The organism is Bacillus sp. EB106-04-02-XG92 (assembly GCF_058791995.1).
On sequence record NZ_JBYTEA010000005.1, the window covers coordinates 314,552 to 429,894 of the forward strand.

Annotated in this window: 115 protein-coding genes, 3 other RNA genes and 3 riboswitches (1 of these 121 cut by a window edge); of the genes, 18 read left to right on the forward strand and 100 right to left on the reverse strand. The window is 35.8% G+C overall.

Features of this window, described 5'->3' with window-relative positions:
* The 8 genes from AC3WVA_RS15440 to AC3WVA_RS15475 form a co-directional block, all read right to left on the reverse strand.
* Positions 1 to 51: the 5' end (the start) of a DUF3986 family protein gene (locus AC3WVA_RS15440; RefSeq protein ID WP_492322023.1), read on the reverse strand. It extends 228 nt beyond the left edge of the window; only the first 51 of its 279 coding nucleotides appear in the window; it begins with the start codon at positions 49 to 51; its stop codon lies off the left edge, out of view.
* A 56-nt stretch (positions 52 to 107) separates the two neighbouring features.
* On the reverse strand, positions 108 to 1,457 hold the full coding sequence (locus AC3WVA_RS15445) for an aspartate aminotransferase family protein (RefSeq protein WP_142342026.1): 1,350 nt from the start codon (positions 1,455 to 1,457) through the stop codon (positions 108 to 110).
* 189 nt (positions 1,458 to 1,646) lie between these two features.
* Positions 1,647 to 3,197, reverse strand: coding sequence for a solute symporter family protein (locus tag AC3WVA_RS15450; protein ID WP_001103249.1), 1,551 nt, complete (start codon positions 3,195 to 3,197; stop codon positions 1,647 to 1,649).
* Positions 3,198 to 3,199: 2 nt separating this feature from the next.
* A complete protein-coding gene (locus AC3WVA_RS15455; protein ID WP_098374986.1) occupies positions 3,200 to 3,541 on the reverse strand; it encodes a DUF485 domain-containing protein in 342 nt (113 codons plus the stop codon).
* A gap of 234 nt (positions 3,542 to 3,775) precedes the next feature.
* The gene (locus tag AC3WVA_RS15460; RefSeq protein ID WP_048527128.1) at positions 3,776 to 4,405 is read right to left on the reverse strand and encodes a sterol desaturase family protein; all 630 of its coding nucleotides are present in this window, start codon (positions 4,403 to 4,405) and stop codon (positions 3,776 to 3,778) included.
* An 83-nt stretch (positions 4,406 to 4,488) separates the two neighbouring features.
* Positions 4,489 to 4,782 (reverse strand): hypothetical protein, encoded by a 294-nt coding sequence (locus AC3WVA_RS15465; RefSeq protein ID WP_048527127.1) that lies wholly within the window; start codon positions 4,780 to 4,782, stop codon positions 4,489 to 4,491.
* Positions 4,783 to 4,801: 19 nt separating this feature from the next.
* Positions 4,802 to 5,434: a LysE family transporter gene (locus tag AC3WVA_RS15470; RefSeq protein ID WP_041926407.1), complete on the reverse strand. Its 633-nt coding sequence runs from the start codon at positions 5,432 to 5,434 to the stop codon at positions 4,802 to 4,804.
* Between the two features lie 138 nt (positions 5,435 to 5,572).
* On the reverse strand, positions 5,573 to 6,301 hold the full coding sequence (locus AC3WVA_RS15475) for a YqcI/YcgG family protein (RefSeq protein ID WP_048527126.1): 729 nt from the start codon (positions 6,299 to 6,301) through the stop codon (positions 5,573 to 5,575).
* Between the two features lie 267 nt (positions 6,302 to 6,568).
* On the opposite strand from AC3WVA_RS15475, the gene cspB reads away from it, so the two are divergent.
* Together cspB and AC3WVA_RS15485 are read left to right on the forward strand one after the other, a co-directional pair.
* The gene (cspB, locus tag AC3WVA_RS15480; protein WP_001161731.1) at positions 6,569 to 6,766 is read left to right on the forward strand and encodes a cold shock-like protein CspB; all 198 of its coding nucleotides are present in this window, start codon (positions 6,569 to 6,571) and stop codon (positions 6,764 to 6,766) included.
* A 119-nt stretch (positions 6,767 to 6,885) separates the two neighbouring features.
* Complete coding sequence (locus AC3WVA_RS15485; protein WP_000534396.1) at positions 6,886 to 7,134, forward strand: DUF2564 family protein; 249 nt, start codon at positions 6,886 to 6,888, stop codon at positions 7,132 to 7,134.
* A 33-nt stretch (positions 7,135 to 7,167) separates the two neighbouring features.
* Here the strand turns inward: AC3WVA_RS15485 and AC3WVA_RS15490 are convergent, their stop codons facing one another.
* The 3 genes from AC3WVA_RS15490 to AC3WVA_RS15500 form a co-directional block, all read right to left on the reverse strand.
* On the reverse strand, positions 7,168 to 7,344 hold the full coding sequence (locus tag AC3WVA_RS15490) for a zinc-finger domain-containing protein (protein ID WP_000358801.1): 177 nt from the start codon (positions 7,342 to 7,344) through the stop codon (positions 7,168 to 7,170).
* A 12-nt stretch (positions 7,345 to 7,356) separates the two neighbouring features.
* Positions 7,357 to 8,016, reverse strand: a complete 660-nt coding sequence (locus tag AC3WVA_RS15495) for a ribonuclease H family protein (protein WP_098345428.1) — start codon at positions 8,014 to 8,016, stop codon at positions 7,357 to 7,359.
* A gap of 148 nt (positions 8,017 to 8,164) precedes the next feature.
* A complete protein-coding gene (locus AC3WVA_RS15500; RefSeq protein ID WP_001026476.1) occupies positions 8,165 to 8,653 on the reverse strand; it encodes a QueT transporter family protein in 489 nt (162 codons plus the stop codon).
* A 6-nt stretch (positions 8,654 to 8,659) separates the two neighbouring features.
* A riboswitch (PreQ1 riboswitch) is annotated at positions 8,660 to 8,704 on the reverse strand.
* A gap of 132 nt (positions 8,705 to 8,836) precedes the next feature.
* Between AC3WVA_RS15500 and AC3WVA_RS15505 the strand changes: the two genes are divergently transcribed.
* The 3 genes from AC3WVA_RS15505 to AC3WVA_RS15515 all read left to right on the forward strand — a co-directional run bounded on the left by AC3WVA_RS15505 (position 8,837) and on the right by AC3WVA_RS15515 (position 11,084).
* Positions 8,837 to 9,709: an aldose 1-epimerase family protein gene (locus AC3WVA_RS15505; RefSeq protein WP_098520758.1), complete on the forward strand. Its 873-nt coding sequence runs from the start codon at positions 8,837 to 8,839 to the stop codon at positions 9,707 to 9,709.
* Positions 9,710 to 9,778: 69 nt separating this feature from the next.
* Complete coding sequence (locus AC3WVA_RS15510) at positions 9,779 to 10,165, forward strand: reverse transcriptase-like protein (RefSeq protein ID WP_000573872.1); 387 nt, start codon at positions 9,779 to 9,781, stop codon at positions 10,163 to 10,165.
* 13 nt (positions 10,166 to 10,178) lie between these two features.
* Positions 10,179 to 11,084 (forward strand): DMT family transporter, encoded by a 906-nt coding sequence (locus tag AC3WVA_RS15515; protein ID WP_128805654.1) that lies wholly within the window; start codon positions 10,179 to 10,181, stop codon positions 11,082 to 11,084.
* A 2-nt stretch (positions 11,085 to 11,086) separates the two neighbouring features.
* Here the strand turns inward: AC3WVA_RS15515 and AC3WVA_RS15520 are convergent, their stop codons facing one another.
* The gene (locus tag AC3WVA_RS15520; protein WP_001195212.1) at positions 11,087 to 11,347 is read right to left on the reverse strand and encodes a DUF6123 family protein; all 261 of its coding nucleotides are present in this window, start codon (positions 11,345 to 11,347) and stop codon (positions 11,087 to 11,089) included.
* 183 nt (positions 11,348 to 11,530) lie between these two features.
* Between AC3WVA_RS15520 and AC3WVA_RS15525 the strand changes: the two genes are divergently transcribed.
* On the forward strand, positions 11,531 to 12,091 hold the full coding sequence (locus AC3WVA_RS15525) for a cysteine hydrolase family protein (protein ID WP_098345430.1): 561 nt from the start codon (positions 11,531 to 11,533) through the stop codon (positions 12,089 to 12,091).
* A gap of 33 nt (positions 12,092 to 12,124) precedes the next feature.
* Here the strand turns inward: AC3WVA_RS15525 and AC3WVA_RS15530 are convergent, their stop codons facing one another.
* Positions 12,125 to 12,985, reverse strand: a complete 861-nt coding sequence (locus AC3WVA_RS15530; protein ID WP_098520759.1) for a GNAT family N-acetyltransferase — start codon at positions 12,983 to 12,985, stop codon at positions 12,125 to 12,127.
* A gap of 122 nt (positions 12,986 to 13,107) precedes the next feature.
* On the opposite strand from AC3WVA_RS15530, the gene AC3WVA_RS15535 reads away from it, so the two are divergent.
* Positions 13,108 to 28,161 (forward strand): DUF7507 domain-containing protein, encoded by a 15,054-nt coding sequence (locus AC3WVA_RS15535; RefSeq protein WP_492322024.1) that lies wholly within the window; start codon positions 13,108 to 13,110, stop codon positions 28,159 to 28,161.
* Between the two features lie 112 nt (positions 28,162 to 28,273).
* Here AC3WVA_RS15535 and AC3WVA_RS15540 read toward each other — a convergent pair whose 3' ends face one another.
* From AC3WVA_RS15540 to AC3WVA_RS15610, 15 genes are all read right to left on the reverse strand, one after another.
* Positions 28,274 to 29,821 (reverse strand): glycoside hydrolase family protein, encoded by a 1,548-nt coding sequence (locus AC3WVA_RS15540; RefSeq protein WP_141539555.1) that lies wholly within the window; start codon positions 29,819 to 29,821, stop codon positions 28,274 to 28,276.
* A gap of 92 nt (positions 29,822 to 29,913) precedes the next feature.
* Positions 29,914 to 30,966: a glycosyltransferase family 4 protein gene (locus tag AC3WVA_RS15545; RefSeq protein WP_098520762.1), complete on the reverse strand. Its 1,053-nt coding sequence runs from the start codon at positions 30,964 to 30,966 to the stop codon at positions 29,914 to 29,916.
* Complete coding sequence (locus AC3WVA_RS15550; protein ID WP_098520763.1) at positions 30,963 to 31,763, reverse strand: glycosyltransferase family 2 protein; 801 nt, start codon at positions 31,761 to 31,763, stop codon at positions 30,963 to 30,965. Before AC3WVA_RS15550 ends, AC3WVA_RS15545 begins: the two co-directional genes overlap by 4 nt.
* The gene (locus AC3WVA_RS15555; RefSeq protein ID WP_098520764.1) at positions 31,738 to 32,952 is read right to left on the reverse strand and encodes an O-antigen ligase family protein; all 1,215 of its coding nucleotides are present in this window, start codon (positions 32,950 to 32,952) and stop codon (positions 31,738 to 31,740) included. Before AC3WVA_RS15555 ends, AC3WVA_RS15550 begins: the two co-directional genes overlap by 26 nt.
* A gap of 3 nt (positions 32,953 to 32,955) precedes the next feature.
* A complete protein-coding gene (locus AC3WVA_RS15560) occupies positions 32,956 to 34,392 on the reverse strand; it encodes an oligosaccharide flippase family protein (RefSeq protein ID WP_141539556.1) in 1,437 nt (478 codons plus the stop codon).
* A gap of 37 nt (positions 34,393 to 34,429) precedes the next feature.
* Positions 34,430 to 35,068 carry a sugar transferase gene (locus AC3WVA_RS15565; protein WP_098345886.1) on the reverse strand — a complete coding sequence of 213 codons (639 nt, stop codon included), beginning with the start codon at positions 35,066 to 35,068 and terminating at the stop codon, positions 34,430 to 34,432.
* An 18-nt stretch (positions 35,069 to 35,086) separates the two neighbouring features.
* Positions 35,087 to 35,707: a CpsD/CapB family tyrosine-protein kinase gene (locus tag AC3WVA_RS15570; protein ID WP_048527111.1), complete on the reverse strand. Its 621-nt coding sequence runs from the start codon at positions 35,705 to 35,707 to the stop codon at positions 35,087 to 35,089.
* Positions 35,694 to 36,437: a YveK family protein gene (locus AC3WVA_RS15575; RefSeq protein ID WP_098345887.1), complete on the reverse strand. Its 744-nt coding sequence runs from the start codon at positions 36,435 to 36,437 to the stop codon at positions 35,694 to 35,696. Before AC3WVA_RS15575 ends, AC3WVA_RS15570 begins: the two co-directional genes overlap by 14 nt.
* Complete coding sequence (locus tag AC3WVA_RS15580; protein WP_098345888.1) at positions 36,438 to 37,631, reverse strand: acyltransferase family protein; 1,194 nt, start codon at positions 37,629 to 37,631, stop codon at positions 36,438 to 36,440.
* Between the two features lie 329 nt (positions 37,632 to 37,960).
* The gene (locus tag AC3WVA_RS15585) at positions 37,961 to 38,101 is read right to left on the reverse strand and encodes an FbpB family small basic protein (RefSeq protein ID WP_048527108.1); all 141 of its coding nucleotides are present in this window, start codon (positions 38,099 to 38,101) and stop codon (positions 37,961 to 37,963) included.
* A 512-nt stretch (positions 38,102 to 38,613) separates the two neighbouring features.
* Positions 38,614 to 39,480 (reverse strand): 5'-3' exonuclease, encoded by an 867-nt coding sequence (locus AC3WVA_RS15590; RefSeq protein ID WP_098520766.1) that lies wholly within the window; start codon positions 39,478 to 39,480, stop codon positions 38,614 to 38,616.
* Positions 39,481 to 39,609: 129 nt separating this feature from the next.
* Positions 39,610 to 40,335: a P-type ATPase actuator domain-containing protein gene (locus AC3WVA_RS15595; RefSeq protein ID WP_098520767.1), complete on the reverse strand. Its 726-nt coding sequence runs from the start codon at positions 40,333 to 40,335 to the stop codon at positions 39,610 to 39,612.
* Positions 40,336 to 40,678: 343 nt separating this feature from the next.
* Positions 40,679 to 40,844, reverse strand: a riboswitch (M-box (ykoK) riboswitch).
* 125 nt (positions 40,845 to 40,969) lie between these two features.
* Positions 40,970 to 41,356 (reverse strand): DUF350 domain-containing protein, encoded by a 387-nt coding sequence (locus AC3WVA_RS15600; protein WP_000606860.1) that lies wholly within the window; start codon positions 41,354 to 41,356, stop codon positions 40,970 to 40,972.
* Entirely contained in the window at positions 41,353 to 42,588 is a 1,236-nt protein-coding gene (locus tag AC3WVA_RS15605; protein WP_048527105.1) for a glutathionylspermidine synthase family protein, read from the reverse strand. Before AC3WVA_RS15605 ends, AC3WVA_RS15600 begins: the two co-directional genes overlap by 4 nt.
* Positions 42,589 to 42,591: 3 nt before the next feature.
* Positions 42,592 to 42,903, reverse strand: coding sequence for a hypothetical protein (locus AC3WVA_RS15610; protein ID WP_048527104.1), 312 nt, complete (start codon positions 42,901 to 42,903; stop codon positions 42,592 to 42,594).
* 83 nt (positions 42,904 to 42,986) lie between these two features.
* Here AC3WVA_RS15610 and AC3WVA_RS15615 point away from each other — a divergent pair, with 83 nt between their 5' ends.
* The gene (locus tag AC3WVA_RS15615) at positions 42,987 to 43,436 is read left to right on the forward strand and encodes a hypothetical protein (RefSeq protein WP_098520768.1); all 450 of its coding nucleotides are present in this window, start codon (positions 42,987 to 42,989) and stop codon (positions 43,434 to 43,436) included.
* Between the two features lie 122 nt (positions 43,437 to 43,558).
* Here the strand turns inward: AC3WVA_RS15615 and ssrS (AC3WVA_RS15620) are convergent.
* The 5 genes from ssrS (AC3WVA_RS15620) to AC3WVA_RS15640 form a co-directional block, all read right to left on the reverse strand.
* A non-coding RNA gene (ssrS, locus tag AC3WVA_RS15620) (6S RNA) lies at positions 43,559 to 43,742 on the reverse strand.
* 20 nt (positions 43,743 to 43,762) lie between these two features.
* Positions 43,763 to 43,946, reverse strand: a non-coding RNA gene (gene ssrS, locus AC3WVA_RS15625) — 6S RNA.
* 116 nt (positions 43,947 to 44,062) lie between these two features.
* Positions 44,063 to 44,896 (reverse strand): sulfurtransferase, encoded by an 834-nt coding sequence (locus AC3WVA_RS15630; protein ID WP_492322025.1) that lies wholly within the window; start codon positions 44,894 to 44,896, stop codon positions 44,063 to 44,065.
* A 2-nt stretch (positions 44,897 to 44,898) separates the two neighbouring features.
* Positions 44,899 to 45,171, reverse strand: coding sequence for a YpbS family protein (locus AC3WVA_RS15635; protein ID WP_098345154.1), 273 nt, complete (start codon positions 45,169 to 45,171; stop codon positions 44,899 to 44,901).
* 21 nt (positions 45,172 to 45,192) lie between these two features.
* Positions 45,193 to 45,660 carry a GNAT family N-acetyltransferase gene (locus AC3WVA_RS15640; RefSeq protein ID WP_048527102.1) on the reverse strand — a complete coding sequence of 156 codons (468 nt, stop codon included), beginning with the start codon at positions 45,658 to 45,660 and terminating at the stop codon, positions 45,193 to 45,195.
* 72 nt (positions 45,661 to 45,732) lie between these two features.
* Between AC3WVA_RS15640 and AC3WVA_RS15645 the strand changes: the two genes are divergently transcribed.
* Complete coding sequence (locus tag AC3WVA_RS15645) at positions 45,733 to 45,987, forward strand: DUF3931 domain-containing protein (protein ID WP_000369740.1); 255 nt, start codon at positions 45,733 to 45,735, stop codon at positions 45,985 to 45,987.
* A 3-nt stretch (positions 45,988 to 45,990) separates the two neighbouring features.
* Here AC3WVA_RS15645 and AC3WVA_RS15650 read toward each other — a convergent pair whose 3' ends face one another.
* Together AC3WVA_RS15650 and AC3WVA_RS15655 are read right to left on the reverse strand one after the other, a co-directional pair.
* Entirely contained in the window at positions 45,991 to 49,650 is a 3,660-nt protein-coding gene (locus AC3WVA_RS15650) for a dynamin family protein (RefSeq protein ID WP_098520769.1), read from the reverse strand.
* Positions 49,651 to 49,844: 194 nt separating this feature from the next.
* Complete coding sequence (locus tag AC3WVA_RS15655; protein ID WP_157409512.1) at positions 49,845 to 50,009, reverse strand: hypothetical protein; 165 nt, start codon at positions 50,007 to 50,009, stop codon at positions 49,845 to 49,847.
* A 190-nt stretch (positions 50,010 to 50,199) separates the two neighbouring features.
* Between AC3WVA_RS15655 and AC3WVA_RS15660 the strand changes: the two genes are divergently transcribed.
* Entirely contained in the window at positions 50,200 to 51,363 is a 1,164-nt protein-coding gene (locus tag AC3WVA_RS15660) for a DUF418 domain-containing protein (RefSeq protein WP_098520771.1), read from the forward strand.
* A 17-nt stretch (positions 51,364 to 51,380) separates the two neighbouring features.
* Here the strand turns inward: AC3WVA_RS15660 and pbuX are convergent, their stop codons facing one another.
* The 3 genes from pbuX to AC3WVA_RS15675 form a co-directional block, all read right to left on the reverse strand.
* Complete coding sequence (gene pbuX, locus AC3WVA_RS15665; RefSeq protein WP_087958159.1) at positions 51,381 to 52,703, reverse strand: xanthine permease PbuX; 1,323 nt, start codon at positions 52,701 to 52,703, stop codon at positions 51,381 to 51,383.
* Between the two features lie 3 nt (positions 52,704 to 52,706).
* The gene (locus tag AC3WVA_RS15670) at positions 52,707 to 53,300 is read right to left on the reverse strand and encodes a xanthine phosphoribosyltransferase (protein WP_048527098.1); all 594 of its coding nucleotides are present in this window, start codon (positions 53,298 to 53,300) and stop codon (positions 52,707 to 52,709) included.
* Between the two features lie 107 nt (positions 53,301 to 53,407).
* Positions 53,408 to 53,509, reverse strand: a riboswitch (purine riboswitch).
* Positions 53,510 to 53,625: 116 nt separating this feature from the next.
* Positions 53,626 to 54,372, reverse strand: coding sequence for a type I methionyl aminopeptidase (locus AC3WVA_RS15675; RefSeq protein WP_098520772.1), 747 nt, complete (start codon positions 54,370 to 54,372; stop codon positions 53,626 to 53,628).
* A 544-nt stretch (positions 54,373 to 54,916) separates the two neighbouring features.
* Between AC3WVA_RS15675 and mphL the strand changes: the two genes are divergently transcribed.
* On the forward strand, positions 54,917 to 55,813 hold the full coding sequence (gene mphL / locus AC3WVA_RS15680) for a macrolide 2'-phosphotransferase MphL (protein WP_166688502.1): 897 nt from the start codon (positions 54,917 to 54,919) through the stop codon (positions 55,811 to 55,813).
* 40 nt (positions 55,814 to 55,853) lie between these two features.
* Here mphL and AC3WVA_RS15685 read toward each other — a convergent pair whose 3' ends face one another.
* The 10 genes from AC3WVA_RS15685 to AC3WVA_RS15730 all read right to left on the reverse strand — a co-directional run bounded on the left by AC3WVA_RS15685 (position 55,854) and on the right by AC3WVA_RS15730 (position 64,223).
* Positions 55,854 to 56,324 carry a GNAT family N-acetyltransferase gene (locus AC3WVA_RS15685; protein WP_195756063.1) on the reverse strand — a complete coding sequence of 157 codons (471 nt, stop codon included), beginning with the start codon at positions 56,322 to 56,324 and terminating at the stop codon, positions 55,854 to 55,856.
* Positions 56,325 to 56,371: 47 nt separating this feature from the next.
* Positions 56,372 to 57,889, reverse strand: coding sequence for a carboxypeptidase (gene ypwA, locus AC3WVA_RS15690; RefSeq protein ID WP_098520774.1), 1,518 nt, complete (start codon positions 57,887 to 57,889; stop codon positions 56,372 to 56,374).
* 101 nt (positions 57,890 to 57,990) lie between these two features.
* Positions 57,991 to 59,928: an ATP-dependent DNA helicase gene (locus AC3WVA_RS15695; protein WP_000493699.1), complete on the reverse strand. Its 1,938-nt coding sequence runs from the start codon at positions 59,926 to 59,928 to the stop codon at positions 57,991 to 57,993.
* A gap of 138 nt (positions 59,929 to 60,066) precedes the next feature.
* A complete protein-coding gene (locus AC3WVA_RS15700; protein WP_000376898.1) occupies positions 60,067 to 60,249 on the reverse strand; it encodes a DUF3921 domain-containing protein in 183 nt (60 codons plus the stop codon).
* Between the two features lie 61 nt (positions 60,250 to 60,310).
* Positions 60,311 to 61,450: a THUMP domain-containing class I SAM-dependent RNA methyltransferase gene (locus AC3WVA_RS15705; RefSeq protein WP_000521224.1), complete on the reverse strand. Its 1,140-nt coding sequence runs from the start codon at positions 61,448 to 61,450 to the stop codon at positions 60,311 to 60,313.
* Between the two features lie 180 nt (positions 61,451 to 61,630).
* Positions 61,631 to 62,019: RNase P RNA component class B (rnpB, locus tag AC3WVA_RS15710), an RNA gene on the reverse strand.
* Positions 62,020 to 62,106: 87 nt separating this feature from the next.
* Positions 62,107 to 62,445 carry a cell division regulator GpsB gene (gene gpsB / locus AC3WVA_RS15715; protein ID WP_000622433.1) on the reverse strand — a complete coding sequence of 113 codons (339 nt, stop codon included), beginning with the start codon at positions 62,443 to 62,445 and terminating at the stop codon, positions 62,107 to 62,109.
* Between the two features lie 97 nt (positions 62,446 to 62,542).
* Positions 62,543 to 63,097, reverse strand: coding sequence for an SLOG family protein (locus AC3WVA_RS15720; protein WP_048527093.1), 555 nt, complete (start codon positions 63,095 to 63,097; stop codon positions 62,543 to 62,545).
* Positions 63,098 to 63,153: 56 nt separating this feature from the next.
* On the reverse strand, positions 63,154 to 63,597 hold the full coding sequence (locus tag AC3WVA_RS15725) for a CotD family spore coat protein (RefSeq protein ID WP_098345146.1): 444 nt from the start codon (positions 63,595 to 63,597) through the stop codon (positions 63,154 to 63,156).
* 155 nt (positions 63,598 to 63,752) lie between these two features.
* Positions 63,753 to 64,223, reverse strand: coding sequence for a YppG family protein (locus AC3WVA_RS15730; protein WP_098345145.1), 471 nt, complete (start codon positions 64,221 to 64,223; stop codon positions 63,753 to 63,755).
* Between the two features lie 177 nt (positions 64,224 to 64,400).
* Between AC3WVA_RS15730 and AC3WVA_RS15735 the strand changes: the two genes are divergently transcribed.
* On the forward strand, positions 64,401 to 64,592 hold the full coding sequence (locus AC3WVA_RS15735) for a YppF family protein (protein ID WP_048527089.1): 192 nt from the start codon (positions 64,401 to 64,403) through the stop codon (positions 64,590 to 64,592).
* A gap of 25 nt (positions 64,593 to 64,617) precedes the next feature.
* On the opposite strand, the gene AC3WVA_RS15740 is transcribed toward AC3WVA_RS15735, so the two are convergent.
* A complete protein-coding gene (locus AC3WVA_RS15740; protein WP_048527087.1) occupies positions 64,618 to 64,962 on the reverse strand; it encodes a YppE family protein in 345 nt (114 codons plus the stop codon).
* 15 nt (positions 64,963 to 64,977) lie between these two features.
* Positions 64,978 to 65,220: a hypothetical protein gene (locus AC3WVA_RS15745; RefSeq protein WP_001252039.1), complete on the reverse strand. Its 243-nt coding sequence runs from the start codon at positions 65,218 to 65,220 to the stop codon at positions 64,978 to 64,980.
* An 85-nt stretch (positions 65,221 to 65,305) separates the two neighbouring features.
* Between AC3WVA_RS15745 and AC3WVA_RS15750 the strand changes: the two genes are divergently transcribed.
* Entirely contained in the window at positions 65,306 to 65,482 is a 177-nt protein-coding gene (locus AC3WVA_RS15750) for a hypothetical protein (protein ID WP_052904093.1), read from the forward strand.
* 157 nt (positions 65,483 to 65,639) lie between these two features.
* On the opposite strand, the gene AC3WVA_RS15755 is transcribed toward AC3WVA_RS15750, so the two are convergent.
* Positions 65,640 to 66,665: a DUF2515 domain-containing protein gene (locus AC3WVA_RS15755; RefSeq protein WP_098345157.1), complete on the reverse strand. Its 1,026-nt coding sequence runs from the start codon at positions 66,663 to 66,665 to the stop codon at positions 65,640 to 65,642.
* Between the two features lie 103 nt (positions 66,666 to 66,768).
* On the opposite strand from AC3WVA_RS15755, the gene recU reads away from it, so the two are divergent.
* Positions 66,769 to 67,371 (forward strand): Holliday junction resolvase RecU, encoded by a 603-nt coding sequence (recU, locus tag AC3WVA_RS15760; RefSeq protein WP_000155592.1) that lies wholly within the window; start codon positions 66,769 to 66,771, stop codon positions 67,369 to 67,371.
* Between the two features lie 65 nt (positions 67,372 to 67,436).
* A complete protein-coding gene (locus tag AC3WVA_RS15765; RefSeq protein WP_098345144.1) occupies positions 67,437 to 70,133 on the forward strand; it encodes a PBP1A family penicillin-binding protein in 2,697 nt (898 codons plus the stop codon).
* Between the two features lie 23 nt (positions 70,134 to 70,156).
* On the opposite strand, the gene AC3WVA_RS15770 is transcribed toward AC3WVA_RS15765, so the two are convergent.
* The 10 genes from AC3WVA_RS15770 to panB form a co-directional block, all read right to left on the reverse strand.
* Positions 70,157 to 70,675, reverse strand: a complete 519-nt coding sequence (locus AC3WVA_RS15770) for a YpoC family protein (RefSeq protein ID WP_341013721.1) — start codon at positions 70,673 to 70,675, stop codon at positions 70,157 to 70,159.
* A gap of 3 nt (positions 70,676 to 70,678) precedes the next feature.
* Positions 70,679 to 71,326 carry an endonuclease III gene (gene nth, locus AC3WVA_RS15775; protein ID WP_098345142.1) on the reverse strand — a complete coding sequence of 216 codons (648 nt, stop codon included), beginning with the start codon at positions 71,324 to 71,326 and terminating at the stop codon, positions 70,679 to 70,681.
* 15 nt (positions 71,327 to 71,341) lie between these two features.
* Positions 71,342 to 72,049: a DNA replication protein DnaD gene (dnaD, locus tag AC3WVA_RS15780; protein WP_071757493.1), complete on the reverse strand. Its 708-nt coding sequence runs from the start codon at positions 72,047 to 72,049 to the stop codon at positions 71,342 to 71,344.
* 122 nt (positions 72,050 to 72,171) lie between these two features.
* The gene (gene aspB, locus AC3WVA_RS15785) at positions 72,172 to 73,359 is read right to left on the reverse strand and encodes an aspartate transaminase AspB (RefSeq protein WP_098521183.1); all 1,188 of its coding nucleotides are present in this window, start codon (positions 73,357 to 73,359) and stop codon (positions 72,172 to 72,174) included.
* Positions 73,360 to 73,377: 18 nt separating this feature from the next.
* Entirely contained in the window at positions 73,378 to 73,881 is a 504-nt protein-coding gene (locus AC3WVA_RS15790) for a cell wall elongation regulator TseB-like domain-containing protein (protein ID WP_071757495.1), read from the reverse strand.
* 7 nt (positions 73,882 to 73,888) lie between these two features.
* Entirely contained in the window at positions 73,889 to 74,059 is a 171-nt protein-coding gene (locus AC3WVA_RS15795; protein ID WP_000358352.1) for a YpmA family protein, read from the reverse strand.
* A 251-nt stretch (positions 74,060 to 74,310) separates the two neighbouring features.
* On the reverse strand, positions 74,311 to 77,115 hold the full coding sequence (dinG, locus tag AC3WVA_RS15800; RefSeq protein WP_098345140.1) for an ATP-dependent DNA helicase DinG: 2,805 nt from the start codon (positions 77,113 to 77,115) through the stop codon (positions 74,311 to 74,313).
* Between the two features lie 128 nt (positions 77,116 to 77,243).
* The gene (gene panD, locus AC3WVA_RS15805; protein WP_048527069.1) at positions 77,244 to 77,627 is read right to left on the reverse strand and encodes an aspartate 1-decarboxylase; all 384 of its coding nucleotides are present in this window, start codon (positions 77,625 to 77,627) and stop codon (positions 77,244 to 77,246) included.
* Between the two features lie 12 nt (positions 77,628 to 77,639).
* Positions 77,640 to 78,488, reverse strand: coding sequence for a pantoate--beta-alanine ligase (gene panC / locus AC3WVA_RS15810; protein ID WP_098521184.1), 849 nt, complete (start codon positions 78,486 to 78,488; stop codon positions 77,640 to 77,642).
* Positions 78,488 to 79,324, reverse strand: a complete 837-nt coding sequence (gene panB, locus AC3WVA_RS15815; protein WP_048527067.1) for a 3-methyl-2-oxobutanoate hydroxymethyltransferase — start codon at positions 79,322 to 79,324, stop codon at positions 78,488 to 78,490. Before panB ends, panC begins: the two co-directional genes overlap by 1 nt.
* 397 nt (positions 79,325 to 79,721) lie before the next feature.
* Here panB and AC3WVA_RS15820 point away from each other — a divergent pair, with 397 nt between their 5' ends.
* On the forward strand, positions 79,722 to 80,111 hold the full coding sequence (locus tag AC3WVA_RS15820) for a cupredoxin domain-containing protein (protein ID WP_098345138.1): 390 nt from the start codon (positions 79,722 to 79,724) through the stop codon (positions 80,109 to 80,111).
* A gap of 26 nt (positions 80,112 to 80,137) precedes the next feature.
* Here the strand turns inward: AC3WVA_RS15820 and AC3WVA_RS15825 are convergent, their stop codons facing one another.
* The 7 genes from AC3WVA_RS15825 to AC3WVA_RS15855 are packed head-to-tail and all read right to left on the reverse strand — an operon-like array spanning position 80,138 to position 85,692.
* The gene (locus tag AC3WVA_RS15825) at positions 80,138 to 81,118 is read right to left on the reverse strand and encodes a biotin--[acetyl-CoA-carboxylase] ligase (RefSeq protein WP_048527063.1); all 981 of its coding nucleotides are present in this window, start codon (positions 81,116 to 81,118) and stop codon (positions 80,138 to 80,140) included.
* The gene (locus tag AC3WVA_RS15830) at positions 81,103 to 82,296 is read right to left on the reverse strand and encodes a CCA tRNA nucleotidyltransferase (RefSeq protein WP_048527061.1); all 1,194 of its coding nucleotides are present in this window, start codon (positions 82,294 to 82,296) and stop codon (positions 81,103 to 81,105) included. Before AC3WVA_RS15830 ends, AC3WVA_RS15825 begins: the two co-directional genes overlap by 16 nt.
* Positions 82,283 to 83,428, reverse strand: a complete 1,146-nt coding sequence (gene bshA, locus AC3WVA_RS15835) for an N-acetyl-alpha-D-glucosaminyl L-malate synthase BshA (protein WP_048527059.1) — start codon at positions 83,426 to 83,428, stop codon at positions 82,283 to 82,285. Before bshA ends, AC3WVA_RS15830 begins: the two co-directional genes overlap by 14 nt.
* Before the next feature lie 2 nt (positions 83,429 to 83,430).
* A complete protein-coding gene (bshB1, locus tag AC3WVA_RS15840; RefSeq protein ID WP_071757500.1) occupies positions 83,431 to 84,129 on the reverse strand; it encodes a bacillithiol biosynthesis deacetylase BshB1 in 699 nt (232 codons plus the stop codon).
* A gap of 11 nt (positions 84,130 to 84,140) precedes the next feature.
* Entirely contained in the window at positions 84,141 to 84,536 is a 396-nt protein-coding gene (mgsA, locus tag AC3WVA_RS15845) for a methylglyoxal synthase (protein WP_000684766.1), read from the reverse strand.
* 14 nt (positions 84,537 to 84,550) lie between these two features.
* Positions 84,551 to 85,351, reverse strand: coding sequence for a dihydrodipicolinate reductase (gene dapB, locus AC3WVA_RS15850; RefSeq protein WP_048527056.1), 801 nt, complete (start codon positions 85,349 to 85,351; stop codon positions 84,551 to 84,553).
* Complete coding sequence (locus AC3WVA_RS15855) at positions 85,351 to 85,692, reverse strand: nucleotide pyrophosphohydrolase (RefSeq protein ID WP_001992677.1); 342 nt, start codon at positions 85,690 to 85,692, stop codon at positions 85,351 to 85,353. Before AC3WVA_RS15855 ends, dapB begins: the two co-directional genes overlap by 1 nt.
* 270 nt (positions 85,693 to 85,962) lie before the next feature.
* On the opposite strand from AC3WVA_RS15855, the gene AC3WVA_RS15860 reads away from it, so the two are divergent.
* A complete protein-coding gene (locus tag AC3WVA_RS15860; RefSeq protein WP_098521185.1) occupies positions 85,963 to 86,844 on the forward strand; it encodes a YitT family protein in 882 nt (293 codons plus the stop codon).
* A gap of 28 nt (positions 86,845 to 86,872) precedes the next feature.
* Here the strand turns inward: AC3WVA_RS15860 and AC3WVA_RS15865 are convergent, their stop codons facing one another.
* From AC3WVA_RS15865 to AC3WVA_RS16005, 29 genes are all read right to left on the reverse strand, one after another.
* Positions 86,873 to 87,514, reverse strand: coding sequence for a uracil-DNA glycosylase (locus tag AC3WVA_RS15865; protein ID WP_098521186.1), 642 nt, complete (start codon positions 87,512 to 87,514; stop codon positions 86,873 to 86,875).
* Between the two features lie 98 nt (positions 87,515 to 87,612).
* Positions 87,613 to 88,293 (reverse strand): zinc metallopeptidase, encoded by a 681-nt coding sequence (locus AC3WVA_RS15870; RefSeq protein WP_048527488.1) that lies wholly within the window; start codon positions 88,291 to 88,293, stop codon positions 87,613 to 87,615.
* 112 nt (positions 88,294 to 88,405) lie between these two features.
* Positions 88,406 to 89,194: a sporulation protein YpjB gene (ypjB, locus tag AC3WVA_RS15875; RefSeq protein ID WP_098521187.1), complete on the reverse strand. Its 789-nt coding sequence runs from the start codon at positions 89,192 to 89,194 to the stop codon at positions 88,406 to 88,408.
* A 107-nt stretch (positions 89,195 to 89,301) separates the two neighbouring features.
* The gene (lit, locus tag AC3WVA_RS15880; protein ID WP_098521188.1) at positions 89,302 to 89,988 is read right to left on the reverse strand and encodes a lipoprotein intramolecular transacylase Lit; all 687 of its coding nucleotides are present in this window, start codon (positions 89,986 to 89,988) and stop codon (positions 89,302 to 89,304) included.
* Positions 89,989 to 90,005: 17 nt separating this feature from the next.
* The gene (gene lhaT, locus AC3WVA_RS15885) at positions 90,006 to 90,596 is read right to left on the reverse strand and encodes a lipoprotein heptaprenylglyceryl N-acetyltransferase LhaT (RefSeq protein ID WP_141539641.1); all 591 of its coding nucleotides are present in this window, start codon (positions 90,594 to 90,596) and stop codon (positions 90,006 to 90,008) included.
* 122 nt (positions 90,597 to 90,718) lie between these two features.
* Positions 90,719 to 91,486, reverse strand: coding sequence for a menaquinol-cytochrome c reductase cytochrome b/c subunit (gene qcrC / locus AC3WVA_RS15890; RefSeq protein ID WP_000554601.1), 768 nt, complete (start codon positions 91,484 to 91,486; stop codon positions 90,719 to 90,721).
* Between the two features lie 43 nt (positions 91,487 to 91,529).
* Complete coding sequence (gene qcrB / locus AC3WVA_RS15895) at positions 91,530 to 92,204, reverse strand: menaquinol-cytochrome c reductase cytochrome b subunit (RefSeq protein WP_000932700.1); 675 nt, start codon at positions 92,202 to 92,204, stop codon at positions 91,530 to 91,532.
* Positions 92,205 to 92,717, reverse strand: coding sequence for a menaquinol-cytochrome c reductase iron-sulfur subunit (gene qcrA, locus AC3WVA_RS15900; protein ID WP_048527045.1), 513 nt, complete (start codon positions 92,715 to 92,717; stop codon positions 92,205 to 92,207).
* A 143-nt stretch (positions 92,718 to 92,860) separates the two neighbouring features.
* On the reverse strand, positions 92,861 to 93,316 hold the full coding sequence (locus tag AC3WVA_RS15905; protein WP_048527044.1) for a YpiF family protein: 456 nt from the start codon (positions 93,314 to 93,316) through the stop codon (positions 92,861 to 92,863).
* Between the two features lie 152 nt (positions 93,317 to 93,468).
* Positions 93,469 to 94,005 (reverse strand): ReoY family proteolytic degradation factor, encoded by a 537-nt coding sequence (locus tag AC3WVA_RS15910; protein ID WP_001095922.1) that lies wholly within the window; start codon positions 94,003 to 94,005, stop codon positions 93,469 to 93,471.
* A 73-nt stretch (positions 94,006 to 94,078) separates the two neighbouring features.
* A complete protein-coding gene (locus AC3WVA_RS15915) occupies positions 94,079 to 95,341 on the reverse strand; it encodes a tetratricopeptide repeat protein (RefSeq protein WP_098345130.1) in 1,263 nt (420 codons plus the stop codon).
* A gap of 368 nt (positions 95,342 to 95,709) precedes the next feature.
* Positions 95,710 to 96,822 carry a histidinol-phosphate transaminase gene (gene hisC, locus AC3WVA_RS15920; RefSeq protein ID WP_098521190.1) on the reverse strand — a complete coding sequence of 371 codons (1,113 nt, stop codon included), beginning with the start codon at positions 96,820 to 96,822 and terminating at the stop codon, positions 95,710 to 95,712.
* A gap of 108 nt (positions 96,823 to 96,930) precedes the next feature.
* The gene (aroB, locus tag AC3WVA_RS15925) at positions 96,931 to 98,016 is read right to left on the reverse strand and encodes a 3-dehydroquinate synthase (RefSeq protein WP_048527039.1); all 1,086 of its coding nucleotides are present in this window, start codon (positions 98,014 to 98,016) and stop codon (positions 96,931 to 96,933) included.
* Positions 98,016 to 99,188: a chorismate synthase gene (aroC, locus tag AC3WVA_RS15930; RefSeq protein WP_098345128.1), complete on the reverse strand. Its 1,173-nt coding sequence runs from the start codon at positions 99,186 to 99,188 to the stop codon at positions 98,016 to 98,018. Before aroC ends, aroB begins: the two co-directional genes overlap by 1 nt.
* Before the next feature lie 272 nt (positions 99,189 to 99,460).
* Entirely contained in the window at positions 99,461 to 99,907 is a 447-nt protein-coding gene (ndk, locus tag AC3WVA_RS15935) for a nucleoside-diphosphate kinase (protein WP_000415885.1), read from the reverse strand.
* A gap of 124 nt (positions 99,908 to 100,031) precedes the next feature.
* On the reverse strand, positions 100,032 to 100,994 hold the full coding sequence (hepT, locus tag AC3WVA_RS15940) for a heptaprenyl diphosphate synthase component II (protein WP_048527036.1): 963 nt from the start codon (positions 100,992 to 100,994) through the stop codon (positions 100,032 to 100,034).
* A gap of 37 nt (positions 100,995 to 101,031) precedes the next feature.
* Positions 101,032 to 101,745 (reverse strand): 2-heptaprenyl-1,4-naphthoquinone methyltransferase, encoded by a 714-nt coding sequence (gene menG, locus AC3WVA_RS15945; RefSeq protein ID WP_048527034.1) that lies wholly within the window; start codon positions 101,743 to 101,745, stop codon positions 101,032 to 101,034.
* Between the two features lie 29 nt (positions 101,746 to 101,774).
* Positions 101,775 to 102,524, reverse strand: coding sequence for a heptaprenyl diphosphate synthase component 1 (locus AC3WVA_RS15950; protein ID WP_141539642.1), 750 nt, complete (start codon positions 102,522 to 102,524; stop codon positions 101,775 to 101,777).
* A 213-nt stretch (positions 102,525 to 102,737) separates the two neighbouring features.
* Positions 102,738 to 103,307 carry a GTP cyclohydrolase I FolE gene (gene folE, locus AC3WVA_RS15955; RefSeq protein WP_001151482.1) on the reverse strand — a complete coding sequence of 190 codons (570 nt, stop codon included), beginning with the start codon at positions 103,305 to 103,307 and terminating at the stop codon, positions 102,738 to 102,740.
* A 120-nt stretch (positions 103,308 to 103,427) separates the two neighbouring features.
* Positions 103,428 to 103,700, reverse strand: a complete 273-nt coding sequence (locus AC3WVA_RS15960; RefSeq protein ID WP_001043860.1) for an HU family DNA-binding protein — start codon at positions 103,698 to 103,700, stop codon at positions 103,428 to 103,430.
* A 299-nt stretch (positions 103,701 to 103,999) separates the two neighbouring features.
* Positions 104,000 to 105,478, reverse strand: a complete 1,479-nt coding sequence (gene spoIVA, locus AC3WVA_RS15965; RefSeq protein ID WP_000416519.1) for a stage IV sporulation protein A — start codon at positions 105,476 to 105,478, stop codon at positions 104,000 to 104,002.
* 242 nt (positions 105,479 to 105,720) lie between these two features.
* Positions 105,721 to 106,434: a YphF family lipoprotein gene (locus AC3WVA_RS15970; protein ID WP_098521191.1), complete on the reverse strand. Its 714-nt coding sequence runs from the start codon at positions 106,432 to 106,434 to the stop codon at positions 105,721 to 105,723.
* A 64-nt stretch (positions 106,435 to 106,498) separates the two neighbouring features.
* Positions 106,499 to 106,702 carry a DUF2768 domain-containing protein gene (locus AC3WVA_RS15975; protein WP_001288997.1) on the reverse strand — a complete coding sequence of 68 codons (204 nt, stop codon included), beginning with the start codon at positions 106,700 to 106,702 and terminating at the stop codon, positions 106,499 to 106,501.
* A gap of 268 nt (positions 106,703 to 106,970) precedes the next feature.
* Complete coding sequence (locus AC3WVA_RS15980; protein WP_000369753.1) at positions 106,971 to 107,222, reverse strand: stage VI sporulation protein F; 252 nt, start codon at positions 107,220 to 107,222, stop codon at positions 106,971 to 106,973.
* 115 nt (positions 107,223 to 107,337) lie between these two features.
* Positions 107,338 to 108,360 (reverse strand): NAD(P)H-dependent glycerol-3-phosphate dehydrogenase, encoded by a 1,023-nt coding sequence (locus AC3WVA_RS15985; protein WP_029440681.1) that lies wholly within the window; start codon positions 108,358 to 108,360, stop codon positions 107,338 to 107,340.
* Positions 108,361 to 108,378: 18 nt separating this feature from the next.
* The gene (gene der / locus AC3WVA_RS15990; protein ID WP_098521192.1) at positions 108,379 to 109,689 is read right to left on the reverse strand and encodes a ribosome biogenesis GTPase Der; all 1,311 of its coding nucleotides are present in this window, start codon (positions 109,687 to 109,689) and stop codon (positions 108,379 to 108,381) included.
* A gap of 124 nt (positions 109,690 to 109,813) precedes the next feature.
* On the reverse strand, positions 109,814 to 109,999 hold the full coding sequence (locus AC3WVA_RS15995) for a capping complex subunit for YIEGIA (RefSeq protein ID WP_061677809.1): 186 nt from the start codon (positions 109,997 to 109,999) through the stop codon (positions 109,814 to 109,816).
* Positions 109,996 to 110,889 carry a YIEGIA family protein gene (locus AC3WVA_RS16000; protein ID WP_098521194.1) on the reverse strand — a complete coding sequence of 298 codons (894 nt, stop codon included), beginning with the start codon at positions 110,887 to 110,889 and terminating at the stop codon, positions 109,996 to 109,998. The genes AC3WVA_RS15995 and AC3WVA_RS16000 overlap by 4 nt, the downstream gene beginning before the upstream one ends.
* Complete coding sequence (locus AC3WVA_RS16005; protein ID WP_098521195.1) at positions 110,882 to 111,493, reverse strand: YphA family membrane protein; 612 nt, start codon at positions 111,491 to 111,493, stop codon at positions 110,882 to 110,884. Before AC3WVA_RS16005 ends, AC3WVA_RS16000 begins: the two co-directional genes overlap by 8 nt.
* 116 nt (positions 111,494 to 111,609) lie before the next feature.
* Here AC3WVA_RS16005 and AC3WVA_RS16010 point away from each other — a divergent pair, with 116 nt between their 5' ends.
* Complete coding sequence (locus AC3WVA_RS16010) at positions 111,610 to 111,744, forward strand: YpzI family protein (RefSeq protein ID WP_000513900.1); 135 nt, start codon at positions 111,610 to 111,612, stop codon at positions 111,742 to 111,744.
* A 308-nt stretch (positions 111,745 to 112,052) separates the two neighbouring features.
* Here AC3WVA_RS16010 and AC3WVA_RS16015 read toward each other — a convergent pair whose 3' ends face one another.
* From AC3WVA_RS16015 to cmk, 3 genes are all read right to left on the reverse strand, one after another.
* Positions 112,053 to 113,102, reverse strand: coding sequence for a type 2 isopentenyl-diphosphate Delta-isomerase (locus AC3WVA_RS16015; RefSeq protein WP_048527021.1), 1,050 nt, complete (start codon positions 113,100 to 113,102; stop codon positions 112,053 to 112,055).
* Between the two features lie 12 nt (positions 113,103 to 113,114).
* Positions 113,115 to 114,263 (reverse strand): 30S ribosomal protein S1, encoded by a 1,149-nt coding sequence (gene rpsA, locus AC3WVA_RS16020; protein ID WP_098345125.1) that lies wholly within the window; start codon positions 114,261 to 114,263, stop codon positions 113,115 to 113,117.
* 333 nt (positions 114,264 to 114,596) lie between these two features.
* Positions 114,597 to 115,274 (reverse strand): (d)CMP kinase, encoded by a 678-nt coding sequence (gene cmk / locus AC3WVA_RS16025; RefSeq protein WP_048527017.1) that lies wholly within the window; start codon positions 115,272 to 115,274, stop codon positions 114,597 to 114,599.
* Between the last annotated feature and the right edge of the window lie 69 nt (positions 115,275 to 115,343).

A 115,343-nucleotide genomic window follows, 5' to 3' on the forward strand; every position in this document is an offset into this window, starting at 1 on the left:
ATCTTCATAATATCCGATGTGATAATGTTGACTAGGATTATATTTCTCCATAAAAAACTCCTCCTACTAAACAAAAGCGAGCTGTAATCTACAGCTCGCTTCATTCATTAAATGCGTTCCATCGCTGTCTTCAACGTTCCAACAACAAAAGCGATTTCTTCACTCGAAATAACAAGCGGTGGTGCTAATGTTAAGACGTTATTGTATCCTGCTGTTGTCATACCGTTTCGCCCTATAATTAACCCTTTTTCTTTACAAGCATTTACAACACTTGCAATTTTGTCGTTATCAATTGGCTCCTTCGTCTCTTTATCATTTACTAGCTCAATTCCAACTAGTAAACCTTTTCCTCTAATATCCCCAACAAGTGGATGCTCTCCAATTTCTTCTTTTAATTGCTCTAATAAAAGCGAGCCCATTTGTGCAGAGCGCTCAACTAAATTTTCATTTTCCATAATTTCTAAGTTTTTAAGTGCTAATGCACAAGCCGCTGGATTTCCACCAAATGTATTAATATGACGGAAGAATTCATATTCTCCCTTCCCTTTAAATGCTTCATATATTTCTTTTTTCACAGCTGTTGCTGATAACGGTAAATATGCGCTCGTAATCCCTTTTGCCATCGTAATGATATCTGGCTTCACATCATAATTCATAAATCCAAATGCTTTTCCTGTACGTCCGAAACCACAAATCACTTCATCGCTTATGAGCAAGGCACCGTGTTTTTGACACGTCTCATGAACAGCTTTCATATAGTCTTGTGGCGGCATTAAAATGCCTCCACCCGTAATAATTGGTTCCATAATAAAAGCTGCAATCGTTTCACTTAATTCCCATGTCATAACGCGATCTACTTCTTTCACACATTCTACATCATAAATGTTCTCTCTTTCTATTCCAGGCATACGATAGCAATCTGGCGGCGTTACATGTAAAAAGCCTGAAGCAAATGGCTCATATTGATATCTACGCTGTGCTTGTCCCGTCGCTGCCATCGTTGCCATTGTATTTCCATGATACCCGCGGTAACGTGACATAAATTTATAACGATGTGGTTCACCTTTTTGCGCATAGTATTGCCTTGCTATTTTAAAAGCTGTTTCGTTCGCTTCCGAACCACTATTAGAGAAGAAAATAACATACTCTCCTCCAAGCCACTCATTTAATTTTTCTGCAAGCTTTATAGCTGGTTCATGCGATTGTGACATCGGAAAGTATGATAATGTTTGTAATTGCTTATAAGCCGCCTCTGCGAGCTCTTTTCTGCCGTATCCACTATTCACACACCAAAGACCACTCATACCATCTAAATATCTTTTCCCTTGTATATCTTCAACCCAGCACCCTTCTGCTTTTGCCCCTACCATTGTATTATTTGGACTAAAGGGACGCATTCCGTGCCAAACATATTGCTCATCTTTTGCTAATAATTCATCAGTCTGTTTCGTTTTCATCATTTCTTCCACCTTCCATAACAACTTATTTTTCACAAAAGCTGCGCTGGTGCCATGATGATTTAAATTTCTCCCTGCTTATTTTCATTCCACAAAATTAAGACAAATCCTACTTACAAAGCAGTATTATTTACAATAAAATGACAAAAGAAAAAGGAGCTTTTCTTATTATCGAAAAGCCCCTCTTTTTTAATGTGAAGACGCATCACTAATACCATGACCAGTATTAGATTTCACAAGAATTTCATCAAACTTCGCCGCATCTTCTTTCTTACTAGATAAAATGGTCCCTAAATACGCTGCAAGGAATCCGAGCGGGATCGAAATAATTCCAGGTGTCGTATATGGGAATATCGCTTCTCCAACGAATATAGCTTTTCCAGCTACAGGATTCCAAACATTCGGACTTAACGCTACGAGAACAATAGCTGATACAAGACCAACAATCATACCAGAGATGGCGCCCGCTGTATTGAAACGCTTCCAATATATTGTGAATAATATAACTGGTAAGTTTGCACTCGCTGCAACTGCAAATGCTAATGAAACTAAAAATGCTACGTTCAATGTTTGAGCAAATAACGCTAATATAATGGATAATACCGCTACTCCAATAGACGCATAGCGAGCCATTGAAACTTGCTCTTTTTCCGTTGATTTCCCCTTGCGAATAATTTCATTATAAAAATCATGTGCAAAGGCTGACGCTGCTGTTAATACAAGGCCTGCCACTACAGCTAAAATCGTTGCAAAAGCAATGGCTGATACGAAAGCAAATAAGAAATCTCCACCTAACGCTTTCGCTAATAAAGGTGCTGCCATATTACCAGCAGGATTTGCTTTAATAATTGCTTCATTTCCTACAAATGCTGCTGCCCCAAATCCTAAGAAAATTGTCATAATATAAAATGCGCCAATTAACCAAGTCGCGTATACTACAGATTGACGTGCTGTTTTTGCATCACGTACTGTAAAGAAACGAACAAGAATATGTGGTAATCCAGCTGTACCAAGAACTAGTCCTAAATTTAAAGATAGCGTATCCAGGCCATCTTTATACTTTACTCCTGGATTTAAAAACGAGTCTTTTAACGGTGTAGCTGTCTTCATTTGCGCGAACATTTCAGTCACACTAAAATTAAATTTTGCGAAAACGATAACAGAAATAATAAATGTACCAGCCATAAGTAATACAGCCTTTACAATTTGAACCCAACTCGTCGCAGTCATTCCGCCAAAAATAACGTACACTGTCATTAATGTACCAACGATTAAAACAGATGTCGTATATTCGATTCCTAATAATAATTTAATAAGTGCACCAGCCCCAACTAATTGTGCAATCATATAAAAAATCGAAATCGTCATCGTATTAAGCGCTGCAACTCCGCGAACTTTTTTCGCATCAAAACGTGCCGCAATCATATCAGCTAACGTGTACTTCCCTAAATTTCTAAGTGGCTCTGCAACTAAGTATAATACAACTAAATAGGCAACCAAGAAACCGATACTATAAAAGAACCCATCAAACCCAGTTAACGCGATCGCCCCAGCTATACCAAGAAAGGACGCAGCAGACATATAATCTCCCGCAATAGCCAGACCATTTTGCCAACCAGTTAATCCCCCTCCAGCCGTATAAAACTCACTCGCATTTTTCGTTTTCTTCGATGCAAAATAAGTTATGACGAGTGTACCAAGTACGATGATTAAAAATAGTGCAAAAGCGGTTACATTCAAAGTCAGCCCCTCCCTTTTTGCATATCTTGCAGAATGTTTTGTGAGATTTTATCAAAGGATTCCGCTTTTTTGCTGTAAATCATACATAATGACCACGTCATAATAAATTGAGCAAATGCAAATACCCATGCCCACGTAACATCACCGAATACCGGTGTATTGAGTACCTTTGAATACGATGTTAAAATAGGTAACGCAATAAAAAAACTTAAAAAGAAAATACTCATTGGAACGATGAACTTCTTTTTCGTATTTAATAGCAATTGAAATTCTTCTGACTGAACAACCTCTGTATAATTCACCTCATTTTGCAACTTACGTGCTGACGTATCATCTCGTTTCATTCTCTAATCCCCTCTCTTACTAAAAATATAATTCCCCCATGTATACCTAAAGACTAAATTTTATAAATATTCAGAAACTTATTTTCATTTTAGACAATCCATACATTCCTGCAAAGATTTTTCGATAGACATTTTTCGGCAATTTCCCCTAAGTTTTTAATATACTTTTTCAGCATAAGATTTACACACTAGCCAAGCTTCCATACTCGTTATAACAAAATAAAAAAGTAGTGCTTATCGCACCACTTCTGTTTTTTTCTCTTTTTCTAAATTACGAGCTGTCTCACTTAATTCAACATCTTTTCCATCTTTAAGCGTTCCAAATAGGAAATCAAACACTGGATTTGAAACACCGAACCAAAACTTTTCATTTTTATAATGGTGTAATATGTGCTGTTTTTTTAGCCATCGTCCAAACTTAGTGACAGGACGAATTGGCTTATGTGCAATATAATGTTTCCATTCATAAACGAGAAGCATAATAATCATACCAATCCCGAATGAAAGTGTAATAGTAACACTTTTTGTTATAGCGTATGATAGGAGTAAATATATAGTAAAGCTCGGTATACTAAACCATACAGGCAAAAATAATAGTTTTAAATCATCTGGATATACGTGATGATCATAATGTAATCTTCTTAGCATTTTTAATAAAAATACGTTTTTAGGTGGTTTTAAGTGAAATAAAAACCGGTGTGTCATATATTCGTTAAGTGTATAAAAAACAATCCCAAACAAACAGGCTAACATACCGATCCATGTGAATAATTGCATTTTTAAAATAATGATAAAAATAAATAAAATACTATACATAATAACGATATCATGTTGTAAAAAGAACTCTTTCCCTACTCTCTTCATCTTCCTTCCCCCTTTTCCAAAAAAACAGCCGCAACATATCGTTACGACTATTTCTTTTATTTTCTATTCTTATTCTATTCACTTTACAAATTTGCCTGCTGCTCTATTGTCGAGAAAAAATTATTCGATCCAAATATATTTTGCTTCGGAATAATATGTTCCACCGCAAACACTGTTACTTCTCCTCTTTGAACCTCTCCAATAATGAGCCCAAATATTTCATGATTTACCGCAAACGTCGGTTGCTTTGTTTGTAGTAATCTTGCCGCATTATGAAATACCGCTTCATAAAGTGGATCCCTATCAGTAATTTCTTTTCGGATTTTTGGTGCTAACGTAATAATAATTTCTTTTTCCTCAATAGTGGTTCGATACATAGAAATCTCCCCTTCAATCTTATGTGAACAACTGTAAAGCTTTGTATGCAAAATGGATAGAATATCCTACTAAAATAATACCTGCTCCGGCTGTTATATAGCCTAATGCTTTTTGCTTTAATAAAGTTCTGCCAAAATGAACAGAAAAAGCGATATTTAAATTCCATAAAATAATACCTACGATAATACAAAGACTGTACAAAAAGGCTTCTTGTTTCGTTACCTTCGTAAGCAACGAGCTAAGTGTACTTCCGTATATACCAAACCAAAAAACAAGATTTAATGGATTGGATATCGCAATTAAAAAACCTGCCATAAACGATTGTTTCAGGCCACCTACCTCTTCTTTTTTATATTCCATATTCGAGTGGGAAATTCCTTGTTTTACACTTTGAAATCCTAAATAAAATAATAAGAAAAACCCTGTGCAATACATAAAAGCTTGTACATATGTATACATAAACAGAGAAGATAAACCGAAATAGATGAGAAGCATAAACAAAATATCGGCAGTCATTCCACCAATTCCAACAATCCACGCATGCCAAAAACCTCGTTCAATGCCTCTTTTTAACATTTCAATATTAATCGGACCTACTGGTGCAGCTAATGAAATACCTAATACAATTTGTTGTATAATCGCTCCAAACATCGCTCTGTCCTTTCTACTTCCTTTACTATTAAGTAATGATGTAATGTTTAAAAATAGACTAGCTTTCATCAAAATATTCACTACTAAAATACCCTTTTTTATCCAAAATATGCAAAAGAGCCATCTAGATGATGGCTCCTACTTTTCTATCTTATGAAGAAAAGGACATTTTCCTTTTATCGGCTCTACATCGTCTCCTATGAAGTATTGTTTCCATTCGCGATGATCTGGATCACCATAATGACTAATGTTAGGATGCTTTGGCAGCTGATCCCACTTTTCAACCCGCTCGCGAACCGTTTGTCTTGAATATGCTCCTTTAGGACGATCCCCTTCTAATCCATCAAAAATGGTGCGTGGTTGAAACCCAATAACGAGAGAATTTCCTAAGTGCCTAGTTTTTCGTTGTTTATAAGCTGGTGCATTTCCAAATGCAAATATCGGTTCACCACCAAATGAAAATTCCCATAAGTAATGGTCTGGGTCTTCAGGAATTTGCTTCGGCCATGTTTGATCATCGTTTTCATGTAAATATTGTAGTACTTTCCAAAAGTAATCCCGATAATATTCCAGTGATTGTTCCTCACATTCCGGTTCCACAAAGAGGAAAAATCCTCTTCTTACAATTGGGCGCTCTTTCATTAACTCTAAAAAAGATAACATCGTATGTGGCAAATGACTCCAATCATTATGAGAGAGGAAGGAATAACGAAGCTCATTCTTTTTCAAAGCTGTTAAGCCGAAATAACACGGGAAAGTTGGTTCTAGCACGACATTCGAAAAATTTTGAAATTCTTTTGTAACCCAATTCGGTATGTCCGTTCTCGTTCTCATTCCTTCATTATCTAATAAATAAGACTCATTCATTCTTTCTTTCACCTCATTATGTATAGCATTCAATTATGAATATTACATACTCGGCCTGTCCTATACCTATTTAAAAATTCGACCGGAAAATTATTTAAAAATACAAAAAAATAAAATCGCTTACTTGACTAAATTCTACCAATTCGTGTATATTTAAATTAATCATTTAGCAGAATATTCAAGATTATAGCATTTTTAGTTTATATTATCTTTTCAAATGAATTTCACTAAATGAAAAAAGCAAATGTTTTTAGGAGGAATTGTAACATGCAAGGAAAAGTAAAATGGTTTAACAACGAAAAAGGTTTTGGATTTATCGAAATGGAAGGCGCTGACGATGTATTCGTACATTTCTCTGCTATCCAAGGCGACGGCTACAAAGCTTTAGAAGAAGGTCAAGAAGTATCTTTCGATATCACTGAAGGAAACCGCGGACCTCAAGCTGCTAACGTAGTAAAACTTTAATCTAACATATGACAGGAGGTTACCTAACTTGGTAACCTCCTTTGTTATTCCTTTGTATATTTCCGTTTTCCAGAGCAAAAACTATGTGAAATGCGCAATATACAAAGGAGGAATTAGCAATGGGATCAGAAGTAAATGATTTTGAAGAAGTAAAATTCCGTGTAGAAACAGCACAAAAAATGGTAGGATCAGCGACAATTTCAATGGATCCAGATACATTAGAGCATGCTACTACTGCTGTAGAAGCCGCTCGCTCTCAGCTTGAAATTATGAAGTCTGTTGCAACAGATTTAGATGAGCCATTTCTGATGAATGAGGAAAAAAAATTAAGTCAATGCGAGCATCAATTAAATGAAGCGAAGCACTAAAAAACATCCAGAGAATTTTCTCTGGATGTTTTTTCATGACAGCTGTTCTCCATACTTTTTCAACGTTTCTCCAACTGTACATTGCCTGATACAAAATGAATGAGCGTAATACTTACTATTCGTCTTTCGATTATGTTCTCGCAAAAAACACCCTTCACAATACGTTTCTAATAAGTCATTTACCTCTGTAATGAGTTGCTTTTTATCCACCTTTGCACCTCTCTATTCGGTTATTTCTTTATGACTATCAATAACTGTTCCTTCTAATGCTTGCGTAGCTAATTGATGTGCTTCTTTATTTTGTTTTCTAGATATCGGCTCACATACAAGTTTTAATTTCATTTGCTTCGCCTTTTGTTCAATTTGATCTAAATAATGATTTAAATGTTCATCATAACAAGGCCATTCTCCAGCCAATTGCTGCAGTACAACTTGAGAATCTCCGCGAAGTGTAACTGCTTCATACTTAATAGCTAATTCCTCGAGTATATTCATACCGTATAATAATGATGCATATTCCGCTTCATTATTATCATATATGCCTTCTATATATGCATTACGGCGAATTCGGTATTTTTTATTTCCTTTTTTATAGTATACACATATACCTACCCCAGCTTCTTTCGTCTGCACATCATAGCCGCCATCAAAATAAACGTGTATTTCTTGAGGCTCTTCCTCCACTTGTTTACTCAGCTTTTTCATTTCCTTTAATGACCATTCGGCATCCATTTCATCGTAAAATAGTAGTTCTTTCACCCTACCCGTTTTCTCAAAATCCTCTGCAAATTGAAGTACTTCTTCTATGTTCATATAATCTGTCGTTAATTCCGTCTGCAAACCGCGCTTCGTTTTATACAACCAATGAATTTTATATTTCATACTAGATTCCCCTTATATAAGACTTCTTATATGTAGCCAGCTAATGAAAGCCTCACTTTATTTTATTATATTGTATCAATAGTCACAGCATTATATTCAATGTGATTACATACAAAAAGAGCTATCCCTATAGGAATAACTCTTTCATCTATTGCATAAATCTTTCAAATTGTACTCGCTTGTTAATCCAGTACATTACAGGCATACCAATCGCCATGACAACAAATTCACCAACTGCACATGTCAACCAAGACAACATAAATGGTAAACCCAATGCAAGATGAAGTTCAATTGCAATCATAAACATTGTAATTGTAAAGATAACTGTATTAAAAATCATACGAGCCCAAACACCTTTAATAAATCGCATAGAAATAATCGTTGCAACTAATGCAAGAATAGATTGCCCTACTCCAAATACTAAATCGTAAGCGATCATAGGTGAGAAAAAGAGATTCGTTAAAAATACACCTAATACAATTCCGTAAATTGCTTTCTTATTAAATACAACAAGATGATTAAACATCTCTGAAATACGAAACTGTACATTCGTAAAGCCAAATGGCTGAATAAGCATAGAAACAGCAATATATAATGCCGCTAAAATACCATTACCGACTAAAGTTCTAATATTCATGACAAAATCTCCTTAGTTTTTTTACGTGGGATGGTTTCGAACCACGTTATTCGTTTTTTAAGCAACAAGATTATATTTTACGCAATACACACTCTTTCGTCAATAGATTCCTATCATGAACTACCTTTTTTCTTTTAGACAACGTATAATAAAACATATGAAAGTTTTAGGAGGTTTCACTTCATGACAGCAACAATTCAAAATGAAAAAGTGATCGTTTCCATTTCTGACAAAGGTGCAGAATTACAAAGCGTTCGCTTAAAAGAAGATAACACTGAATACTTATGGCAAGGCGATTCTACTCATTGGGGGCGCCGCGCACCCATTTTATTCCCAATTGTCGGCCGATTAGTAGATAATACATACTACGTAGATGGTACACCATATTCTTTAACACAACACGGCTTTGCTCGTGATCTTACATTCTCTGTAAAAGAACAAAGTGAAACGAAAATCACTTATATTGTTACTAGTAATGAAGAAACATTAAAAAAATACCCATACGAATTCGAATTACTTGTTTCTTATGAGCTAGACGGACAAATCGTTCATGTAACATATGAAGTAAATAATCCTGCTTCAAAAGAGATGTTCTTCTCAATCGGAGCACATCCTGGTTTCAACTTCCCGTTATTAGAGGGTGAATCATTTACAGATTATCATTTATCCTTTAATGGTTCTGAACGCTTAGAAACAAGCGTATTAGAAGGACCTTACCTTTCAAGCAAAAAACAATTAATCGCTGAAAATACGAATGAATTACCACTTACATACGATTTATTTAAAAATGATGCACTTATTTTTGAAAATATGAACACGGATGAAATCTCTATTCGTTCTCATAAACATAATAAATTTGTAAAAGTAGAATTTGACGGATTCCCATTTGTCGGCGTATGGACACCAGGCGAGAATGCACCTTTCTTATGTATTGAACCTTGGTACGGAATTGCCGATGAAGTAACTCCAGCAAAAGATTTCAAGGAAAAAAAAGGAATTCAATCTTTACAAGCGAATGAAACATTTACATGTCGTTATAGCATTACAATCGGCTAATTACTCTATCCCCTACTTCAAAGAAACATATAAGTAGGGGATCATCTTATCATTTGGAGGTTTCTCATTTTGATTGAAGTATATATTGATGGTGCATCAAAAGGAAATCCTGGTCCTTCTGGTGCGGGAGTATTTATTAAAGGGGTTCAACCAGCTGTACAATTATCATTACCCCTCGGGACAATGTCCAATCATGAAGCAGAATACCACGCTTTACTTGCGGCATTAAAATATTGCACGGAGCATAATTATAACATTGTCTCTTTTCGTACAGATTCGCAACTTGTCGAGCGAGCTGTCGAAAAAGAATACGCAAAAAATAAAATGTTTGCACCTTTATTAGAAGAAGCACTGCAGTACATAAAAAATTTCGACCTCTTTTTTATTAAGTGGATTCCAAGTAGTCAAAATAAAGTTGCTGATGAGTTAGCTAGAAAGGCTATCTTACAAAATTAACGGGGGTATGAGTGTGAAAAAAGATTGGATTGCTCCTCTTGCTTTATTATTTGTCTCTTTTATTTGGGGAGCTACGTTTGTTGTCGTTCAAAATGCTATGTCTTTCGTTGGTCCATTTACTTTTAATGGTATTCGCTTTTTATTAGCTGGAATTATTTTATTATTCGTTCAAATGATTTTCGCAAAAAAAACTTCAAAACAAGATATAAAACAGAGTAGCCTTGCTGGATTAATCGTTGGATTCTTTTTATGTGTTGGCTATGTGTTACAAACATTCGGCTTACTTTATACAACTTCTTCAAAAGCAGGATTCTTAACAGGGCTTAGTATCGTTATGGTACCTATTTTGTCTTTTATCTTTTTAAAACAAAAAGCTACTATTTTTATCGTAATGGGCATTGCTGTAGCAACAGCAGGTTTATACTTATTAACAGCTGGTGATTCATTTCAATTAAACATTGGAGATATACTCGTTCTCGGTTGCGCGGTTGCTTTCGCTGCTCATATTCTTGTTAATGGCTTCTTCTCTAAGAAAATATCACCTTTATTGTTAAGTACGTCGCAAGTGTTAGCTGTCGGTATGTTTTCTTCTATTTGCGCCTTTTTGTTTGAAGATTGGGAAAAATTATTTTCAGCAGCACTATGGACGAATTCTTCCTTTTTATTCGCCCTATTTCTAACTTCCCTATTCGCAACATCCATTGCTTTTTTCATTCAAACATCAGCGCAAAAACATACGTCTCCAACGAGAGTAGCCATTATTTTCGCAATGGAGCCCGTTTTCGCTGCCTTAACAGGCGTTCTCGTTGCAAACGAACAACTTTCTATTTCCGCTATTATCGGATGCCTCTGTATTTTCCTAGGCATGGTGTTTGTTGAATTACCTTCCAAAACAAAAAAAGAAGCGCAGGCTGCGTGAAGTTACGCTTGTAACTTCCGCATAAAAGCCTTAGCGCTTTTTTTATCTGTAATCTCTTCTTCTTTCAATCGTTCTAATAGCGCAACAAAATAACTCCCATCAAACTGTAACTGATGTTTAATTGTCGCTTCTATTGCCGCGTTCACAATTCCATCAGATGCACCAGTATATCCTTGTCCGAACATAATAAACCCTTGTGCTTCCTCTGATAGTTTAAATCCTTTCGTATGTAAGAATGAAAGATAATCTTCTACTGTTTGCATGATATTCCCACCTACTCAAAAATTCTCCATCTCCTATCATACATGTTTTTACACGCTATGAGAATGAAATTTATATGACAACTTTGTAAATCTATCCGAAGTAGACGATAGAGGATTTCCTTACAATATAAAAGAATATGTAAAGGGGAACTTATTTTATATTAAAGGGGATAGGGATACAAAATGAAACAAGCACTATTAATTATCGATGCCCAGCAAGAATTAATGGATGGCAATGAACAAGAAAATGAAGTTTTTCGTAAAACAGAACTACTATCTACACTAAATACAGCCGTACAGAAAGCAATCGATTCAAATGCCCTTATTGTTTTCGTAAGAGATATCGATGTTGCTTCTGGTAGCGGTGAAGGATTTGAAGTACATAATGAAATTCAAGTACCTCAGTCTGCAATCCTTATTAATAAAGCAGCAACGAACGCATTTTATGGCACTTCTTTACTTGAACTTTTAAAAGAAGAAAAGATTGGCCATATCGTTATCGGTGGATGTAAAACAGAACATTGCATTGACACCGCTGTTAGAACAGCTACTGTACAAGGATTTGACGTTACATTAATTAAAAATGGTCATTCCACAACTAATTCTAACGTATTATCTGCAGAGCAAATTATTGCTCATCATAATAAAATTCTACATGGACATTATAATGTGGATCATTTTTCTATGGTGAGAGATATCGAGAAAGACCTATTTCAACCGACTCACGACCAATATCGTGATTAATAAAAAAGAATCCTTCATTTAGAAGGATTCTTTTTATCCGAAGATTTGCGCTGCAATACTGTATAGTTCCCCATTTCTTTTCAAAAAACGAGCACTATTTTTCATCATAATTGGTGGTGTATTAACCTTTTGAAAGCCAACAGACTCTAATTGATTCATAAAATCGTTTTTCCCCTCTGGTACATCAATTCTTAATTTACCATGATGCTCTCTTGCTAAATAATGTACAATCCTCATTGCCATCGCATCATCTTCAGCAACGACCGGACCTATTATTTTATTTTCTGGTGTTTGTATACTTAAACCGTAACCTAATACATTTTGTTCCTTATCCTTTACAACGATACACTGTTCACTTTGCATAATTCTTTTCGTTACAAACTCTTTTCTATTTGTTCCAAACGCATATTCATCTAATTTTATTAGTTCTTCTAAATCACACTCTTGATAATTCATTATATAATCTTCATTTTCTATACAATAATCATTCACATTGTACGAGTTACATATGTATTTAGAAACATAGCTTACTGCTCTAAATCCTAATTTTTCATATAAAGGCTTTCCCTCGTCCGTAGCAATAAGCATAATGGAAGTTTGAGCTGATACGCTCTTCATGCATGCATTCGTTATCGTCTTTCCAATCCCGCGTCCCTTATAATTCGGATGTACAATGACCATTCCGATAGATGCTAATTTCTCTTCATATAATATTATTGCCGCACTAGCAATGAGTTCCTCTCTCTCATTCCACACACCGTATACAATACCTGAGCTAAAAATAGTCTCAATTTCTTCCCTGTTATAATCCCACCCAATATAAGAAGATAATGCAACAATATCGCCTATTTGTTCTTCCCTAAGACGTTTCACCCTAATTTCCAATTCAATCATAATCCATCCCCTTATCTAGACATTTAAATCATTATTATCAAATCAACTTGTACATGTTTCCCTTTATTTGTCACACACATATCCTATTTTGACCAAGACTATATTGGAAATGAGGTGACAACATGCCCATTACGAATCGATTTTCTACCACCACTAACGGCGCACTCGCAATTACAGGAAATACTTTAGGCTTAAGTAAAATTAGTAATCAAAACCGTGCTGGTACAATCGGAGCAATTGGTGCATTCGCAACTACGAATACTGCTTTACAAGTACCTACTTTTCCTGCTGGTACGACATTAAACTATACACAAAATAGTTCTACCGCTCTTTTAAATATACCTGCTGGTAGTACGATTCTTTACGCAGAACTCGTTTGGGGTGGGAACTATTTATCTCGTGATCAAAACATTACGAGTGTATTAGGAAACCCAGTTTCTTTTACAACACCGGTTTCAACATACTCGATTACTCCTTCAGCTGTTACAGCTTCAAATCAAACTTTCGTTTCAAATTCTATTACATTTGGCTTTTACACGCGTTCAGCAGACGTAACAACCCTTATTCAAGCTGGAGGCTCTGGTTCTTATACTACGGGAGCTGTCCCTGGACTTGTAGATCCTATAGATGCTTCTAATGGAACAATTAATTCAGCTGGATGGACGCTTATCGTCGCTTATCAAAACGGGACATTACCAGCAAGAAACTTAACAATTTACGTAGCTGGAAACCGTGTTTCTGCTGATACTGGTAGTGCAGATGTAGCTGTTTCTGGATTCTTAACACCTTCAGGAGGACCTGTAAGCGGGAGATTATTTTTAAGTTCTATTGAAGGAGATGCAGATATAACAGGGGATCAAGCGCTATTTGGACCAAATTTCAGTTCATTAAATGCTTTATCTGGGCCAAATAATGCTGTAAATAACTTCTTCGGTTCTCAAGTAAATAATGCTGCAGGAAACTTAGATACAACTGGGACATTTGGAACGCGAAATCAAAGTGCCGCTACAAGCACAAATATCTCCGCAGGCCGGCAAGGTTGGGACATTACTTCTATTGATATTTCTCCTTATTTAACAAATTCCCAAGTCTCAGCTGCAATCCGTTTAACAACTAACGGAGATGCATATATGTTAAATACAGTCGGGTTACAAATTAATATAAACTCACCAAACATACAAGCAACGAAAAGCGTGAATAAAAGCGTAGCAGCAATTGGAGATGTCCTCACTTATACCGTTACTATCCCTAACACCGGCCTTCTACCTGCTAATAACGTTACTTTTACAGACATACTCCCTAACGGCACTTCCTTCATACCTGGCACTGTAACGGTAGATAACGTACCTCAAACAAATGCAAACCCGGCTGCTGGTATATCTCTTGGAACAATTAATAACAATGCTTCTCGTACAGTAACTTTCCAAGCAACTGTCGTTTCTCTTCCAAATCAAAATCCAATTTCTAACACTGCGAATATTACATTTCAATATACACCAATTGCCGGTGGAACTACTTTTAACGGTCTTGCAACAAGCAACTCTGCTGGAACACAAATTAACCTCGCAGATATTAATGGAACAAAATCAGTTAACAAACTTTTTACTGATATTGGTGAAACGTTAACTTACAGTATCGCCTTAGCTAATATAGGAAATATCGCCGCAACGAACGTTATATATACGGATCCGATTCCTAGCGGGACTACTTTCATTCCGGGAAGTGTAACTATTAACGGCGTTACGCAAGCTGGCGCAAATCCCGCTACTGGTATATCAATTGGATCTATTGCCGCAAATTCCACTACTACTATTTCATTTCAAGTATTCGTTCCGTCCATCCCCCAAACAAATCCAATATTAAATAGTGGCACAACAACATATCAATACATCCCTGTACCAAATCAACCAGCAGTAAGTGGGACTGATACGACCAATATTGTATCTACTCAAGTGAATAACGCTACTGTAACTATGGCAAAAGCAGTAGATAAAAATTTTGCAGATATTGGTGATACATTAACTTACACCGTTTCCTTTACAGGTACAGGTAATACGAATGCAAACAATGTTATTTTTACAGATATCATTCCTACTGGTACAACTTTTGTTCTCAACAGTTTAACAATAGATGGCACGACACAAGTTGGCGCAAATCCCGCTACTGGTGTGAATATAGGATCTATCCCAACTGGTACAACAAAAAACGTTTCATTTCAAGTAGTAGTAAATACAATTCCAGCGTCGAGTGTCGTATCTAATGGTTCAAGCGCTTCTTATCAATATACCGTCAATCCTAGCCAATCACCTGTTACGAAAAACATTTCTTCGAATCTCGTTTCCACTCAAATTAACAATGCAAATTTAACTTTAACAAAATCAACAAATAAACAATTTGCTACAATTGGCGACACAATCAGTTATACGATCCTTATTACAAACAGCGGAAATACAGCTGCTACTAATGTGCAACTAACAGATCCACTTCCAAACGGAACGATATTAACTCCTGGTACTATAACACTAAACGGAGTTTTACAAAATGTAGATTCTCTCGTTGCTTTACCTATCGGCACAATTCCTGGCGGAGCTACTTTTACTCTTTCTTTCCAAGTAACAGTCATTAATATTACCGCACAAAATCCTATCATGAATAATGCTTTCGCTTCTTATTTATATACTGTAAATCCAAGTGTGCCACCAACTTCAAAAACAGCAAATTCTAATTCTGTTACATCAACAATTAGACTAGCAAACCTTCAAGCTACTAAGTCTGTAAATAAAACGTTTGCAGAAGTTGGTAACATATTAACTTATACCTTTGCTCTTACAAACGATGGAAATGTTGCGGCGAACAATGTAGTACTATCCGATTCCATTGCGAATGGTACTGCCTTTGTGCCAGACAGTGTTATAGTTAACAATGTTGCTCAGCCAGGTGTTACACCAGCTAGCATCAATATCGGTAGCATCAATGCTAATACTACAATTACAGCTTCATTCCAAGTATTAATAACTAGCATCCCAAATCCAAACCCTATTTCAAATAGTGCTTCTATTTCCTATAACTTTATCGTGGATCCAAATGCTTCCCCTGTAAGTAAGAACACAACTTCAACCACTACATTTACTCAAGTAAATGACGCAAATGTCATTTCAGCAAAAACAGTGGATCGAGCATTTGCTACTGTTGGGGATGTATTAACTTATACCGTTACTTTGGCGAATGCAGGAAGTGTTTCCGCTGATGGTCCTACTTTTGTTGATACGAATCCAGACGGTACTACCTTTATCCCAAATACTTTCCTTATTAATGGTGTACTCCAAAATAACGTCGATCCAAATGTCGGTGTTCCGTTACCTTCTATTCCTGCTAACGGCTCACTTACCGTCTCTTATCAAGTAACTGTCACCTCTTTACCAACACAAAATCCAACAATAAATTCATCTAGTACACAGTATAGCTTTATTTTGAACCCAGGAGATCCACCAACGATAGAAACATCTTTAAGTAATACTGTAAGTACACAAATTAATTTAGCAAATGTAATTATTTTCAAGGATGTAGATTTAACTATCGCTGATGTTGGGCAACCAATCACATATACAATTGCCTTAGCTAACCCAGGAAATACTCCAGCAGATAATGTAGTCGTTACCGATATACTTCCACCTGGTACGACTCTCGTACCAAATAGTATTTTTATAGGAGGTGCTTTACAGCTAGGTGCGGATCCAAGTGCCGGCCTTCAAGTTGGTACGATTCCAGCAGGCGGCATTACAACAATTGTTTTCCAAATTAGTGCAAATAGTTTACCTTCACCAAATCCAGTTCAAAACAGTGCTGCACTTCAATATAGCTTTATCGCAGATCCAAATTTACCTGCTGTTGTCAGGAACGCTATTAGCAATATTGTAGCTACACAAATTAATACTGCTAATATTGTCGCTACGAAACTAACAAGTACAAATTTCGCTGATGTTGGCGATGTCATAACTTATGCAACAATTTTAACGAATAGCGGCAATATCCCCGCCTCTAATGTAACGTTTACAGATATCATTCCAGCTGGTACCACCTTCCTTCCTAATACTGTAACGATTAACGGTGTCCCTATAGCTAATGCAAATCCTGCTAACGGCATTTTAATTGGTACAATTGGAGCGAATTCATCACGTACTGTTTCATTCCAAGTTTTTGTACCAACTATTCCTGCGGTAAATCCAATTACGAATCAATCAAGCACTACATTCCAATACACATATGATCCATCCAAACCAACCGTCATGCAGATGGTTGCTTCTAACACTGTACAAACAACTATTAATAACGCCTCAATTGTCGCTACAAAATCTGCAGATAAACAGTTTGCTAACATAAATGATATTATTACGTACACGACTACTTTAACGAATAACGGGAATACACCTGCATCAAATATAGTATTTACAGATGCTATTCCAAGCGGGACGTCTTTTATTCCAAATAGTGTAACAATAAATGGGAATATACTGCCTAATGTAAATCCAACGAATGGAATAGCAATTGATCCTATAAATCCGAATGCAAATACGATAATTTCGTTCCAGGTGCAAGTAAACTCCATCCCGAATCCGAATCCAATCCCGAACCAAAGTAACACAACGTACCAATATGTCGTAGACCCGAACTTACCTCCAGCATCCGCCAATGCATCAAGTAATGTAATAACAACTCAAATTAACAACGCTACGATTATCGCTACGAAGTCAGTGAACACACCGAATGCTGCAATTGGAGATATCGTTACTTATACAATTGCAGTTACGAACACAGGAAATATCCCTGCTAGTGCTACAGTTTTAACAGATGGACTCGGACCAGGTGCATCCTTCATCCCAAATTCCGTTACAATAAATAACGTTTCACAACCTGGATTAGATCCTTCATTAGGTATTCATTTAGACGATATTTCACCAGGAGGCACTACTTTCCTTACATTCCAAGTGAAAATCCTCGCTATTCCACCTAGTGGAACTTTAACGAATAACGCTCTTGTAAACTATGAATATGCAGTGAATCCAACTGAAACACCAGCTGTTGGTAGTATCGTTACAAACACGACAGTTACACCGATTGTTGATGCTACTTTAGTAATAAATAAAAATGCTAGTACAACTTTTGCTACAATTGAAGATACAATTACATTCACTTCAGTTGTTACAAACACAGGAAATACTACCGCTAACAACGTTGTATTTACAGATTCCATTCCAAATGGTACCGCCTTTGTCCCAAATAGCTTTAAGATAAATGGTGTAACAATCCCGAATGCAAATCCACAAAACGGTATTACTATTGGTAACTTGAATTCAAATGCATCGGTTACACTTAGTTTTCAAGTGAATATTACAACTCTTCCAAATCCTAATCCCATTCCGAATCAATCATCGCTTCAATATAGCTTTATTGTTGATATAAATGAGTCGCCTGTTTCACGAACAGTTCAATCCAATACAACTTTTACACAAGTAAATACTGCTTCCGTTATCGCAACAAAAACTGCAAGCAGTGCTTTTGCTGCTGTTGGAGATACAATTACGTATACAACTACGCTCATTAATAGCGGAAATACTAACGCAAACACACCTGTTTTTATCGATATATTACCACCTGAACTTTCATTCGTTCCTGATAGCGTACAAATTAACACTATCCCACAACTTGGATTTAGACCAGATAGCGGGATTTCTTTAGACCCCATTCCAGTTGGAGGAACAACAACCATTAGCTTTCAAGCTATCGTTGGCTCAATACCAGCTACAAATCCAACATTGAACCAATCTAGCACAACATACTCTATCATTGTTGATCCTAACCAGCCACCAGTGACAGAAACAGCTACTAGTAATCCAACTTTAGTGCAAATTAACGAAGCAATTATCCAAGCAACGAAAAGTGTGGATCGACTATTTTCTGACATCGCACCTGGAAATTCATTTTTAACGTATACAGTTTTATTAGAGAATATAGGAAACACGACTGCTACGAATATCATGTTTACAGATTCGATTCCAAATAATACAGTATTCATAGAAGATAGCGTTCGAGTAGGCGGGGTTTTATTACCTGGAGTAAATCCAGCAAACGGGATACCAATTGGGGATATTATTGCAGGAGATTTTATAAACGTTACCTTCCGCGTGCAAGTAGTTAGTATTCCAAATCCTATTTTTACAATCGGACCTGGAGGGCCAAATTCACCAGTTGTAAACGGTGCTTTCATTGATTATCAATTTATGACAGGACCTAATTTACCACTTGTTTCACGAAGTACGACATCTAATTCTGTTTCGACACAAATAAATTCTGGGGAAGTTGTGGCAATCAAATCTGTAGATAAAACTTTCGCTACGATTGGCGATACAATTTCTTATACAATTACATTAAGTAATCCTGGAAATGTCACTTCACAAAATATAATTTTTACGGATATTTTACCTGAAGGAACAACATTTATTTCCGGAACTTTAACAAATGATTCTGGTACACAGCAAATTGGAAATCCTGAGAACGGAATACAGATTGGAAATATAAATCCAAGTGGAACGACCGTTATTACTCTCAATGTTCTTGTTACAAATATTCCAAGTATAAATCCAATTTCTAATTTTAGTTCCGTACAATTTGAACATGTGGTTGATCCTAGCCAACCTTCTGTATTACAAACAACTATATCAAATACGGTTTCAACGACCATTAATAGCGCAATATTAACTACAACAAAAACTGTTGATAAATCGGTTATTTCCGTCGGGGATACACTTACGTATACAACGACTATTACGAATACAGGAAATACACCAGCTACAAATATAACTTTTACAAGTGCCATTCCTCCTAGTACTACTTTCGTACCAGATTCGGTCACAATAAATGGAAGCCAACAGCTTGGTGCACAGCCAGCACTTGGAGTAACTATACCAAATATCGCTCCAGGTGAAACAGTAACTGTTACTTTCCAAGTAAATGTTATTTCTGTTCCCCCTTCAAGCTCGATTATGGGTAACGATACGATTTTATACTCTTATACTGTTGATCCAAACGGAGCTCCTGCTACTACTTCTACTTCAACGAATATTGTTACAAATCCTGTATTAGATGCTATGATTACGATGACTAAATCAGTCGATCAAACACTTGTAACGCTAGGTGATACCATTACCTATACGACAATTTTAACGAATAGCGGTAATACAAACGCGACGAATATTACGTTCACTGACCTTATACCAGATGGTACAACGTTTATTACTGATAGCGTTACAATTGATGGCATCACACAAATTGGGCTTAATCCTAATACAGGCATAACAATTGGATCGATTGCTCCTAACAGCTCAATAGCAATAACATTTCAAGTTACCGCTACTTCTACTCCTGTTCAAAATCCTATTGCCAATTCCGCTAGTGCTTCTTACACATTTATCTCTGATCCTAATGCCCCTATTGTTTCAAGGAATGTTACTTCAAACACAGTGTTCACTACAATTAACACAGCTACCATTCTTTCATTAAAACAAGTCGATAAATCCTTTAGTCGTATTGGCGACACACTCACCTATACTGTCACTTTAACAAACAATGGAAACTCATCCGCACAAAATGTTATTTTCTCAGATACACTGCCGAGCGGAACTACATTTATTGCAAACTCATTTTCTATTAACGGGGTTCCTCAAAGTGGAGCGGATCCATCGAACGGTGTAAATATTGGACCTATAACAGCTGGGTCTACAGTAAATGTTTCATTCCAAGTAAACGTGGCGTCATTACCAACCGAAAACCCAATTGTAAATTTCTCATCAACATCGTATCAATTGGTCTCACCGCCTGATGCAGAAACTTCAATTAGTAATCCTGTTTCAACGCAAATTAACGAAGCTATATTATCCATGACGAAAAATGAAAGTGTCTCCTTTGCAGATATTGGGCAAACTGCTTTTTATACTACTTCTATTTCGAATATAGGAAATACGGATGCGACGAATATTGTATTCACGGATGTATTACCGAGTGGACTCACATTTGTTCCTAACACATTAACTGTTGATGGTGTTTTACAACCTGACGCGAATCCAAATACCGGTGTATTACTTGTAACACTTCCACCAAATGAAATATATAGTATCGTTTTTCAAGTTACCGTGGACAATATCCCTCCTAGTAACCCAGCACCCAATACAGCATCAACGACGTATGAATTTACTGTTGATCCTGTTAATCCTCCCGTTTCAAGCACAGCTAATTCTAATACGACGCTTCTTCAAATAAACAACGCAACTATTATTAGTACAAAAACAGCAAATCTTGCTTTTGCGGACGTTGGTAATACAATAACATTTACACTTAACCTTCCTAATACAGGGAATGTGGCTGCAACTGATGTTACCGTTATCGATGTACTTGATAGCAATTTAAGTTTCGTTCCAAACAGTTTCACAGTTAATGGGCAAACTATTCCAAATGCTGATTTATCTACTGGTGTAAATATCGGTTCCATTAATGGTGGAAGCACATCAATTGTCACATTCCAAGCCACTGTTTCAACCCTACCAAGCAACAATCCTATTTCTAATTCAGCTCTTACCAATTACCGTTATATTGTTGATTCAGATCAGCCGTTCATTTCAGCTTCTAATCAATCTAATACAACGACGACACAAATTAATAGCGCTATCCTTACTGCACAAAAAAATTCAAATGTAGCAACAGTAGATATTGGGCAAGATATTATCTACTCCGTTACGATTACAAATAGCGGAAATGTTAGTGCGACGAATGTTATTTTTACCGATATGATTCCAGACGGAACTTCCTTTGAACCGAATAGTTTTACACTCAATGGAACTACCATCCCAAATGCAGACCTAATTACAGGCATTCCAATTGGTGATATTGCGCCAAACGAATCTGTCATTGTAGCATTTCATATTAGTGCCGATGAAATTCCGCCTATAAATCCAATTTCTAATCAAGCTAGCGTTAGCTTCCAGCATATCGTTAATCCAGCTAATCCTCCTGTTTCAAAAAACATTACTTCAAATAGTGTTACAACAACAATTGAAAGTGCTATTTTAACTACTACTAAAATTGGAGATAAAGCTTTTGCAACGATTGGTGATACGATTACGTATACAACTACGATCACGAATACTGGAAATATTCCTGCCAATAACGTTATTTTCTCAGACCCGATACCATTGTGGACACAATTTGTTGCAGGATCAGTTATTGTTGATGGCACTCCGTTACCATCCGCTTCTATCATTGACGGTATTGGCATAAATACGATCATTCCAAATCAAACTGTAACAATTGTATTCCAAGTTCAAATTGTAAGTAACCCAACAACATTCACACCAGAGCTCCAAAACTTAGGATTTGTAAACTTCCAATATAACGTAGGAAATGCATTACAGGCTCAACCTGGAAATGTGGAAACGAACGTCTTCGTTACTTCTATTAATTCAGCAATACTTTCAGCTGTAAAAACTGCTAATACTGCCTTTGCGAATATTGGCGATACGATCACTTATACAGTTTTAATTCAAAATAGCGGTAATACAAACGCTACGAATGTAAATTTCTCAGATACGATTCCAGCAGGAACAACTTTTGTAGAAAATAGTTTTACTGTAAATGGAAATACCCTTCCAGGTGCAAATCCAAATAGCGGAGTGAATATCGGAACCGTGAACACCGGTAGTTCCTTAACTGTTACTTTCCAAGTCATAGTTACATCTACTCCACCTTCGAACCCAATTACAAACGTTGCATCTATTCAATACGAATTCATAGTTAATCCGGCTTCTCCTCCCGTTACAGGCACAATAAATTCTAATAGTGCTTCCACACAAATTAATAACGCGACTGTTATAACTGTTTTAGAAGCAAATCGTACAATCGTATCTACTGGAGATATCATTACGTATACAGCAACATTAACGAATACTGGAAACTTCCCTGCAAATTCTGTATTACTCATTAACGGCGTTCCTGAAGGGGCATTATTTGTTCCAAATAGTGTTACGCTTAACGGAATTTCACTTCCAGATGCAAGTCCAACTCTCGGTATTCCAGTTGGCATTATCGCACCAGGTGATTCTGCTACGATTATGTTCCAATTTCTTGCAAGTTCTATTCCACCGCAAGGAGCAATTATAAATCAAGCACTTACAAGTTACACGTATATTGTCGACCCAAGTCAACCTCCAGTTACAGCAACATCTTCATCTAATACGGTAAATACAGCTGTCGTTGATGCATCACTATCTATAATTAAAAATACAGATTCCCTCGTACAATCTACTGACGGTACAATCACTTACACTGTAGTCATTCAAAATAACGGGAATACAACTGCAAATACAGTTACTTTAACAGATTTGGTCCCAGAAGGAACTGCATTTATTCCGAATAGCGTGACCATTAATGGCGTTTCAGCCCCAGGTGCCGATCCAAACGTAGGAATCCCCTTAAACGCCATTGCACCTTCAGAAATCGTCACCGTCACATTCCAAGTTATCGTTCAATCCATTCCAAGCGTCAATCCAATTTCTAATATAGCTCGTATTGACTATACTTTTATCGCCGATCCAACTGCTCCTATCATCTCTCGAACAATTACGTCTAATCCAGCTTTCACACAAATTTCGGATGCGAATGTTCTTTCTTTAAAAGCAGTCAATGCACAACAAGCGACAACAGGGGATATTTTGACCTATACGATAACACTAGAAAATACCGGAAATATTCCAGCTACTAATCTATTATTTTCAGATACGATTCCAGAAGGGACTACATTCGTAGAAAATAGTTTTACACTTAACGGAACAGCTATACTTGGTGCAAAGCCAAATGCAGGTGTTACTTTGCCTAACCTAGTAGCAAATGCTACTCACCTGATTTCATTCCAAATTCTAATTAACGATTCATCCTCGCAACAATCGATTACAAATCAATCTAATACAACATATACAATTCAACCAGACCCAGGACAACCGCCTATTACTGAAACATCTACAAGTAATATCGTCATTACAAATTTCGTTCTAGCACAATTGACAGTTACAAAAACGTCCAATCCAATAACTGTAGATATTGGCGGAACTATACTTTATATTTCTGAAGTGAAAAATATCGGCAATGTTGACGCAATAAATATTACTTTTACAGATGCTATTCCAGCTGGGACTACATTCGTTCCAGACAGTGTCACAATTAACGGTGTACTTCAGCCTGGTGTAAATCCAGAAAACGGAATACCAATTGGAACGATTTCACCAAACAGTTCCAACACAATACTATTTCAAGTACAAACGAATAACCCACCAACTGAAACCGAAATTGTAAATCAATCATCTGTAAATTACCAATATGTAAGTATTCCTACAGCTCCACCAGTGAATCGCACTGCAAATTCTAATATCATAACAACATCACTTCAAAATGCAAATATTATTTCTGTTAAACAAGCAGACGTTACTTTCGTAGCCATCGGGCAAAATATTACGTACACAAATACACTACAAAATATAGGAACTGTTCCAGCTAACAATACGGTGTTCATTGACAACATTCCAGAAGGTACTATATTCATTGAAGATAGCTTATCAATAAATAATGTGATGCAGCCTGGTGCGAGCCCTGAAAATGGTGTAACTCTCGGCACGATACAACCAAATGAAACAGTCACTATTTCATTCCAAGTACAACTCACAAGCATACCAGAGGGCAATACAGTCACTAACATTTCAGACACTTCGTATGAATACCAAATTGACCCTAGTTCCCCAATTATTCAGCGTAGATCGTTATCAAATGCAGTAAATACTGAAGTGCGGACGGCAAATGTTAGTGCAATTAAATCCGCTAACAGATCTATTACACGCATCGGTCAAATTATCACATATACAGTCGCAGTTACAAATGATGGTACAGTACCTATTACAAATACTCTTCTAATTGACGCCATTGCTGCTGGCACCACATTCGTTCCAAATAGCATTCTTGTAGATGGCATACCGAGACCTAACGAAAATCCAATTACCGGAATCACCCTTGATATTATCCTTCCAAACAATACAATTATCGTTACATTCCAAGTAAATGTAGTCTCTACACCTTCTCAAAATAACATTAATAATATCGCCATCATCCACTATGAATATCAGCCAGACCCAAGCTTACCACCAATTTCAGAAACGACATCTTCCAATACTACAAATATACAATTTATTGATGCCATTCTTATCGCTACAAAATCCGCTAATACAGTATTAGCTAATATTGATGAAACTATTGAATATACAGTACTCATTCAAAATAACGGATCCACTACAACTAACTCCATCTTTTTTACAGATACTATAGAAGATGGAACAGTATTTATTCCAGGAAGTGTAATAGTTAACAACACTGTAATTCCTGCAGCAGATCCAAATATCGGCTTTTCTATTCCTAATATTGCGTCAGGTCAAGTAACTACAATAACGTTCCAAGTTTCCGTTACGAATTTACCTGCTGTAAACCCAACACCTAATACTGCAAACATCGTCTACGACTTTATTTTCAACCCTGACTTCGCACCTATTCAAAAATCTACTACTTCCAATACTACTTTCGTTCAAATTAATGACGCTGATATCATTTCACTGAAAACTGTTGATTTGACCTCTGTAGCAATTAGTGACATTTTAACTTATACAACAACTTTAACGAATATAGGAAATACGGATGCTACTTCTGTTGTATTTACAGACAATATCCCTGATGGAACAACCTTTATAGACGGTAGTGTTTTAGTAAATAATATCCCTCAGCTTAACGCGAATCCAAGTACTGGTATACTTGTAGGAACGATTGCTCCTAACGCTTCTATCCCAGTCACGTTTTCCGTTACTGTGGTATCTCTTCCAGCTAGCAGTCGTATCCAAAACCAATCAACTTCTCGTTATACAATTAATGGCGAGGAACAAATATCCACTAGTAATATTACCTTCACTGAAGTTATTTCTGCTAATGTACTCGCTATAAAAACAACACCTATCCAATATGCTGACCTACAAACAATTATCCCTTACACAATTTCCATCACAAACAATGGGAATATACAAGTAGAAAACATTATCGTTACAGATATCGTCCCAGCAAATACGAGCTTTATAGAGAATAGTGTTATTGTAAATGGAAATTCTCGTCCAAATGACAATCCACTTAACGGTATACAAATTGACAACATTCCGCCCAATACAACAGCAACTATTCTATTCCAAGTACGGGTTACTTCAATTCCGCAAACAAATCCAATCTCTAACACGAGTACAATTGAATACCAATACACGTTACCAGATCGACCACCTATTACCGAAACTATTCTTTCATCAGCTGCTTTAACAACAATTAATCATGCGACTTTGAATAGTAATAAAGCTGTTGACCTTGCATTTGCAACAGTCGGTGACACGTTAACATATACAATTACACTCAATCAAACTGGTAATGTTGCAGTAAATGATGTAATCATTCAAGATAGGATTCCTCAAGGTACTACATTTATAGAAAATAGTGTCATTGTAAACGGAGAAAATCTTCCGGGAGTCAATCCAGTAAGCGGTATACCAATTGGTCCTATAACCGTTGACGGAAACGCTAGTGCTTCATTCCAAGTTTCTGTAACTTCTATCCCAACACCAAATGAACTAAGCAACCAAGCCATTACTACCTTTAACTATATAGTCAACCCAAATAACGTACCTGTTACAAATACAACTACAACAAATACTGTCACTACAACTGTCCAAAATGATAATGTCGTTGCAATAAAAGCTGTTGATTTCACGAGCGCCTTGCCTGGTCAAACTTTAACGTACACCATTACCATTACGAATAATGGTAATATCACTATTGAAGATCTTCTTCTAGTAGACACAGCACCAGTAGATACGACATTCGTTATTGGTAGTGTTACGATTAACGGAATCAATCAACCTAATGAAAATCCTGAAAATGGTATTACGTTAGGAAACCTTGCTCCTAATGAATCTGTTATTATTACATTCCAAGTGATAATATCTTCTTCTACTCTTCAATCTACAATCAATAACGATGCAACTATTTCCTATACGTCTATTGTTGGTCCAATCGAACCACCTATTACGATTACAAGGCAAATAAATACCGTTACAAAGCAAACAAATACCGTTACAACAACAGTAGTTGACCCGATGGTTAGCATTGAAAAAACAGCTGATAAATCTATTGTAGCGTCAGGCGACACCATCACTTTCACATTAGAAGTGATAAATCATTCACCAATTCCTACAATCAATACTTCCGTCCTAGACAATATTCCAGCTGGTACAACATTTATAGAAAATAGCGTAACAATTAACGGGACTCCGGTTCCAAATGTTCGTCCAGACACTGGTATTAATATTGGCGCTTTACCTGCAGATGGAGTAGCAACGATAACCTTTAAAGTTCTCGTCACGTCTATCCCTTCAAACAGTACAATTATCAATTCCGCTTCCGTCACAGCTGCCTTCCAATTGACACCACAGGACCCAATTATTACTTTTATAGTTAATTCAAATATCGTTCGTATACCAGTACAATTTATAACTGCGACAGTAGTAAAAAACGCTTCTGTCAGCTCAGCTTATTTAAACCAATATTTTGATTATACGGTGCGCATTACGAATACTTCTGACATTTCACTTTCAAATATTTCGTTACAAGATACCATTCCAGCAGGTTTACAATTTATGAATGGCACTGTCTTTATTAATGGGGAGCGCTCTCCACTAGCGAATCCGAATATCGGTTTCCTAGTCGCTACTAATTTAGAACCGAACGAAACAATTATCGTGTTATTCACAGTACAAGTAATAAGTCCACCTGTTAATAATGAATTTAAAAATACAGCTAATATTTCATTACAACTTCAAGTCTCACCTACCGATCCACCAATTACAGTAACGGTTACAAGTAACGAAAACATCGTCACCTTTGTTCCAGAAAATCCAGATGAAACACTTCCAAATTTCAATTGCTTCTTTGACGGTGAACGCTTCATACGCATTACTCCTGGAAATGTACGAAATTACCTTTGGACTTGGATTTGGTGGAGTTAAATGAAACAAAAAAGAGATTGTAGTTTGGTTTCAACCAAACTACAATCTCTTTTTCATTACCTTTATCGCACTACGTTGTAACTCGTCCAATGATATACAATTAAGCATCATCTCAAGTTATTTTCGTCGTAACAAGTTGGCCAGCCTCATTTATAGTGACTTTCCATTTCGCTCCACTAGCAGTCTTCATGACGATACCTTTACTTGCTTCTATTTCAATATCTCCAAACATTCTTCCACCAGTTGTCGCTAACCAAGCATTCCCATTCTCCATAGAAGACCTCGCAAACATACGATTAATTCGAAAACGTTTATGGTCTTGAACGTAACCACTGAGTGTAATTCTTACTTTATATAGTTGACTCGCCTTCATATTCGATATAATTGTATCGCCTACATTTAATGGAACATCCGATGCAACAACCCAATTTCCAGTTGCACTTAATGCATATTCAATTTTAATTTTCTTCGGGCTCTCTCCCCATCCAAAATACATGCCAAAACAATTCAACATTTTGATTGGATTCTTCGTAAAATCTAGTTCAATCACAACTGGATTACTATCTAGAACATCGATATAGTTTACACTTTGTTCATCTATTAAATTAAAACAATTTGCAAGATTCCCCCCGTAAGGTAATTTCCCACTTACTTGCTTAACAGTATACTTCTGCTGAGCATTTACTAATATATCATCTTGGTTCCCTATTAAATGTGGTTTATTTAACGTAATTGGTAACTGAACCCGAAGAGATTCTTCATAGGTAGACTTACAAACATTATATTGTCCTTTATCGACAATAGTTGTGGAAAGTAAATTCGAAAAAAGGTAGTTGCGATGCGAATTAGAAGAAAATTCAATGACAATCGGTTCGCTACTCATCCGGTACGTATCCCAAATCATACAATCAAATGTATTATAGGCACCCGTACAACGAATTACTTTTTTCGTTTGCTGTCTACATTGTACTTGAATATCATGAAATATATTGCCTGAACTTTCATTTGGCAAATCACTATTTCCATCTACTTCAATCCCATACTGACATCCATCAATAAATATAGATTGAAATACATTTGCGTTAATCCAGCAAGGTGTATTTATATCATCTATATATTCTGTCTTCAAATGTATTGCAGTTTGAAAGTTTTTAATTTGAATAAAGTTAACTTGAAAGAAACTAATATAATCCCATGCTTTTTGACAATAAAAGTGTATAGCCTTTCCTTTATATGACGACGTTGCATTTATTATATTTATATTTGATATAAGAGAGTGATTAGGAACTTCTATTTGTTGCGAACCGGAAACATAAATAACTGCGGATTGAAACAGTGGATTTATAACTTGAACTGTACCACCTGTTATAGACGCATTTTGTTGCAGTTCAAACGCATTAAAATCTCCATCAATTTGCAACGTAACAGTAGGATCAAGCTCTAATCTTACGTTTGATTTAATAACAATCGGCTTTACAATTTTGTACGTATTTACGCCTGTAATTCTAACCGTAGAAATCCGATTTGATACACAGTATTCAATCGCTTGTTGAATCGCTGTTGAACTATCATTTCCCGAGTTTGGAACTGCACCAAAACAATCAATATGGACACTATTTTCAGGTGCACAATCTTCTTGTGATGAAATATACTCTGTCAAAACAAATTCACTCCTCATATTACCTTTTTCATATAATATGTGAGTTTTATCTTAAAAGTTTCTATAATAAAAAAAACAAACGACTTCTACAGTCATTTGTTTAATTCATATAAATCTTTCGTTTCTTCTATCATTTTAGTTAACGAGAAATATCTCTCTGCTTTCTCTCGTGCTTTCAGTCTAATACCATTCACCTTTTCTTCATTCTCTTTTAATTCCTCAAGCGCACTTACAAATCCCAATTCACAATATTCAGATATCAAAACACCTGATTCTCCATCTATTACCGCTTCATTTATTCCGCCGACATCTATTGAAATAATTGGTGTCCCTGTGGCCATCGCTTCAATTACCACCATCGGAAACACTTCTCGAAAAGATAATAAAAGTAAGGCATCCATATTTCCTATAAATCCATGTGGTTCCGAAATATTACCTAACATCTTTACATTTTGCTGCAATCCATACTTTTCTATTTCTTTCATAATAGACTCTTTCTCTGGTCCATCACCAGCAATATAAAACTTAAAATCAGCTCTCTTTTTCAACACATTTGCAATTTTCACAAATAGTTGATGGTTTTTTTCTTTGGATAATCTAGCTAATATCCCTACATGATAAGTAGATTCTGTCTTTTTCTGCCGGAATAAAAACTTTTCAATATCCACACCGTTATAAATCGTCTTTATTTTTTCTGCAGCTACATGCATAGAAATTAAATTATTTTTTTCAAACTCACTTACTGTAATAATATTGTTCACATATTTATTCATGAAATAACGAAAAAGAATTGGCATTTTCTTTTCTAATATCGTTACATTATGTTTCGTATACACGACTTTTATCTTTTTTTTCATAAACTTTTGAAGTAGAAATGAATATAAAACCATTCGTAAACTATTTGCATGAATAATTTCTATCTTTCGATCACATATTTCTCTTCGCAAGTAATAAATATTTCTCAAATGATTCCATCGACTAAGCAACATAAAATTTTCTTTTCTAGTAAGAGATTCATATAGTTCTCCATCACCTGCAGCTGTATAAACTGTAAAGTTCTCATCACGCAAATTGCTTTCCAATTTACAGAAATAACTTTCAGCTCCTCCAGTTATCAATTTGTCTGTCATCAACAATATATTCATAATTGCGTCTTCCCAACTACATTGATTTTATTTTTTCTATAGGCATGAAAAGCATACTTACTAAAATAGTAAAAAATTTGCACTGCATTCAATCGTTTTTGTTCCTTTAATAATTTCCAATACCGAAAAGCCGCTCTCATTTTATTTCTCGAAACAGAATTTTCTACAATTCTATACTTCGCTAACACTTGCTGTATTCCTTTCGCTTCATGCCCTTCATGTAATAAGTTTAGCCATAGCGCTGTATCTTCCGGCTGCACATTAGGCATTTCAATATGCGAAATTTTTTCTCGATCAATCATTACCGTTAAACAACCGATAATTGTATTTCCTGCCAAACGATGATAGTCAACAGATTTTGGTATATTCACTTCTCGATTTAGTTCATTACCGTTTTCATCGATTAAACGATACGATGCATATGAAAAGGCCGCATTCATTTCTTGCATAAATAACAACTGTGTCTTCAATTTATGTGGCAACCATATATCATCGCTATCTAAAAAAGCAATATATCTTCCTCTCGCCTCTTCAATCGCTAAATTCCGAGCTTTCGCAGCACCAACATTTTCTTTTAATGATATTAGCCTAATACGCGAGTCCCCTTCTATTATCTCTTTAATTTTTGCAGCAGATTGGTCAGTTGAAGCGTCATCAACGATAATCATTTCCCAATTTTCATATGATTGATTTTGTACTGATAAAATCGTCTCACCTATAAATCGTATACTATTATAAGAAGGTGTTATTACAGAAACATGAGGCGCCTTATTAAGTGCTGATAGACATTTTACCATCTACCTTTCCCCTTCCTTCATATATTGAAATGTACTTCACAACCATTGCTAAAAATAAAAAGAACGCTTCGTTAATAATGAGTGACAATGACATCATCTGAAATAAAAATGCAATCATCGTCAATAAAAGATACGGTTTTTCACGAAACAAAGTATACTGCGTTAACTTGAACATTAATATAATTAAAAACGCGCTATATAAAAGAAAACCAATTGTACCTGATTCAGACAAAATTTCTAAAAATGTATTGTGTACATATAATTTTTCATTAAATTGAAACTCATAATAATTCGAAAAATTAAACGCGCCGATTCCGATGTATGGATTGGATACATAATATTTAAAAGCAGCTTCCCATAACGTAAATCTACCACTTCCATTATCGTGCGAAAAATCAGAAATTCGTTTATTCAATATGTCATCCAATTGGCCGCCCATTACACTATTCGATAAACTAAAAATTACTACGCCAAACAATAGTAAACTCATTATTATTTTTATTTTTTTTGCAAAACTAGATGTACATACATATACAAAAACGACAAGCACGAGTGCTAATATTCCTCCTCTTGAAAAAGTTAATAAACTTGTCGTAACACATAAAATCAATCCAAAAATGTTCGTCACATTATGTAGATTTGTCATATAATACATAAAAAATATTGTATTATAAAAAATAAAAATGTTAGGATCATCTAGCAAACCAATTAACCTTGGATAGCCTCTATCAACTAATAGTCCAGCAAAAATTTCTCTTTCTTCTCCACCATACAATCCAAAGTGCTGTAAACCGACTATATACAGTATTAAACTTATAATATTAAATATAATTCCCACATAGACAATAGATGATTCAAGTGTTGCTATTTCAACATTTCCTACTAAATTTCTCATTATAAAATAGCATCCTAAAACAAGTAGCACACCAAAAATCATACGAATACTAGCATGTAAATATATAGAAAGAATTCCACTGAAACAATAGATGAAATAAAATAGTAAAAATACAACTTCATGAAAATATAGCTTTTGAATATGAAAGTTTTTAACTGTTAAACAAAAATAGATGACTAAAAAAATCATATATATCTTCAATGAAAACCCAATATATATGTTGTATTTACTTAACATGACAAATAGTATTAAGAGCATAATCCATTTCATCGATATTTTCATATTATTTTCCATAGGCTATATCCCCTGTTTCGTAATATAATCCTTTTTGCGTGTTTTTCTTATAAACGAAAAAAGAAGTTTTTTCAGCTCATAATCATATAGGAATATACCAACTATTACGATTAACGTATTAAGAACGAGCGCAATGAAATGATATGCATGCAATATATATTGCACTCCAATAAAAGTTACGCCAAAATAAATTGTATAAGGTATAACAATTTGAAATACAATTTTCCCCTTCACTGCACTTACTGCTATATATCCAACTAAAGCTACAATTTCAAATAAAACCATAGCATAAGCCGCCCCTATCACTCCACCAATGCTACTCAGGCTATAAAGCATAATCCCACCTATCACTAATGCTATACATTGTACAAACGTTCTTTTATTTTGATGTCCACTCGTCGTTAAGCCGTCAGCTATAGCAATATTTAAACTTTGCAGCACAATGAGAAATGATAATATTTGAAGTGGTTCTACTGCATTTCTCCATTCCTCATGAAAAAATATAGAAATAAAATATGGCGCTAAATGATATAAACCTATCGTCATACATATTCCCACAATCGCCATTGATTTTATTTGAAGTAAGTTTAATTTCGTGTGCTCTTTTATTTTATTCTGATTATAATGCTTAAAGAGCACTGGATAAAATGCCCCTGCAATTACCCCTGGTACTTGATATAAAGCTGCTGGCATCCGATACGCCACTGCGAAAACACCTACCATACTTAATGGCAATGTATAGTTAAGTAAGATAGGTGCTAATTGTGGCGTACTCATTATTAAAAAACCACTAATAATAAAAGGCGGCAATTGCCAAAATAACGCTTTATGAATTACGACTTTCATATTCATACTCGTCTTTCTTTTCATTACATATATACTGAATACACCACCGATCATATAACCAAATCCATATAAACGAGCAGTTATATAAACTGGTAACTCTCCGAAAATACAAAAACATGTAATGATAATGACAACTATCGCTGATACCACTTTAATAAGCGCTATATACTTCATACGCTCCGTCAGCTGAAAGTAGGCAATCCCTATATTTTGCCAAGTTAATCCTATTAACATGAAAAACATTACGTTTATCATCATGTAAATTAAATTTCTATCCGCATACATATAATGAATAGCAATATAGCCGATTATAGAAATACATATAAGTAGAATCATCCTTACTTTTATATACGACGATAAAATCGTCTCTAAATCTACTCCATCTTTTGCGCCTTCTCGAAGAAACGTATTCGTAAGTCCTAAATCTGTAAAAAATAACATAACAAACGTCACTGCTATGGCAACACTAAACATCCCATAATTTTGTGCATTAAAAAAATTTGCTAAAGCAATTAAACTAACAGCCTGAAGAAGATTAGCTAAAATCGTGCTATAAAATAGATGGATGATATTATTTAAAATAGACCTACCCATACCTGCTCTCCTTTGCAAGCAACCTACTTACATATATTTATCTTGCACCATTACCGTTCAATACTATTAAAACGGTTTTACATAAAATACGAACGTCCATCTTAATCGTTTTCATTTCAATATACTCCATGTCCCATTTCAACTTTTCTTTCGGATCAAGATTATACCCTCCATTTATTTGTGCCCATCCTGTTAGCCCTGGTTTCACAATTAAGCGACTTTTAAATTCTGGAATATACGCATCAAATTGTTTATAAAAATACTCTCTCTCTGGTCTAGGGCCAACAAAAGACATCTCACCTTTTAAAATATTTAAAAGTTGCGGCAACTCATCAATTCTCGTTTTTCTTATAAATGCTCCAACTTTAGTAATTCTTGAATCATTTTCATCTGCCCATTGTGGCCCATTTATTTCAGCATCTTTTACCATCGACCTTAATTTAAATACATTAAATTTCTTCCCGTTCATCCCTAAACGTTCTTGAAAATAAATTGGAGCTCCTGCTGTTTCAAAAACAATCATAATACAAAAGAACAACATAATTGGTAGCGTTACTAGTAACAATATGAGTGAAAATATAATATCAAACAAGCGCTTTATACTTCGATTCAAAATACTGGTCTTTTCTTGGGCCGGAATCATATACAACTTGGCTTGATTTGTTTCACGAATCATAGATCGTTACCCCCACATTCAAGAATATAAAACTATACCTATTAATTCACATTCTTTCCGCTTTATATCCGCTATTACTTTTTGCACGGTACGCAGAGAATCTTTTCGCCTCTTGACTGCTAAAATTACTCCATCGCACTTCCCTGCAATCATGTGCGTAGCAGGAAGCTCAAATACTTCAGAGGAATACAAGAAAATGTAATCAAAATCTTCTTTCCACTTCGCAATTACATGATCAAATTCATCCGTAGTAACTAAAGGCGTACCACTGTGTACTGTTTTTTGGGCTGGAATACAATATAAGTATTTAGATAAATTACTAGAAAAAGATTCATAACTACAAGGGGCATCACTTATTATATCGTTCACTGTTTTCGTATAATTGCTTTGTAATAGTAGATGTAATTTAGGATCAGAAAAATTCACATCGATAAGTAGCACCTTTTTTTTCATTTCCGCAAACACTAGACCTATATTTACTATAAGCGAAGCAACAACACCTCTATCCTTTGTTGAACTTACTGTGAACACTTGTTTCCCCGATTTTTTCAGCTCATGATACACCGTATAAAACTGCTCTTTCATTAGAGCATCATGAGGATCAAATGGCAGCTTTTTCTTCGTCTTAAACATCGACATGTTCACCTCGATATATAGATGATTTCGTATCAATTTCTGTAGATTTCTTTTTTCTTTTCGGTTTCATATTTATGTGACCAATAACAGGAATTGTTGTTATTTTCTCCAAATCTTGCTCCACGTATATACGCTCATCAAAATAATCTCGAAATACAGCTAAACCTACCCCAACAAAAAAACTAACAATTAAAGAGATAGGGATGATAAGTTGAAATTTCGGAAACAACTTTTCAGCTTTTTCCTGTAACTCAGGATCAGTTAATATCTTTATCCCCTGTACATTCGTATACTGTTGAAAGCTTTTTTGAGATTGTTCTGCCAATGACTTTACAATTTCTTTTACGATTGTAGGATCCGAATCTTTCACTGTAACAGTAACAATTTGTGAATTGTCCATATTCACCACTGAAATCTTTTGAGCTAATTCATAACTTGATTGCTCTAATTTTAAAGTCTTTTTGACTGTTGAAATAATAAGTGGGCTTTTTAAAATATCAACATACGACGTTACAAGCTGCTTATTTTCCTGTGTTTTATTCATCGCATTCTCCTTATTAAACCCGTCTAAATTCCCAACGAGAATTTGCGTTGAATATTGATACGAAGGCTTTAATACGTACATAGAGATAAGAACTAAAGAAGCGGTTAAACAACTCATTGTTAAAATGATCGTTACGAATCTTCTTCTCAATAATTGTTGAAAATCTTTTATACTCATTTCCTGCTTCAATTATTTCACCGCCTTTGTCTGATTCATATTCTGCAAATCATTCTTTACAGATAACCCTTTCTTCTTTCTATTCGCTTGCTTTGTTACATACTTTCCGACTCTGAATGCAAATTTTTCTACAAATATATATGAAAGCATCGCAAGTATAAACGAAAAAACGAGTGAAAAAATTAAAATAATAGGCAACGGCAATATTTCATGGAGCATGTATATAAGGGAAAATAACGATATGATATGGTATAAATAAAGACTGTAAGAAATCTTCCCCAAATATAACAAGTATTTATTACGCAGCAAGGATGACAAAGTTGCTACTGATAAACTTAATACGACAAATAAACATGCACTTATCGCTATTACGTAGTCTCGAAATATAAAATTATTGAGCAATTTAATTTCTCCAATAAGCCCTTCATACATATAAAGTAAAATCGCAAATAAAAACCAAGCAATTTTCTCATTTTTAGTACGATTACTATAAAAAACTATTACATTTTCTTTATATTTCGCAACTAGTGCTCCTAGTAAAAATAGCACTGTGTAATGTAGAGTTAATGCATAACTAGTTAATGTCAAACTTGAGTGAAATAATAATAAAATCAAGACAGAACATATACTAAAACTAAACAATGACAATAATGAACCCCTCAACGTTTTTCGTAAACAAACCATCAAAACTAACGGGAAAATCATTGATATTCGCATTTCATGAACAAGTGACCAAATTACGCCGTTATATGCATCTGTATTATATTTCCCAACCAATAATATATGCTGCACAATTAAGCTTAAAGAACTTTCAATCGTCCATGAGCGATTAAACCATTCACTTAAATGAGAAATTCCATATTCACTCATTGTAGTTTGGCATAAAATAGCTATAAGTATTGCTACGATATATGGAATATAAATTCTGCATATACGTTTTAAAAGGAATGACCCATAACTATCGTAGTTGTTTTGAATGGATCTATACAAAACAAATCCACTCAAAACAAAAAAGATAATAACAGATTCGTTACCACTACTAAAAATTAAGCGAGCAGGCGTTTCTTTTAATAGATACATAACAAATGGTTTATTATCTTCATAACTGTAATTTTGAAATACTGAAAAAATCATTAAATGATGACCAATCATTACTACCAATGAAGAAATCCCTCTAATTGAATCCAATTCTTCATACCTATTCATCGCTTTATATCAACTCCTAATGAAATGATAATAATCATTTCAAAGCGACACCATTATTCATATTCCTCTCCTTTCTTTTCATTCCAATTTTTCATATTAAAATGATTTATAGCGTAATTTTGAATGTATTGTAACATTTTTTGTAATATTATGAACAGTGAGTTTTTTATATTGGTATATACCAATTTCAACCTCGAAAAATGAAAAAAATTAGTAGAAAAACACTATGAAAATATCTTGTATATTTACAAAAATTAAAGAGAGGAATATAGTTATTTAAATATAAAACAAAAAAAGATAGCCTTTATCGGCTATCTTTTTTATTTTATTTAGTTGCTAGAGCCACTATATGCGACATGTCGTTTCTCAATTCTCTCTTCAATTTCTTTCATATTTTCTTTATTATTTAATAGTGATTGTTTATTTTCAATTAATAGTTGTTTAAAAGATTTTCTCACTTTTTTTCTCATTTTTATTGTCCTCCTTGGGGGATGGTTTATATAAAGTGAAACTTTAATCAGTGGGGGGGCTCTTCATCCCCCACTGATTATTAGCCTTCACCAATCGGACTTTTATGGGCAGCCCGACCCCCACCTAACTTCTTTGCTTTCGCTGAATTTTGAGATGGGGGTCTTACTACCCATTAAAGTGGGATAAAAGATAAAGAATTATCTGGTTGTTCTTATAATAATTGATTGTTGTGAATTCCATTTGAACTTCATATGAAAATTACGTTTATTTTCTGACAACTTTGTGAACACGAAAAAAGAGATCCTCCTAAAGCAGTTTTGTAATTGCTTCATTTCATTACATAAATCGCCATTTACGCCATCTTATATCAATTGCCTTGTCGAAATATTTATATATATTTCTAGCCAAGTTTCATATACTTTCGCTGACTTACACACTGTTTTCCAAAATAAAAAAGAAGGTGCCACCTAGTCAAAGTTCGACTCATGTAACATCCTTCTTTATAAACTATTTACAGCATATTGATTAATATTTCAGGTCTTCCCCAATTCATTTCTTCACAAACGAATCTTAGTTTTTCTTCATCCATTGTGTGTAACCCTTCTTCTAGTGAACATGAAATAGGAACTTCACAATGAATTTGCGCTAATTGTAATGAAATATTTAAATTCTCTAAATCACTTTCAATCTTCGTACGTTGTGCTTTCGTTAAAGATGCCACATTTTCTAGTACAATTGCTACTGTACCATGCTCTTGAATAAGCTTATATGCTGTTTTTTCACCGATACCTTTTACACCTGGGTAATTATCGCTCGTATCTCCCATGAAAGCTTTTGCGTGCACGATTTGCCACGGTTCCACACCTTTTTCTTCCATAATTTTCTCTGGTGTGTAGTACTCGTAATTTCCAATTCCTTTGCGCAGAAGCATAACTGTAACATTCTTATCAACAAGTTGAAGTAAATCCGTATCACCTGTTAAAATGTAAACTTCTGCTTCATTACAGTATTGTTTTGCAAGCGTACCGATGCAATCATCCGCTTCATACCCTTTCATACCGATAACTGGAATAGACAATTTCGCAGTCATTTCTTGTACTAAATCAAATTGCGGAATTAATTCTTCAGGCGGCGCTGCACGATTCGCTTTATAATTTGAGAACGATTCTGTTCTAAATGTTGTACTTCCCATATCCCAGCATGTTACGATGTGTGTCGGTTCAATTGCTTGCATAGCTGTTAATAAATGTTTCATATAACCATGAATCCCGTTTGTAGGGGTACCATCTTGTCGTTTCATAAATTGTCCGTAGACGCTTGTTGCATAAAAAGCACGAAATAATAGTGCCATACCATCAACTAATAATACTTTTTTCATAATTCCTCTCCTACCAAAAAAATAATAACCCCACGTCATCACGTAAGGTTATATAAATAGATTACCATTCTACGTTTTTCAACTTTGTCTATTATACATTGTTTTTGTATATTTAGCATCATTTACACATTAAGACGTTCTACTACAACAAGTATGAAGAATTCCTGAATACGTATTTTTTCCAGTCGAAACAACTACAGCTTTTGCATTTCCACCAACAATATACGTCCCTTTGAAACATACGTTTTCCAGTTCAAGTGGATTATAGTCTTTCATTCGTTTTAAAGGAATAAATCGTTTGCGCTCAAGATGATAGCAGCTTTCAAATTTCTCAACACTTGCATCGCTTCCTGTTAGCACAGATTCATTTACTAATAAATCATTTGCATAGATGATACGTACATCTGCTGGTACTGTATCACCCTCTGAAAGAAAAACCATATCTCCAGGAACAAGCTCTTGTACTGGCAAATTCATCATTTTCAATTCACCGTTTAACCCTGATACACTAGAACATTCTACTCGAGACACAGTAATTTTCTCACATTGTGATTTATCACATACATGTTGTTTTGAAAAACCTGGGATCATTCCACTTAGCTTCATCATAACTTCCGCAATACGCGCTCTTTTTGAAGTTAATTCATTTCGGCCGTATACTTGAATACGTTTTTGCGCCTCTTTCATAGATAATCCGTCTCTTGTTGTTTTAAAATACGCAAATACAGATTTTACATCTCTCGTTGCGATTTCAATTAATAAATCTTTATTTTTTTGAAGCAATGTTTGTTCTTTCATTGATTTTTTACTTAATTTATATGACGTGTTACCCACAGTTTTGTTTGCATATAACATATTATCGTCTCCTCCTTTATAACATAGGAAGACACGCTTTGTTTCTCGATTTATCCACTTTACTGTAAAAGTGTCTAGCGCTTAAACGTACATATAAACGCTACATGATGATAAATATAGAGGGAGGAACAAGTCGTTTCCTGCCTACATCATATATTTTTGATTTGAAGTATATGGGTAACGGAACCGAATCAGAATTTGACATGCTCCTCACCTCCTCGTTTAATTTTATAGTTTATACTATGATGTTACTCATAGCTTTGTAACAAAAAGACCCTTACTCCGAAAAGAGTAAAGGTCATGACATACACAAATAAACGATTCCTAATACAATTAGAAATCTACGGACCTCTCCCTCGCCGAGTTTTAGCACTGTATAGCATAGGTACATTACCAGCTACGTTAAGAAAAACCTTAATTCGATCATTCCTGTTGACCCATTGGCGTCTCTCGACATTTTTGGGCAGTAGCATTTCTCTATACAGGAGCCTCACCTAACAGAGACTTATTTTTATTACATAGAAAATGTTACTCTTATTTAAAATAGATGTCAACAGTAGCCTACAATTTTTTCAAAAGGTATAACAAACTAACGTAGACATAATAAAAAACTTTATGTTTAAACGTAAAGTTCTTAATAAGTGATACATCCAGCAATTACAATCCCAATAGAAAGCGATAAAAACATAAGAAAAAGACCGACTGCTTGATTATCTTCTTCAAGACTTTTGTTTATATTAAAGCGCGGTGTAAGCCACTCAGCTAAATAAAAGACGATAATTTGAGCTAAAATCCCAACTGCTCCCCACGAAACCATATCAAGAAGTGAAATAGAATTAGCTGCTGTTGAATATAAAACAATCGCTAACCCAAGTAATCGCCCTCCAAGCACATAGCTTACCGCCTTATTTCCTTGGGCCATTAACTTAAATTCTTTCACTTTCGTTGTCACTTCCATCAGGAATAGACCAATGCATAAAAGTCCAAGTGTGACTGCTAAATATAATAAAAAATTAATCATGTACTTTCCTCCTTTTTTATACCTACCGGTAAATAGTACGATTCATTACCCGTAATTTTTTCCCCAGCGCGAATACCGATACTACTCGCTTTTCCCGCAATTAAAAACGAACCAAATACATACGACAGTTTCTCCATCCCTTTCTCTGTTTCCAAAGATACGACTGGAAGTTCTGTATACTTTTGAAATATCGGCAGTGACGCTTTATACGTTTGGTGCACATTTTGAATCATAATATTTTCGTCCTTATCGCGAACGGTAATTGTATCTCCCTCTCTACCAAATGAAGGTTTTTGAACGAAAGAACCTTTTCCTAAAAATAAATCTGGTTCTAAATATGTAGGTAACATATATTCTTTAATCCACTCTCGTTCCTCATTTGTATAAAAGGCATCTTCTTCTGCTAGCCCCCAAATAAGACACTGAATTGATTTCGGCTGAAGTAAAAATGCTGACAAAGGATTTATAATAAAAAGCTTTCCGGCTTTTACGAGCTGCAACAACTCCACACCAACCAAATCTCCAGTTTCTGGATCTTGATCCTCAATTAAATCTTCTATTGGATATGTTTGGCGATATAAAACATCAATCTTTACTCCATCTCTATCCACTAAAGCATCTTTTGTAATTCTAAGTTCTGACATTGGTACTACTTTATTTTCAACATGGCATAAATGACTCAAATACATCGTCGTATTCCAATCCTCAATATGTTCATGATGTGCTGTAAAAACAACATTTGGGTTGTCTATTCCCTTTATCGCTTCCATTACAGCTTTTGTAACACCAGAAGATAGCAATCGCTCTTGACCTAAGTTCGGATCATCATAACCTAGCTTTTTACAAACTTCCCCATTCATTTGAAAGCATTCCATAATAAAGGTGGGTGTATCACTATTAAACTCAAGCATTTTTATTTGGTTTTCACCTGTTAAAACGAAATCAAATCGTGAAATAACAGATTCAGGATATAATCCTTTCATTCTAATGAATGATAAGCTCGCAGGAGGAAATCCAAGTTTAAGAAGCTGTTCGTCGCTTAAATTACGCAACAGTCTAGCAGTCTTAAAAAATATTTTTCCCATTCGTTCAGTTGCTAATTGCAATTGTTTCTTAGTCTCATTTGTTATAGAAAAAACATGAAACAAACTATACTCACATTCATATAGATCCGACCAGAAATTCGGATATTTCGAATAAAACTCTTTTCGATTCCTTATGTACTGCGACATGTTTTAGCCCCCAAATCCTCCCTTTGAACCGCTTCCAATTCCCCCTTTAAATTCGGCAGACGATTGATACGATTTAAACGCCGATGAATTTTTAAAATTGGATTTATTTTGATAGTATCGCCCACCATAGAAATAATGCCCACGATAACCTGAACTACTATCATCACACTGCCATACCCCAAGCTCATCATCCCAATCCCAATCTGAACAACTCTTATCATTCGGTTTTGGGGGAAGATCTTGCGCGCAACCAAATAAGGTGCCAGTCATTAAAGACGTTACGACACCACCAACTAGCCATTTCGTTTTTGTCACCTTCGCACTCCCCTTTTTAAATTCTATTCCTATTATATAGGATGTCATGATAAAGTAGAAGAAAAAGGAAGAAGAGGGATAAAATGCGCTTAGAATATCGACTTAATGATGAGACGAAAGGGTATCCAGCTTTATGGAACTATGCAAATATTTCTAATTCTGAAATCATCGCACGCATGACTTGTGAATATTTTATAAAAGATAAAAATACATATGTTGTCACTGCAACTTCAGTAGATTCAGACGGAACAGCAGTTATATATATTCAACAAGAAACTTTCTCTAACGATCCTTCAGATCCTACTTACTTCCACATCGGTTTTGAAATTAGGGAGCTAAAGGATACGAGTTCAAACTTGATTGAAAGTAAAGATGTATGGAACTATGAAGAAATTTTACCATCTCTTCATTCAGATATCATATATATTCAGCGCGACGGCATGCATATGGAGTTTGCTTTAGATTCAAGAGAAATTGATGAAGACAGAAAATGCTATATTTATTATGGGAACTTCACAGGTGAATCGAGATAAAGTGAAACTTTAATCAGTGGGGGCTTACTTCATCCCTCACTGATTATTAGCCCTCACCAATCGGACTTTAATGGATATATATATGCAACAAAAAACCTTACGTATAAAACGTAAGGTTTTTATTTAGCCCCACATATGCCGTTCTCTCTAGATGTCCATAAACCTGCTCTCACAGGTGGATGCTCTCACAAATGTTTGTAACTTCCTTCTTAAAAAGATGGCATGTTAGCTACATTTAAATATTGAACTTCCATATTAAACTTATTGGTTTAAGACATGCATAAGCTACGTACACCGTAGGAATTTTATATAATGTTAGTTGAAATAAGCCCCCCGCACGTGCCGCTCCTCGTAAATGTCCAAAAACCCGCTACTCGCAGGTGGATGCCCTCACAGTTACCTTACATCTTCCTCCACAAGGAAGGCTTGATGATGGTCGCTAAATATTGAGCTTCCGTATAACTAACATCGGTTTTAGACATAAATAAGTTACGTACACCGCAGGATGTATTATTTACTTGTCGTTATATTATCACATTGTTTCCAATGTGTAAAATACAAAGTTTTTCGAGCAATTTCTTGCTTGTGACCTTATTTTAATACAAATTATTTTTGCATGCAAGTGATTAATCTTCTTCTTTTGCAATTTGATTTTCTGGATAAGAAATCCAATCACTCCAGCTACCTGCATACAATTTAACATTTTGGAATCCAGCTAATTTCAATGCAAGAATGTTTGGACATGCTGTAACACCAGAACCACAATATACAATTGTTTCCTTATCTTTCGCAAGATTTTGGAATCGTTCTTGTTGCTGAGCTTCATTCTTAAAGTGCCCTGATTGCAGCATTCCATCCTTCCAAAAATAGTTTACTGCGGTTGGAACATGTCCTGCTTTTGGATCAACAAGTTCCTCTACACCAGCATAACGTTTTGGCTCTCTAGAATCAATTAACGTAACATCTGCACCTGTATGAATATTCTCTCTGACCGTTTCCATCGTTACAAGCATATGACCTTGTACATTTGCTTTGAATGCCTTTCGTTTAACAACAGGAATTTCCTTTGTTACCGGTAGTCCATTCTCTTTCCAAGCTGGAAATCCGCCATCTAATATATATACTTTCTCATGTCCTACATAGTTTAATAACCACCAGAGACGAGAAGCATTTGCACCCGCTTCACTGTCATATGCAATTACTGTCGTATGTTCATCAATACCAGCTCGCGAAAGCTTGTCTGCAAACTCCTCAATATTTGGCAACGGGTGGCGGCCACCGTGTTCTGTTATAGGACTTGATAAATCTAAATTCAAATCAAAATATACTGCATGAGGAATATGTTCTTCCTCATACTTTTCTCTCCCCCAATTAGGATTCGCTAAATCAAAACGACAATCGATTATACGGACGTTCTCATCTTCTATATGCTCACGTAACCATTCGACTGTAACTATCATCTTTAACGACCTTCTTTCTCTTTCAAACGACTTACATACTCCATAACCATTTCTTCTGTAACATATTTACGCTCCAAGGCAACACCATTTTTTGCAAGATCATTAATTTGCTTTGTTACAACGTTAATGACATCAACCGAAAATTCTTTCCCATTTGACGCAAGAGATACGGCTGCTTCAATAGCTGCTTCACGCTGCGCATCTAATTGTAAACATGCTTTTACACTTTCATTTTGTTTACGAGAATGTGCTGTAATTGCTTTATGTACTTCCATCTTCTCTTCCCCCTAAATAAGTTATACGTTCTGATTCAATTCCATTGCAAGCCGAATCATATCACGGCATACAATCCCATTTTCAATAATCTCTTCTTCATAATGCTTCGAAAAGTAATCAAAATCAATAGAAAAAATACGAAATCCACATTTTTGATATAAAGCAAGTTGTGAAACACTAGAATTGCCTGTACCAACTTCAAGTTTTGACATACCATATCCTTTAGCGGTTTCTATGGCATGACTTAATAGCTTCTTTCCAATCCCTTTTCCTTGCAAATGCTCTACAACCGCAATATTCATAATTTCCATCGTCTTCGGCCTTGTTTCCAAAAGAACATATACACCGATAACTCTCCCCTCTTGCTTAGCTACATATGTTTTCCCTCTTTGTACATATGTATCAATTTGCCCCTCACTTGGATCAGCAAGCAATAATAAAGGTTTCGGTATCGCTTCTTTCGAAATAGGTTCTATTACTACACTCATAAAAAATTCCCCTTTCTCTATTGTTCTAAACCCTCCTTGTCTACCATAAGTAATAGAAAGGAGGGATTCATCATGGACAACAATGAGAAAAAATGCAACGTCATCTCTATTGATGGAAAGAAGAAGAAAAGCGACACGTATTCCTATCCAAAATTAGTAGTAGAAAACAAAACATATGAATTTTCTTCATTCGTCTTATGCGGTGAAACACCAGACGGCAGACGACTCGTTCTTACTCATATGATTTCTACCGATGAATTTGCTGGGTTTGTCAAATCTTTAGATACAGTACTGCAAAAGAAAATTGAACGAATCTTTTTCTCATAACGTCTACATCACATACATTTCTTTTTCAATCTCTACTAACTGCTTTTGCAATTGTTCTTTACTTTGTTCATATAGTGATACATCAATCGTTTCAGCCAATGCAAATAATACACTTTCATAATAGTTCATCACATCTTGCTGCATCACTTTTTGGAATAAGTTCCATTTCAAATCCCATTCTTGCTTATAATGATGAACAAATAATTCTTTTTCATCAGCTACATAGTTTGATACGAATGGCTCCAATACAATTTTAGCCTCGTCTTGCATGAAGGCTTTATCATTTTTTTCAAAAAAGCTTTTTTCATTTTTGAAATGTGCCAATGCTTTTTTGAAATCTTTTATTTCCACTGAAGGGAACGGTTCTTTATGTGTAATATCTTTATATTCATATTCCACTGTTCCATTCATAGAAATTAACTCATTTTCTACTCTACAGTTCACCACAATTTCATTCTTTGCACGCTTCATCGCTTCATCTATCCATTTTTCAAGGCGTAATGATGTCGCACGCATTTCTTGTAATAAATCATGTTGAATAAATGCTACTAATTCCATAACGCACTGTTGCAACTGCACTTTTACATTTCCATCCGTTCGAAGCGATGCTGGATTAATAAATTCAGTAAACACATCGTTATAGCGTAGGAACAGACGCTGTTGTACGTAATAAAGCAATTCTTTTACTTCATTTTGCATCGCCTGCTCTTCAGCAAGCACACTATATGATGAAATAATATGAAGTAGTTGATCACGCTCTGCTTCATATTTTTTCGTTTGCTTCTCTTTCTCTTCATTCCCCTGCTTTGCACCATTTATCATATTTAATAAAAGCTGATCTGCCCCTTGCAATGCACCATATAAAGCATGAACAGATACGAGCATTAAATCTCTCATCATAAAGGATGTAAATGATTCCTCAAACTTAGCAACCCCAGAATTTTGTAAAATACCGTATTTCTCTTTTTCAATATTTTTTCCTTGTTTCTCTTCAAGCGCACATAAACTTGAAATTGCAAATAAACGCGGGTTTCTAATACCGTATTGCAATAGCTGGTCTGCGATATACCCTTTTACCATTTCAAGCTCTTCTTCAGACTCTGCTAAATCGGCCGCATTTATTAAGAAGAACATTTTATCCAGAGCAAACGTATCCTTTACACGACCAAGCTGGATTAAGAATTCACGGTCAGCACGAGAAAACACATGATTATAATATGTTACAAATAAAATTGCGTCTGCATTCTTTATATACTGGAACGCTACGTCTGTATGACGAGCGTTAATAGAATCCGCTCCAGGTGTGTCTACAAGCGCTACACCCTGCCTTGTTAATGCACAATCATAATAAAGCTCCATATACTCAACAAAACACGATTTTTCTTCATTCGCTACATAATCCGAAAACTCTTCTAATGTAACTTGTACTTGCTCTCCTAAATGAGCAGAAACCGTATCATACCCTTTTTGTACCGCTCGTAAAAAGCTAAATGTTGTTTTTTGCTTCCCAGTTGGTGAAGGATATTTCATAACTTTATCAATTTGTGCTAACGCTTCAGCTAACGTAGTAATCTCATAATGAAATAGCTTATAAACAGCTTTCATATCTTCTAATAGAGCTTGCTTTGATTTAAATTGAACCATTACTGTTCCGTGTGGTTTTTCCTCTGTAACCGGCAAAATTTGATTAATCGTTGCAGTCGTCGGATTTGGTGATACAGGAAGTACCTTCTCACCAAGCAACGCATTGGCAAATGATGATTTCCCGGCACTAAAAGCTCCGAATAACGCTACTGTAAATTGTTTCGTTTCCACACGACGCCTTTTTTCTATTACCTCTTGCTGTACGTGCTTTAGCGCCGGTAATGGCTCTAATATCGTTTCAGCTTTCTTCACTTTCTCTAATATGCGCTGAATATTTAAAGCTGCCGTTCCTTTTATCTCTTCCTCATGAGCCACTACGTTATCATTTACAACTTCTTGCTCTTGTAGTGTGAATTTCTCACTAACAATTTGTTTCTTACTTTGTAATATCTCTTCTATTTGCAATCCTTCTGGTGTAGCAATACGCTCATGCCAAACATTTTGCAAATAACTTTCATATGTCTCCAAATTGTTACTGTATTGCAATTTCGTTTCTTTTGCCGTTTGCAACATCGCATATTTTTCAATCTCTTCTTCAATGCGAGCAACTGCGTCCTTCACCTTTTGCTTTAAAACGACTGCACTTTTATCAAAAATTTGCTGTGCTTTTGTAAAATAACGTTTCTTCAGTTCATTCGCTACATCCGCTGTATAAAGAAGTAAGTAATCACCTGTGAAACCTGCCCCTTGTTTAATAACTTCAGCCAACATTTCTGGCCTAAAAGCAATCTCTAAAGCATATATGTCTTTCCCAAGTTCCTCTGTAAACAATCCTTCTTCTTTTAAAAAGGCAACAATAAACTCTTTCACATGAAAATCAAGTTGCGTTTCAACAGTCTTTTGCAAAGCAGAATAAAAAGCATCTAAACGTCTCTGTTTTTCTTGCTCCGTCTTTCCTTTCGCAAATAGTAAACCAACCTTAAACTTTGTTAATTTCGTTTCTAAATACGTATTTGCCAACTCTCTCATTTCAAATGGCATTAAATACGCGTTATCTAATATAGCTTGTAAGCCTTTTATAAATTCGTTTCTCACATGAGACTCTTTACTAGCCTCGCGATGTTTCGTTTCCGTTAGCTGTTCTTTCTTTTCAACTATCTCTGAAATGGAAAGCGGTGATGCTAACTCTTCCTCATATTTCAAAAGAGCTTTTTCATTTTCGGAAAGAATAAACGAGAAATGTTCCCCCATTAAATATTCTGTTTCTCTCTCCATTCCATCTCTTACATACTGCTCTTTTTCTTTCATAATAGAAGTAATTAACGTTTCTAAGCTTCCAATTTCATTATGTGGATGGTTCATCATTCGTAATGACGTATAATACACTCCATCTACTTCAATGTCCCAATTCGAGAACGATTGTTTTACACTATCTTTATAATTTTCAAACGATAATTCGTTTTCTTTATGTTTATCTATTTGATTTACAACGAGATAAACCGTTTTATTACGTTGTTTCAATTCTTTAACAAATTGCAAATTCACTTCCGATTGGACGTGATTATAATCCATCATATAAAAAATTACGTCTGCTAGATGCAGCGTTGATTCTGTCGCTAGTTGATGGGCATCATCTGTTGAATCAATCCCTGGTGTATCAACTAACATAACACCTTCAGGAATTGGCGCATCATTCCGATAAATGTGAACACCAATTACCTCATCACCATCTTTACAAATTTGTTTTAATTCTTCAGCTGAATATGCACCGTCATACTCGTACTGTTCTCCAGATTTAACTGTTACAACAACACGATCCATTCCTTTTTCAATTTTGACAACGTTAGCGCTTGTCGGAATCGGGCTTGTTGGTAATAACTGCGCTTTATATAGATGATTCATCATCGTTGATTTCCCTGCCGAGAAGTGACCGCAGAACGCGATCATAAGTTGCTCTTGTTTATACTTTTGAATCACCTCAAACAACTTTACACTATTCTCTGCATCGCCGTGTTTTTGCCACTCTTCATAAAAACAAACAAGTTTTTTCATACCGTTTGTCTGTACTATGTTTGTCATCCCCTTGTTCCCCTTTATCCAAGATGTATATACTTTTCCCCGCTATTTGCGAGTTCGTAATCATCAGGAAATACATCCCCTCATTGATTACAGTTTCACTTTACTATCATACTAAATTTTCAGCATATTCTCATTAAAAATAAAAAATCCCTTTCATTCTTTTTACAAATGAAAGGGATTTTATGTCATATCACTCATTTTGCTGTTCCTACTCCATTTAAAACATACTTTGCAATAACTGCATATACAGCGACTGTACCTGCTACTAATGCATATACCATACTGATGCACCAACCTTTTTTGATAATGATTATCACTTTTAAATACATTTTATCATTAAAGAGAATCATTATCAACAATTTTCATAAAAAAAGCCCCTTATAAGAAGGAGCTTCACTGCCTGTTTTGAAAAAGGGTAAAACTTGTTGTGCACTCTTATTATATCTCATCTTACATAACTTAATAGTTAAAAAAAATGGAAATCCACCCTATACCCTCCATCTTACATTTTGTATAATAAAAGGGAATTACTTAACAAGGAGGAAAATAATGACACAAAATATTACACAAGGCGAGAGGATACACTCCATCGATATTATTAGAGGAATAGCTGTATTAGGTATTTTTCTTGTGAACTGGCCTGTTATCGCCGGGATTGACTCACGTGATATTTCAGGGATTTACGAAGGGATAGACAGCTACATTCGCCTATTTTACGATATGTTTATTCAAACAAAGTTTTATACTATCTTTTCGTTTTTATTCGGCCTAGGCTTTTACATTTTTATGACTCGTGCTGAAGCGAAAACAAATCGACCAAAAACTTTATTTGTTCGTCGCTTACTTATTTTATTATTATTCGGTTTCTTACATTACGTTCTTTTATGGGACGGAGACATTTTACATAGTTATGCAATCGCTGGATTTTTCTTATTTTTATTTTATAAGAGCAAGCCACGTACTATTTTAATATGGTCAATTGTACTATTAAGTTTCATGCAATTGTTCACATTATTAGGTTCCCTTCTCATGCTATTAGTGCCGGTAGATGAACTAGGTCTCTCCACCGCAATTATGCCGTTAGAAAATTGGAGCTTACAAATTACAGACAGGTTCCATTCTTTCTATTCTGAAGCAATAAGTAACAGCCTTATTATGCTCCCTGAAACACTCGGATTGTTTTTACTAGGATTATATGCTGGTAAAAAAGACATTTTCCGCCGTGCTAAAGAATTAGATCCAAAGCTTAGAAAATGGCAAATCATTATGTTCATTTTAACATTACCGATGTGGTTTATTATGGTTTATTTCTTTATGAACAATCAACCATACACACCATTTTCACTTATGGGTATTACGATGATAAGTGGAAAAACATTATTCATATTCTACATTGTCACGCTTATGCGTTTATTACAAAAAGAAAAATGGCAAGCATTATTACGTCCATTCCAATACGTTGGCCGAATGGCATTAACAAATTACATCTCGCATACAATTGTTACATTACTTGTATTCGGACTATTGTTCAAAAATAATTATCTTGCTCCATTATGGGTAGGACCACTATTCTGCATCGGTTTCTACACGTTGCAAATCTTTATTAGCCGCTGGTGGCTATCACGTTATCAATACGGGCCACTTGAATATATATGGCGCCTTGGTACGTACGGGAAAATGATGCCACTTAAAAAGAAAAGCAAGGTCTCATAACGAGTCCTTGCTTTTTTTTACGCTTCTCTTACCGCACTTTGCATAGCAACTGGCTCTTCTTTTACTTTCACTTTACGCTGTGGCACCATATTAAATACGATATTTAAAAGTACTGCTGACGCACTTCCAAGTACAATTCCGTTATCTGTTAAAATACGAATATTTTCAGGAAGTTGTGAGAATAAAGTAGGAACGACTGTAACTCCAAGTCCGATTCCGACAGAGCATGCAACGATTAATAAGTTTTCTTGTTTACCAAAATCAACGCTACTTAACATTTTAATACCATATGCCATTACCATACCGAACATTGCTAACATCGCACCGCCAAGTACTGATTTTGGGATAATAGTTGTAATAGCTGCGATTTTTGGAATGAACCCAAGGACGATTAACATACCACCACAAGTATAAATAATAACGCGATTTCTTACTCCAGTTAATTGAACAAGTCCTACGTTTTGAGAGTATGTTGTATATGGAAATGCGTTAAAAATACCACCTAACACCATCGCCAATCCTTCTGCGCGATAGCCTTTTGTTAATTCTTTTTCACCGATCTTTTTATTGCAAATATCAGATAATGCAAAGTAAACACCTGTTGCTTCTACAATACCTACGCAAGCAACTAAAATCATCGTAATAATTGGCGTCAATTCAAATGTTGGTGTACCGAAGTAAAATGGCTGAATACCATGGAACCAATCCGCTTCTCCAACTGCTTGCAAGCTCACTTTCCCCATAAATGCTGCAACGATTGTACCGAACAATAGACCTAGTAAAATAGAGATTGAACGAATAAACCCGTCAAAGAAACGATACATAATGATAATAAATAGTAACACACCAAATGCTAATGCTAAATTTTCAAGACTACCGAAATCCTTACTTCCTACTCCACCAGCCATATCATTAATAGCGGCAGGAACAAGTGTAACTCCAATTACTGTAACGACAGATCCTGTTACAACAGGTGGAAACAGTTTTACAAGCTTTCCAAATAATTTCGCAAAAATAACAACGAATAACCCGGCAGCAATAATTGCTCCATAAATAGAAGACACGCCGTATTGTTTCCCAATTGCAATCATCGGCCCAACCGCTGTAAATGTACAACCAAGTACAACTGGAAGTCCAATACCGAAAAAGCGATTTGATAATGCTTGTAAAATTGTCGCAACGCCGCACATTAATAAATCAATTGAGACTAAATACGTTAACTCTTTTTGATTTAAACCAAGTCCACCGCCCACAATAAGCGGAACGATAATTGCACCAGCATACATAGCAAGCATATGCTGCATACCGAGCGATGCGATTTTAAATGGATGTTGCTTCATCGTTTACTTCACCTCCGCAGTTTCTTGCTGTACAAATGTAACTGTGCCGTTATCAAGTGATGCAATTTCTGCTAGTGATTCAACACGAACGCCTTGTTCACGAAGCTTCTTTCCTCCATCTTGAAATGCTTTTTCAATAACAATACCAATTCCTGCAATGCTTGCTCCAGCTTGCTCGACTAAACTCATTAAACCTAAAGCAGCCTGACCGTTCGCTAAAAAGTCATCGATAATTAAAACGCGATCAGTTTCATCGATATGATTTCGAGATAATGAAATTTCATTCGTTTCTTGTTTCGTAAATGAATATACGTTTGCAACGTACATATTATCTTGTAACGTTAACGATTTACGTTTTCTTGCAAAGATTACTTTTACACCAAGCTCTAATGCAGCCATAACTGCTGGTGCAATGCCTGAAGATTCAATCGTCACGATTTTTGTAATGTTCTCTTCTTTAAAACGTTTAGCAAATTCTTTTCCGATTTCTTGCATAAGTACTGGATCAATTTGATGATTTAAAAAAGCATCTACCTTTAATACGTCACCAGATAAAACCTTTCCTTCGTTTAAAATCTTTTCTTGTAATACTTTCATGTTTGTTCCCCCTCTTATGCAATAAAAAAACTCCAAAAGCCGCCACCACTCGTTACAAGTGAGAGACGCGCTTTTGGAGTTTCGCAAAAAAGAATGCTAAACAAGCAAATATATTCGTCCTCACTCATAGTCAAAGTATTTACGGTACTTCGGTAGAAACTTGCAGGCCATATCCCCGCGATTATATGAGTGTAGCTAACTATTTATTTTATAGATGGATTATAACGCACTTTTTATACTTTGAAAAGCATTTATTAACAAAACACGTACGAATTTTATAAAAACATCATTTTCGTTCGATTTTTGTAAACTCTTACATATTATTTCAAAGCGTCGTTAAAACGATTGGCCCATCTTTTGTAATCGCAATTGTATGCTCATATTGCGCTGATAATTTCCCGTCCATCGTTCTTGCAGCCCATCCATTTAAATCTACTTTCGAATATCGCATACCTACATTTACAATTGGCTCAATTGTAATTACCATTCCTTCTTGCAACTCAGGCCCTTGTCCTTGTTTCCCAAAATGAAAAATTGCTGGTTCTTCATGAATCTCTTTACCGATTCCATGTCCCGTAAAATCTCGTGCGACAGAAAAACCTTCATTTGCTACATAACTTTCAATTGCATAACCAATATCTCCTACATGATTACCGATTACCGCCTGATCAATCCCTTTATACAATGCATTCTCAGCTACTACCAATAACCTTTCTGCTTCTTCTAAAACATTTCCAACTCTATACGTCCAAGCAGAATCTGAAAGACCACCATTTAAGTTTACTACCATGTCAATTGTTACAATATCACCCTCAGTTAAAGGAACATCGGCTGGAAACGCATGACACATTTCATCGTTTACAGATGCACATATCGCATATGGATATCCGTTGTACCCTTTCTGCTCAGATGTTGCACCATACTGTTCTAAGTATGCTTCAACAAACGTATTAATTTCTTTTGTCGTAATACCCGGTTTCATTATTTTCGCAATTTCTCTATGACATGAAGCAAGTAACTTCCCAGATTCGTGCATCAAATCTATTTCATTTTTTGTTTTAATTGTAACCACGCTGCATCTCCTTACTAATCTTGCTATTTGATACTAAATTTCAATCATACACATACTCTTCCAAGACTTTCAATTAATATTACATCTAGTATTTTTTGTTGATGTTTATTTATAAACAAAGTATAGTAACACTATACTATTAAAAGGAGGATTGTTAAAGATGATGCACGCAGGAAGACTACGTCAGCAAACTTTGAACAATAAGTAACTTAATATGTTCAAAGGCTCTGTTTTCATAAAGCAGAGTAAACGGGATTAGTCTGCACATTTTTAATAATCTTCAACGGAAGAATATACTTTCCATATGAAGAAAGGCAGATATACATCTGTCTTTTTTTCGTATATTTTTTTGATACAAAGAGAGACGTTTATTCATTATATCCTCGTTTACTCTTAACCACAGACAGAAGCCCGTCTGTGGTTTTTTATGATTACATTTTCTTATATCTTGCTACTTTAATCATATGGATGTAGTTAGAAACAATTCGTAACAGAAAACGTATGAAAACATTGAAATTAGAATAAACATTTGGAGGAAATAAAAATGAATACACTTAAAGTGAAACAATTAGCAAATATGGAAGGCCTAAATATATTAGAAGATTCAATAGTAATTAATGAATCTGGCATTGACTTTCAAGTAGCACACGTTAAAGAACAAAACGGGGATAAATGGATACTAAGAATTCCTCGTAGACCAGAATCTATGAGACATGCCCAACGAGAAAAAAAAGCATTAGAAATCATGAAAAAACATGCAGAATTCCAAGTTCCTGATTGGTCTATATTCTCTGAGGAACTAATCGCTTATAAACAACTAAGTGGCGTTCCTGCCGCTACTATCGATATAGAACGACAAGAATATGTATGGAACTTTAATGAAAAGAATGCACCGACTGAATACAATATTTCATTAGGAAAGGTTCTAGCGAATTTACACTCATTACCTCAGCAAAAATTTAACAATATAGGTGTTGAAATGCTTACTGCTAATGAATTAAGAACTTCTATGAAACAAAGGATGAATCGAGTGAAGGAACAATACGATATCAATCAAAACTTATGGGATCGTTGGCAAGCATGGCTAGCTGAAGACTCTTTTTGGCCATCTCATGTAGGAGTAAAGCATGGAGATATACATCCGGGTCATATCCTGATTGATAATAAAAATAATGTAACAGGCTTAATCGATTGGACAGAAGTAGGGGTCGCTGATGTTTCAATCGATTTCACATCTCATTATCTGCTCTTTGGGAAAGATGGACTAACAAATTTAATTCACTCTTATGACAACGCTGGCGGTAAAACTTGGTCAAGAATGGATGAACATATTATCGAACTTCTAACAACGAGTGGTATCACTGTTGCTGAATACGCTCAAGTGTCAGGTTTGAAAGACATGCATGAAATAGCTGTACACATGCTAGCAACTGAAAGTTAATGAAGTTACAAAAAAAACAGAAGAAGATTCTTCTGTTTTTTTATTTTTTACATATATAATTCATCCTCAAAAACTCAAAACAACTACCATTTGTCTTCTGTATAAACGTTCCAACAGCTTCAAATTCGGCTCTTTTATATACTTTAATCGCTCTCTCATTAAATTTCGCTACTGATAACGTTATATAATTACATCCGTATTTTTCTTTACTAAAAGCTAGTCCAGCCTTTACAAACTTTAACCCTAATCCATTGCCAGTTATATTAGGCCTCATTCCAAGTCCTATATCAACCGTTCCATTATTTATTTTACAAACAGTAAAGAACCCAATGAGAGTACCATTTTCTTTCACAGAAAATGTATGATTCCCTCTACTCTCATTCTCTAAAAACTCGGCTAAATCTTCTTCATCTGCCCCTATATCGTAAAAGGAATACTTCCCTTCATAATGCCAGTTATACGCAATTTCTTCTGCTTCTTCTTGCGTCATTACTGTATATGTATAGTTCATTTTTCTATCCCCCTTTAAAAAAAGAGCTGCAATTAAGCAGCCCTTTTTTATAACTCATAAATCTCTTTATACTTCGCTTCTAAATAATCGGCTAAATAGTTTGCATTTAACCCTTCGCCTGTCACATCTTCTAAAATTTCAAGTGGCTTTTTCGTTTTACCATATTGGTGAATATGTTCGGTTAACCATTCACGAATTGGCGTTACGTTTCCTTCTTCTAATAATGCATCAAAGTTCGGAATGTCTTTTAACATTCTTTGCTTAAATTGCGCTGCGTACATATAACCAAGTGCATAAGATGGGAAGTATCCAAATGAACCACCAGCCCAGTGAACATCTTGCAATACACCTTGTGCATTGTTGTCCGGACGAATTCCTAAATATGCTTCCATCTTATCATTCCAAGCGGCTGGCAAGTCTTTCACTTGTAATGTACCATCAAATAATTCTTTCTCAAGCTCATAACGAACCATAACATGAAGCGGATATGTAAGTTCATCTGCTTCTATACGAATGAACGATGGCTTCGATTCGTTAATCGCATCATAAAACTCATCTACTGATATATCATTGAATTGACCATCGCTATACTCTTTTAATAAATCATAATTTTTCTTCCAGAATGATTTATTACGACCGATAAAGTTCTCAAAGAATAACGATTGTGACTCATGAATACCCATAGATGTTCCACTACATAACGGTGTACCTTCAAATTTCTCTGCAATATTTTGTTCATATACAGCATGACCACATTCATGAATTGTTCCAAACACAGCCATGCGGAAATCTTTTTCATCATAGCGTGTCGTAATACGAACATCCCCTCTATTTAATGTAATCTCGAATGGATGTACTGTTTCATCAAGACGACCTGCTTCAAAGTCATAATTTAACTGCTTTAATAGCTCTAATGTAAAGTTCTTTTGTTCTTCTTTTGAAAAATGTTCTGACAAAGCACTTGTCTTTAATCTCTTTTGTGACCCCGATATTTCTTTTACGAGCGGAACGATACGCTCACGAAGTTGACCAAATACGTGATCTAACACTTCTACTGTAATACCCGGCTCATACATATCTAATAGTGTATTATATTTGTATGTTTCGTAACCCCAATATGTAATAAATTTCTTTTTAAATTCAACTATTTGTTCCAAATACGGACGGAACATTTCGAAATCAGACTTTTCACGGGCTTCTTCCCACACACTTTCCGCTTTCGCTTCTAATTTCACATACGCTTCATATTCCGCTTGTGGAATTTTTTTATTTCTATCATATTCTTTACGACACTCTTCAACCATTTTCTTCGTCGTTTCAGAAAGTTTGTCTTCACTTATTAAAGCTTCAAGCTCTGTTAAATAATTTCCCATCTCATCTGAAGTCGACATAGCAAACACTTCTGATGAAAGCATACCAATTACTTCTGAGCGCTGGTCCACACCTTTTTTAGGCGCACCTGTTCTTAAATCCCAAAACATTAAGCTTAATGCTTCTCCGTAATTTTGTATCTTCTTCACATATGTTAAAAATTGTTTTTCTACTTCATATGTAGCTACTGTCATCGTATAAAAACCTCCCTTTTCTACCTCAAACTTAATTCGACATGAAAATCTAAATTCCTTTTATAATAGAAAAAAAGCTTGGCAAGCGCCAAGCTTTCTCCTTATAATTCTTTACCTTCTACCGGTAGTACGTTTTTCACCGCTTCTACCACTTTCTCATCTTCTGTATCAGATAAGAAGATTGAAATAGCACCTTTATCGTCACTCGTACGAATTAAACGACCAATACCTTGGCGAAGACGTAAAATCATATATGGTACATCTACATCCCAAAACGGATCATTCACATGTTTACGCTTCGCTTCAAACACCGGATCGTTTGGAGGGAATGGTAATGACCAAATGATAACATGTGATAATGATGAACCAGGAATGTCTAAACCTTCCCATAAATGAACGGCACAAAGTACAGTCTCTTCTTCATTTTGGAAGCGAGAAACGAGTTGACTAATTTCTTGGTCCCCTTCATATAGGAACGGAACTGACATTTGTTCTTTACTTACATATTCTTTAAACGCTGCAAGCTCTTGCGTTGTACGGAATAATACAAGTGTACGTCCATTTGTTTTTTGTATATTTTCAAGTGTATATTGACACTTTCTTTCCCATTCATTTTCTTTCGTATGCGATAGTAAGTTTACTGCCATTTGCTCTTCATAATCAAACGGTGAGGCAACTGAGAATGATAAGTAATCTTTTACCCCTAAGCTATTCGCTGTAAACGCGAATGAATCGTTATTAGATAATGTAGCAGACGAGAAGATATACGGGATTTTCTTCGAGAATACTTTCTCTTGTAACACTTCTTCAACTGCACGTGGCATAATTACTAACGTGAAGGCTCCATCACCTTCTTCCCCCCATGTAATTACATTTTTCTCGTGCATGAACAGACGAAGTGAATGTTCTAACACATCTAAATGTTCATCAACGATATTTAAATCATACGTATTTACTGTATGCATTTCACTTTCAAATACTAATGCATCACCGACTTCACCAATTTTTGCATAAAGTCGTTTTGCTTCTGCTGTTACTTTTTCTGTCACAGTAATTTCTAAACGATCAGAACCGGCAATTTCCTTTTTATTTTCTTGTAACACATCAAAGAATCGCTCTGTTTGCCAAATTGTTTCTTCTACTAAATGTGCAAACTCTTCACGAATATCGTTTTGTAATAATCTCGTTAAAAGCTGCTCCATCATCGTTTGCTTTAAACGATATGTTAAAGCTTTTTGAGCTGCATATTCTACAAGATGTCCTTCATCGAATACAACGCAACTACTTTCTGGTAATAATGGAATTTGTCCTTCACGCTTACGAGCATCGTACGTCCAAATATGATCCATATAGAAATCTTGAGAACAAATAATTAAATCTGCTGCTTTACGATAATGTTCGCGTGAAAGAGTTTGACCGCAACGATGACGAGAATCACAAGTGAAGCAATCTTGGAAGTAATCCCAATTTACTTTTGACCATTCTTCGTCATTTAATAGTGGAAATTCTTTTCGGTCACCGTAGTGAGTAAAGTTTTGCATCGTACCATGATCGAATACGAACTGTGGTAATTCATAATATACATCTTCAATTACTTCTGGAGCTCGTCCACTCATAACATCTTCAAGCTTACGTAAACACAAATAATTATCCATTGATTTCGCAAGTCTTACATCTACTGATAAGCCTAACGCTTCAGATAATTTCGCAATGTCTCCTTCTTCTTTCACAAGCTGCTCAATTAACGTTTCATCTGCACAAGCAATAATAGCTGGTTTCCCAGTATAACGCGCATAGCAAATTGCATATAGAAGATATACAATTGTTTTCCCTGTTCCTACACCCGCTTCTGCGAACATTACTTTCTTTTCTTGGAAAGCACGCTCTAATTGAAACGCCATAAAAATTTGTTCATCACGCTCTTCAAAGCCTTTTTCCGGAAGGATGTCGTAAAACACATCTCCAATCCACTCATTCAACTTATCATAAAAATTATCTTGTTTTCCTACTTCAAATGGTAATCTCTTCTCAGTAAACATCCTTAGCCTCCAACCAAAAAGTTTTTCTATAAAAAGATATAGCAACCGCTACTCATTTGTATGCAGTCACTTTCCCCTGTTACAATACATAGAAATACACGAAAAAAAATTTTCCTTTCGAAAAAGGAAAATTTTCTTCTATATTAATGACTTTAAATACCGTTTATCAATCGCTGTTTCATGTGAAAGAGCTGACAAATATTCTTCTTGTGCCTTTTGTATTTCATCTACAATCACACCTTGGCTATCCACTTCTTTTCCGAGCTCATCATACGTACGGTGAATAGCTTTTTGAATCATTGATAATTGGAAACTATCCATATTAGTTCCTCCTTTACGCATTACATAATAGCCAGTATATGCGTGCTAGAGGAGTTTTATACTATGAATTACGCGGTGGACGTTTTCCGAAGTATTGGTAGTAATCTGTACGGATAAATCCGTTAAACAGTTTACGTTTCTTCGAGGCATCTTTTCCGTAACACTTCTCAAATGCTTCGTAACTTGTTAATACATATGCTGACCATGTATCTAACGGACGGAATACTTGTCCCATTTCTTTGTACAATTGTTCAACAAGTGCTTTTTCACTTAAACGTTCTCCGTATGGAGGATTCGTTACAACATAGCCATAATCCTCTTTTGTCGTGAAATCTTTTACTTGCATTTGTTTAAATGTAATTAAATCACCTAAACCTACTTCTTCTGCGTTATCTTGAGCAACTCGAATCATACGATGATCGATATCTGATCCAATAATTTGCAATCGTTGATCATAATTCGCTAAATCTTCAGCTTCTTGACGAGCTTCACGCCAGTTTTGTTTACCTACCCAGCCCCACTCATCTGATGCAAAGCCACGGTTAAATCCTGGTGCGATATTTTGTCCAATTAATGCTGCTTCAATCGGAATTGTACCTGATCCACAGAAAGGATCCACGAAAGGACGATCTGGCTTCCAGTTTGTTAACTTAATTAAAGACGCAGCTAATGTTTCTTTTAATGGAGCTTCCCCTTGATCCATACGGTATCCACGTTTATGAAGCCCAACACCACTTGCATCAATTGTTAATGTTGCAATATCCTTTAGCATTGCAATCTCAATGCGGAATAGCGGACCATCTTCTTCAAACCAAGTTGTACGTTTATACGTTGTTTTTAATTTTTCAACGACAGCTTTTTTAACGATACGTTGGCAATCTGAAACACTGAACAACTCAGATTTTAAAGACTTACCAATTACAGGGAATTCTCCATTCTCTGGAATATAATCTCCCCAGTTTAATGCTTTCGTTTTCTCAAACAGCTCATCAAATGTTGTCGCTTTGAATTCGCCAACTTTAATTTTCACACGGTCCGCAGTACGTAACCATAAGTTCGTGCGACAAATCGCCTTTTCATCTGCTTCAAATGTTACTTTGCTGTTTTCTACTTGGCATTCATAACCAAGATCACGAACTTCTCGGGCAACTAACGCTTCAATACCCATTGCCGCTGTTGCGATTAAAGTAACTTTTCCCATTTGCATTCACCTCTTATGTATATTCAAACAATGATCAATAGCGATTTATCCTATTAATCATTACATTTTACAAAGAATTTTCTCATTAACCATTTTAACTCATAAATTATAACTTCATACAAATAAAAAGCCCTCCTCTAACAAAGGAGAGCTGAGTTATTTCATAGTTGGTTCATAACGTTCTGTAAGCCATGTTCTGTTCCTTTGTACTGCAAACGGCCCACGCCTCGTACTCCGGTGGCAATCATCTATCTACAGGTTATACAACCTGTCCTTTCCCATCGTTCATTTCCTTGGAAAAGATTCCCCTACCATTATTTGGGTTTCTCGCTCGTGGGGTTTACCTCGTTCCACTCCTATCATTTCTTCAAGGACTTCGTCACTGTGGCACTTTAAAGGTAGTCAAACCATATCCGAAGACTTAGGTTTTTTCCCTGCCGTTAAACCAGCCTTACAGCCAGAATACCCTAGCTTATGAATTGGCTAGGCACGAACACTACAGCCATCTCAGGCCGTGCGAGCATGGACTTTCCTCTACAACGTTGGCGTTGCAGCGATTACCCAAACGTTATGACATCCATTAGTATAGTGGAAACAAAAAGATTTTGCAATGTTTTTTTCTATGTAAAATGCTTTAACCTTTTTACCACTAGAATTTATTCGTATAACTTACTTCCAAATACAGCTTTTTCTAAATTAGATAGACGTTTTAAAATGTCCGTGTTCGTGTTGTTATATACAGGTTGCGCAACTGGTGTTTGTACAACTGGTTGTTGCGGCACTTGTGTTGCTACTAGTTTTTGTTCCTCTAATTCACGCTTTAAACGAGCATTTTGTTGCTTTAATTGCTCAAATTCCTTGTGGAAAGCTTCATAGTCTTTAATGATCATATCAAGAAACTTGTCTACTTCTTCTTGTTGATAACCTCTCATACCTGTTTTAAATTCTTTTTCTAAAATATCTTTCGCCGTTAATTTAATTTTATCCGAAATCATTTTCTTCACCTCAAATTTTTGCCAAAACTTTCATTACCTAAATTTTTTCAGAAACAACGCCTTTTGTCAATCATATATACGAGTACTATATTACATATTACTCAGCATTATTCCACTGTTCCTCTTCTATTATATCTTGTAAATCGGAAAAAAGAATGAAATAACTGTGATAATTTTCTATTTCTCCTTTTTTCTTTGCTGCTTCTACAATATATTTAGGACTCCCTGGTTTCTCTTCATCATATACAGCTAAAAGTGCATCACTTTTTTCAATAAAAAATTGATTTTTTAATTTAAATTGCTCCGGGCTTTCGTACTTCCGTTTCGTAATACTATCAATATGGTCTGCTTGAGAGAGAATAAATTCGTAATATTCACGGTTATCTTCCTTCCAGCTTTCTTCTTGTTCTAAAAACGGAGTAAATACCGCTAATTTTAAATCTGGATATTCTACTTGAATTTCAAAAACAACTTCAGCAGCCCATAATTCTACTCCTAACTGCCCACTTATTATGACCCATTCCAAACCCTCTTCTACAAAAGTAGTTAACTTTCGGTGCAATGCTTTTTTTATACATTCCACCCCTGGATGATCATTTTTAAATATACCAAGTTCAAATGGCTTATATCCCGTTACAGCAATAACTTTCATATCAACACTCCAATTACAAAAAAAGAACTAGCATTTCGCTAGTTCTAACATATCATTTACTTTTTAAATATTCCACCAACGTTTGGTCCAATGTTCGGGCCTACTGGTGATACATTGTTTGGTAAAAATGGTGATACATTCGGTCCTACCGGAGATACATTATTCGGTAAGAATGGTGATACATTTGGTCCTGGACCAAATGGAGATACTTGATGTCCGTGGTGTCCGTGATGTCCGTGACTACACGGTCCACATCCGCCGCCAAATCCTGGATCAACTGGGTCTACAACATTTACATTTGAGTTTGTTTGCGGGAAGAAGTTTTGGTTTTTAATTTGCTGATGATGTACATGTGTTGTATGCGTCGGGAAAATGTGTGGCACCACCGTTGTTGAAAAAGAATGTGTTACGCACTGTTTCGTCGGATGAATGACAGGAGCAGTTGTACAAATAGGTCCTACAGGCTTATGCCCTCCAAAGCAAGGATGACAATGATGCATAGTTTTTTCTCTCCTCTCTCATAAAAAAAATCTGATTACACTTTACAGTATGAGAAAAGAGGGAAAGCCGTTTGTTATATATACCCATTTATTACAAGGAAATTTGTCTAGTCCTTACTTCATATACAATACTTTTTATAGACAATCCTCCAAAATTACTTACCAAAAAATCCTCCAACTTGCTTTACAATACCTGTTACTTGATTCATTGCATTCATCATTTGTCCAGCAGTATTCATCATTTTATTTACGTCATAGTTACCATCTGAGTTTTTAAATTGGGAAACAAAACTAGAAAACTGACTCGGTTGTTGTTGTTTTTGTTTATTCTGCGCCGGATACGGTTGTTTTGGCGGATAAAACATTGCTTGTTGATTTCCATAAGGGGATGGCGGCATATAATATTGCGAATTCATATAAGGTTGTGGTTGTTGATTCATATAAGGTTGCTGCGGTTGTTGTTGATTCATAAACGACACTTCAAATGGCTGATAATAATTTTGATTTCCATAATAAGGTTCGAAAGGATACATATTATACCGTAAATATGTATCTGCATTATATTGGTACATATTTTGCTGGGGATATGGATTAGCTTGCTGATATGCGTTAGGTTGTTGAAACATGCATTCTCTCCTCCTTCACATAAGTTTCTACATATATAATATGTACCTACAAAATAATATGTGTGACGGAGTATCTGTCTATTTTTGTCGGAAGTTTAAATTTTTAAAAAATTAAAAAAGAAAACCCTTCCATGCTATGATAATGAAGAAGAAGATTCTCATGGGGGAGGAATCAACATGGTATTAGGGGATTTAAAACAAGCGTTTTCTCAAAAAAAGGGGTATTACACAGAGAATGTAAATGAATTGTTAGACTTTGCGAGACATTGGTATCTCGAAGGAAAAATATGCATTTCAGATTACCGAACATTAATAAAAGAATTAGAAATAAGCGGTGCAACAAAACCGACAACAATGACAGAAGCATAAAAAAACAAGAGGGTTTCCCCTCTTGTTACTTACATTGCTCAATTATATTTTGCAAAGTATACGAAATAGCTTGATGTGTTTCAAAGAATCGCTTACCCTTACCTTTATTTACAAAACATTGCAGCACATTTGTTTGTAAATTATCGTACACTTGATCAATTTGCTGTACATGTATATACTTCGGTTTTTCTTCCTTAATCCATTTATAAGCTAATTCTTTCCACACTTTTAATTCTTCATCTACCATATCTACAAACGGTTTCATATCCTTATAAAAATCGTATTCAACCATTTCTCTTTTTTTCACATTTGCTTCATTATTATACTGCATAAGTTTTTCCGAAGACTGTATTAACGCTTCATACACCATTTTATTCCCACCTTATTATGCACTCACTACGACGTTTTGAAATGCCTTCACCCAATTCCCTTTTTCTTCGTGATGCACTAATTTATTTTCCATATGCTCAATATGCATTTCTGTTATTTCTATCTTATTACATATTTTTTCGCTCTTATCCTTCAATGCATGATTCATTCTAATCCCTATATTCATTTCCAGCAAATCGAGAGAACTTAACATTTGATCCATCGTTTTCATTACATCTTCCTTCTGAACCATCGCCATATACAAAACGCCTCCTTCTTTGCTTTTCCTTTGTCATGTAATTTCGCCGAATGATTTCTCACTCCTGCCCACATGACAAAACTAGTTGTTATTCGTCAAAGAAATCATTTTGTATGTCATTTATAGAAATGGTAACAATACAAAAAGGAGGTGTATGAAAATGACAAAGAACAAAAATGAAAAAAAGAAAAAACAAAGCAAACAAAATAAACCCGAAACTGGTAATCCAAAGTTAGATGGTCCAAACTTCCCTGCTACATAAAGTGAAACTTTAATGATTTTACAAAAAGCTAATTTCTGAAACATCCTTAATCTCTTATGTTCATTACGTTTTGAGATTAAATTTTTAGCACTCGTGGCAGGATTACTTCACATTAAGAAGTCCCGTCTTCGTAAATGAAGACGGGACTTCTTTTTTATTATATCACGAACTCATCTATCCTTTTAATAAAACGATTTACGATAGAAGCAGCATAAATTTGCTCCCTCTTCCTTTTATACCATTCTGTTATATCAACTTCTCCCTTATACTCTTCCGGCAAAAATAACTCTTTTATTTCCGTATCTCTACAAAACCAATCTCTCATACTTATCTCCTTATGCGCAACAATAGGATAAACCTCTCTCAGGGCTGGTGTACAAGATTTTTTAGCTCCTCTTACATAGCATTCATAATCTGCTCTTGATCCCGTGTGTATAGTTTGTAATGCAAAACTATGGAATAAACTTTTATAATTCGGATGAAATAGTAACTCCGCTAATTTCTTTCCTAATTCTATACGCTTTTGTAACGTTTCAAATTGATAAACTGAAAAACCATACATATTCCCTTCAATGGTTGGAAAAATAACGGCGCTCACATGAAGCATTTCTTGCAATTTAAAAAGCGCTGTATGAAATACATGTTTTTTAAAATATGCATTCTCAATAATTGGTTTTTGAATTTTATTTTGTTCATTTATAATAAGCGCTGTCATGAGCCTATTTATATCTTTTTTCTCCCAAAAATATATCCATTCTTTTTCCATAAAAATTGACACGTTGAAATATTGTAACAAATAAAATAGCGGTACCTGTCTCCTCTTACTTTCTTCATATAACAATAGCTGAGGAAATGCATCTAAAAAAATAATCCAATTTGCTTCTTCATAAGTTAGAAACAAATGTTTTTTTACTGTTTGAGGTAAAACAGTAGCATAATATCTACCTTCTAGATCAGTCATGTTCCATCCCGCATTTCTCGAGACCATACTTGCTAAAAAAGCCCATCTAATTTCACTATTTCTTACATAATATTCTTGATAACACTGCGTTCGAGAAATGTTGTCCCTATTAGCTGTTTCTATTTCCCTATTAATGTTGTAAACGATTGCTTTTTCTTCTTCTGTACAGACCATATTTTTACGATATTGTTTAATTTTTTCATAATCATTCCATGTAAACATAAATAACTCATCATACCTTTCTTGAAAAAGGTCACATCTTTTTTCATTTTTTGTTATAATCACCTTTGTAAGTAATTCTTAGCAAGTTGGGAGTGGACACACTATGACCATTCGTTACCCAAATGGAAAACGGTACAATCAAGCTTCACAACCTCATAAAACACCAATTAAAAAACATACTTACAGTAATAGAGGTATGTCCCTTGAAGAGGAATTGAATGAAACGAATGAATATTACTTAACCCATAATATTGCATGCGTACATAAAAAACCTACACCTCTTCAAATTGTAAAAGTAGATTACCCCGCTCGAAGTGCTGCAGTGGTAAAAGAAGCGTATTTTAAACAACCTTCTACAACAGATTACAACGGTGTATATAAAGGGAAATACATCGATTTTGAAGCGAAAGAAACAAAAAATAAAACCAGCTTTCCACTTCAAAACTTCCATCTTCATCAAATTGAACATATGAAGCAAGTAATCGCTCATAATGGAATTGCATTTGTTATTATTAAATTTACACTTTTTGATGAACTTTATTTATTAGATGCAAAACATATTATTGCATTTTGGAATCGTCAAAATACTGGTGGAAGAAAATCAATTACGAAAGAAGAAATAGAAGAGCATGGATCTTTATTATCGTGCGGTTATCACCCTCGGATTGATTATATCCGTGTACTAGACACGGTTTATTTTTCGTGATAGAGTCATCACTAAGGCTCTTTTTTCGACTTTTGGGGAGAGAATGAAAGGTAGGAGAAAGTATAATGTCAGATAATTATCGTTCTCGTACAGAACGAAATCATGTAAAAAATCAAAAGCAAGAAACAAATACAGAGAAAAAACCAAAGAAAAAAGGCTCCTTTTTTAAAAAATTCCTTATAGGTTGTCTACTTCTTGGTATCGTTGGTCTTGTAGCTGGCGTTTCCGCTTTCTTTGTTATGGTAAAGGATGCTCCAAAATTAGACAAATCAAAACTTGTCAATCCTTTATCAACAAAGTTTCTTGATAAGAATGGGAACTTTTTCTATGAATACGGTGCTGAAAAACGAACCCACGTTACGTATGATCAAATTCCAAAAGTAGTTGAAAATGCATTCCTTGCAACTGAGGATTCACGTTTCTATGATCATAATGGAATTGATTTTAAACGAACTACAAAAGCAGTTATGGAAAATGTCACTGGTGGATTCGGATCTCAAGGTGGTAGTACGATTACGCAACAAGTAGTCAAAAACTATTTTCTAACGATGGACAAAACTGCAAAGAGAAAAGTGCAAGAATGGTACCTATCTTACAAATTAGAGCAACAATATTCTAAACATGAGATTTTAGAAATGTACTTAAATAAGATTAACTTAGGTAACCGTTCGTACGGTATTGCAACAGCAGCCAAAAAATATTATGACAAAGATTTAAAAGACTTACAGTTACATGAAGCTGCAATGCTTGCAGGTTTACCCCAAGGTCCTAATATTTATGATCCAACAAAACCAGATAACGTTGAACGAGCTACACAACGTCGTAACGTCGTATTATCATTAATGAATCGACATGGTTATATAACAAAAGATGAAATGAATAATGCAATGAAAATCTCTGTAACTGAGGGTCTTCAACCATCTTCAGAAGTAACAGAGATGAAGTATCAAGCATTTTTAGATGCTGTTGTAAAAGAAGTTGAAAAAGAATATCCGGATGTAAATATCGGTTCAGATGGTTTAACAATCCATACAACACTTGATCAAGATGCTCAAGATCATGCTGATAAAATTATGGATGGTAATCTTATTAAGTATCCGAACGATCAATTCCAAGGTTCATTCGTATTTATGGATACACAATCTGGAGAAGTTCGCGCAATTGGAGCTGGGCGTAAAGAAAGTAAGTCTACTTTCAAAGGTCATAATATGGCCACTGATTTAAAACGCCAAGTCGGTTCAACAATGAAACCAATTTTCGACTATGGACCAGCAATTGAGAATTTACAATGGTCTACATACCATCAATTAAATGACTCAGAGTATACGTATTCCAATGGTAAAAAAATACGAAATGCAACAAATAGTTACAAAGGTGACGTTTCACTACGTGAAGCTTTGAAAAAGTCATTAAACATCCCAGCTTTAAAAACAGCTCAAGCGGTTGGTCTTCCTAAGTCACAAGCGTTTGCTGAAGGTTTAGGCATGACATTTAAAGACGGCAAAACATATGAATCAACAGCAATTGGTAGTAACGATAGTTCTCCATTACAATTAGCGGGGGCATATGCAGCCTTTGGTAACGGTGGGAACTACAATAAACCGCACTTCGTAAAAGAAGTTATCTTCCCAGATGGGAAAAAGAAAAGTTTTAAACCGAAAGAACAACGTGCGATGCAAGACTACACAGCTTACATGGTGACTGACGTTCTTCGTGACGTAGTAAAACCTGGTTCTGGTGGTACAGGTCCAACAGCATACGTTCCAGGTATAGACGTAGCAGGTAAAACAGGAACACAAAACTTTGATGCAGACGTAATTAAAAAATATGGTATTCCAGCTGACGCAAACAGAGATAGCTGGTTCGCGGGATATTCACCGCAATATACAATGGCTGTTTGGACTGGTTACGAAAAAGATGGTCCAGAAAATTACATTGGCGATCGCTCTACTAGAATTGCGCAACAAATGTTCCAAGTAATGATGAGCAAATTCGCTACAGATAAATCACGTTTCGAACGTCCTTCTTCTGTACAAGAATTAAATGGTGAATTGTACGTAAAAGGTGCTAAGAAAGATGCAGTGAAACAAATTAAAGTAGATGCACCTAGTGGTCTTAATGTTACTTTCGATGGGGCTAGCACAGTTACACTAAACTGGTCTGGACCAGCAGAAGTTGATGCGTATGCAGCAAGCTATAAAGCAACTGACGGTTCAAGTGGTAGTTTATCAATAAATGGTACGACAGCTACTCTTGGTGGTATTAAACCAGGCGTTACTTACAGCTTCTCTGTGGTAGCGAAAAAAGGTACTGGAACAAGCCCAGCAGTTGGAGCATCCTTCACTGCGCCTGGCGGAACTCCAGATGCGAAGAAAACTGAAGAAGAAGCTAAGAAAAAAGCCGAAGAAGAAGCTAAGAAAAAAGCTGATGAGGAAGCTCAGAAAAAGGCTAATGAAGATAAATTAAAACAAGAAGATGCTAAGAAAAAAGCTGAGGAAGAGCAGCGTAAACAACAAGAGCAACAGCAGCAAGAACAACAACGCAAACAACAAGAAGAAGCTCAAAAGAAAGCTGATGAGGAAGCTAGAAAAAGAGCTGAAGAAGAAGCTAAGAAAAAAGCTGAAGAAGAAGCTAAGAGAAAAGCTGAAGAAGAAGCTAGAAAAAAAGCTGAAGAAGAAGCTAAGAAACAACAAGAGCAACAACAAAATACAGGTGAAGATACACCTCACGCAGACGGAAATGTCGTTACAACAGAATCTTAATACAAAAAAGAAGTCCTTTTCTCTTAACGAGAAAAGGACTTCTTTTTTGTTATCATTTTCTTTACATATAACTTTTCTATTTCAATATACAACTGCCCTAACTGAATATAAGAATGATAATTATTTGGTTTCTTTATAATGAACGAATATCGCTCCATAAAATTAACTGGTTGTACTTCTAATTTGCTCGTGTAATCTTCCATTTCTTTCAAACTATGAACAGGTTGCTCATTTAGCCAATTTACAATTGAAAGCAAATGTGCTGCAAAAAGAATCATTGGGCCTTCAGCTTCTTGCTTATTTCTGTTTCGAAATAGTATAGCAATATCTTCATGCTTACTTTTCCATACATTCAATAGTACCGGAATACTATTTTCAATTTCATTCCACGGCTCATATTGTCTTTCCATATCATATATAAAGTAAGTATTTTGTATAATTTCTTCAAAAGGCTGTTCTGTATAATACACAACCGAATGTATACTTTCTTTAAAAAATGGTAAGCACCGAAATTCTTTCGGTATTTCTATCACTCGCTCCATCCTTTATTTCCCCTTCATTCGCTTCTTTCCTTCACGACATACTTCTAGTAAAGGGCACTCTTCACATTGTGGTCGCTGTGCTTTACAGTGATAACGTCCAAAGAAAATCATACGGTGATGTGTAACACTCCATTCATCCATCGGAATTTTCTTCATTAATGTCTTTTCTACTTCTAACACCGAATCTTTCCATCGACAAATCGCTAACCGTTTACTCACTCGCTCTACATGCGTATCAACAGCAATTGCCGGAATGCCATACGCTACCGAAACAACTACATTTGCTGTTTTTCTCCCTACTCCTGGTAATTTCGTCAGCTCGTCACGGTCTTCTGGAACTTTTCCGTTATAATCATCCAGCAACATCTGACACAATTTTTGAATGTTTTTTGCTTTATTTCTATACAACCCAATAGAACGTATATCTTGTTGTAACTCTTCTAAAGAAACACTTAAATAATCTTCTGGCGTTTTATATTTTTGAAATAAATTTTTCGTCACTTTATTTACAAGTGCATCTGTACATTGTGCAGATAATGCTACCGCGATTACTAGTTCAAACGGATTATCATGTATTAATTCACAATGTGCTTCTGGATACATATCCGCCATTGTGTCTAAACAATAGCGAATTTGCGTTTTATTTAACATATACTTCCTCCTACATTACTGCTCCAACCAATTATAAAAAGGCACTTTCCCAGTAAATTTCGTCTCTTGTTTTGTCGTTTGTTGCGTTCGTTGTTGATTTGCTCTAAATTTTCGTCCTTGATTTTGGGCTTGATCTACTGTTTTAATACCATTCTTTTTCCACTCAAATAAAATACGGTCGATATATCGGAAATTAAGCTTACCACTCATTACAGCTTCCCTGAGGGCCGCTTGAATTAAATTCGGATGATGTTGATCTTGATCTTCCCACATTCCTAACGTCTCACATTCAAATGGAGAAAGTGGTCTTCCAAATTCTTTTTCAAATACTGTATATAAATTTACTTGCAGTTGTTTTATTTCTTTTTGTTCTTCCTCTATCGATTCATTCATTAAAAAATGCAATATTTTTTCCCAAAGCGGTTGTAAAGAATAACTTTCACACATCATCGCTTCTGATCTTTGTCCACCTTCTAGTGATAAAAAACCTTTTTGAATCAACGTCTGAATAACTTCCATACATTTCATTTCACTAATTGTCATCCGTTCTGAAATCTCTGACGGAGTCGGAAACGAATTGCCCGATTCTAAAAATGTGTGTACATGAAGTACAACCATAAATTCCGTTTCATTTAACCCTAATTTTTTATAATGCATCATAAGTAATTTTGGAATTGCAATGCTTCCCTGCTCAAACCACTGTAACATCATTTTCTTTTTCATCACCAAACACCTCGCTCTCTAGTATAACACACCTTTCGCTATTTCTTTTTGCCACAATTCGTCAAAAAAACCTCCCTATTATGTAGGAAGGTTTTTTGTATTGCGTTCATAAAATATTAGGGTTAAGCTTGCACTTTACTTTTCATAAACGTATGAATGCGTTCTAATGCTTTCTCTACTTGTTCAAGAGACGTCGCATATGATAAGCGAACGTTATTCGGAGCACCAAATCCTGTACCTGGTACAAGAGCCACTTTTTCCTCTTCTAATAGAGCTTTTGCCCAATCATCAACGTTTTCGTATCCAGATAAAGCTACAGCTTCTTTTACATTAGGGAATAAGTAAAATGCACCTTGTGGTTTAATGCAAGTAAAGCCAGGGATTTGAATTAATTTATCATAAATAATGTTTAATCTCTCTTCAAATGCTTGACGCATTGTTTCTACAGGTTCTTGTGAGCCTGCATATGCCGCAATTGCGCCGTATTGAGCGATTGAAGTAGGGTTTGACGTACTATGACTTGCTAAGTTCGTCATCGCTTTAATAAGCTGCTTATTTCCTGCTGCATATCCAATACGCCATCCTGTCATAGAATGAGACTTAGATACACCATTAATAATAAGTGTTTGTTCTTTTAATGCATTAGAAAGCTGGGCAACCGAAGTATATTCTGCTCCACCATAAATTAACTTTTCATAAATTTCATCTGAAACGATTAAAATATCGTGTTCTAAGCATACTTCTCCAAGCTGTTGTAATTCTTCTTTGCTGTAAATCATTCCTGTTGGATTGCTCGGTGAATTAATAATAACTGCTTTCGTTTTCTCAGTAATTGCCTCACGCAGCTGCTTCGCTGTAATTTTGTATTCATTGTCTTCAAGACCTTCTACATAAACTGGCTTACCACCAGCAAGCTTTACTTGTTCCGGATAACTTACCCAGTAAGGCGTAGGGATGATAACTTCATCTCCTTCATCAAGTAACACTTGGAATAATGTATATAATGCATGCTTTGCACCGTTACATACAATAATTTCAGACGGATCATACGCAATTCCTTGATCGCGAGTAAACTTCTTCACAATTTCTTGTTTTAACGCTTGTAATCCACCTGTAGGTGTATACTTCGTATGTCCTTCTAACATCGCTTTATGTGCAGCATTCATAATATGTTCTGGCGTATTAAAGTCAGGTTCTCCTGCCCCTAATCCAATTACATCATGACCTGCAGCTTTTAATGCTTGCGCCTTTGCTGTAATTTCTAAAGTTGCAGATGGTGTTAAAGCAGCTACTCGCTTTGCTAATTTCATTTGTAGTTCCCCCTACATCTATTTTTCAATGCTATATCGTTTTAAAAACTGACCATCTTGAAATGCAAGATTGTAGTAACTATAACGATTGTCATCATCAATATATGTAACTTCCCATAGTGGTATATTGTTTTCAACGCCTAATTTCACTTTTAAAATTTCTTTAGGCTTACTTTTGGGCTCTTTACTGTCATCTCCGACTTGTTCAATCGTTCTTTGTAAAGCCTCTTTTTCAGAAATACCTTCACTCTTTTTCCTTACTATAGCTTCCCCTTTTTTCTCAGGCACCCAAACGATAAGTTGTTCTCCTTTTTCATCTGTACCTTGTACGACTGTATATGAAGATTCTCCGTTATAATAATCAACAGATTTTACTTTTGTAAGCTTCGCCTTTTCTTTCGCAATTTCTACAGATTTTGCCTCTTTAGGGATTTTCTTTTCCATTGCTTTATTGTAAACATACGCCCCATATATTCCGCTAGCAACGATTACGATAACGATTGCAAAGATCCACTTTTTCATTGTATCACTACGTTCTGTAAATCGTAAATACAGCTGTTTCTTTATCTTTTTCGTCTAATGCTAATCCGAACATGAGGTCCTGCTCTTTTAACGTACGATTCAAACTATCAACAATTTTATACAAGTCAGACGAATATTTAATACGCGTCGTTGATAGGACTTCGATTTTCTTATCCATGAAAAAACTCCTCCGTTACACAAAAATTTCTAATTATAGAAGAACGCAATGCGGTTACAATAAGAGTACATTCTTTACAACCCCTGCTTCATCACCCATCTATTATAGCAGGACATGTACAGCAAAAAAAGGTTTCAAGTCGAAAACCACTACATTTTGTATACAAGAAGTAAGAAAAATAAAATTCCTCCTACCCACATTTTTTACGCCTGAAGTTTAAACGTACTTCAGGCGTATTTTTTCTTCCAATTTTATTCAGTTGGCTGTTCCTTTAATTGTTCTAACAATTCTTCTAGAGGGCCTTCATAGAGCGGGACAGTTGGGATTGATTGTAAAAATCGTTTTCCATAGGAAGCGCTCGTCAGACGACGATCTAATACAAATACTGTTCCGGTATCTGTACTTGTTCTAATAAGACGACCGAATCCTTGTTTAAAACGCAGTATTGCTTGCGGAAGTGCTAATTTAGCGAATACGTCCTCTCCTTGATTTTTTAACCACTCTCCTTTCGCTTCCATCATCGGTTGATGAGGAGGCGTAAAGGGTAGCCGAACAATAACAAGACAACTAAGCGCATCTCCAGGTATATCTATCCCTTCCCAAAAACTACTTGTTCCTAATAAAATTGATTTGTCGAACTCTTGAAATTTACGAATGAGACGACTTCGGCTTTTATTATTCACACTTTGCGTTAATAATAAATATCCTTCTAATTCATCATCATTTTTCAAATTCGTATACGCTTCTTTCAACATTTCATATGAAGTGAATAAAACGAGCATTCTACCTTTTGTAGCTTTCCCTATTTTTGCAATATGTGCCGACACAGATTCAATATATTCTTCATTACTTGCTTGCTTAATAAAAGGCACATCCGTTGAAACCATTAATTTCATCTGTTCTTCAAAACGGAATGGTGACGGGACTTGTAATGTATTTGGAGCAAAATCGTATAAACCTAGCTCTTCTTTTATATAGTCAAACGAATCATTTACTGTTAACGTTGCTGATGTGAAAATAACACTTTTTTTCTCTGTTAAAAATTCATCCGCAAATCTTTCACCAATATGAACAGGCTGCCCATATAAAACGGTTGAATGGATCGTTCCCTTCGTTTCCGTCTCCATCCATGTCACATATGAATTTTTTTCTAAAATGAGTGATTGTAAAGATTGTTCCATCTTTCTCAACAACTCAATTAAATGCATAAATTCACCTGTAACAACATGCATCTCCCATTCTAATTTACTTTGCAATATTTCAACTTGCTTCTCAAGTGTAGTCAATAATTTTCTTACATCGTATACAAAACGATTTGTTAACTCGGTAATGCTATCCCATAACTTACCTCTCTCTACTTCCGTGTTATATCGATAAATGAGTGGCATATTACTTATCCCTTGTTCCTGCTTCGTTTGTTTAAATATGAAAGCACGTAGCATTTGGAATAGCTCATCCGCATCAAATTTCAATTCCTTCAAACTATGACTCACCATACGGAAAGTCGAACGCGAGGCTTGCTCTGATTTTTTCATCATTTTATATACTTTAGAAAGTACATCATCGGTTTCTAGCGTACCAAGACGAGATAAAACTAGCTGGAAATACATACAGGAGAACTGTTCACCTAACGTTCTACTCGCCGCTTCCTCAATATGATGGGCCTCATCAAAAATAATATGTTCACATGAAGCAAATAACGGTTCTTCACTTGAAAAATCTTGAAATAATAACGCATGATTTGTAATAACGATATCTGCAAATAACGCTTTATTCTTTGCTCGTTGATAAAAACAACGGCTATACCAGTTGCTTTGCATCCCGCCCGGACTATGTACATCACTACAAATACGGTTCCAAAGTAACTTTCCGCCCTCAGGAATATTTAATTCATCCCGATCGCCCGTTTCCGTTTGCAATAACCACACTAAAATTTTTGCCTTTGTGAGCGCCATATCATAATTTTTCTCTTCCTCTTGCAAAGCATATTCAAATTTATGTAGACAAAGATAATGCTTTCTTCCTTTTAAAAGAGCTACTTCAAATGAAAATGGCATTATTTTCTGTAATAATGGAATTTCTTTTTCTAGTATTTGTTGTTGCAGTTGTACAGTTTGGGTACTAATGATGACAGGCTCTTCTTTTTTCTTTGCAAAATAAATACTCGGAAGTAAATATGCAAGAGTCTTCCCTGTTCCTGTTCCTGCTTCAATTAATGAAAATCTAGAATCTCTTAGCGCTGTATATATTTCCTTCATCATAATCTGTTGGCTTTCTCTTTTTTCAAACTTTGGCATATTCAATTCAAGTTTCTCAACTGTTTTATGCAAGAAAGCATCAAATTTTAATGAACACGTTTCACTGAGGTTTAAAGAATAATTCCGTTTTCGAAGCGCAATGTTTCGATACACTTCATACCCCTCTGCCTCTTTTTTACCATGCATCATTTTCTTTAAAATATTTTCAGAAAGTACATCCGCTATATCACTTTGAAAAACATCGCTCAATTCATAAAGCGATTGTAAGGTGACAAGTGGTAACTTTTCAATTTCATTTAAAAATTGTAAAAACAATTCCGCTGTTGCAAGAGCATCGCTATCCGCACGATGCGGTTGATCGTGCTCTAATTCATGTTGTTTAGCTAAATCACGTAATTTATAACTATCAGCTGTCGGCAAAAGAATTTGCGCCAACTCGACTGTATCAACTTTAGGACAATGTACTTCTGTATATCCAGCCTGCCTTAATTCTTCCGTTAAAAAATTCCAATCAAAATGAACATTATGTGCAACGAAAGCTGCACCTTGTAATAGCTCAACAACCATCGGGGCTACATCTTGAAATAACGGGGCTTGCTTAACCATACTCTCATCAATCCCTGTTAGTTCTGTAATAAATGGCGGAATCTCTCTCTTTGGATTAATAAAAGATGAAAAAATCTCTAATATCTCTCCATCTTCCACTACAACAGCTGCAATTTGGGTAATTTTATCCTTCCCATCCTTCCAGGAGTTCCCTGTCGTCTCTAAATCCACAACGACATAACGCTTACTCATATATGTAACACCTCAATTTCTTACCTATCAAACACAATATTATATAATGTTACTATACCACGTTTTATCTCATCTTAATGAAAAGATGCACAAAAAAGCTATCTCCGTAATAGAGATAGCCTTCTTACTTATAAGATCGTACCCGCTTTTTCAGCACCTAACATTTCAATAATTTTATTCTCATCGTCTAATACTGCAATTTTTGGCTCTTGTTTATGAATATTTTCTTCTGCCACTAAACCGTAGCAAATAATAATAACTTTATCTCCAGGCTGTACAAGCCTTGCAGCTGCACCATTTAAACAAACAACACCGCTACCGCGTTCTCCCTTAATAACATATGTCTCTAAGCGAGCACCATTATTGTTATTTACAATTTGTACTTTTTCATTTTCTACAATATTTACTGCATCCATTAAATCTTCATCAATTGTAATACTACCTACATAATTTAAATTTGCTTCTGTTACTGTTGCGCGGTGTAACTTCGCTCTCATCATTGTGCGAAACATAGATGCTCCCCCTTATTCAACCGTTAATGTTATATTGTCAATTAATCGTACATTCTCAAATTTAACTGCGATTGCTAAAATAATTCTTCCTTCAATTTCATCCATTTCTTGTAGTGAAGGATAAGCATATAAATCAGCATAATCTACAGTGCCTTTCGTATACGTCTCAATATACTTTTTCACAAGAGTTGTAATGATTTCTGCATTACGTTCGCCTGCCTCAATTCTCTCCTTCGCTACACATAAACTGCGGTATAATTGAGGAGCCTCTGCACGCTCTTCTTGTGATAAATACACGTTACGAGAACTCTTCGCTAATCCGTCTTCTTCCCTTACAATATCCACTGGTACGATCCTAACCGGAATATTAAAATCAGCGACAAATCCTTCAATAACAGCAACTTGCTGCGCATCTTTCATACCGAAATAAGCACGCGTTGGTAATGTAATATTAAATAGTTTCATTAGTACAGTCGCAACACCAGCGAAATGACCAGGTCTTTGTTTGCCACATAATACATCGGTACGCTTTACAACTTCTACTGTTGTTGTTTGTTCTGCTGGATACATTTCGTCTACGCTCGGATAAAATAAATAATCTACACCGTTTTCTTTCGCTACATTTTCATCTCTATCAATATCACGAGGGTATCGATCTAAATCTTCATTCAGTCCAAACTGTAGCGGATTAACAAACACGCTTAACACGACGATTTCATTTTCTTTTCTTGCCTGACGTAATAAAGTCGCATGTCCTTCATGTAAATAACCCATCGTTGGGACAAAACCAATACTTTTTCCACTTGTACGCAGTTCGTTTGTAATTTGCTGCATCTCTTGCACTGTAGTTACGATTTTCATTATTGTTTTCCTCCGTATAACGCTAAGCACTCTTCCTCTTTCATTGTGAATGAATGTTTTTCTTCTGGAAATTGCCCTGTCTTTACTTCAGTTACGTATTGTGAAATCCCTCGCACAATCTCCTCTTGAACAGACGTATATTGCTTCACGAATTTCGGAACACGATTTACGCCGTATGAGATAAGATCATGATAAACAAGTACTTGCCCATCTACTTTTTTCCCTGCTCCAATTCCAATCGTCGGAATTGTTAATTGCTTCGAAAGTAATTCCGCTAATTGCATTGGCACACATTCTAACACAAGCGCAATTGCACCAGCTTCCTCACATCTCTTCGCATCTTCTATCAATTTTTTTGCACTTTCAGCATCTTTTCCTTGTACTTTATACCCACCTAATACTCCTACAGATTGAGGAGTTAAGCCTAAGTGCGCCACGACAGGAATTCCCGCGTTCGTCAAGTAATGAATCGTTGATACCACTTCCCCTGCACCTTCTACCTTCAGTGCATGAGCACCACTTTCTTGAACGATGCGGCGTGCATTCACCATCGTATCTTGCAGCGACACATGGTACGACATAAATGGCATATCAGTTACAATAAACGTCTCTTTCGCTCCTCGGCGTACAGCTTTCGTATGATGAATCATATCCTCTACTGTTACAGGTACTGTTGAATCGTAGCCGAGCACAACCATCCCAAGGGAATCTCCAACTAGAATCATATCAACTTCAGCTTCTTCTGCTAACTTAGCAGATGGATAATCATACGCCGTTAGCATTGTAATCGGCTCACCTTGCTCTTTCATCTTCAAAAAATCTGTTTTTGTTTTCAAAAACTACTCCTCCTTTATGCAGGAGAGAGGAGATGGCCGAAATCATATAAAAAACCCCTCTGGCCATAAAAGGGCAGAAGGGTTGTGTGTTAGTCGGCATTATTCATCCCTCTGTCCCAGTCCGTTATTGGATCAAGGCAGAATCCAAGTTATTATTTTTTCGTATTGCTTCGAATCATGGTGCAGTTCGCTCTGATACTGCCCACATTCGAACTAATTATAGCAAACTCCAAAAAGGAATTACTACATTTTTTTGAAAAAATAATTTTTATTCTCATTTCGGTATGTGAAATTTTTTATAAATAACTCAATCATAGAAAGATAAGTGCCTCGTATAACTCTTAAACTTATGATGCAAGTTAATTGTGGAACATACTTAACAAAAGGAGAATTGCGAATGTCTATGAACAAATGGTTATTTCGATTCACCGGTTTGCTTGTGATGATTGTAGGGATGACAACGTTTAGCTCCTTCCATGCATTTGCCTCAGTTAACGTCGTGACACAACCTATCGATTCAACAAAAGTAATTGAAGTGGAACTAAACGATGATTACTTTCAACCAAATGTCATCACGATTCCAATTGAAGAGTCCACAACATTGTTATTAAAAAACAAAGGTAAGCATGAACACACCTTTACAGTAAAAAAACTCGATATTGACGTCGTAGTCGAGCCCGGAAAAGATAAAAACATTACCCTGAAGCCTACAAGTACTGGTACATATGAATTAATATGCCGGTACCATCTTCTAAAAGGAATGGAAGGTAAAGTAATAATCAAATAAAAAGAAGTTCCAAAAAGGAACTTCTTTTACTTAATTTCGATATCTGCAGAATGAATGTGATGTACTTTTCCTTCATGGTCTTCTAGAAGCAATACACCATCCTCTGTAATCCCTTTTGCTACCCCTGTAATTGTCTCTCTCATCGTTCGAGCGGTAATTTCTTTCCCGATGCTTACAGCGTAACTTTCCCAAAGAATTTTAATGACAGAGAAACCATTTTGTAAATACTCTTCATATAATTTTTCTAGTTGTAAAAAGATTTGTTGCATAAGCTCTGCACGAACAATCGGCTTACCCGATTCAATCGCTAAAGAAGTAGCAATATGCTGAATTTCCTCATCAAAATGTTCTTGCTTTTGATTCGCATTAATACCAATACCCATAATGACAGCATTAATTTTATCAGGATCAGCCTGCATTTCTGTTAATATACCTACAGCCTTTTTCCCTTGAATTAAAATATCATTTGGCCATTTTATTCCTACGTTTACACCCGTACACTTTTCAATTGCTTGTGCAACGCTAACAGCTGCTAACAAAGTAAGTTGTGGTGCATGATGAACTGGGATGGATGGACGTAAAATAATACTCATCCAAATTCCTGTTCCTTTTGGTGAATACCATTTCCTGCTTAAACGACCTCTGCCCGATGTTTGTTCTTCAGCCACAACAATTGTTCCTTCTTCTGCACCTTCATAAGCAAGTTTCGCTGCAATATGCTGCGTAGATTCAACAGATTCTTCAAAATATACCGTTCTACCAATATGTTTCGTTTGTAACCCTAACTGAATTTCATTTGCAGTTACTTTGTCTGGCTTACCCGCAATTCGATAACCTAATCGACGCACAGCTTCAAGTTCATATCCCTCATTCCGAAGGTCCTCCATATGTTTCCACACAGCGGTTCTTGAACAACCAAGTTTATCACTAATCGTTTGGCCAGATACAAACTCGCCATCCGCTTCTGAAAAAACTTGTAATAACTGCTTTCTTATAGTAGATTGCATTCTTGCAGCCACTCCCTTATACACTCTTTCTCATTCACTACGTTTCCTTGTACGATTGCTTCCTCAATGTTTTGAATCATTTCAGCAACCCACGGACCTGGCTTTTTATTTGCCCAGTTTAATAAATCATTCCCAGTCACATTCATTTCTTGTCGACTCTTGATTGGCAATGCTTCAAACAACGTTTGTACTCGTTTCACAGATGTATTGTCATAGCTTTCAATCATCGCTTCATATACTCTTTCTGCCATTTCAGCGATATGAATTCCCGTTTTATAAAGAAGGACTGTATCCCAATCCTTCTCCTTTCTCGTACGGATTGTTAATAAAACTGCGACGATATCTTTTATTTTTTTATTCGAAAACTTCCATTGACGTAAAAAGACAGATGGATGTTCTTCCCCGATACAATATAAGAAAAATGCCCATGCCTCAACGTCTGTTTCAAAAGAATCCCATTTATACTGTGTAGCTTTTGCCAATCTCTCTTCTGACATTTGTAAATATGGCAGATGAGAGAACAGCTTCGTTTCTACTAATTCTTGCAAACCCTTCACGCAATATGTGCCAGTTAACAGTTTCTCAAACTCCACTGTAATTCTCTCAATTGCTATATGTTCCAGCAAATGCCCATATGTTTCAATTGCTTGTTTCGTGTTATTTTCTAAAGAAAATCCTAACGTACTCACGAACCGAATACCACGCATCATTCGCAGGGCGTCTTCTTGAAAACGATCCGCAGCATTTCCAACTGTCACAATTTCTCTCTTTTGAATCGCTTCCTGTCCAGCATATAAATCAACCATTTCGCCTTCTTCTGTCATAGCAATTGCATTCATTGTGAAGTCACGACGTTTTAAATCCTCTTCTAATGAACGAACAAATTGAACACTGCTAGGTCTTCGAAAATCTTCATATTCGCTCTCTGTTCGAAAAGTGGTTACCTCATAAGGTTCACCATTTTCTACTACAATTACAGTTCCATGCTCAAGACCAACAGGAACATGTCTTGGAAATATAGCCATCACCTCTTCTGGCAAAGCAGATGTCGCAATATCAATATCTCCAATCGGCCTATCGATAATAAGATCTCTTACGCTTCCACCGACAAAGTAGGCCTCATGTCCTTGTTGCTTTAAAGTCTCAATAATAGAACTAGCTTTTTTAAATCTTTCCATTTTTGTCATCCCTTAGTACATCATAGTAAATCGTTTCATATTGTGAGACGATTTTTTCAGAGCGGAACTGCTCGTAAACACTTGCTCTTGCTCGCTCTCCCATATTACGGTGAAGTTCTTCATCTTTTAATAGCTGAATGGCTTGATTAGCCACTCCTGTTGGATCACCAACTTCACATAAATATCCTGTTTCACCATGTTGAATGACTTCTGGAATACCTCCAACCCTTGTTCCGATACAAGGTACACCACACGCCATCGCTTCTAATAAAACAAGACCAAAACTCTCCTTCTCTGATAAAAGCAACATTAAATCACTCATCGCAAGTAGCTCTGCAACATTATCTTGCTTCCCTAAGAATAAGACGCGATCTTCAATATGTAGATTTTTCACTAACTGTAAAATCGTGCAAAATTCTGGTCCATCTCCAACAAGAAGCAACTTCGCATTTACTTCTGTAACAATTTTAGCAAATGCCTGCACTACATCTTGCACACGTTTCACTTTACGGAAATTTGAAATATGAATGAGTATCTTTTCACTCTCACTTATACCGTATTCTTTCTTTAATTGAGTCATATCACGCTTGAAATATACACGTTCGTCTATAAAATTATATACCGTTTGAATGTCTGTATTTGGTTTTACAAGCTCATGTGTTTCGTTAATTAATGAATGCGAGACAGCCGTCACAACATCGGATTGCTCAATACCAAAACGAATTAAATTATTTAACGAAGGGTCGGAACCTAACACAGTAATATCTGTTCCATGCAAGGTTGTAACAATTTTAATACGCTCTCCAATCATTTGCTTTGCTAAATAAGCACAAATGGCATGTGGTATTGCGTAATGCACATGTAAAATGTCTAGGTTTTCTCTTTGTGCAACCTCTGCCATTTTACTCGCTAATGCTAAATCGTATGGTGGATATTGAAATACAGAGTATTGATTTACTGTCACTTCATGAAAATAAATGTTTGGATACACTTTATTTAACCGGAATGGTAAACCCGATGTAATAAAATGAATTTCATGCCCACGTTCCGCTAATTGCTTTCCTAATTCTGTTCCAACAACTCCAGAACCACCTACAGAAGGATAACATGTAATACCTATTTTTAATTTCATTTTCATCCCCCTATTAAATCAGCATGTAATAAAACCGGTTTTTTACTCATAAACCCTTCGGCATATAAGACTCCAACTTCTTTTCCAAACATTTTCTCACGAGCGACTACAGTTTCAACGTAACCTTCTGTTAACGGCGTTTTCACACCATCACTTCCTGTTGAAAACTGACTTTCATACGCTTCTAATGCTTCCACTTTTTGTGATACGTACTCACTTATATCTATACAGAAATTCGGTTTATGAAAACCATTAATCATATAATGATAAAAAGACTCCACACGATGTGGTGGAACCTCTGGCATATATTTACGAATTCCCGCTGAAAAAATAGCTTCTTCCACAAGTTTTGCACAATTTGCATGATCTGGATGACGATCTTCATAATACGGCGCAAAAACTAGTTTTGGTTTATATGTACGAATCACCTTTACAATTTCACGTATATATTCTTCTTTCATATACAAACCACGGTCTGGCATCGCTAAATTTAGTCTCGTTTTTACTCCCATTATACGAGCTGCCGCCTTAGCTTCTTCTTTTCTTAACTCTATCGTTCCATTAGAAGAAAGATCAGCTTCTGTTAAATCACAAATACCTACTTCATACCCTTGCTTCGTATATTTAGCAATGGTACCAGCCATGCCGATTTCAACATCATCGGCATGAGCACCAAACGCTAATATATGTAATCCACTCATAATTGTTCCCCTCATTTTCTAAACTTGCGGTAATCTAAATCTCCTCGCTCTAATGCGTGCATTAACATTTCAGCACTTGCCATATTCGTTGCAAGTGGAATCGCATATACATCACATAAGCGAAGTAATGCATTTACATCTGGTTCATGCGGCTGAGCAGTTAGTGGATCTCGGAAAAAAATCACCATATCCATATCGTTTTTTGCAATCATGGCACCAATTTCTTGATCTCCACCAAGAGGACCCGATTGATATCTTGTTACAACTAAACCAGTTGCCTCCATAATACGAAGTCCTGTCGTTCCTGTTGCAAATAATTCATGTTGTTCAAAAATTGGTTTATATGCGTATGCAAACGAAACCATGTCATTTTTCTTTTTGTCATGTGCGATTAAGGCAATTTTCATCCGTTGTCTCCCCTTTAGTCGATAATGTTTTCTAAACCGTACACAAGATGATCTAGGTTCATTACTGTCTCAATTGATAGTTTTACACCAGACATAAATGATGCACGATTGAATGAATCATGGCGGACCGTTAACATTTGTCCATCTCCACCAAACATTACTTCTTGGTGTGCGATAAGTCCTGGTAAACGTACACTATGAATGTGAATACCGTCTACATTTGCACCGCGAGCACCTTCTAGTTGTTCTACTTCATTCGGGTGACCTTGTTGCTTTGATTCACGATTTTGACGAATTAATTCTACTGTTTTTACCGCTGTACCAGATGGTGCATCTAACTTTTGATCATGATGCAATTCAATTACTTCAACATCTTGGAAATACTTCGCTGCCATTTGTGAGAATTTCATCATAAGAACTGCACCAATTGCAAAGTTAGGAGCGATAATTGTTCCTACTGCTTTTTCTTTTGCAGTCTCTGTTAATTGTTTTAGTTCTTCTTCTGTAAATCCAGTTGTACCAATAACAGAACGAAGTCCACGCTCTACTGCTAGTGTAACGTGTTGTTTCCCAACTTCTGGCGTTGTTAAATCTAACAACACATCAGCTTCTACTTCTTCTAAACAAGTATGTAAATCTGCGTAAACAGGTGTATTTAGCGCTGGCATGCCTGGTAAATCAGAAATTTTCTCTCCGCCATGTTTATAATCTACTGCTGCTACTAAATTAAAATGTTCCGTTCTTTCCATAAGAAGGACTGCTTCATGTCCCATACGCCCTCTTGGTCCAGCGATAATTACTTTAATTTCTTTCATTATTCTTTCTCTCCCTCATCAATACGTGTCCAGCGATCTTTATCGCGAGTATTAAATTTATTCATTACAATGTTATGTGCTGTTTCTAAATCAATATTTAAACTATTTGCCATACAAATCATAACAAATAATACATCTCCAAGCTCTTCTTCAATACTACGTTCTGTTTCAGTTGTTTTCTTCGGTTTCTCACCATAATAATGATTAACCTCTCTTGCAAGCTCCCCCATTTCTTCCGTTAAACGAGCCATCATTGCAAGTGGACTGAAATAACCTTCTTTAAACTGACCAATATATGCATCTACTTCTTTCTGCATATCCTTCATCGTTTTCGCTTCCATACAATTCACCTCTAATCCTTCCTCTTTCATGTTAGCCAATTCATCGCGATTTGACAAATATTATTCCCTGCCAAACACCTATTTGCTACCCTTTTTTGGATACACTATAATAAAGTAAAACTTCTTTTGCATGCTTTTCGCAAAAGATTAGCCTAAACCAATCATTTTTTATAGCCTTCACTTTTTTCACTAGCAACTAGAAATTACTTATCATTATGTTTTACCGTTTCAGCGGAGCAATGCAATCTACATAATTAGGGGGATTTCTATATGACATCAAATTTGAAGATTCGAAATATCATTTTCATTTTAATCGGTTCCGCTATTTTTTCTTTCGGTATTGTGAATATCAATATTGAAAATCACCTTGCAGAAGGCGGATTTACCGGTATCACACTATTATTGTATTTTCTATTTAAGTTTGATCCTTCTTATTCAAACTTAATTTTAAATATCCCTATATTTTTTATTGGTTGGAAGTTACTTGGAAGAACGACATTTATCTATACACTAATCGGCACATTCAGCGTATCTTTATTTCTATGGATTTTTCAACGTTACGACGTTCTTAACTTACATTTAAACTTACAAAATGATATGACACTCGCGGCTTTATTCGCCGGGGCATTTATCGGTATCGGTCTTGGCATCATATTTAAATATGGCGGGACTACTGGCGGTGTAGATATTATCGCAAGACTCGCTCATAAATATGTTGGCTGGAGTATGGGAAAGACGATGTTTATGTTTGATGCTATCGTCATTATCGTCTCGATTCTTACCTATTTATCATACCGCGAAGGCATGTATACGTTAGTTGCTGTTTTTATCGGGGCGAAAGTCATTGATTTTATGCAAGAAGGAGCCTATGCGGCAAAAGGAGCAACGATTATTTCAGATAAAAATGATGAAATTGCTGCCAAGATTTTATCTGAGATGGAGCGCGGAGCAACCTTTTTAAAAGCTGTTGGATCGTATACGAAAGTGGAACGGAACGTATTGTATTGCGTCGTTGCTAAAAATGAAATCGTGAAATTAAAAAACATTATTACTTCTGTAGATCCTCATGCCTTTGTTGCTGTAAGTGACGTACATGATGTAGTTGGTGAAGGTTTTACATTAGATGAAAATAAAAATCCGTTACATACATAAACCGAACTAGAAAAGCTCTTTAGCTTTTCTAGTTTTTTATTACATATTTTTTAAGCCCCTCTAAATCATCATAAATAAGCTCCAATAAACTCCGATTATAAAAAATGGAAGCCGGATGAAAGGTCGGGAAAATATGGTATTCTTCCTCTGACCATGTAAATGCTGCATTTTGCATATCCTTTAATTTTTGAATGGGCTGTTTTAATAATTGTCCGTGTACATCTGTGATTTTTTTATTTTTTCCTGTTAAACGCTGAAGACCGATATTTCCAAGCGTGACGATAAGCTTCGGATTTATTTTCTCTATTTCATAATCTAACAAAGGCGCATGGGCAATTATTTCTCCTTGATTTGGTGTTCTATTATACTTCTTCTGTATGATTTCACCATTTCTTTCTTTTTTCTCTCGCCACTTATACGGTCTGCTTCTTACAGCGCTCGTAATATATACTTCTTCCCTTGTAACATCAATCCGTTCTAAAAAAACCATTAATTGTTTTCCCGCTCTCCCGCTAAACGGAATTCCATTATGAATTTCTGTTTCACCAGGTGCTTCTCCTAGCAACATAAATTTTGGATTTTCAGGACCTTGTCCACTTAAAAAACCTTCTAACTCATAAGGAGCACTACGCTCTTTCACTTGTTTTACTAAATGACTTGGATATTTCATTTCCCCACCGCCTTTCCGCATTACTTCTATTATTTCTATTTGCAATACATTATATAATTCAATCCATAAAACAAAAAAAGACTATCAAATGATAGTCTTTAGTCGTCGCTACGCTGCATGCCAGTATACATTAATACGAGACGTAATAATTCAAATACCGCTACAGCTGCAGCTGCTACATATGTTAATGCTGCCGCATTTAATACTTTACGAGCTTGCCCATATTCATCTGTTGATACGATACCTAACGCTTCAATTTGTTGCATTGCACGCTTGGATGCATCAAACTCAACTGGTAATGTAACGAGTTGGAACACAACACCTGCTGCCATTAAAATAATACCTAATAACAATAAGTTAGCCATAGATGCAAAGGCACCAATCATAATAAATACCCAAGAAATATTCGATCCAAAGTTTGCAACTGGCACTAACGAATGACGAATACGCATAAAGTTATAATCTTTTGCATCTTGAATTGCGTGTCCTACTTCGTGTGCTGCAACTGCTGTACCAGCAACTGAATGACCGTAATAGTTATCTGTTGATAATCGAACTGTTTTTGCAGTTGGATCATAATGGTCTGATAAATGACCTGGTGTTTCTTCAACAGCTACGTTGTATAATCCATTCTCATCTAAAATTTTCCGAGCCACTTCCGCTCCTGTCATACCCGATGTTGAATAAACTTGTGAATACTTGCTATAGGCACTACGTACTTTTGACTGTGCATACAACGGTATGATCAAAATGATCGCGAAGTAAATTAAATAAAACATCATGAATCTCTGAACCTCCATCGAAGTTTTAATTATAGTACTTCTCATTCTATTTTCTTCTGCCATCATTGTCAATGAATAAAACTTACAACCCGTATCTTTATTTATTACATTATCTATTCTTAGAATGGACATTACTTTTTCTTTTTTCTCTCTCTCCTTTATACTTTCTCCATCCAACATAAGTTAATGTGAAGAGAATAAGACCTCCAGTAATTGTCATAAACCAAATGAGCGAGGGTGCAATTTCATCTTTTTTTACTGTGTGAAATATTTTTTGTAAATCCCCTTTAATGATTCCTACTTGCATTTGTCCACCTTTTGTTTTTAACATAACGTTACGAAATTCATCTAAATAAGATAAATGGGCGTTTACACGTTGCACTTCATTTTCTGGCAAGGCAATCATTAAGCTTGGATAAATAATATTGAATTCATGTAAAAATGTATTTAACGTTTGTTGAAATTGTCCCGTATCTTCTTTTGACATCGCTTTTTCCATTTGAGAAAAGGCATCCATTACTTTTCCTTCTCTTTCCATCCAAAGTGGTTGATACTTTGATACTTGTGCATCAACAGCGAGCTGCAGGGCTAACACATTATCAATTTTAACTTGTTTACTTACATCTTCTTCCGCGAGAGATTGTTTCGCTTTGTCGTAAGCTAAAGAAATAACTCTAACTTGATCTGGCGTTACCTCTTGCTTCTTTTCATTCCGCTTTATAACAAACTGCTCCGAGAAATGTTGTAATACTTGTACTGCTTTTTCATCTTCATTACGCTTCACTAATTGTAATGAGTCATCTAACAATCCTGTTAGTTCACTCCACTCTTCAGCATATATACGTAACGGAAACATTATAATTAGAAATGCTATCAATCCAATTAATGTTCTCTTCATCACGGTCCCCCCTATAACTACTAGTACAAAATATGTGAATTTGGACAAGAATAGAACAGAACTGGACCGAAAAATATATTATCGTTTTACAAACAAAAAAATTCTCTTTAAACAGAGAATTTTTCCTTTGAAATCCTTTTCTTTTTTACGAAAAATCTATACAAGCTATAAGAAATTATGCTACCTAATAAAATAAATAATAAAATAGCACATGCAGCATGCATAAAGAATTCTTCTGGTAACATTAATATAATCGGATCCGTTTCAATATCGAACATCCAATAATCATTACTAAATAACAGCTTATGAAATAATACAAAACTCTTTTCAAAATTAATAGCGATCGGTAACATAAGCGCTATCGGAAAGATAATTGTTAAAATCGATCCGTGTAATAAAAACTTTTCATTTTTCTTTTTCAATAAATACATGCCACCTACTATCGCAATCATAATTGTCGCATACATCACATATTGAATTTTCACTAAAATATTTTTAACATCTACAAAATGAATACGGCCATTTGTAGACATATCTAATGTAGGAAACTGTAATTCTCCATCATAAAACGGAGATAAATATGTAATAAGCACATCATAATTTCTTTTAATATCAGCCTTCGTCATATCCGCTAAGTCTGGAATATTTAAAAAATCAATTTCAAAATAATATAGCCATTTTCCGTATACAACCGCCGTTGTTGCGAGTGCAAATATAGAAAATGCTATACTATATGAAACAACTATCGTAATCAATCGATCCAATATTTTTGTACCACTCTTATTCTTCTTCATTTTCTCCCCCTAAATGTTCATAAAGAAAACTGTTTTCGGTTCTTACGTAAGCAATAATAATATGTAACACATAATGTGGCGATGCTTAGCCAAAACGTAAAATAACCAATTTCTCCTACAAACAAATGCATAATTCCATATCTCGGCATTTGCCAAAATAAATAATCAATTGCATCATTATGTAATGTCCATATAGCCGCTACCGCAAAATGCCATTTTTTTATACGGTAAAACGGCGCATATAACACTGCTTGTACTGCCATCGCAAAATGCGAAAGCATTAACATATACCCGATAAGACCAATAGGACCTTTTACATAGATCATAACCCCATTGACAACAACAGCCCATATACCATATTTTATTAAAGTAACAATCGCTAGCGCCTCTATGAATCCCCAATTTCTCTTTATTAAAAAAGCAATTAACACAAAGACAAAAAAGAGACTCGCCATTGGGCTATCCGGTACAAACAGCCAAAATATAGGTGAAGTTTCTTTTAATTGATTTCCATACCATATAAATCCGTATATCGTACCTAATATGTTAACAACTAATAAAAATAATAATACAGAACGTTGTCTTAACATTGCATACAAGTAAACCAAGCTGTATACCCAACACCTTTCAAACAAAGTCATTCTTTTCTCAAACTCTACTCTATTATATAGTAAACTTTCTTTCATCAAAATAAAAAGCTGACTACAATTTTTTTGTAGTCAGCTTTTTATTATTTTTTATTATACTTTGCAACGAATTCCGAAAGTTTCTTCAGTTCCTCATCTGTACCTTTAAATACACCTTTAGGCATGGAACCTTTTCCGTCTTTCGCAATTTTAGCAATTTCTTCTGGCTTTAAAGTTAAGTTTTGCAGCGCTGGTGCTGCTGCCCCGCCTTGTAAATTATCACCGTGACATGTTAAACAAGTATTTTTTTGCATTAATTTATAGCCATCATCATTTTTATCAACTGGTGCTGTTTTTACAATTGCTCCTTGTTTTTTTGCAGCTTCCCAGTCGTGGTGTGCTACAGATTCCCAAGTTAAAAAGATAATAGATGCAATTGCTAAAAGCATAAATCCAGTTGCTACAGGACGCTTCAATGGGCGTCTTTCTGGTCCTCGATCAAGAAATGGAGCTAACAGTAATGCACCAAACGCAATCCCTGGCATAATAAATGCCCCAATTACAGTAAATGAGCCAGAAGCATAAGAATACTTTAATAACTGATACAAGAATAAGAAATACCAATCTGGAAGTGGTATATATCCGGCATCAGTTGGATCCGCCATTCTTTCAAGCGGTGACGGATGCGCCACTGTTAAACATAAATAACCGATTAAAAAAACTGCACCAACCATCCATTCTTTTAACAAGAAGTTCGGCCAAAATGCTTCTGTTTTCCCTGGGTATTCAGAATAGTCTTTTGGAATATTTGGTTTCCGAGCTACCGGTACCCGAGAATCTCCTACAAACTTCATCCCTTTGCCGCGATGCATAATCTCCCTCCTTTAGTTCTTTCCCCTTTAATTTAGCAATCTCTTATAGCGGACCGGAAATACCTTGTTTGCGAATCATGATGAAGTGGAAGGCCATTAAACCTAGAAGTGCTGCTGGTAAGAAGAAGACGTGAATAGCAAAGAAGCGAGTTAATGTTTGAGCGCCAACAATTTCGGAATGACCAGCGAGTAATGTTTTAATATAAGGACCAATAAGCGGCGTTTGCTCTGCAATTTGAATCCCTACTTTCGTAGCAAATAACGCTTTCATATCCCACGGTAATAAATATCCGGTAAAACCAAGACCTAACATAACGAAGAAAATAAGAACACCAACAATCCAGTTTAGCTCACGAGGCTTTTTATATGCACCCTGGAAGAAAACTCTAAGTGTATGTAAAAACATCATTACAATTACAAGACTAGCACCCCAGTGGTGCATACCACGAACGATTTGCCCGTACGCAACTTCATTTTGTAAATAATAAACCGATTCCCAAGCATTTTTAATATCAGGCACATAATACATCGTTAAAAACATTCCAGATAAAATTTGAATTACAGTAACGAAAAAGGTAAGTCCACCAAAGCAGTAGACGAATGCAGAAAAGTGATGCGCCGGGTTAACATGCTCAGGTACTTCATGATCAGCGATATCACGCCATATTGGTGTAATATCTAACCTTTCATCTACCCAATCATAAATTTTATTTAACATCTACTTTGCACCCCCTTTTGGCTTCGCTTTTCCTAGATACAGTGTTCCATCTTTCACTTTAGATTCATAAATATCAAGCGGAGCAAGGGGCGGCGTGCCTTTAACGTTCATCCCGTCTTTTGTGTAACGGCCCCCATGACATGGACAAAAGAATTGATTTGGATGTGCTTTGTCCGAATTCCAGTTAACTGTACACCCTAAATGTTTACATACTGGAGAGAACGCAACAATGTCTCCGCTTTCATCTTTATGAACCCAAGCTGATTTTGGCTCTTCTGACTTGTACCAACCATCAACCTGCTTTACCTTAAAGTCGAAACGTTTCGGCTCTGTTGTAATGTCTTTTACTTGTGCAACAGCAACCATATCCGTTCCCGCTTCTTTTCTTAACACCGGATCAAGCGCAAATCGCGTCATCGGCATTAAAATACCCGCTGCCATAAAGCCTCCTACCCCTGTAAGGGTGTAATTTAAAAACTGTCTTCTTGACACACGATGTTCTTTCTCGCTCACGAAAATTTCCCCCCTCTATCAGAAATTGTCCCCTCGTGATAAATTATATAAAAAATAAAAACTAGGACACTATCATGATATAATACGCTCATGCACAGGTCAATATCATACTACTCATAATAATAAGAACTTTCTGTTTATTATCACTTTCCCCATTTTTCTTCTAACATCACCATTATATTTTTTATATGTGCATGAATAACTTCTCTTTTCGCTTGATCACTAAATTGTTCTAACGCTAATGAAGGAAACCAAAATAAATCTCCCTGCAATTCTTGCATATTTTCTTTCCATGAAAAATCACTTGTAACATAAGCAATATGCTTAAAACCTTGCTCTTGTAAATGTTTTGTCCATTCTTGCAAACGACCTTTTTCGTTTTTTTGACTTTCTACTAAATACGTAAATGCAGGTAGTAAAAGCACTCTTCCTTTATATTCTCTTTCCAGCTCCATACTTAGCAATTCGATAAATTCGCCTTGCTCTACTACCGTTTTCATTTCTTTTGCTGCTGAAATTGATAAAAGTGGTATAACACCTGTATCTACATACTCTCTTGCTTGCTCAAACTGTTCTACATCTTTTACAATCCATTTCAAATTACTTCCCTCCTCCCTTGTAAATGACAGAACTTTCACTTTATATATATTAAACCATACTAAAAGAGGTAAAAAAAGAAAAACTACCTATATTAAGGTAGTTTTTCATAAAAAGTCTGAAATTTGTAAAATTTTATGAATCCAAATGAATTCTACAACATCTTTAACTCCGCCGTTAACTTATGAAACGCTTCCTTATCTTGCTTATCTAGCGCTTCATCAATTTGTTTCAAAAGGCGTTCTCTTCTAAAAGAAAATACACTTTCTTCTAAAAATCTTTCTGCAAGTAAACGATCTTTTTCATTTACTTCAATATGCTTTGGTAAATACGGGTTTTCTTCTAATACAGCTACATAATTGGCATTTTGAAATGATGATTTAAAATTGAGTTGAATATAAATATCCTCATCTCGATTTAAACGAATATCATGGAACGATTTTTCAGCATCTGTTGTCATAACATTTTGTTTAAAAAAGTGAAACGGTGTATCTTTTACACAATTCGCGGACATCACTAAGCCACGCGGACAATATTTTGCATGCTCTACGAAGTGGACTTTATGCATCAATTGGTCGTGACTCATTAAATAATTCAAAATCCATACACATTCACGCTGTTTCAGTTGGTAATTATTCAAAAACCATTTCACAAAATCCTTCTTCTCGTTTACAGAAACAGGGGTATTCATAGCAATTAAGTCCCTCCTCTGTCTTTCTCTTTTCTTTTTAGATTCAAGAAGCGGCATTCAGTTTCCTTCCAACTTATGAAAAATCCTCTAAATTATATAACAATTCTTCAATATGAATTTGTGTCGGGTCTAGTTGTATTAACTGAGTAAATACTTCTTTCGCCTCTTTTCGCATTCCTTCTTCCAATAAGAAATAACCGTACTCTTCCAAGAAGTCTGGATGATTCTTAAAAGAAGTATATGCACTTTCATAGTGTTTTAATGCATCCGAATACATTTCTAATTGTTTTTTTGCAAACGCAAGATCCCAAAGTAGTTGTGTATCTGGTTCTCCGCTATCAATTGCACGCTCTACAACAGCAATTAGCTCTTCATACTTTTCTTGTTCCTTTAAGATATACGCATATTTTAATGTTGCACCTAAATGTCCTGGATCTAACTCAAGCGCTTTTTGAAGTACTTCCTCTGCTTCAGCTATTTTTCCTAATTTCGCCGCAATGTTCGCTAATTCTACATAAAATGGTACAGAAAGCTCATCTACTTTAATTCCTTCATGAAGTGTTTCATAGCTTTCTTGAAGCATTCCTTCTTTTTCATAGCTTTTCGCTAAATACATGTAAAGTGATGCATACTCAGGATCTAATTCTTTTAGCTCTTGCCAAGCACCAATTGCTCGTTGATATTCTTCACCTTGGTATAACGTGAAGGCATATCCAAATAATGAGTGAATATCTTTTTGTTCCTCTAAACCTGCTTCGTAATAAGAAATTGCTTCTTCCCAATTTCCAATCGCACTTAATGTTTCTCCGAGGCGAAGTGCAATGACAACACCACCCATTACTTTATGTTCCGCTAATAGCGACTCATAATAAGTGATTGCCTTTTGTTCTTCTCCTTTACTACTATATAACTCTGCTAATCCAAACGTAATAACTGGCTCGTCGGGCATCATTTCTTTCGCCTTTAATAGTTTTTGTTCTGCTACATCATCGAAACCTTGCATTTGGAATAAATCCGCAACAAGTAATAACGATTGAACATATAAATCATCATTTTCCGGAATATCATGAAGTACTTCAATCGCTTCATCTTCTTTATCTAGATCAATATATAATTCTGCTAAAAATACAGTGAATTCACTTTCTTCCGGATACAATAAACGTAAATCTTCTGTAATAGCTAACGCTTCATCCATAAATCCAAGTGTATGATAATAGCGAGCGATATCATACTTCTCTTCATCATTCGCAATTTTTAATTGTTCTTTTAATAATTGTAATCCTTTTTCTGCTTCACCATTTTCAATATATGAAACAGCTTGTTCAAACTTTTGCATAAACGTCTCCTTTAATTATAAAGAATATTCTTTTCTGTTCATTTCACCCGCTATTTGCAGGCAGCCCGATTGGTGCGGGCTAATAATGAGTGAGGGGATGAGCATCCCCTCACTCATTAAAGTTTCACTTTATCATAAGCAACTAGGTGTAACAACGCTACCTTTAGAAAGAGCATACTGCTTCTTGTACTTTCACTCATAACGATTCGAATATGACACCGATACCGCATTACTACTTTCTATTGTACCGTTTTCTTTCATTACCTTGCAAATAACTTTCCTTATTGATTATTGACCCGCACGAACTCTTTACAGTTCTTCTTTATTTAAATAAAAAAGACTCCTATATTAGGAGCCTTTACAAACTCTTAAGAGTATGTTTCTTCTTTCTTTACTTGCTCGTTTACAATCTCTTTCAATAGTTCTATAATTTCATCATTTTCTTCTTTCAAACCGACAGTAATACGAATACCATCCTGTATACCAAATGCAGCACCAGAACGAACAATATAGCCTTTCTTCATTAATCGCTCGAAAGCCTCATTACCAGGAATACCTAGTTTTAAGAAAATGAAATTTGTTTGAGATGGATAATAGAATACGTTATATTCCTTACAAAACGCGTAATATTGATTTAATCCTTCTTCATTCTTTTTCACACATTCTTGTAAAAACGCTTGATCTTCTAATGCAGCAAGTGCTACAGATTGCGCTACAGTCGATGTATTAAATGGTAATCTTGCTACTTCTAACTGCCCAATTAACTTCTCATTACCAACCGCATATCCAATACGGAAAGCAGCTAAACCATATGCTTTTGAAAACGTGCGTAAAACCATAAGGTTTTCATACTTTTCAAGAAGTGGTAGTGTTTGCGGATAGTCTTCTGCTCCCGCATATTCATAGTATGCTTCGTCCATAATAACGAGCGCTGACTTAGGAACTGATTCTAAAAATGAAAGTAAGTTTTGTTTCTCTACATATGTACCTGTTGGATTATTCGGGTTACAAATCCATATAATCTTCGTTTTATCATCTACTTGCTGTAACATCGCATCTAAATCGTGAATACCATCTTTCAGTGGTACTTCACGAACTTCTGCCCCTTCAATAACAGCATGGTGATGGTATTGCGAGAATGTTGGATTCGCCATTACAACATTTGTTCCTTCGTGTAGTAATGCACGACTAATCATTTGAATGACTTCATCTAAGCCACTACCAAATAACAGTTGTTCGGCCTTAACACCTAACTGCTCAGCTACTTTTGTTCGAAGTTCAAAAGCATACCCATCTGGATAAAGAGCGTATTGACTCGCTAAAGAAGTTAATGCTTCTGTTACATGTGCTGAGCAACCGAATGGATTTTCGTTCGATGCTAATTTCACAATTTTTGATAACCCATATTCCCTTTTTACTTCTTCAATATTTTTCCCAGGTACATATGCTCTCAAAGTTAACAATTGCTCTTTCACTCTCATTTTTCTTCCCCCAGTCATTTTATTCAATTCGATTACGCGACGGTTGCAATCCCTCACTGTAATCGTTTATCTTAACCGCCACTATTACGAGAATACCTCTAACACTTCTTAAGCCATATCCTTTTGAAATGCCTCTAACGCAATATGAACAGTCTCATCTGAAATAGATACGACATTCACTACCCCATATTCCTGCATTAATACCATATGAATTGCTCCAGCATTCGCTTTCTTATCTTGTTTCATCAATTGAACGAGACGCTCTACATTCAAATCACTTGGCATTTTGGGATAGCCGTACTTTAAGAACCACTGCTTCATCTCTTCATAAGACAGATCAACATTGTACACTTGCTCACTTAAAAATAAAGCAAATAACATCCCAACCGCTACTCCGTCACCGTGAGTAATGTTTCCATATCCTAGTTCTTTTTCAAGAGCATGACCTAACGTATGTCCAAAGTTCAAATGAGCACGTACACCTTTTTCTGTTTCATCTTGCGATACAATGTTTGCCTTAACAGGAATCGCCTTCGTTAATATGTGGATTAATTTCTCATCACGAAGGTCTAATAATGTTTGCACTTCTTCTTTCAGCCAATGATACAGCTTTACATCACCAATAAGAGCATGTTTTATCACTTCTGCATAACCTGAACGCCACTCTTTTTCAGGAAGAGACTGTAAAAACGGCGTATGATATACAACTGCTTCTGGTTGATGGAATGCCCCTATCATATTTTTACCTAATGGGTGATTAATCGCTACTTTCCCACCTACCGCGCTATCGTGAGCTAATAGAGTCGTTGGAACTTGAACAAAGCGAATTCCACGCATAAACGATGCAGCAACAAAACCAGCTAAATCTCCAATCATCCCGCCTCCAAGTGCGATAATTAAAGAATTTCTATCTAATTTATTTTCAAGAGCTGACGTATGAGCCGCATAGAAGTTTTCAAAAGACTTCTCTTTTTCACCACTCGGTACAACGAATGAAAATACTTTTTGCTCTATTTGCAACACATCTAAAACTGTCTGTAAGTGTAAAGACGCAACAGCTTCATCTGAAATGATCATAATATTTGATACAGATGGCTGCATGTTTTGAACGATTGTTGTCAAATGTGACAACGATTTTTTTCCTACATGTACATCATATTCTTTTGATTTCGTTTGAATATGTATGTTTTCCATTAAAATCCCCTCGCATATTCATTATGTTTCTCAATATTTTCACGAATAAGGTCGATACGATCTAATCCGAATTGTTCTATTAAAGCTGTCGCTAATTCCCAAGCTACAACCGCTTCTGCAACGACACTAGCCGCTGGAACAGCACAACTATCTGAACGTTCAATACTCGCTGTAAAAGGCTCTTTCGTATCAATATCGACACTTTGAAGAGGTTTATATAGTGTAGGTATCGGTTTCATCACACCGCGCACAACAATTGGCATTCCAGTCGTCATTCCGCCTTCTAAACCACCTGCGTTATTTGTTCTTCGTGTATATCCATGCTCTTCATTCCAAAGAATCTCATCATGAACTTCGCTACCTGGTCTATGTGCTGCCTCAAAACCAATTCCAATCTCGACACCTTTAAAAGCATTAATGCTCATAATTGCAGCCGCTAATTTTGCATCTAGTTTTCGATCATAATGTACATAGCTACCGACCCCAATTGGCATTCCTTCCACAATTACTTCAACGATGCCACCGATGGAATCACCATTTGATTTCGCATCATCAATTGCTTTTATCATTTGATTACCAGCTTCTTCATCTAAACAACGTACGGGTGATGCTTCTGTAATGATTTTTAATTCTTCAATTGAACGATACGTAGTCTCCTTAGCCTCAACGCCGCCAATTTCAATTACATGGCCCGCTACTGTAATACCAAGTTCCGCTAACACTTTTTTAGCAACTGCACCAGCAGCAACACGTACTGTCGTTTCGCGAGCTGAAGAACGTTCCAGTACATTTCTCATATCTCTATGACCATATTTAATCGCACCATTTAAATCAGCATGTCCCGGTCTTGGTTTTGTTACTTTCCTTTTCATTTCTTTTTCTTCTTGTTCCGTTAGCGGCTCTGCACCCATAATTTTTGTCCAATGTGCAAAATCACGGTTTTCAACAACAAGTGCAATTGGAGAACCTAATGTCTCTCCATGTCTAACACCACTTACAATTTGCACTTGATCTGTTTCGATTTGCATGCGTCTACCACGCCCATATCCCTTTTGCCTTCTAGCTAACTCTTCATTTATATCAGCCGCAACTATTGGTAGACCTGCTGGTACACCTTCTATAATCGTTGTAAGTTGTGGACCATGAGATTCACCAGCTGTAATATATCGCATACGTTATTCCTCTTTTCGTATATGTATTTATCTCGCTATATTAAGCAATAAAATTATCCTTCATTACTCTAAAAATATAAAAAAATTATATACTACATCAGCCATTCGCTTATTCCCCGATAGGCCGTTTACTTTACATATCAATATATCATAACAGCCTAAACTTCGTAACTAATTGAAATAAAAAAAGTGCAAGAAGAATACCCCTATTCTCCTTGCACTTTCTACTATTATCACAGTGATTAAAGCGTTTACAAATTATTTCAAAATAATTAGTAAATCCATTCATTCATTAATTTTGAGTAGTCAACTAATTCTTCTTCTTTAAAGAAAATAGCAATCTCGCGCTCTGCACTTTCTAACGAATCAGAACCATGGATAATGTTTTTCGCAACAGTTACACCGAAATCTCCACGAATTGTTCCAGGAGCTGCTTCATGTGGTCTTGTTTTACCCATCATGTTACGAGCTGTATCTACTACACCTTCACCTTGCCATACCATTGCGAATACAGGGCCAGATGTAATAAAGTCTACTAATTCACCAAAGAAAGGTTTCTCTGTGTGCTCAGCATAGTGTTGTCCAGCAATTTCCGGAGTGACTTGCATTAATTTTGCACCAACTAATTGAAAGCCCTTCTTCTCAAAACGAGCTACAATTTCCCCAATGAAGGCACGTTGTACACCGTCTGGTTTAACCATTAGAAATGTTTTTTCCATAAAAAATCTCTCCACTTCTGAATTATGTATGTAATTGTATATCCCCACACACATATTAACACCCTTATCACAATTGTGCAATAGTTTTGAAATAGAGAGATTATTTTATTTTTTAGAAAAAACACTAAAATTTTCGTTTTCCAATATACTTTGCTACATTTTGTAATGCATACTTCGCTTGTCCACGTGGAAGTGGTTTTATAATTTCTAATGCTTTATGTAAATAACGTTCACTAAACGCAAATGCTTTATCAATAGCAGCGCTATTCTTTACAGCCTCAATAATTTCTTTCATTTCATCCGCTGTTGTATTTTCATGTACAGATTTGATTTTTTTACAAAGAACCGGATCTTCCATCGCATATAGGGCAGGAAGCGTAATATTCCCTTGTAGCAAATCTCCACCAGCAGGCTTTCCAAGTTTCTCTTCTGTGGAAACGAAATCTAAAATATCATCAATTATTTGATACGACATTCCTACGAAATACCCATACCAAAACAGACGATTTACCGTATCACGATTAGCGCCAGCAGCAATTGCTCCTAATTGGCAACTCGCAGCAATTAATAATGCTGTTTTTCGCTTTATTCTTCTTAAATACGTTCTTAAATTTTGATCATAGTTATACTTATCTTTAATTTGTTCAATTTCACCTTTACACACTTCTAAAATGGTATGCGATAACGCCTGATGCGCCTCAGGAATTTCGATATTTGTAATACATTCAAGAGACTTAGCGAATAGATAGTCCCCTGTATACATTGCAATGCGATCTCCCCATTTCGCATTCACAGTTGCACTACCACGTCGTAAAAACGCAGCATCAATAACATCATCGTGAACAAGAGAAGCCATATGAATAAGTTCTAACGCAACAGCTACATGCTTAATTGCATCTAACTTATAATCTCCAAATTTCCCCGCAAGCAAGACAAATACAGGACGAATTCGCTTCCCACCAGCTTCAATAAGTTGTAATGCCGCCTCTTCTACTAATGGCTGTTCAGAAGCAACTGTCTTTTTTAATTCTTTTTCTATCACATTAATATCCGATCGTAAAAAAGAGTACATAAGTTGTAACTTCATATTGTTCACCTTAACCTAAAACTTCTTTTTTCTTTTTCTATTTTGATTCTGGTTTCATACCTAAGTGCATCGCTGCTACCCCAAAAGTAAACGGCTTCACTTGTACACGTTCAAGTCCAGCTTTTTCGAACATATTAGCCAATTCTTTCATACCAGGGAATGTACTAGCAGATTCTTGTAACCATGAATATTCTTTATAACTTTTCGCAAATAACTTTCCAAATAAAGGCATGATATATTTAAAGTATAAAACATACCCTTGTCGAAAACCAATCATTGTTGGCTGAGATGTTTCTAAACAAATTACTTTTCCACCTGGTTTTACTACACGCGTCATTTCTTTTAATACGTGCATATAATCCGGTACGTTACGTAAACCAAATCCAATCGTTACATAATCAAATGTGTTATCTTCAAATGGAAGTTCCATCGCATTCCCGTGTAGAAGTTCCACTTGTTTTAATTGTAACGCCTCTACCTTTTGCTTACCGACAGATAACATATTTTCACTGAAATCTAAACCAACAACCTTGCCCTGTTCACCTACCGCTCCAGCTAGTGCAATTGTCCAGTCCGCTGTCCCGCAGCATACATCAAGTGCTTTACTACCTGGTTTTACATCCATAATGCGCATCGTCTCTTTACGCCACGCTTTATGTCTTTGAAAACTAATTACAGAATTCATTACATCATATTTATCAGAGATTTTCTCAAATACATCATGTACTCTTTCTTCTTTTGATTGTTGCATGCTCGTACCTTCTTCCAATGTAAAATTGCTTATGTCTTCGATTTATCTCTTAACACAGAGTTTATTTCGCTTATATCTGTGTGATTTTCTAAAAATTGATTTTCTTTCTTTCTGAGTTCCATCATCCATCCATTCATAACTGTTTCTGCATCTGCTTTATCGTTCAAAATCTCTTGAACAGCTTGAAAAACAGGTGAATGTTGTTTATCAGCGTATCGTTCACATTCTTTTTGAAGACGATTTTTTCCTAGTACATACGTTATAAACGGCTTCCAATGCGATAAATGAAAATGATTACATGTTTTTTGTAAGAGTGCAGACTCAATCGTTACTACACTTTCCATTATGTTATCCATCGTTTTATGCGCTTTTTGATATAACATTATTTTGTGTTCATTAATTTCTTTAATTCCTTCAGCAAGCGCACGAATTAAAACAATATCACGATTCATAGACAATAAGTAATAATATAACCCGCTATAGTAATCACCAGCAAGCACTGTTAACTGACGACGTTTATGCGATTCATTTGCTTCTTCCCCTGCCTTATTTGATACTCTTTCATGTGTATCAAGCGCAATTTGAACAAGCATAATCGTTACTACATAATGCTCAATTTGTTCTATATGTAATTTTGCACTTTTTAAAGCACCATATAACAATGCTATTTTCTCTTCATCAATATATGGTTCTTCAATATAGTTTATAAAATAAGGATGGCGTAATTTCTCCATCAATTTCTCTCTTATACCCGCATACCCTCCGTAGATGTCACACACAAAAATCACCCTTGTTTTCTAATTCATAAAACTTATTATAACACATACATTCTATTTTCTATAACCAAAACTTGGCTACTCTTTCTAAACTTCCACCGAATGAAATAACATCTTCCATTCTTGTAAGGAGTCTTTCTATTCTCACTCTGTCTTCCTAAAACTATATCATTTATTTACAAAAAAAAAAAAAGAAAAGCAGTTTCCCACTTTTCTTTACTTCGTTTTAATAAAAGATAAAATTTCACTACGTGCCGCAGCATCATTTTCTAGCACACCACGTACTGCTGTTGTTACTGTTTTCGCACCTGGCTTTTTCACGCCACGCATCGTCATGCACATATGTTCCGCTTCTACTACTACCATTACACCATGCGGCTCTAGTACTTCCATAATAGAGTTCGCTACTGTTGATGTAATACGTTCTTGTAGTTGTGGACGACGTGCAATTGTGTCTACAGTGCGAGCTAATTTACTTAACCCTGTCACTTTTCCGCCTTGCGGAATATATGCAACGTGAGCAACTCCATAGAATGGAACTAAATGATGCTCACACATCGAATAAAACGGTATATCTTTTACTAATACAAGCTCCTCGTGATCTTCTCCGAACACTTTATGTAAATGTTCTTTCGGATCTTCATGCATACCTGAGAACACTTCTGCGTACATTTTTGCAACACGCTTTGGTGTATCAAGTACTCCCTCACGATTTGGGTCATCTCCGATTGCCTCTAAAATAAGGCGTACTGCATGTTCAATTTGTTCTAAATTAACTTTTGCCATCCGCTAGCCCTCCCGAAAACCTAAAAGTGATACGAACACATTCTAGCATATTTATGTTTTTAAAAGCAAAAAGAAGAGTTTCCAAAAAGGAAACTCTTCTTCCCTGTTAATATGTAAGGATTATTTAACCGCATCTTTTAACGCTTTACCAGGTTTGAATGCAGGTACTTTACTTGCAGCGATTTCAATCTCCTCACCTGTTTGTGGGTTACGACCTTTACGAGCCGCACGCTCACGAACTTCGAAGTTACCGAATCCGATCAGTTGTACTTTATCACCTTGTTTTAAAGCTTCTAAGATAGAATCAAAAACAGCGTCTACTGCTTTTGTTGCGTCCTTTTTAGAAAGGGAACTTGCTTCTGCAACAGCATTGATTAAATCTGTCTTGTTCATGCCATTCACCTCCTCCCAAAGATAAGACTGTATAATGATCATAAAATGAGTCTTACTTTCATTTGTAGGCAATTTTTGCAAATTCTATACTACAAAGATGTAGATAAATCATTATCAACGCCTATATTATACGATTCTCCTTTATAATTCAATATTTTTAAGGAAATTGTTACTCTTAAAATGTGAAAATCTGATGAAACTTGACAATTTACAACAATATATTAGATAATGACTGTTTATTTTTCTATTTTATATGCAAAAATTAAAAAAATCCCTCTACGATGAGAGGGATTTTTTTCTTATAATATAATCGCAATTAATCCGCCAGATCCTTCATTAATAATTCTTTCTAGCGTTTCTTTTAATTTATATCTCGCATTTTCTGGCATTAAAGATAGTTTCGCTTGAATGCCTTCTCGAACAATAGAGCTTAGCGAACGTCCAAATATGTCAGAATTCCAAATTGATAATGGATCATCTTCAAAATCCTGCATTAAATAACGAACTAATTCTTCACTTTGCTTTTCAGTACCAATGATTGGTTCAAACGTAGACTCCACATCTACTTTAATCATATGAATAGATGGAGCTACAGCTTTTAATTTCACACCAAACCTTGAACCGTGCCGGATGATTTCTGGCTCATCTAAGCTCATATCAGCTAACGCAGGCGCCGCTACACCATATCCTGTTTGCTTTACCATGCGCAGGGCATCCGCCACTTGATCGTATTCTATTTTCGCATGGGATAAATCGAGCATAAGCTTCAATAAATGATCTTTCCCTCGAATTTCTACCCCTACTACTTCTTTTAAAATTTGATCATATAATTCATCTGGTGCATATAAATCAATTTCTGCTACGCCTTGCCCCATATCAATGCCAGCTAGGCTCGCTCGATCAATAAATTCATACTGACTAAACTGCCACACGACACGGTCCACATCACGAAGACGTTTTATATCCTTAACAGTCTCTTGAACAGCTTCTTGATAACTTTGGCGTAACCAATGCCCTTCATTTAACACCATTACCCAGCTCGGAAGGTTCACATTCACTTCTAAAACAGGGAACTCAAATAACGCCTCTCGAAGCACATTGTACACATCTGTTTCTCTTAAACTTTCGACACTCATCGCAATGACTGGGATATCATATTCTTCAGATAAACTTTGACGCAATTGCTCTGTATCTGGATGATATGGCTGTACAGTGTTGATGATCATAATGAAAGGTTTTCCGACTTCTTTTAACTCATTTACGACGCGTTCTTCTGCCTCTATATAATCTCTTCTTGGAATTTCACCAATCGTTCCATCTGTTGTAATTACAACACCAATTGTTGAATGTTCTTGAATTACTTTACGTGTTCCAATTTCTGCAGCTTCATGGAATGGAATAGGTTCTTCATACCAAGGAGTATTAATCATGCGCGGGCCATTCTCATCTTCATAGCCTTTTGCTCCTGGAACCGTATATCCGACGCAATCTACTAATCGAATATTCACTTCAAGACCTTCATCTACTTCGATAGAAACCGCTTGGTTTGGAACAAACTTCGGTTCCGTCGTCATAATTGTACGTCCAGCAGCACTTTGAGGCAGTTCATCCTGCGCCCTTTGACGGTCAGATTCATTCTCAATATTAGGAATAACTACAAGTTCCATAAATTTTTTAATGAATGTTGATTTCCCTGTTCGAACAGCTCCTACAACTCCAAAATAAATATCACCGCCTGTGCGTTCCGCAATATCTTTAAAAATATCTACCTTTTCCAAGTGATTCCCTCCCTCAATATTTTTGGGAATAATTCCACGTTTATAGTCAACTAATACCTTCTCTAACGTTGCCTATAATATCTGATATAATATAATGGTATTCTAGAAGTTCGGACAATATATCATATAATTTTGTCCAATTTCATATGACTATTAAAAAATACCTTTTGTTTGCATCGCAAGTTGTGTAACATAAAAAACCTTTCTTCTAGAACTTATTCACTAAAAGAAAGGTTCATGACTTATGATTTTAAAAAAATTGGTTCTCCATCCTTTACCGTATACGGCAAAGAATACGCAGGTACAAATGGAGAATCTTTCGAAAGTATATTCCTAATATCTTCTCCCTCCTTAAATTGCCCTTCATTTTTTTTCAACGCTTCATATAAATCGATTCTATAATCAACAAAAATCTCTCCTTTTTCATTGATTACAAACGGAAGCCCTTTACCAGAATACGGACTTGTCACTTGCGGTACATCTTTATATCCTAGTTTTTTGAAATCTAATTCATACACTCCATCTGAAATTACCTTTTTAAAAGGTGGATATTGATGTTCATCTCGATACATCCGAAGCTTTAAAGATAATTCCTGAATTTGTTCAGCCATCCTAACATCAATTAACTTTACTGTCGGGTTTGTTTCAACGTCTATTAATACGTATTGATAGACTCCTCCGCTTTCATACGCGTTCCCTGGCGCTTCTTGTATGTAACGCGGAGCAATCTTTTGAAAATCGATTGGATACTTTTGATAAATAGGCGTATTCATATCCCGCGTCTTAATTGGCAATATCCCACTATTTTGCTCCTTAAATGTCGCAACAGCTTTTTGAACGACCTGTAGCTGATCTTCATAAGGGACAGCATTTTGTTTCATATTTTCTTTCGGATACAGACATCCTGTTAAAAGGCTGATACAACAAAATATTAAAATAATATGGATTTTTTTCACTAGTAACCACCTTTTCATACTAATATAACTTGCTCCGTATGTAGTATTTTCGAGACCATCCCCTTTACTGCTGTACAGGCCCACTAAATACAACAAGAAATATAACAATTCCTGATACAACCATAAGGGTGTAGGCTACCAAAGCTGTAATCCCTTTCAAAATTTTATTCTTTATTTTATATCTGCTTAGCAAAATAAAACTTACTGCAAAAAACATAAATCCAATTGCCCCTAATGCAAACCACATTTTTATAAGCCCTTCCGACATATACACACCCCTTTTTATTAATCTATTTTTATACTATTTTAACAAATTAAAATCTTTAAACAAATATAAAAAGAACATTTTACTACAAATTGCGAATGTGTAACTGTAATCAATACGTTTTTCAGTATTTTCCACTAGTCTCCATAAACATAAAAACCGAAGCGAGTGTATCCTCTCGCTTCGGTTGACCAAATATGCCCAAAACAGCTCTATTCCCATACTTTCATGGCTATCATATGCAATCTACAAACTCTTTGTTTCTCATATTTTATTTTTTAAACATTTTGCTTAACGAGCCAAAATCTGCTGGCATATTATTGTTAATAATCGCTTTTACAATTTGATCCTCTTGTTCTTTTGGCACTTCACGTCCTGCCATAAGAGCGACTTGATGAATCAATTGGCGAAGCACAGTCTCATCACGTAAATTCGCATTTTGTACAGATGATGCTAATTTAAAAATATCTTCTTTATTCACTTTCGCTTCTTTTTCAATGTTATTAAAAATGTTATTATCCATTCTTTTCACCCTCTCCTCAAGTTACTCTTCATCCTATGCAAAAATAAAAAAATGGTGAAAAGACCCAAAAAAATAAAAAGCGACAGAAGTACAATTGTACTCCTGTCGCTTTTCTTTACAGTAAGTCAGGTATAGCTTCTACTTCGTGTTTTCGAACACGTCCCATTAATGAGCCTACTGCATCTTTTACATTATTCCCATTAAATAGCACGTCATATAAAGCAGCTGTAATCGGCATTTCCACTTCCATTTTCTCTGCCAATTCATGAGCAGCTTTCGTTGTTCTTACACCTTCTACAACCATACCCATACTTTCTAACACTTCTTCTAAAGAGTGTCCTTTTCCAAGCATATTTCCAGCACGCCAATTTCGGCTATGGACACTTGTACAAGTTACAATTAAGTCACCCATACCAGTTAGACCAGCAAACGTTAACGGATTTCCACCCATTTTTCTTCCTAAACGAGCAATCTCCGTTAAACCACGCGTCATTAATGCCGCTTTCGCATTATCACCTAATCCAAGTCCATCAGTTATCCCCGCAGCTAATGCGATAATATTTTTTAACGCACCACCAAGTTCAACTCCAACGATATCTGGATTTGTGTATACACGGAAGTAACTATTCATAAACAAGTCTTGTACTTCCTCAGCCGCTTCCATACGCTTCGCCGCTGATGTAACCGTCGTCTCTTGACGTAAACCAACTTCTTCAGCATGACTCGGTCCAGACAGTACAACAACGTCTTTAATTAAGTTCTCTGGAATTTCTTCCTCAATCACTTCCGAAATACGTTTTGACGTACCAGGTTCAATTCCTTTACTTGCATGAATCCAAGTAGTCGGACCCGCTACATATTTCTTCATGTCTTGCAATACTTCCCTGTACGCTTTCGTTGGTACTACAAGAAGTACTACATTTACATCTACTAATGCTTCTTCTAAAGAAGAGTAGGCTACGATTGTGCTTGGCAATGTAATTCCTGGAAGGTATCGACTATTCTCATGTTTTGTATTAATCTCATCCATAAGTTCAGAACGATTTCCCCAAATACGTACATCATGCCCATTGTCAGCTAATACCATCGCTAACGCTGTTCCCCAGCTACCTGCTCCAACTACTGTGATTTTTGTCATAAAATCACATCCTCTCCATTAGTCTCTTGCTCTAGCGATAATGTGAATCGGCGTTCCTACAAAGCCAAATGATTCACGTAAACGATTCTTTAAGAAGCGCTCATATGAGAAGTGCAATAATTCTGGATCGTTTACAAACACAACAAATGTTGGTGGTTTTACCGCAACTTGTGTTGCATAGAAAATCTTCAGACGACTACCGTTATGTGTTGGCGTTGGGTTCATCGCTACCGCATCCATAATTACATCATTTAATACATTCGTTTGAATACGGATACTGTGACTCTCATTTACCTCATCGATAACTGGAATTAACGTTTGTGTACGTTTTCTCGTTTTCGCAGATAAGAACACAATCGGTGCGTACTCTAAAAATTGGAAGTGAGCACGGATGTTTTCTTCAAATGCTTTCATTGTTTTCTCATCTTTTTTCACTGCGTCCCATTTGTTTACAACGATAACGACAGCTCGCCCTGATTCATGAGCGTATCCAGCGATTTTTTTATCTTGTTCAATAATTCCTTCTTCACCATCTAAAACGACTAAAACAACGTCAGAACGTTCAATCGCTCTTAATGCACGAAGTACACTATACTTTTCTGTACTTTCATACACTTTCCCTTTTTTACGCATACCAGCTGTATCGATAATTACATAATCTTTTCCGTCTTTGCTATATGGTGTATCGACAGCATCACGAGTTGTTCCTGCTACATTACTAACAATTACACGTTCTTGACCAAGAAGAGCATTTACAAGTGATGATTTCCCTACGTTTGGACGTCCAATTAAAGAGAAACGAATTGTATCTTCATCATATCCGTCTTCTTCAATCTTTGGAAAATGCTGTGCAGCTTCGTCTAATAAGTCACCTAATCCTAATCCGTGTGTACCTGAAATTGGGAATGGCTCACCAAATCCTAATGCATAGAAATCATAAATGTCACTGCGCATTTCTGGATTGTCCACTTTATTTACTGCAAGTACAACTGGTTTATTTGAACGATATAGTATTTTCGCAACTTCTTCATCAGCTGCTGTTACACCGTCACGACCATTTGTCATAAAAATGATAACATCTGCTTCATCAATCGCTACTTCAGCTTGTTGACGAATTTGTGTCAAAAATGGCTCGTCTCCAATATCAATTCCACCTGTATCAATAATGTTAAATTCATGATTTAACCATTCTCCAGCGCTATAAATACGATCGCGCGTTACACCTGGAATATCTTCTACGATTGAAACTCTCTCTCCAACAATTCTATTGAAAATAGTAGATTTCCCTACGTTCGGGCGGCCTACTATTGCTATTACTGGTTTCGGCATATACTTTCATCCTTTCAAATTGCTTCTGTTTATTATGTAAAAAACCCTTCTTTGTGCAAGAAGGGATTTGCATTCCAGAATATTTCTCAACGTATCAAAACACCTCACATTATAACACACGTTGCTAATGTTTCACAATAATATATACATTCTCTTGTAAGCGATGCGCAATACCATCTAAAATTGCCTCTAAATTATTTGCAACAAATTCTAACTCCTCTGTCGATTCACAAGTAAACAAAGGGGCACCACCAGCAAATTTCTCCGGCGCTGTTGTAATAACTGCGAGAATTACACTTTCTAACATCATCCCTCATCTCCCCTTCCTTTCGGGGCTTCCGATGACATATGAACAGCACTTTCTAACGTTGGCACATTCCCTATGACACCTATCGCTTTCTCCGCATCTTGATCTTGCGGCAAGACAAAGATTCCGACTCTTCCATCCTCTAAATCACGCTTCGCTAACGGTACAAGCGCCGGCGTACCAGAATCTCTATAAATTCCTAAAGCAACAGAAACATCATGTAAAATCGCCTGTCGTTGTCCTAAGTTGGAGATTGTCACCATCGCATCAATTGTTTTCGGCTTTAAAATAAAACCCATTCCATATTTCATAATTTCCTCTTGTCTTGCTGGCAATCCAATATTCATAATGTAAATATTATCAATATACAGCCCTGCTCCTTCAAAACGAAGTGGAACATGCTCGATATCAACAAGATCATGTAACCTTCTGCCAGACATTAATTTTTTCGCGATAAAAAATGCGATGATAGCCATAATTACTCCAGCAATCCATGAACGGAACCCTATATACGCAAACGTCGTCGCAAACGACGTTAACATCGCCAAATAGTTGCGACTTTCAAAAACTAATGCAATTCCTTCAATGTATGTATTTCCACGCGGTACGAGCTCATAACCATCTAATTGTTGCAATGTATTTCTTTCCATATTACGCACATCACGAAACTGTGTTGCTGCTAACGTAAGAAACGTAATGGCAGAAAAATCTTTTTTCAAAATGGACGGAATTGCAATCGCTCCTAAAGCGGCTGCAATTAACCCCATCGCAATGTGAATAATTTTCCCATGGAGCCTCGTCGGATATTGCCGCGTATCCGTCCGGAGCATTAGCACTCTCGTTACTGTCCCCGCTATTACGCCGCATAAAATGGCCGGTGTATATTCAGTCATGTATTACCCTCGCCTTTCTTTTACGTGTTTTTCTCTTGAACTGTTCCATATATATTGATGCTTTTGCAATCCAAAACAAAATTGCCATGAACAATGTAGAAACGGCGACGATATCAAAAAACGCTAAACTTCCGTAATCATAAGGGAAATGTAACTTTCGAAAAATAAGTTTCACTAACAATTCTCCCTGTAACATTCCTATATAAAGAGAACATAATCGTAATATGCGATCCTCATGTAATAAAACCGATGCATACACAAGGGCGCTGCTTAACAAAAACAACCTGTCCACCACAATCCAAATTGGATCATATACTTCTAACAAATGAAAACTTGTATATAACATTGCAATAATAAGTGCCGAAAGTAAGCTATATATTTTTTTCCAAATAGAATAGAGCGTGATTCCTATAAAAGCAACAATACAAAGCAAAAGTGCATTTACTGATACCGTAAATGAAGCAATCGTTACATGTAACGGAGAACAAATAATAAAAATCAATATACAAGCGCTTATTTTCCACCGAATAGAGTCCTTTTTCATAAAAAATGTTACGACGATCCACCCTATCCAAGCTACAAAATAAAAAGTACTCCCTTCCATCATTTCACCTCCTATGTTTTCCATTATGGGAACTTTTTATGAAAGTTAATCCACTTTCTTCGCGCATAGTTTTTTCATATAACAGCAACACTTTTAATAAGGAGGTGCTATTCATTATGGGTAAAGATCGTCAAGAACGAAAACTAAGAGAATCACGCCGCGTTGAATCTGACCGTGACCAATCACTACAATATCCGGGTGCTACTGGACTGGATACACCAGAGCAAGCTCGCAAACAGAATCAGCACTAATGCATACAAAAAGACGGTTTCGATAATGTACGAAACCGTCTTTTACATATTTCTTTATAATTTATATTTATATCGAAATAACATTTCCTATAAAAAACTTTCTACGTTTTATTTTTATCTACGCCCTTTTATTTTGATACAATTAAGCCTCCTTCAATGAATCAATAGCATATTTTTCAGTCGCAACTTTCACAAGATACTGTTTACATATAGGAATATTTTCATTTTTCTAGAATATCAATTCCATTCCTCACTTTATATTACTAAAACGATTAGAAAACAAAAAAACCAACCAAACGGTTGATTTTTTATCTTCTACTATAATGCGCTGTATCAATACCACGTTGCGTTAACCAATGATATGTTTCGCCCTTTACAACAAGAGGTACAGATTGCAACTCTTCTATCGTCTTCGCACCGAGAGCTGTCATAATAAATTTCAAATCTGTATGTAAAAGGTTAATTTCATCCACTAACTTCTCGATACCATCTTGCATTAAAATGCGTAAAAAGTATCCAGCAAACGCAGTTGTATTCGCCCCTAATGCGATTGCTTTCGCTACGTCAAGCGCTGTTTGTATACCCCCAGATGCAATATAAGAGAGGTTATTATTTGTAGAGGTTGCTTCAATAATCGAGGTAGCTGTTTGTATGCCCCAGTTATTAAAATAAGAGAGCATTCGCTGTCTTCTTTCATTTTCAACAGCAGCAAAATTCGTACCACCTTGTCCGCCAATATCAATTGCCGTTACACCCACGCTCGCTAACTGTTGCATTGTTTCCTTACTCATCCCAAATCCAACTTCTTTCACAATGACAGGAACTTTACTATTTAAAACAATTTTCTCAATGCGCTGAAGTACACCAGTAAAGTCACGGTCTCCTTCTGGCATCGTTAACTCTTGTATGACATTTAAATGAATTTGCAATGCATTTGCTTCAATCATATCAACGGCACGCTCTGCCTGTTCAATAGTTGCCTCACTACCTAAATTAGCAAAGAAAATACCATTCGGATTTACCTTTCTGATAATCTTATAAGAAGCAGCCTCACTTTCATCTTTTAACGCCGCCATTTGCGAACCTACAGCCATAGCAAGGTTATGATGTTTTGCTACATATGCTAATTGTTCATTAATATGTAACGTTTTCTCTCCTCCACCACCAGTCATCGCATTGATAAAAATCGGCGAACTTAGTGAAAGTTCGCCGATTTTTGTTTCACATGTTATTGTGTCATAATTTGAATTTGGCAAGCTTTGATGCACAAAATCAATATCATGAAAGCCATGCGTACGAGACTGACCAGTAGAAAGAGCGTATTCAATATGATCTAATTTACGTTTTGCCCTTACCACTTGTACCCCTCTTTATTTCTTTAATTTTTTCAGTTGTTCACCAATAATATCACTTAATTGGAAAGTAGCAGAATCTGCATTTGGCTCATACTGACTGTAATCTTCAATTACATTATTTTCCTCAAGCGCTTCTTTTATACTTAAAGAAATACGTTTCTCTGCTACATGGACTTCAAGCACTTTCACTTTTACTTCTTGTCCCATTTCCAATACTTCATTTGGATTTTTCACGTGACGATTTGCAATTTGAGATACGTGCACAAGACCTTCAACGCCAGGTAAAACTTCAACGAATGCACCGAATGTAACAAGACGTTTTACGATTCCATCACGAATATCTCCAGCTTTTAGTTCGCCAGCAACATTTTCCCACGGTCCTGGTTGAGCTGCTTTAATTGATAAAGAAATACGTTGTGTATCAGCATCAACAGATAATACCTTCACCTTTACCTTTTGACCTTGCTCTAATACTTCAGAAGGTTGCTCTACACGTTCGTGTGAAATTTGTGAAATATGAACTAAACCGTCCACACCACCAACATTAACGAAAGCACCAAAATCAGTTAATCGTTGTACTGTTCCTTCAACAACGTCTCCTTCTTTTAATGAAGAGATTGCTTCTTTTTTCTTAGAGTCTAGTTCTAATTCTACTACCGCTTTATGTGAAAGAATCACACGATTTTTTTCGCGGTCTAATTCAACAATTTTCACAGCTAGTGTTTTGCCTTTATAGTCAGTAAAATCTTCTACATAATGTACTTCTACAAGTGAAGCTGGGATAAAACCACGAACACCAAGGTCCACAACTAATCCACCATTCACAATATCTTTTACAGTAACATCAAACACATGACCAGAAGTGAATTTTTCTTGTAATTCTACCCATGCTTTTTCTGCATCAACAGCACGTTTAGATAAGACAAGATCTTCTTCTTCTAATTTAATAACCTTTAATTCTAGTGTTTGATCTAATTCTACAACATCGCTTGCTTTTTCAATATGAACGTTAGCTAATTCACTAATTGGAATTACGCCATCTGTTTTGTATCCAACATTTACAAGCACTTGTTTCTCTTCAACTTTCGTTACAGAACCTGTAACAACGTCACCAACTTGTAATTCTTTTGAATCCATAACTTCTTCATTCATTTTCTCTACCATGGAAATACCTCCCTACAGAATTGACAAAGCATTTTTTATGTATATACGAAATGAAAACAATTGTTTTCATTTGCATGTTTAAGAATTTATCATTACATACTCAGGCTTCATACATTTCACTAGAAAATATATTAAACCTATATAAATAGTATACAGCAAAATCATCTTGAAGAAAGTATGTTTTGAAATATAATAGCGAATATATTCTGAAAGTTTTATCTCTCTTTTACTAACTTCTTACAAATTCGATCATTTGTCAAGGAAAGAGACTCACAATTCACGTATCCTTTACATTTCTATACAAACAAAAAAGAAAGAGGCTATCCCCTTTCTTTATTTCGCAAATACTCCTGAAACAATACTCATAATTTTTTGGACAACTTCTTCAATTGATAAAGAAGTTGTATCTAATTCCAATGCATCATCAGCCTTTTTCAGAGGAGAAACTTCGCGTTCTGAATCTAATTTATCACGCTGAGCAATTTCTTCTTTTAACTGCTCTAAATTAGAATCGAAACCTTTATTCATATTTTCTAAATGTCTTCTTTCTGCTCTTTCTTCAACAGAAGCAAGCATAAAAATCTTCACTTCAGCATCTGGTAACACATGTGTACCGATATCACGGCCATCCATTACAACGCCGCCTTTTTCCGCTAACTCTTGTTGACGGCGTACCATTTCTTCACGAACAAGTCGATGTTTTGCCACAATCGATACTCGATTCGTCACCTCTGGTGTACGAATTACTTCCGAAACATCTTGTCCATTTAAAAATACAAGTTGTGTATTTTCTCCTTGCTGAAACTCAATTTTCACATTTTTTACAACTTCCATTAACTGCTCTTCATTTTCAATATCCACTTTTTGCTCAAGGGCTGCATATGTAATTGTACGATACATTGCGCCTGTATCAATATAAACGTAAGAAAGCTTCTTCGCTACAACTTTCGCAACTGTACTTTTTCCAGCTGCTGCTGGACCATCTATAGCAATTGAAATTTGTTTATCCATTGTAACACCTCATTTTTTCACTTATAAAACAAAACGAAAAGCAGGTATGCTCCTGCTTCTTCTCATTCG

Excerpts from the sequence above, each read along its gene's own strand:
- AC3WVA_RS15445 (WP_142342026.1), bottom strand. The coding sequence starts at position 1,457 with ATGAAAACGAAACAGACTGATGAATTATTAGCAAAAGATGAGCAATAT.
- AC3WVA_RS15455 (WP_098374986.1), bottom strand. The coding sequence starts at position 3,541 with ATGAAACGAGATGATACGTCAGCACGTAAGTTGCAAAATGAGGTGAAT.
- AC3WVA_RS15460 (WP_048527128.1), bottom strand. The coding sequence starts at position 4,405 with ATGAAGAGAGTAGGGAAAGAGTTCTTTTTACAACATGATATCGTTATT.
- AC3WVA_RS15465 (WP_048527127.1), bottom strand. The coding sequence starts at position 4,782 with ATGTATCGAACCACTATTGAGGAAAAAGAAATTATTATTACGTTAGCA.
- AC3WVA_RS15470 (WP_041926407.1), bottom strand. The coding sequence starts at position 5,434 with ATGTTTGGAGCGATTATACAACAAATTGTATTAGGTATTTCATTAGCT.
- AC3WVA_RS15475 (WP_048527126.1), bottom strand. The coding sequence starts at position 6,301 with ATGAATGAGTCTTATTTATTAGATAATGAAGGAATGAGAACGAGAACG.
- cspB (WP_001161731.1), top strand. The coding sequence starts at position 6,569 with ATGCAAGGAAAAGTAAAATGGTTTAACAACGAAAAAGGTTTTGGATTT.
- AC3WVA_RS15485 (WP_000534396.1), top strand. The coding sequence starts at position 6,886 with ATGGGATCAGAAGTAAATGATTTTGAAGAAGTAAAATTCCGTGTAGAA.
- AC3WVA_RS15495 (WP_098345428.1), bottom strand. The coding sequence starts at position 8,016 with ATGAAATATAAAATTCATTGGTTGTATAAAACGAAGCGCGGTTTGCAG.
- AC3WVA_RS15500 (WP_001026476.1), bottom strand. The coding sequence starts at position 8,653 with ATGAATATTAGAACTTTAGTCGGTAATGGTATTTTAGCGGCATTATAT.
- AC3WVA_RS15505 (WP_098520758.1), top strand. The coding sequence starts at position 8,837 with ATGACAGCAACAATTCAAAATGAAAAAGTGATCGTTTCCATTTCTGAC.
- AC3WVA_RS15520 (WP_001195212.1), bottom strand. The coding sequence starts at position 11,347 with ATGCAAACAGTAGAAGATTATCTTTCATTCTTACATACGAAAGGATTT.
- AC3WVA_RS15525 (WP_098345430.1), top strand. The coding sequence starts at position 11,531 with ATGAAACAAGCACTATTAATTATCGATGCCCAGCAAGAATTAATGGAT.
- AC3WVA_RS15530 (WP_098520759.1), bottom strand. The coding sequence starts at position 12,985 with ATGATTGAATTGGAAATTAGGGTGAAACGTCTTAGGGAAGAACAAATA.
- AC3WVA_RS15535 (WP_492322024.1), top strand. The coding sequence starts at position 13,108 with ATGCCCATTACGAATCGATTTTCTACCACCACTAACGGCGCACTCGCA.
- AC3WVA_RS15545 (WP_098520762.1), bottom strand. The coding sequence starts at position 30,966 with ATGAATATATTGTTGATGACAGACAAATTGATAACTGGAGGAGCTGAA.
- AC3WVA_RS15550 (WP_098520763.1), bottom strand. The coding sequence starts at position 31,763 with ATGGTAAAATGTCTATCAGCACTTAATAAGGCGCCTCATGTTTCTGTA.
- AC3WVA_RS15555 (WP_098520764.1), bottom strand. The coding sequence starts at position 32,952 with ATGGAAAATAATATGAAAATATCGATGAAATGGATTATGCTCTTAATA.
- AC3WVA_RS15560 (WP_141539556.1), bottom strand. The coding sequence starts at position 34,392 with ATGGGTAGGTCTATTTTAAATAATATCATCCATCTATTTTATAGCACG.
- AC3WVA_RS15565 (WP_098345886.1), bottom strand. The coding sequence starts at position 35,068 with ATGATTCGTGAAACAAATCAAGCCAAGTTGTATATGATTCCGGCCCAA.
- AC3WVA_RS15570 (WP_048527111.1), bottom strand. The coding sequence starts at position 35,707 with ATGTCGATGTTTAAGACGAAGAAAAAGCTGCCATTTGATCCTCATGAT.
- AC3WVA_RS15580 (WP_098345888.1), bottom strand. The coding sequence starts at position 37,631 with ATGAATAGGTATGAAGAATTGGATTCAATTAGAGGGATTTCTTCATTG.
- AC3WVA_RS15585 (WP_048527108.1), bottom strand. The coding sequence starts at position 38,101 with ATGAGAAAAAAAGTGAGAAAATCTTTTAAACAACTATTAATTGAAAAT.
- AC3WVA_RS15590 (WP_098520766.1), bottom strand. The coding sequence starts at position 39,480 with ATGAAAAAAGTATTATTAGTTGATGGTATGGCACTATTATTTCGTGCT.
- AC3WVA_RS15595 (WP_098520767.1), bottom strand. The coding sequence starts at position 40,335 with ATGTTATATGCAAACAAAACTGTGGGTAACACGTCATATAAATTAAGT.
- AC3WVA_RS15600 (WP_000606860.1), bottom strand. The coding sequence starts at position 41,356 with ATGATTAATTTTTTATTATATTTAGCAGTCACACTTGGACTTTTATGC.
- AC3WVA_RS15605 (WP_048527105.1), bottom strand. The coding sequence starts at position 42,588 with ATGTCGCAGTACATAAGGAATCGAAAAGAGTTTTATTCGAAATATCCG.
- AC3WVA_RS15615 (WP_098520768.1), top strand. The coding sequence starts at position 42,987 with ATGCGCTTAGAATATCGACTTAATGATGAGACGAAAGGGTATCCAGCT.
- AC3WVA_RS15630 (WP_492322025.1), bottom strand. The coding sequence starts at position 44,896 with ATGATAGTTACAGTCGAATGGTTACGTGAGCATATAGAAGATGAGAAC.
- AC3WVA_RS15635 (WP_098345154.1), bottom strand. The coding sequence starts at position 45,171 with ATGGAAGTACATAAAGCAATTACAGCACATTCTCGTAAACAAAATGAA.
- AC3WVA_RS15640 (WP_048527102.1), bottom strand. The coding sequence starts at position 45,660 with ATGAGTGTAGTAATAGAACCTATTTCGAAAGAAGCGATACCGAAACCT.
- AC3WVA_RS15645 (WP_000369740.1), top strand. The coding sequence starts at position 45,733 with ATGGACAACAATGAGAAAAAATGCAACGTCATCTCTATTGATGGAAAG.
- AC3WVA_RS15650 (WP_098520769.1), bottom strand. The coding sequence starts at position 49,650 with ATGACAAACATAGTACAGACAAACGGTATGAAAAAACTTGTTTGTTTT.
- AC3WVA_RS15660 (WP_098520771.1), top strand. The coding sequence starts at position 50,200 with ATGACACAAAATATTACACAAGGCGAGAGGATACACTCCATCGATATT.
- pbuX (WP_087958159.1), bottom strand. The coding sequence starts at position 52,703 with ATGAAGCAACATCCATTTAAAATCGCATCGCTCGGTATGCAGCATATG.
- AC3WVA_RS15670 (WP_048527098.1), bottom strand. The coding sequence starts at position 53,300 with ATGAAAGTATTACAAGAAAAGATTTTAAACGAAGGAAAGGTTTTATCT.
- mphL (WP_166688502.1), top strand. The coding sequence starts at position 54,917 with ATGAATACACTTAAAGTGAAACAATTAGCAAATATGGAAGGCCTAAAT.
- AC3WVA_RS15685 (WP_195756063.1), bottom strand. The coding sequence starts at position 56,324 with ATGAACTATACATATACAGTAATGACGCAAGAAGAAGCAGAAGAAATT.
- ypwA (WP_098520774.1), bottom strand. The coding sequence starts at position 57,889 with ATGACAGTAGCTACATATGAAGTAGAAAAACAATTTTTAACATATGTG.
- AC3WVA_RS15695 (WP_000493699.1), bottom strand. The coding sequence starts at position 59,928 with ATGTTTACTGAGAAGAGATTACCATTTGAAGTAGGAAAACAAGATAAT.
- AC3WVA_RS15700 (WP_000376898.1), bottom strand. The coding sequence starts at position 60,249 with ATGGATAGTTTCCAATTATCAATGATTCAAAAAGCTATTCACCGTACG.
- AC3WVA_RS15705 (WP_000521224.1), bottom strand. The coding sequence starts at position 61,450 with ATGGGAAAAGTTACTTTAATCGCAACAGCGGCAATGGGTATTGAAGCG.
- gpsB (WP_000622433.1), bottom strand. The coding sequence starts at position 62,445 with ATGATTTCGGATAAAATTAAATTAACGGCGAAAGATATTTTAGAAAAA.
- AC3WVA_RS15720 (WP_048527093.1), bottom strand. The coding sequence starts at position 63,097 with ATGAAAGTTATTGCTGTAACGGGATATAAGCCATTTGAACTTGGTATA.
- AC3WVA_RS15725 (WP_098345146.1), bottom strand. The coding sequence starts at position 63,597 with ATGCATCATTGTCATCCTTGCTTTGGAGGGCATAAGCCTGTAGGACCT.
- AC3WVA_RS15730 (WP_098345145.1), bottom strand. The coding sequence starts at position 64,223 with ATGTTTCAACAACCTAACGCATATCAGCAAGCTAATCCATATCCCCAG.
- AC3WVA_RS15735 (WP_048527089.1), top strand. The coding sequence starts at position 64,401 with ATGGTATTAGGGGATTTAAAACAAGCGTTTTCTCAAAAAAAGGGGTAT.
- AC3WVA_RS15740 (WP_048527087.1), bottom strand. The coding sequence starts at position 64,962 with ATGGTGTATGAAGCGTTAATACAGTCTTCGGAAAAACTTATGCAGTAT.
- AC3WVA_RS15745 (WP_001252039.1), bottom strand. The coding sequence starts at position 65,220 with ATGGCGATGGTTCAGAAGGAAGATGTAATGAAAACGATGGATCAAATG.
- AC3WVA_RS15755 (WP_098345157.1), bottom strand. The coding sequence starts at position 66,665 with ATGTTTACATGGAATGATTATGAAAAAATTAAACAATATCGTAAAAAT.
- recU (WP_000155592.1), top strand. The coding sequence starts at position 66,769 with ATGACCATTCGTTACCCAAATGGAAAACGGTACAATCAAGCTTCACAA.
- AC3WVA_RS15765 (WP_098345144.1), top strand. The coding sequence starts at position 67,437 with ATGTCAGATAATTATCGTTCTCGTACAGAACGAAATCATGTAAAAAAT.
- AC3WVA_RS15770 (WP_341013721.1), bottom strand. The coding sequence starts at position 70,675 with ATGGAGCGAGTGATAGAAATACCGAAAGAATTTCGGTGCTTACCATTT.
- nth (WP_098345142.1), bottom strand. The coding sequence starts at position 71,326 with ATGTTAAATAAAACGCAAATTCGCTATTGTTTAGACACAATGGCGGAT.
- dnaD (WP_071757493.1), bottom strand. The coding sequence starts at position 72,049 with ATGAAAAAGAAAATGATGTTACAGTGGTTTGAGCAGGGAAGCATTGCA.
- aspB (WP_098521183.1), bottom strand. The coding sequence starts at position 73,359 with ATGAAATTAGCAAAGCGAGTAGCTGCTTTAACACCATCTGCAACTTTA.
- AC3WVA_RS15790 (WP_071757495.1), bottom strand. The coding sequence starts at position 73,881 with ATGAAAAAGTGGATCTTTGCAATCGTTATCGTAATCGTTGCTAGCGGA.
- AC3WVA_RS15795 (WP_000358352.1), bottom strand. The coding sequence starts at position 74,059 with ATGGATAAGAAAATCGAAGTCCTATCAACGACGCGTATTAAATATTCG.
- dinG (WP_098345140.1), bottom strand. The coding sequence starts at position 77,115 with ATGAGTAAGCGTTATGTCGTTGTGGATTTAGAGACGACAGGGAACTCC.
- panD (WP_048527069.1), bottom strand. The coding sequence starts at position 77,627 with ATGTTTCGCACAATGATGAGAGCGAAGTTACACCGCGCAACAGTAACA.
- panC (WP_098521184.1), bottom strand. The coding sequence starts at position 78,488 with ATGAAAATCGTAACTACAGTGCAAGAGATGCAGCAAATTACAAACGAA.
- AC3WVA_RS15820 (WP_098345138.1), top strand. The coding sequence starts at position 79,722 with ATGTCTATGAACAAATGGTTATTTCGATTCACCGGTTTGCTTGTGATG.
- AC3WVA_RS15825 (WP_048527063.1), bottom strand. The coding sequence starts at position 81,118 with ATGCAATCTACTATAAGAAAGCAGTTATTACAAGTTTTTTCAGAAGCG.
- AC3WVA_RS15830 (WP_048527061.1), bottom strand. The coding sequence starts at position 82,296 with ATGGAAAGATTTAAAAAAGCTAGTTCTATTATTGAGACTTTAAAGCAA.
- bshA (WP_048527059.1), bottom strand. The coding sequence starts at position 83,428 with ATGAAATTAAAAATAGGTATTACATGTTATCCTTCTGTAGGTGGTTCT.
- bshB1 (WP_071757500.1), bottom strand. The coding sequence starts at position 84,129 with ATGAGTGGATTACATATATTAGCGTTTGGTGCTCATGCCGATGATGTT.
- mgsA (WP_000684766.1), bottom strand. The coding sequence starts at position 84,536 with ATGAAAATTGCCTTAATCGCACATGACAAAAAGAAAAATGACATGGTT.
- dapB (WP_048527056.1), bottom strand. The coding sequence starts at position 85,351 with ATGAAAGAAATTAAAGTAATTATCGCTGGACCAAGAGGGCGTATGGGA.
- AC3WVA_RS15855 (WP_001992677.1), bottom strand. The coding sequence starts at position 85,692 with ATGGAAGCGAAAACGATGAAGGATATGCAGAAAGAAGTAGATGCATAT.
- AC3WVA_RS15860 (WP_098521185.1), top strand. The coding sequence starts at position 85,963 with ATGACATCAAATTTGAAGATTCGAAATATCATTTTCATTTTAATCGGT.
- AC3WVA_RS15865 (WP_098521186.1), bottom strand. The coding sequence starts at position 87,514 with ATGAAATATCCAAGTCATTTAGTAAAACAAGTGAAAGAGCGTAGTGCT.
- AC3WVA_RS15870 (WP_048527488.1), bottom strand. The coding sequence starts at position 88,293 with ATGTTTTATTTAATTTACTTCGCGATCATTTTGATCATACCGTTGTAT.
- ypjB (WP_098521187.1), bottom strand. The coding sequence starts at position 89,194 with ATGAAGAGAACATTAATTGGATTGATAGCATTTCTAATTATAATGTTT.
- lit (WP_098521188.1), bottom strand. The coding sequence starts at position 89,988 with ATGAAGAAGAATAAGAGTGGTACAAAAATATTGGATCGATTGATTACG.
- qcrC (WP_000554601.1), bottom strand. The coding sequence starts at position 91,486 with ATGCATCGCGGCAAAGGGATGAAGTTTGTAGGAGATTCTCGGGTACCG.
- qcrB (WP_000932700.1), bottom strand. The coding sequence starts at position 92,204 with ATGTTAAATAAAATTTATGATTGGGTAGATGAAAGGTTAGATATTACA.
- AC3WVA_RS15910 (WP_001095922.1), bottom strand. The coding sequence starts at position 94,005 with ATGAATACCCCTGTTTCTGTAAACGAGAAGAAGGATTTTGTGAAATGG.
- AC3WVA_RS15915 (WP_098345130.1), bottom strand. The coding sequence starts at position 95,341 with ATGCAAAAGTTTGAACAAGCTGTTTCATATATTGAAAATGGTGAAGCA.
- hisC (WP_098521190.1), bottom strand. The coding sequence starts at position 96,822 with ATGAGAGTGAAAGAGCAATTGTTAACTTTGAGAGCATATGTACCTGGG.
- aroB (WP_048527039.1), bottom strand. The coding sequence starts at position 98,016 with ATGGAAAACATACATATTCAAACGAAATCAAAAGAATATGATGTACAT.
- aroC (WP_098345128.1), bottom strand. The coding sequence starts at position 99,188 with ATGCGATATATTACAGCTGGTGAATCTCATGGTCCACAACTTACAACG.
- ndk (WP_000415885.1), bottom strand. The coding sequence starts at position 99,907 with ATGGAAAAAACATTTCTAATGGTTAAACCAGACGGTGTACAACGTGCC.
- hepT (WP_048527036.1), bottom strand. The coding sequence starts at position 100,994 with ATGAAGTTACAACTTATGTACTCTTTTTTACGATCGGATATTAATGTG.
- menG (WP_048527034.1), bottom strand. The coding sequence starts at position 101,745 with ATGCAACAATCAAAAGAAGAAAGAGTACATGATGTATTTGAGAAAATC.
- folE (WP_001151482.1), bottom strand. The coding sequence starts at position 103,307 with ATGGCAAAAGTTAATTTAGAACAAATTGAACATGCAGTACGCCTTATT.
- AC3WVA_RS15960 (WP_001043860.1), bottom strand. The coding sequence starts at position 103,700 with ATGAACAAGACAGATTTAATCAATGCTGTTGCAGAAGCAAGTTCCCTT.
- AC3WVA_RS15975 (WP_001288997.1), bottom strand. The coding sequence starts at position 106,702 with ATGTCGGAAGGGCTTATAAAAATGTGGTTTGCATTAGGGGCAATTGGA.
- AC3WVA_RS15980 (WP_000369753.1), bottom strand. The coding sequence starts at position 107,222 with ATGGATAATAACATTTTTAATAACATTGAAAAAGAAGCGAAAGTGAAT.
- AC3WVA_RS15985 (WP_029440681.1), bottom strand. The coding sequence starts at position 108,360 with ATGACAAAAATCACAGTAGTTGGAGCAGGTAGCTGGGGAACAGCGTTA.
- der (WP_098521192.1), bottom strand. The coding sequence starts at position 109,689 with ATGCCGAAACCAGTAATAGCAATAGTAGGCCGCCCGAACGTAGGGAAA.
- AC3WVA_RS15995 (WP_061677809.1), bottom strand. The coding sequence starts at position 109,999 with ATGATGTTAGAAAGTGTAATTCTCGCAGTTATTACAACAGCGCCGGAG.
- AC3WVA_RS16000 (WP_098521194.1), bottom strand. The coding sequence starts at position 110,889 with ATGACTGAATATACACCGGCCATTTTATGCGGCGTAATAGCGGGGACA.
- AC3WVA_RS16005 (WP_098521195.1), bottom strand. The coding sequence starts at position 111,493 with ATGGAAGGGAGTACTTTTTATTTTGTAGCTTGGATAGGGTGGATCGTC.
- AC3WVA_RS16010 (WP_000513900.1), top strand. The coding sequence starts at position 111,610 with ATGGGTAAAGATCGTCAAGAACGAAAACTAAGAGAATCACGCCGCGTT.
- rpsA (WP_098345125.1), bottom strand. The coding sequence starts at position 114,263 with ATGGTAGAGAAAATGAATGAAGAAGTTATGGATTCAAAAGAATTACAA.
- cmk (WP_048527017.1), bottom strand. The coding sequence starts at position 115,274 with ATGGATAAACAAATTTCAATTGCTATAGATGGTCCAGCAGCAGCTGGA.